At 62.3% G+C, this 115343-nt stretch carries 102 protein-coding genes and 1 pseudogene (2 of these 103 cut by a window edge); 38 read left to right on the top strand and 65 right to left on the bottom strand.

Going from position 1 to position 115343, the window contains the following annotated elements; translation table 11 throughout:
- A protein-coding gene (locus tag ACR9WD_RS06775; RefSeq protein ID WP_434923012.1) for a sensor histidine kinase crosses the window boundary here: on the top strand, positions 1–479 show its end. The gene continues 871 nt to the left of window position 1, outside the view; 479 of the gene's 1350 nt are visible here — the last part of the coding sequence; the start codon falls outside the window, past its left edge; the stop codon is at positions 477–479.
- A gap of 13 nt (positions 480–492) precedes the next feature.
- A complete protein-coding gene (locus ACR9WD_RS06770; protein WP_434923011.1) occupies positions 493–1170 on the top strand; it encodes a response regulator in 678 nt (225 codons plus the stop codon).
- Here the strand turns inward: ACR9WD_RS06770 and soxR are convergent.
- Positions 1151–1636 (bottom strand): redox-sensitive transcriptional activator SoxR, encoded by a 486-nt coding sequence (gene soxR / locus ACR9WD_RS06765; RefSeq protein ID WP_434923010.1) that lies wholly within the window; start codon positions 1634–1636, stop codon positions 1151–1153. The genes ACR9WD_RS06770 and soxR overlap by 20 nt on opposite strands.
- A gap of 108 nt (positions 1637–1744) precedes the next feature.
- On the opposite strand from soxR, the gene ACR9WD_RS06760 reads away from it, so the two are divergent.
- From ACR9WD_RS06760 to ACR9WD_RS06740, 5 genes are all read left to right on the top strand, one after another.
- On the top strand, positions 1745–1978 hold the full coding sequence (locus ACR9WD_RS06760) for a hypothetical protein (RefSeq protein WP_434923009.1): 234 nt from the start codon (positions 1745–1747) through the stop codon (positions 1976–1978).
- A gap of 166 nt (positions 1979–2144) precedes the next feature.
- Positions 2145–3278, top strand: a complete 1134-nt coding sequence (locus tag ACR9WD_RS06755) for an LLM class flavin-dependent oxidoreductase (protein ID WP_434923008.1) — start codon at positions 2145–2147, stop codon at positions 3276–3278.
- Positions 3262–3720: a MarR family winged helix-turn-helix transcriptional regulator gene (locus tag ACR9WD_RS06750; protein ID WP_434923007.1), complete on the top strand. Its 459-nt coding sequence runs from the start codon at positions 3262–3264 to the stop codon at positions 3718–3720. Before ACR9WD_RS06755 ends, ACR9WD_RS06750 begins: the two co-directional genes overlap by 17 nt.
- A gap of 124 nt (positions 3721–3844) precedes the next feature.
- Positions 3845–4528, top strand: a complete 684-nt coding sequence (locus ACR9WD_RS06745; protein WP_434923006.1) for a hypothetical protein — start codon at positions 3845–3847, stop codon at positions 4526–4528.
- A gap of 108 nt (positions 4529–4636) precedes the next feature.
- Positions 4637–5230, top strand: a complete 594-nt coding sequence (locus ACR9WD_RS06740) for a dihydrofolate reductase family protein (RefSeq protein ID WP_434923005.1) — start codon at positions 4637–4639, stop codon at positions 5228–5230.
- A 12-nt stretch (positions 5231–5242) separates the two neighbouring features.
- Here the strand turns inward: ACR9WD_RS06740 and ACR9WD_RS06735 are convergent, their stop codons facing one another.
- Together ACR9WD_RS06735 and ACR9WD_RS06730 are read right to left on the bottom strand one after the other, a co-directional pair.
- On the bottom strand, positions 5243–5719 hold the full coding sequence (locus ACR9WD_RS06735) for an SRPBCC domain-containing protein (RefSeq protein ID WP_066137729.1): 477 nt from the start codon (positions 5717–5719) through the stop codon (positions 5243–5245).
- A gap of 69 nt (positions 5720–5788) precedes the next feature.
- Positions 5789–6298 carry a GNAT family N-acetyltransferase gene (locus ACR9WD_RS06730; RefSeq protein WP_066137727.1) on the bottom strand — a complete coding sequence of 170 codons (510 nt, stop codon included), beginning with the start codon at positions 6296–6298 and terminating at the stop codon, positions 5789–5791.
- 451 nt (positions 6299–6749) lie between these two features.
- Between ACR9WD_RS06730 and ACR9WD_RS06725 the strand changes: the two genes are divergently transcribed.
- Both ACR9WD_RS06725 and ACR9WD_RS06720 read left to right on the top strand, forming a co-directional pair.
- Positions 6750–8177: a D-alanyl-D-alanine carboxypeptidase family protein gene (locus ACR9WD_RS06725; RefSeq protein ID WP_434923004.1), complete on the top strand. Its 1428-nt coding sequence runs from the start codon at positions 6750–6752 to the stop codon at positions 8175–8177.
- A 299-nt stretch (positions 8178–8476) separates the two neighbouring features.
- Entirely contained in the window at positions 8477–9649 is a 1173-nt protein-coding gene (locus ACR9WD_RS06720) for a hypothetical protein (RefSeq protein ID WP_434923003.1), read from the top strand.
- A gap of 171 nt (positions 9650–9820) precedes the next feature.
- Here ACR9WD_RS06720 and ACR9WD_RS06715 read toward each other — a convergent pair whose 3' ends face one another.
- The 5 genes from ACR9WD_RS06715 to ACR9WD_RS06695 are packed head-to-tail and all read right to left on the bottom strand — an operon-like array spanning position 9821 to position 15524.
- Complete coding sequence (locus tag ACR9WD_RS06715; protein ID WP_434923002.1) at positions 9821–10963, bottom strand: cysteine desulfurase family protein; 1143 nt, start codon at positions 10961–10963, stop codon at positions 9821–9823.
- The gene (nadC, locus tag ACR9WD_RS06710; protein WP_434923001.1) at positions 10960–11826 is read right to left on the bottom strand and encodes a carboxylating nicotinate-nucleotide diphosphorylase; all 867 of its coding nucleotides are present in this window, start codon (positions 11824–11826) and stop codon (positions 10960–10962) included. Before nadC ends, ACR9WD_RS06715 begins: the two co-directional genes overlap by 4 nt.
- Entirely contained in the window at positions 11823–13466 is a 1644-nt protein-coding gene (locus ACR9WD_RS06705; RefSeq protein WP_434923000.1) for an L-aspartate oxidase, read from the bottom strand. The genes nadC and ACR9WD_RS06705 overlap by 4 nt, the downstream gene beginning before the upstream one ends.
- Positions 13463–14746 (bottom strand): quinolinate synthase NadA, encoded by a 1284-nt coding sequence (gene nadA, locus ACR9WD_RS06700; protein ID WP_434922999.1) that lies wholly within the window; start codon positions 14744–14746, stop codon positions 13463–13465. Before nadA ends, ACR9WD_RS06705 begins: the two co-directional genes overlap by 4 nt.
- Positions 14747–14798: 52 nt before the next feature.
- Complete coding sequence (locus ACR9WD_RS06695; RefSeq protein WP_434922998.1) at positions 14799–15524, bottom strand: NUDIX hydrolase; 726 nt, start codon at positions 15522–15524, stop codon at positions 14799–14801.
- 175 nt (positions 15525–15699) lie between these two features.
- Here ACR9WD_RS06695 and ACR9WD_RS06690 point away from each other — a divergent pair, with 175 nt between their 5' ends.
- Positions 15700–16389 (top strand): alpha/beta fold hydrolase, encoded by a 690-nt coding sequence (locus ACR9WD_RS06690; RefSeq protein WP_434922997.1) that lies wholly within the window; start codon positions 15700–15702, stop codon positions 16387–16389.
- 101 nt (positions 16390–16490) lie between these two features.
- On the opposite strand, the gene ACR9WD_RS06685 is transcribed toward ACR9WD_RS06690, so the two are convergent.
- A complete protein-coding gene (locus tag ACR9WD_RS06685) occupies positions 16491–17270 on the bottom strand; it encodes a helix-turn-helix transcriptional regulator (RefSeq protein WP_038991539.1) in 780 nt (259 codons plus the stop codon).
- Between the two features lie 85 nt (positions 17271–17355).
- Between ACR9WD_RS06685 and ilvD the strand changes: the two genes are divergently transcribed.
- Positions 17356–19275, top strand: coding sequence for a dihydroxy-acid dehydratase (gene ilvD, locus ACR9WD_RS06680; RefSeq protein ID WP_434922996.1), 1920 nt, complete (start codon positions 17356–17358; stop codon positions 19273–19275).
- Between the two features lie 145 nt (positions 19276–19420).
- On the opposite strand, the gene ACR9WD_RS06675 is transcribed toward ilvD, so the two are convergent.
- Complete coding sequence (locus ACR9WD_RS06675; protein ID WP_434922995.1) at positions 19421–26941, bottom strand: prealbumin-like fold domain-containing protein; 7521 nt, start codon at positions 26939–26941, stop codon at positions 19421–19423.
- A gap of 34 nt (positions 26942–26975) precedes the next feature.
- On the opposite strand from ACR9WD_RS06675, the gene ACR9WD_RS06670 reads away from it, so the two are divergent.
- From ACR9WD_RS06670 to hpaD, 8 genes are all read left to right on the top strand, one after another.
- On the top strand, positions 26976–27386 hold the full coding sequence (locus ACR9WD_RS06670) for a hypothetical protein (protein ID WP_434922994.1): 411 nt from the start codon (positions 26976–26978) through the stop codon (positions 27384–27386).
- Positions 27387–28162: 776 nt separating this feature from the next.
- On the top strand, positions 28163–29242 hold the full coding sequence (locus ACR9WD_RS06665) for an efflux RND transporter periplasmic adaptor subunit (RefSeq protein WP_434922993.1): 1080 nt from the start codon (positions 28163–28165) through the stop codon (positions 29240–29242).
- On the top strand, positions 29232–29939 hold the full coding sequence (locus ACR9WD_RS06660) for an ABC transporter ATP-binding protein (RefSeq protein ID WP_434922992.1): 708 nt from the start codon (positions 29232–29234) through the stop codon (positions 29937–29939). The genes ACR9WD_RS06665 and ACR9WD_RS06660 overlap by 11 nt, the downstream gene beginning before the upstream one ends.
- The gene (locus ACR9WD_RS06655; RefSeq protein WP_434922991.1) at positions 29936–31171 is read left to right on the top strand and encodes an ABC transporter permease; all 1236 of its coding nucleotides are present in this window, start codon (positions 29936–29938) and stop codon (positions 31169–31171) included. Before ACR9WD_RS06660 ends, ACR9WD_RS06655 begins: the two co-directional genes overlap by 4 nt.
- A 387-nt stretch (positions 31172–31558) precedes the next feature.
- Positions 31559–33061 carry a fumarylacetoacetate hydrolase family protein gene (locus ACR9WD_RS06650; RefSeq protein WP_149596707.1) on the top strand — a complete coding sequence of 501 codons (1503 nt, stop codon included), beginning with the start codon at positions 31559–31561 and terminating at the stop codon, positions 33059–33061.
- Positions 33061–33720: a GntR family transcriptional regulator gene (locus ACR9WD_RS06645; RefSeq protein ID WP_254590378.1), complete on the top strand. Its 660-nt coding sequence runs from the start codon at positions 33061–33063 to the stop codon at positions 33718–33720. Before ACR9WD_RS06650 ends, ACR9WD_RS06645 begins: the two co-directional genes overlap by 1 nt.
- Positions 33721–33800: 80 nt before the next feature.
- Positions 33801–35297, top strand: coding sequence for a 5-carboxymethyl-2-hydroxymuconate semialdehyde dehydrogenase (hpaE, locus tag ACR9WD_RS06640; protein ID WP_038991335.1), 1497 nt, complete (start codon positions 33801–33803; stop codon positions 35295–35297).
- Positions 35298–35359: 62 nt separating this feature from the next.
- Positions 35360–36457 carry a 3,4-dihydroxyphenylacetate 2,3-dioxygenase gene (gene hpaD / locus ACR9WD_RS06635; RefSeq protein WP_038991538.1) on the top strand — a complete coding sequence of 366 codons (1098 nt, stop codon included), beginning with the start codon at positions 35360–35362 and terminating at the stop codon, positions 36455–36457.
- A gap of 133 nt (positions 36458–36590) precedes the next feature.
- Here hpaD and ACR9WD_RS06630 read toward each other — a convergent pair whose 3' ends face one another.
- Positions 36591–37586 (bottom strand): permease prefix domain 1-containing protein, encoded by a 996-nt coding sequence (locus ACR9WD_RS06630; protein ID WP_038991334.1) that lies wholly within the window; start codon positions 37584–37586, stop codon positions 36591–36593.
- 1 nt (position 37587) lies between these two features.
- Complete coding sequence (locus ACR9WD_RS06625) at positions 37588–37917, bottom strand: PadR family transcriptional regulator (RefSeq protein WP_434922990.1); 330 nt, start codon at positions 37915–37917, stop codon at positions 37588–37590.
- A gap of 163 nt (positions 37918–38080) precedes the next feature.
- Here ACR9WD_RS06625 and ACR9WD_RS06620 point away from each other — a divergent pair, with 163 nt between their 5' ends.
- Together ACR9WD_RS06620 and ACR9WD_RS06615 are read left to right on the top strand one after the other, a co-directional pair.
- Positions 38081–38545 carry an HD domain-containing protein gene (locus tag ACR9WD_RS06620; RefSeq protein ID WP_073707606.1) on the top strand — a complete coding sequence of 155 codons (465 nt, stop codon included), beginning with the start codon at positions 38081–38083 and terminating at the stop codon, positions 38543–38545.
- Positions 38546–38735: 190 nt separating this feature from the next.
- The gene (locus tag ACR9WD_RS06615) at positions 38736–39377 is read left to right on the top strand and encodes a phosphoribosyltransferase (RefSeq protein ID WP_434922989.1); all 642 of its coding nucleotides are present in this window, start codon (positions 38736–38738) and stop codon (positions 39375–39377) included.
- Positions 39378–39516: 139 nt separating this feature from the next.
- Here ACR9WD_RS06615 and ACR9WD_RS06610 read toward each other — a convergent pair whose 3' ends face one another.
- Both ACR9WD_RS06610 and ACR9WD_RS06605 read right to left on the bottom strand, forming a co-directional pair.
- The gene (locus ACR9WD_RS06610) at positions 39517–40740 is read right to left on the bottom strand and encodes an MFS transporter (protein WP_434922988.1); all 1224 of its coding nucleotides are present in this window, start codon (positions 40738–40740) and stop codon (positions 39517–39519) included.
- A 26-nt stretch (positions 40741–40766) separates the two neighbouring features.
- Positions 40767–41132, bottom strand: coding sequence for an ArsR/SmtB family transcription factor (locus ACR9WD_RS06605; protein ID WP_149596702.1), 366 nt, complete (start codon positions 41130–41132; stop codon positions 40767–40769).
- An 83-nt stretch (positions 41133–41215) separates the two neighbouring features.
- On the opposite strand from ACR9WD_RS06605, the gene ACR9WD_RS06600 reads away from it, so the two are divergent.
- The 5 genes from ACR9WD_RS06600 (at position 41216) to ACR9WD_RS06580 (ending at position 46528) form a co-directional block, all read left to right on the top strand.
- On the top strand, positions 41216–42856 hold the full coding sequence (locus ACR9WD_RS06600) for an ABC-F family ATP-binding cassette domain-containing protein (protein WP_285675854.1): 1641 nt from the start codon (positions 41216–41218) through the stop codon (positions 42854–42856).
- A 204-nt stretch (positions 42857–43060) separates the two neighbouring features.
- Positions 43061–43114 carry a chloramphenicol resistance leader peptide gene (locus tag ACR9WD_RS06595; RefSeq protein ID WP_011113070.1) on the top strand — a complete coding sequence of 18 codons (54 nt, stop codon included), beginning with the start codon at positions 43061–43063 and terminating at the stop codon, positions 43112–43114.
- Positions 43115–43135: 21 nt separating this feature from the next.
- On the top strand, positions 43136–44311 hold the full coding sequence (gene cmx / locus ACR9WD_RS06590) for a chloramphenicol efflux MFS transporter Cmx (RefSeq protein ID WP_005297378.1): 1176 nt from the start codon (positions 43136–43138) through the stop codon (positions 44309–44311).
- Complete coding sequence (locus tag ACR9WD_RS06585) at positions 44311–45300, top strand: IS481-like element IS5564 family transposase (RefSeq protein ID WP_011273866.1); 990 nt, start codon at positions 44311–44313, stop codon at positions 45298–45300. The genes cmx and ACR9WD_RS06585 overlap by 1 nt, the downstream gene beginning before the upstream one ends.
- Before the next feature lie 127 nt (positions 45301–45427).
- Complete coding sequence (locus ACR9WD_RS06580; protein ID WP_434922987.1) at positions 45428–46528, top strand: fatty acid desaturase family protein; 1101 nt, start codon at positions 45428–45430, stop codon at positions 46526–46528.
- 21 nt (positions 46529–46549) lie between these two features.
- Here ACR9WD_RS06580 and ACR9WD_RS06575 read toward each other — a convergent pair whose 3' ends face one another.
- The 7 genes from ACR9WD_RS06575 to ACR9WD_RS06545 form a co-directional block, all read right to left on the bottom strand.
- Positions 46550–46966 (bottom strand): META domain-containing protein, encoded by a 417-nt coding sequence (locus tag ACR9WD_RS06575; protein ID WP_038992131.1) that lies wholly within the window; start codon positions 46964–46966, stop codon positions 46550–46552.
- 43 nt (positions 46967–47009) lie between these two features.
- Positions 47010–48566, bottom strand: coding sequence for an MFS transporter (locus tag ACR9WD_RS06570; RefSeq protein ID WP_121866579.1), 1557 nt, complete (start codon positions 48564–48566; stop codon positions 47010–47012).
- A gap of 96 nt (positions 48567–48662) precedes the next feature.
- Positions 48663–49418 (bottom strand): TetR/AcrR family transcriptional regulator, encoded by a 756-nt coding sequence (locus tag ACR9WD_RS06565; protein WP_121866578.1) that lies wholly within the window; start codon positions 49416–49418, stop codon positions 48663–48665.
- Positions 49419–49480: 62 nt separating this feature from the next.
- A complete protein-coding gene (locus tag ACR9WD_RS06560) occupies positions 49481–50470 on the bottom strand; it encodes an HAAS signaling domain-containing protein (RefSeq protein WP_285675851.1) in 990 nt (329 codons plus the stop codon).
- A 101-nt stretch (positions 50471–50571) separates the two neighbouring features.
- Positions 50572–51486 (bottom strand): sugar ABC transporter permease, encoded by a 915-nt coding sequence (locus ACR9WD_RS06555; protein WP_121866577.1) that lies wholly within the window; start codon positions 51484–51486, stop codon positions 50572–50574.
- Entirely contained in the window at positions 51486–53081 is a 1596-nt protein-coding gene (locus ACR9WD_RS06550) for an ABC transporter permease subunit (RefSeq protein WP_143181132.1), read from the bottom strand. Before ACR9WD_RS06550 ends, ACR9WD_RS06555 begins: the two co-directional genes overlap by 1 nt.
- Positions 53082–53196: 115 nt before the next feature.
- Positions 53197–54465: a sugar ABC transporter substrate-binding protein gene (locus ACR9WD_RS06545; protein ID WP_038992122.1), complete on the bottom strand. Its 1269-nt coding sequence runs from the start codon at positions 54463–54465 to the stop codon at positions 53197–53199.
- Positions 54466–54731: 266 nt separating this feature from the next.
- Between ACR9WD_RS06545 and ACR9WD_RS06540 the strand changes: the two genes are divergently transcribed.
- Positions 54732–56420 carry a glycoside hydrolase family 13 protein gene (locus ACR9WD_RS06540; protein ID WP_434922986.1) on the top strand — a complete coding sequence of 563 codons (1689 nt, stop codon included), beginning with the start codon at positions 54732–54734 and terminating at the stop codon, positions 56418–56420.
- A gap of 113 nt (positions 56421–56533) precedes the next feature.
- Positions 56534–57538, top strand: coding sequence for a LacI family DNA-binding transcriptional regulator (locus ACR9WD_RS06535; RefSeq protein ID WP_434923193.1), 1005 nt, complete (start codon positions 56534–56536; stop codon positions 57536–57538).
- A gap of 137 nt (positions 57539–57675) precedes the next feature.
- Here ACR9WD_RS06535 and ACR9WD_RS06530 read toward each other — a convergent pair whose 3' ends face one another.
- The gene (locus ACR9WD_RS06530) at positions 57676–59016 is read right to left on the bottom strand and encodes an MFS transporter (RefSeq protein ID WP_149596696.1); all 1341 of its coding nucleotides are present in this window, start codon (positions 59014–59016) and stop codon (positions 57676–57678) included.
- A gap of 272 nt (positions 59017–59288) precedes the next feature.
- Between ACR9WD_RS06530 and ACR9WD_RS06525 the strand changes: the two genes are divergently transcribed.
- Positions 59289–59984, top strand: coding sequence for an IclR family transcriptional regulator (locus tag ACR9WD_RS06525; RefSeq protein ID WP_066137671.1), 696 nt, complete (start codon positions 59289–59291; stop codon positions 59982–59984).
- A gap of 114 nt (positions 59985–60098) precedes the next feature.
- Here the strand turns inward: ACR9WD_RS06525 and ACR9WD_RS06520 are convergent, their stop codons facing one another.
- From ACR9WD_RS06520 to ACR9WD_RS06510, 3 genes are all read right to left on the bottom strand, one after another.
- Positions 60099–61373: an MFS transporter gene (locus ACR9WD_RS06520; protein WP_052253862.1), complete on the bottom strand. Its 1275-nt coding sequence runs from the start codon at positions 61371–61373 to the stop codon at positions 60099–60101.
- Between the two features lie 112 nt (positions 61374–61485).
- Entirely contained in the window at positions 61486–64572 is a 3087-nt protein-coding gene (locus ACR9WD_RS06515) for an AAA family ATPase (RefSeq protein ID WP_434922985.1), read from the bottom strand.
- A complete protein-coding gene (locus ACR9WD_RS06510; protein ID WP_434922984.1) occupies positions 64569–65735 on the bottom strand; it encodes an exonuclease SbcCD subunit D in 1167 nt (388 codons plus the stop codon). Before ACR9WD_RS06510 ends, ACR9WD_RS06515 begins: the two co-directional genes overlap by 4 nt.
- A gap of 43 nt (positions 65736–65778) precedes the next feature.
- On the opposite strand from ACR9WD_RS06510, the gene ACR9WD_RS06505 reads away from it, so the two are divergent.
- A complete protein-coding gene (locus ACR9WD_RS06505; protein WP_434922983.1) occupies positions 65779–66726 on the top strand; it encodes a hypothetical protein in 948 nt (315 codons plus the stop codon).
- 86 nt (positions 66727–66812) lie between these two features.
- On the opposite strand, the gene ACR9WD_RS06500 is transcribed toward ACR9WD_RS06505, so the two are convergent.
- The 6 genes from ACR9WD_RS06500 to ACR9WD_RS06475 form a co-directional block, all read right to left on the bottom strand.
- Positions 66813–67814: an exonuclease domain-containing protein gene (locus ACR9WD_RS06500; RefSeq protein WP_434922982.1), complete on the bottom strand. Its 1002-nt coding sequence runs from the start codon at positions 67812–67814 to the stop codon at positions 66813–66815.
- 218 nt (positions 67815–68032) lie between these two features.
- Positions 68033–68530, bottom strand: coding sequence for a hypothetical protein (locus ACR9WD_RS06495; RefSeq protein ID WP_434922981.1), 498 nt, complete (start codon positions 68528–68530; stop codon positions 68033–68035).
- Positions 68531–68688: 158 nt separating this feature from the next.
- Positions 68689–69384 (bottom strand): hypothetical protein, encoded by a 696-nt coding sequence (locus ACR9WD_RS06490; protein WP_149596692.1) that lies wholly within the window; start codon positions 69382–69384, stop codon positions 68689–68691.
- Complete coding sequence (locus ACR9WD_RS06485) at positions 69381–70298, bottom strand: ABC transporter ATP-binding protein (protein ID WP_149596691.1); 918 nt, start codon at positions 70296–70298, stop codon at positions 69381–69383. Before ACR9WD_RS06485 ends, ACR9WD_RS06490 begins: the two co-directional genes overlap by 4 nt.
- 29 nt (positions 70299–70327) lie before the next feature.
- Complete coding sequence (locus tag ACR9WD_RS06480) at positions 70328–70687, bottom strand: GntR family transcriptional regulator (protein ID WP_038992147.1); 360 nt, start codon at positions 70685–70687, stop codon at positions 70328–70330.
- A 149-nt stretch (positions 70688–70836) separates the two neighbouring features.
- Positions 70837–71133, bottom strand: coding sequence for a hypothetical protein (locus ACR9WD_RS06475; RefSeq protein ID WP_434922980.1), 297 nt, complete (start codon positions 71131–71133; stop codon positions 70837–70839).
- A 60-nt stretch (positions 71134–71193) separates the two neighbouring features.
- On the opposite strand from ACR9WD_RS06475, the gene ACR9WD_RS06470 reads away from it, so the two are divergent.
- Positions 71194–72198 (top strand): HNH endonuclease, encoded by a 1005-nt coding sequence (locus ACR9WD_RS06470; RefSeq protein WP_434922979.1) that lies wholly within the window; start codon positions 71194–71196, stop codon positions 72196–72198.
- Positions 72199–72261: 63 nt separating this feature from the next.
- On the opposite strand, the gene rdgB is transcribed toward ACR9WD_RS06470, so the two are convergent.
- The 3 genes from rdgB to ACR9WD_RS06455 all read right to left on the bottom strand — a co-directional run bounded on the left by rdgB (position 72262) and on the right by ACR9WD_RS06455 (position 74371).
- Positions 72262–72894, bottom strand: coding sequence for an RdgB/HAM1 family non-canonical purine NTP pyrophosphatase (gene rdgB, locus ACR9WD_RS06465; protein ID WP_073707622.1), 633 nt, complete (start codon positions 72892–72894; stop codon positions 72262–72264).
- On the bottom strand, positions 72891–73625 hold the full coding sequence (gene rph, locus ACR9WD_RS06460) for a ribonuclease PH (RefSeq protein WP_038992098.1): 735 nt from the start codon (positions 73623–73625) through the stop codon (positions 72891–72893). Before rph ends, rdgB begins: the two co-directional genes overlap by 4 nt.
- A gap of 89 nt (positions 73626–73714) precedes the next feature.
- Positions 73715–74371 (bottom strand): helix-turn-helix transcriptional regulator, encoded by a 657-nt coding sequence (locus ACR9WD_RS06455; RefSeq protein WP_434922978.1) that lies wholly within the window; start codon positions 74369–74371, stop codon positions 73715–73717.
- Positions 74372–74459: 88 nt separating this feature from the next.
- Between ACR9WD_RS06455 and ACR9WD_RS06450 the strand changes: the two genes are divergently transcribed.
- Positions 74460–74924, top strand: coding sequence for a hypothetical protein (locus ACR9WD_RS06450; protein WP_434922977.1), 465 nt, complete (start codon positions 74460–74462; stop codon positions 74922–74924).
- Positions 74925–75161: 237 nt separating this feature from the next.
- Here the strand turns inward: ACR9WD_RS06450 and ACR9WD_RS06445 are convergent.
- The 4 genes and pseudogenes from ACR9WD_RS06445 to clpS form a co-directional block, all read right to left on the bottom strand.
- Positions 75162–75956, bottom strand: a pseudogene (locus ACR9WD_RS06445) (MBL fold metallo-hydrolase); the annotation flags it as partial.
- Complete coding sequence (murI, locus tag ACR9WD_RS06440) at positions 75953–76876, bottom strand: glutamate racemase (protein WP_073707631.1); 924 nt, start codon at positions 76874–76876, stop codon at positions 75953–75955. The pseudogene ACR9WD_RS06445 and the gene murI, both read right to left, overlap by 4 nt.
- A 4-nt stretch (positions 76877–76880) precedes the next feature.
- Positions 76881–77459 carry a DUF2017 domain-containing protein gene (locus ACR9WD_RS06435; RefSeq protein WP_121866568.1) on the bottom strand — a complete coding sequence of 193 codons (579 nt, stop codon included), beginning with the start codon at positions 77457–77459 and terminating at the stop codon, positions 76881–76883.
- Between the two features lie 2 nt (positions 77460–77461).
- Positions 77462–77746, bottom strand: coding sequence for an ATP-dependent Clp protease adapter ClpS (clpS, locus tag ACR9WD_RS06430; RefSeq protein ID WP_038992076.1), 285 nt, complete (start codon positions 77744–77746; stop codon positions 77462–77464).
- A 142-nt stretch (positions 77747–77888) separates the two neighbouring features.
- Between clpS and ACR9WD_RS06425 the strand changes: the two genes are divergently transcribed.
- Entirely contained in the window at positions 77889–79187 is a 1299-nt protein-coding gene (locus ACR9WD_RS06425; RefSeq protein ID WP_038992074.1) for a nicotinate phosphoribosyltransferase, read from the top strand.
- A 103-nt stretch (positions 79188–79290) separates the two neighbouring features.
- A complete protein-coding gene (locus tag ACR9WD_RS06420) occupies positions 79291–79884 on the top strand; it encodes an isochorismatase family protein (RefSeq protein ID WP_038992073.1) in 594 nt (197 codons plus the stop codon).
- 76 nt (positions 79885–79960) lie between these two features.
- Here the strand turns inward: ACR9WD_RS06420 and ACR9WD_RS06415 are convergent, their stop codons facing one another.
- The 6 genes from ACR9WD_RS06415 to ACR9WD_RS06390 all read right to left on the bottom strand — a co-directional run bounded on the left by ACR9WD_RS06415 (position 79961) and on the right by ACR9WD_RS06390 (position 87400).
- Positions 79961–81727, bottom strand: a complete 1767-nt coding sequence (locus ACR9WD_RS06415) for a DEAD/DEAH box helicase (protein WP_073707634.1) — start codon at positions 81725–81727, stop codon at positions 79961–79963.
- Between the two features lie 55 nt (positions 81728–81782).
- The gene (locus ACR9WD_RS06410; RefSeq protein WP_038990501.1) at positions 81783–82034 is read right to left on the bottom strand and encodes a DUF3039 domain-containing protein; all 252 of its coding nucleotides are present in this window, start codon (positions 82032–82034) and stop codon (positions 81783–81785) included.
- Positions 82035–82333: 299 nt separating this feature from the next.
- Entirely contained in the window at positions 82334–83899 is a 1566-nt protein-coding gene (locus ACR9WD_RS06405; protein ID WP_073707635.1) for a hypothetical protein, read from the bottom strand.
- Positions 83881–84639: an ABC transporter ATP-binding protein gene (locus ACR9WD_RS06400; RefSeq protein WP_038990503.1), complete on the bottom strand. Its 759-nt coding sequence runs from the start codon at positions 84637–84639 to the stop codon at positions 83881–83883. Before ACR9WD_RS06400 ends, ACR9WD_RS06405 begins: the two co-directional genes overlap by 19 nt.
- 137 nt (positions 84640–84776) lie before the next feature.
- Complete coding sequence (locus ACR9WD_RS06395; protein WP_038990505.1) at positions 84777–85688, bottom strand: co-chaperone YbbN; 912 nt, start codon at positions 85686–85688, stop codon at positions 84777–84779.
- Positions 85689–85693: 5 nt separating this feature from the next.
- The gene (locus ACR9WD_RS06390) at positions 85694–87400 is read right to left on the bottom strand and encodes a hypothetical protein (RefSeq protein WP_141358508.1); all 1707 of its coding nucleotides are present in this window, start codon (positions 87398–87400) and stop codon (positions 85694–85696) included.
- A gap of 161 nt (positions 87401–87561) precedes the next feature.
- On the opposite strand from ACR9WD_RS06390, the gene ACR9WD_RS06385 reads away from it, so the two are divergent.
- On the top strand, positions 87562–88932 hold the full coding sequence (locus tag ACR9WD_RS06385) for an AI-2E family transporter (RefSeq protein WP_434922976.1): 1371 nt from the start codon (positions 87562–87564) through the stop codon (positions 88930–88932).
- A gap of 32 nt (positions 88933–88964) precedes the next feature.
- Here the strand turns inward: ACR9WD_RS06385 and ACR9WD_RS06380 are convergent, their stop codons facing one another.
- Entirely contained in the window at positions 88965–92351 is a 3387-nt protein-coding gene (locus ACR9WD_RS06380; RefSeq protein WP_434922975.1) for a hypothetical protein, read from the bottom strand.
- A gap of 294 nt (positions 92352–92645) precedes the next feature.
- Positions 92646–93017 (bottom strand): hypothetical protein, encoded by a 372-nt coding sequence (locus ACR9WD_RS06375; protein WP_038990508.1) that lies wholly within the window; start codon positions 93015–93017, stop codon positions 92646–92648.
- A 59-nt stretch (positions 93018–93076) separates the two neighbouring features.
- Between ACR9WD_RS06375 and nucS the strand changes: the two genes are divergently transcribed.
- The 3 genes from nucS to nagA all read left to right on the top strand — a co-directional run bounded on the left by nucS (position 93077) and on the right by nagA (position 95933).
- Positions 93077–93772 (top strand): endonuclease NucS, encoded by a 696-nt coding sequence (gene nucS / locus ACR9WD_RS06370; protein WP_038990509.1) that lies wholly within the window; start codon positions 93077–93079, stop codon positions 93770–93772.
- Between the two features lie 119 nt (positions 93773–93891).
- Complete coding sequence (locus tag ACR9WD_RS06365) at positions 93892–94638, top strand: DUF4126 domain-containing protein (protein WP_434922974.1); 747 nt, start codon at positions 93892–93894, stop codon at positions 94636–94638.
- Positions 94639–94724: 86 nt separating this feature from the next.
- On the top strand, positions 94725–95933 hold the full coding sequence (nagA, locus tag ACR9WD_RS06360) for an N-acetylglucosamine-6-phosphate deacetylase (protein WP_038990467.1): 1209 nt from the start codon (positions 94725–94727) through the stop codon (positions 95931–95933).
- Between the two features lie 59 nt (positions 95934–95992).
- Here nagA and ACR9WD_RS06355 read toward each other — a convergent pair whose 3' ends face one another.
- From ACR9WD_RS06355 to lysA, 19 genes are all read right to left on the bottom strand, one after another.
- Positions 95993–96421 carry a DUF2550 domain-containing protein gene (locus tag ACR9WD_RS06355; protein WP_066137627.1) on the bottom strand — a complete coding sequence of 143 codons (429 nt, stop codon included), beginning with the start codon at positions 96419–96421 and terminating at the stop codon, positions 95993–95995.
- An 8-nt stretch (positions 96422–96429) separates the two neighbouring features.
- On the bottom strand, positions 96430–96699 hold the full coding sequence (locus ACR9WD_RS06350) for a F0F1 ATP synthase subunit epsilon (protein ID WP_038990466.1): 270 nt from the start codon (positions 96697–96699) through the stop codon (positions 96430–96432).
- 2 nt (positions 96700–96701) lie between these two features.
- On the bottom strand, positions 96702–98147 hold the full coding sequence (gene atpD, locus ACR9WD_RS06345) for a F0F1 ATP synthase subunit beta (protein WP_038990465.1): 1446 nt from the start codon (positions 98145–98147) through the stop codon (positions 96702–96704).
- Positions 98148–98182: 35 nt separating this feature from the next.
- Positions 98183–99076, bottom strand: a complete 894-nt coding sequence (locus ACR9WD_RS06340; RefSeq protein WP_066137623.1) for a F0F1 ATP synthase subunit gamma — start codon at positions 99074–99076, stop codon at positions 98183–98185.
- A 76-nt stretch (positions 99077–99152) separates the two neighbouring features.
- On the bottom strand, positions 99153–100790 hold the full coding sequence (gene atpA / locus ACR9WD_RS06335; RefSeq protein WP_038990460.1) for a F0F1 ATP synthase subunit alpha: 1638 nt from the start codon (positions 100788–100790) through the stop codon (positions 99153–99155).
- Between the two features lie 126 nt (positions 100791–100916).
- Complete coding sequence (locus ACR9WD_RS06330) at positions 100917–101729, bottom strand: F0F1 ATP synthase subunit delta (RefSeq protein ID WP_434922973.1); 813 nt, start codon at positions 101727–101729, stop codon at positions 100917–100919.
- Positions 101729–102283, bottom strand: coding sequence for a F0F1 ATP synthase subunit B (locus tag ACR9WD_RS06325; protein WP_038990457.1), 555 nt, complete (start codon positions 102281–102283; stop codon positions 101729–101731). Before ACR9WD_RS06325 ends, ACR9WD_RS06330 begins: the two co-directional genes overlap by 1 nt.
- Before the next feature lie 80 nt (positions 102284–102363).
- A complete protein-coding gene (locus ACR9WD_RS06320; protein ID WP_073707641.1) occupies positions 102364–102576 on the bottom strand; it encodes a F0F1 ATP synthase subunit C in 213 nt (70 codons plus the stop codon).
- Between the two features lie 106 nt (positions 102577–102682).
- Positions 102683–103474 (bottom strand): F0F1 ATP synthase subunit A, encoded by a 792-nt coding sequence (atpB, locus tag ACR9WD_RS06315; RefSeq protein ID WP_083515384.1) that lies wholly within the window; start codon positions 103472–103474, stop codon positions 102683–102685.
- Positions 103475–103758: 284 nt separating this feature from the next.
- Positions 103759–104193 (bottom strand): hypothetical protein, encoded by a 435-nt coding sequence (locus ACR9WD_RS06310; RefSeq protein WP_052253623.1) that lies wholly within the window; start codon positions 104191–104193, stop codon positions 103759–103761.
- Positions 104194–104363: 170 nt separating this feature from the next.
- A complete protein-coding gene (locus tag ACR9WD_RS06305) occupies positions 104364–105485 on the bottom strand; it encodes an MraY family glycosyltransferase (RefSeq protein WP_038990454.1) in 1122 nt (373 codons plus the stop codon).
- Positions 105482–106165: an L-threonylcarbamoyladenylate synthase gene (locus ACR9WD_RS06300; protein WP_038990453.1), complete on the bottom strand. Its 684-nt coding sequence runs from the start codon at positions 106163–106165 to the stop codon at positions 105482–105484. The genes ACR9WD_RS06305 and ACR9WD_RS06300 overlap by 4 nt, the downstream gene beginning before the upstream one ends.
- Before the next feature lie 35 nt (positions 106166–106200).
- Positions 106201–107058 carry a peptide chain release factor N(5)-glutamine methyltransferase gene (gene prmC / locus ACR9WD_RS06295; RefSeq protein WP_434922972.1) on the bottom strand — a complete coding sequence of 286 codons (858 nt, stop codon included), beginning with the start codon at positions 107056–107058 and terminating at the stop codon, positions 106201–106203.
- Between the two features lie 7 nt (positions 107059–107065).
- Positions 107066–108139, bottom strand: a complete 1074-nt coding sequence (gene prfA / locus ACR9WD_RS06290) for a peptide chain release factor 1 (RefSeq protein ID WP_038990452.1) — start codon at positions 108137–108139, stop codon at positions 107066–107068.
- A gap of 188 nt (positions 108140–108327) precedes the next feature.
- Positions 108328–110547: a transcription termination factor Rho gene (rho, locus tag ACR9WD_RS06285; RefSeq protein ID WP_434922971.1), complete on the bottom strand. Its 2220-nt coding sequence runs from the start codon at positions 110545–110547 to the stop codon at positions 108328–108330.
- Positions 110548–110881: 334 nt separating this feature from the next.
- Entirely contained in the window at positions 110882–111814 is a 933-nt protein-coding gene (gene thrB / locus ACR9WD_RS06280; RefSeq protein ID WP_073707645.1) for a homoserine kinase, read from the bottom strand.
- A 131-nt stretch (positions 111815–111945) separates the two neighbouring features.
- Positions 111946–113046, bottom strand: coding sequence for a threonine synthase (gene thrC, locus ACR9WD_RS06275; protein ID WP_038990449.1), 1101 nt, complete (start codon positions 113044–113046; stop codon positions 111946–111948).
- Position 113047: 1 nt separating this feature from the next.
- Positions 113048–114334, bottom strand: a complete 1287-nt coding sequence (locus tag ACR9WD_RS06270; protein WP_434922970.1) for a homoserine dehydrogenase — start codon at positions 114332–114334, stop codon at positions 113048–113050.
- Positions 114335–115343, bottom strand: the 3' portion of a protein-coding gene (gene lysA, locus ACR9WD_RS06265; RefSeq protein WP_434922969.1) for a diaminopimelate decarboxylase. Its footprint extends 413 nt past the window's final position; only the last 1009 of its 1422 coding nucleotides appear in the window; its start codon lies beyond the right edge, outside the window; it ends in the stop codon at positions 114335–114337.

Here is a 115343-nt window from a genome sequence, read left to right as displayed (position 1 = left end):
TGCGCCGGGCCTTGGACGCCGCCGGCGGTTCGCTGCAGATCACCCAGGCAGCCGGCCGTTTCGAACTGCTGGCCCGCGTTCCCGTGGGCAAGCAACACCGTCCGTCACCGGTATCCCATGCGCCTGTTTTGAAAACCAGCAGGCGCCTGATGATTGCCGTGCCGATTCTTGCCGTCGCAGCCATCGCCGCCGGACTCTACTTGCTGCAGGACGCCACCTACAGGGCCACGGCCTTGAGCCCTGCAGACTTCCAGCAGCTGCAGCCTGGGATGAGCCGCGAGGAAGTTTCCCGCTTCGTGACCGCCAAGGGCCTGGACGAGCCTTTGCCGGTGATCAAGGAATCATCCCCGGCCGCCAACGCCGAATGCCGGTACTACGCCGCGAGAACCGGTGTACTCGACCTGGGCAGCGAGATGTTCAGGCTGTGCTTCACCGACGATATCCTCGTCTCCGCCGACCACCTGTACCCAGCTCCCTAGGATCGCTCCCGCCATGGACATTGACTCCCCCGTAACCGTTTTGCTCGTTGACGACGACCCGCTGATTCGTGCAGGCCTTGGCACCATCTTGGGCAGCGACCAGCGCATCACCATCATCGGCGAGGCTGAGAACGGCCACCGTGCCATCGAGCTGTCCCAGCGTCTGGAACCGCACGTCATCCTGATGGATATCCGCATGCCGCAACTGGACGGCCTGAGCGCAATGGAGGCCATCCTGGAGCAGAATCCGGAGGCCCGGGTACTGATCCTGACGACCTTCGGCGAAGAAGACTACATCAACCGCGCCATGTCCGGCGGCGCGGCTGGATTCCTGCTCAAGAGCTCCGGACCGGAGGAACTGGTCGGAGCCGTGCTGGCGGTCGCCGAGGGCGCCGCTGCCCTTTCGCCGCGCATCGCGAAGCGCGTCATCGACAAGCTGCGTGGCATTGACACCTCAGCCGCCTCCCGAGCGCAGTCGCGAATCAGCTCCCTGAGCAGTCGTGAGCATGATGTCATGGCGCTGGTTGGCGCGGGCATGTCCAACGCGGAAATTGCCGGCAGGCTGTTCTTGACCGAAGCAACCGTCAAGGGGCACATGACGAGCATCATGCACAAGGTCGGGGCGCGCAATCGCGTGGAGGCCGCACTCATTGCCTTTCAGGGCGGGATCGTCAGTCCGCAGAGTCCGTAGCCGCATCGTTGAATTTCGCGTCGAGTTTGCGGATCCAGCGCGACCCTTCGCCTTCCTTCGCGGCTTCGTCGCCGGGATTGACCAGCGAGCAGGTCTTGAATGACAGGCACCCGCAACCGACGCATCCATCCAGCGAATCCCGCAGCGATTCGAGCTGCAGCATGCGGCGATCGATGATCCGCTTCCAGTGCGTGCTCAGCTGTTCCCATTCGATCTGCCGAGGGGCCCGGTCCTCGGGCAGCTCGCTCAACGCGTCGGCAATTTCGGCCAAGGTCAGCCCCACACGCTGGCCCGCGGCAATAATGGCCAACCGGCGCAGCGTGTGCTTGGGAAAAAGGCGCATGTTCCCGCTGGTCCGGGTGGAGAAAATCAGGTTCCGCGATTCATAGAACCGGATCGTGGCAACTGATATTCCAGCACGGCGTGCAAGATCCCCGATGCCTAGCTGGCTTTTCCTGGTTGGCATTGCGGATTCGCTGGCGGTCATAAATCGAATTATTCAGCCCCTTTCCCTTGACCTCAAGTTAGCTAGAGCCTGTTGGCTGTCGTATGAACCACGACGAAAGGCCACGACATGAGCGCCACCAAGATCTACCCATGCAACACCCCGTTCTCGCCCCTGCCGGAACTGCAGCTTGATGCAGGGAATACGTCCCCGCTGAACGCGCGCCAGCTGCGTCGCCATTTGCGGCAGCTGCGCAAGCACCGGCGCCATTGCCAGTGCACGCCGCAGGGAACATCAATGGAATTGGCCCATGAGCACAGTTCCCTCTTCTGGGGTGGCGGCTTCATCCCCACGCATCGCTGATCCGCGTCAGGCAGCCGTAAGCCTGGTGCGAACGAGCAGAAGCAAGTGCAAGCAAGCGCACCACGCAGGGAACGGGAATATTTGACGCATCAACTTGTTATTACATGCATACGCATATAAATTGGTGGCAGGACAAAACGCTTGCACCGTGGTAACAGGAGTGGACATGCAATTCGGAGTATTCTCAGTCAGCGACATCACCCGCGACCCGACGACCGGCCGCATCCCTACCGAGAAAGAGCGCATCGACGCATCGGTGGCCATCGCCAAGAAGGTCGAAGAGATCGGCATGGATGTCTACGCCATCGGCGAGCACCACAACCGCCCGTTCTTCTCTTCCTCCCCCACCACCACGCTGGCCTACATTGCCGCGCAGACCGAGCGCATCATCCTGTCCACCGCGACTACGCTGATCACCACCAATGACCCGGTGAAGATCGCCGAGGACTTCGCGATGCTCCAGCATCTGGCCGACGGCCGCGTGGACCTTGTCCTGGGCCGCGGCAACACCGGCCCGGTCTACCCATGGTTCGGGAAGAACATGCAGGACTCGGTCAACTTGACCGTGGAGAACTACCACCTGCTGCGCCGCCTATGGGATGAGGATGTGGTGAACTGGGAAGGCAAGTTCCGCACCCCGCTGCAGAACTTCACCTCGACCCCGCGCCCGCTCGATGACGTGGCACCGTTCGTCTGGCATGGATCGATCCGCACCCCGCAGGTAGCTGAAATCGCCGCCTACTACGGCGACGGCTTCTTCGCCAACAACATCTTCTGGCCAAAGGAGCACTACCAGCAGCTGATCGGCCTGTACCGCGAGCGCTACGAACACTACGGCCACGGACGCGCAGACCAGGCAGTGGTGGGACTGGGCGGCCAGTTCTACATGGCCAAGGATTCCCAGCAGGCGGTCAAGGAATTCCGCCCCTACTTCGACAACGCCCCGGTCTACGGCCACGGCCCATCGCTGGAAGACTTCACCGCGCAGACCCCGTTGACCGTCGGCTCGCCGCAGCAGGTGCTGGAGAAGACCCTGTCCTTCCAGGAATACTTCGGCAGCTACCAGCGCCAGCTGTTCCTGATCGACCACGCGGGCCTTCCGCTGAAGACCGTGCTGAACCAGCTGGACATGTTCGGCGAGTACGTGCTGCCTGAACTGCGCAAGGAAATGGAGTCCCGCGCACCGAAGGACCTCACCCCGGCACCAACGCATGAAGGCCTGGTGGCCGCTCGCAACGCTAAACTGGTCGCTGAGCAAGCAACCACCAAGGAGCCAGTAGCAAGTGACCGGGACCAGTAATCCAGCAGCCTCATTGAAGGTCGCCACCGATGCCTGGGAAGCGCTTTTCCGCGCACAGGTGGCGGTCATGCGCCAGATCACCGCAATGCCGGAATTCGGCAAGCTCTCCATGCGCGAGTACGACGTGCTGTTCAACTTGCGCACCTGCCCCGGAGGCAAGAGCCGGCTGGTTGACCTGAATAAGCAGCTGCTGATCTCGCAACCCAGCCTGAGCCGCATGGTCACCCGATTGGAAGATCAGGGGCTGGTAGTTCGCGAACCCGACCCGGATGACCATCGCGCCATGCAGCTCTCGCTGACCGAGAAGGGACGCAAGCTGCAGCAGGAAATCGGGCGCGAGCACGTCAAGCACCTGCACAACCTGCTGGGCAGCGCGCTGAGCGAAGACGAATTCCATGAACTGCAGCGCCTGAGCACCAAGCTGCGAGATGCGGTGCAGTAGCGCATCCGCCAGGCCCGGAAGGACATGCCATGAGGCAGCTCCTTCCGGGCTCTTTGGCATTGCATGGGATTAAATTGATTCATCATCACCTGTTCATTCACGGCATGCAGAAGGCAGATCACTTTTGAAGGACGAGAAGCTATTCAGCTTGGAAGAAGCCGCCGGCACCCTTGGGGTAGACACCAAGCAGCTGCGCAGCTATCTGCGCCAGCATCGTCCCAAGGGCGCAATCCAGAAGCCGCCCCAGCCAGGCGGCACGTGGCATGTGTCCGCCTTCTTGCTGGCCCAGCTGCAGTTCGCCGGCGCACCGGGAATGGACATTGCCCTCAAGCCCATTGACGACCAGGTCATTGATTCGCTGGAATGGTCACCGTGGGAATCCTTTGAAGCCACGGCCGAATCGGCCCCCGTGGCTCCGGGGGTCTACATGTTCCGCCGCGCCAGCACCGGGGACCATGAGCCCATCTATGTGGGACAGGCCGGCGAGCGCAGCGGCAAGGGCCTGCGCGGACGGCTGAAGATCTATTCCAGCGGCAAGGGTGCGACCTCCGGCCTGGGCAAGTACGCCTTCGACGAAGCGTTGGCTGACCCGCAGTGGCTTCGGGATCTGGCAGCCGAGGCCGATCGCGGCGAGTCCCGGACCGTCCAGCAAGTCGCGCGCTTGGCCATTGACCGCTTGCATCTCGAAGGCCGGTGGGTGACCTGCATCCACCGCAAGGCTGCCCTGCTGCTGGAAGCCGCGTTGATCCGGAAATACCACGCTACGCTGTGGAATGTTGCCGGTGCGCCGAAGGATGCCAGGAACTGAGCCTCCTGCCGGCTTTCACCCGCTTGGGGTTGATTCTGCTTGCGTGCAGGTTCATTGTTGGAGTAACCACCCTCCCGCCAGCAAGTAGGTTGAATCGAGGCATTTGCCATGGGCCCGGTAGTTTGCGATGTCACCGTTTCCTTGGACGGATTCTGTGCTGGTCCCAATCAGAGCATGGAGCATCCCCTGGGTGTAGGAGCCGAAGCGCTGCACCGTTGGCAGTTCGAGAATCTTGAAGAAAACCAGGCCGAAATTTCTGCCATTACCGAAGCGTCGGCTTTCATCATGGGCAGCAAGATGTTCGGCCCTCCAGCCGGACAGGACGACGCCGGCTGGATCGGGTGGTGGGGCGAGAATCCTCCGTATCATGCCCCGGTCTTCGTGCTGAGCCATCATCCGAAGCCGATGATCTGCCTGCAGGGCGGGAACAGCTTCCAATTCATCTCGGAGGGGATCGAGGAAGCCCTTGCCGAGGCACGGGAAGCCGCTGGCGAAAATCCTGTGGCCATTGCCGGCGGTGCAAGTACCATCGTGCAATTCCTGCGAGCCGGCCTCATTGACGAGTTGCGCCTGCATATCGCACCGATCCGCCTGGGACGCGGCGAGCCGATCACGATTGAAGATATAGAAACGCATATGGATCGCGTTTCCCGCCGTGAAACTTCACTCGTGACGCACGTGTACTACCATCGGCGCCGCTAGCTCAGGCACCAACTATTTGTAGAAGCCTTCGCGCAGGTTGATCCCGTATTCCAGCCACGCTTTCATGGCGGCCAGCATTCCGGTCCATCCTTCGCAATTGCCGAAGGCGGCCTTGGCCCCTTCATCGGTGGCAATCCAGCTCGCTTCGCTGATGGTCACCTTGGTTCGGGTGCTGTCCTCCAGGGACTCGAAGTCGAATCTCACGGTATTCATGCCATCTTCAGCCGTGGATTGCTGGCCTCCCCATTGGAAGACAATGCGTTTTGGTTCTTCGACCTCCAAGACCTTGACCGGGAAAGCTCCGGGGAAATCATGGAAGTCCCAGCTAACGGTGGCACCGTTTTCCAAGTATCCTTCAGCTCCCCCGGTAGTGAAGTAATGGGAAAGCTGTTCCGGATCAGCCACAGCTTCGAATACTTGCCTGATCGACTTGGAAATGATGCCTGAGACGGAGAAGGACAGTTCGCGAAGCTCTTGATGTGTTTCCATACGTCAGGTTTACGCCCGAGGGGAACAGGAGACAATAGGAGCGAGAAAATTCCCAGCGAAAATTAGCGGCTAAACGCCGAACGGCTTGGCATAACGGTAGTCGCCGCTCGGCAGGCAGCTGTCATCGAAGACGCGCACCATGAAGTGCTCGCCCCACGACGGAACCGAAGGGTGGATACCTCGGGGCTGGGCAGCTTCGTAGCCGAAGCGGCTGTAATAGCCTGGGGCACCGAGCAGGACAATGCCGCTGATGCTTTCTTGCTCAGCCCTGTCATGAATTTCTTGCATCAGGATCGATCCGACACCCCGGTGCTGGTATTCCGGAGCGACAGCCAGCGGACCTAGCCCCAATAAGGGTTCCCCATTGACTGCGCCCCATGTCGCGATGACATGGCCGATAACCGTTGTGTCGTCCAGGGCAACGATTGAGAAGCGGTTGTCATATTGGTCGCACTCGAAGAGCTGCTGCAGCAGTCCGACTTCCTCAGGCTCAACCATCGGATCGATTCCGGCGAACGCAGCGTGCGTAATTGCATACACCGCAGCTCGGTCATCGAAGACTTCTGGACGGATACGCATGCACGCAAACCTACCAAATCTCGCCCAACTAGAAAAATTGACTCGTCGCAGCCTTCCATTTGCCAGAACGCCTGCCCAAGGCACCTCCGCGCCTGCTGGAGAAAAGATTGCAGCAACTTGCGGGCAAGTCTGGGACCGCGATTTCCCGCGCAACCGGCCTTGTAGAACTACGAGGCTGAATGGAATTCCCGATTGCTGCTGGGCAGGGGCCGTGGCTCCTGGAAATTTTGTGATTCCCCACGTGGGAAGGTGCTTCTCCTGTTGCAGGCAATGCATCGCAGATGATAGCACTTGCCTTCTTCAACGTGATAAGACAGTCCGCTTGCTTCCGCAGAAGGTCGGTCGCAATAGGCCCGTTTCATCTCCAACGTTTGCAGTAACACCTTGAATGGCTCATGGATAAGTGATGGAATGATGGTCGCATCGCTTGTCACCTCTACCGGAGAATTCCATGAAACAGCCTCGGGCGTTCAAGATTTCCATGGCTGCCGCGCTATCGGCTGCGCTGTTCGCAACAGTGCTGCCGGCAAATCCGGCACTAGCCACAGCTCCTGCCTCCGCCGTGTCAGTGCCCCAGGCACAAGTGCTCGCAGTTGACAGCGCACTGCAGATTGCTGCCAAGAAAATCCAGCGCAATCCAAGCAAGGATGATGTCTTCGTCAACAAGAAGTACCCGCTGAGTCCCGTGAAGTACGCTCCGAAGACGGTAGCCGTCAAAGGCACCAACGTCAGGCTGAGGTCCTCGGCCGCCAAGGCCTACACCAAGATGGTGAAGGCAGCGGCCAAGGATGGCGTCAAGATTCGCGCCGTCAGCGGATACCGTTCATACAACCGCCAGGCGGAGCTGTTCAACTACTACTCGCGCATCTACGGCAAGAGCTACGCTTCGCGCATTTCTGCTGTACCAGGCACCAGCGAGCACCAAACCGGTCTGGCCATTGACGTTGGAAACGCCAATGGCGCCTGCGGATTGCAGGCCTGCTTCGCCAACACTCCTGTGGGCAAATGGGTAGGCAAGAATGCGCACAAGTACGGCTTCATCATGCGCTATCAGAAGGGCCAGGAATCCGTTACTGGCTATGCCTACGAACCGTGGCACTTCCGCTATTTGGGCACCTCGTTGGCCAAGAGCGTCAAGAATTCCGGGGCCAAGAGCCTCGAAGCCTACTACGGGGTTTCCGGCAAGAAGTCTGACAGCGCTCCGAAGAAATCCAAGGGCACTGCCCAGACCACCGCGAATCTGAATATGCGCACCGGGGCGGGCACCGGCAATCGCGTGCTGCTGACCATTCCGAGGGGCAAGACCGTCCAGCTGACCGGTTCCAAGAAGTCCGGTTGGTACCAGGTTCGCTACAGCTCGAAGACCGGCTGGGTTTCAGGCAAGTATCTGAAGAACGTCTCGATGCCATCTGCGCCAAAGAAGGATACGAAAAAGAGCACACCGCAGAAGAACACCAGCAACGCCAAGTCGGCCAAGACCACGGCCAACTTGAACATGCGTACCGGGGCAGGCACTAGTAATCGCATCGTGCTGACCATCCCGCAGGGCAAGAAGGTAGCCATTCGCGGCGCCAAGAAGTCCGGCTGGTACCCGGTGAAGTACGCGGGAAAGAACGGCTGGGTCTCGGGTACCTACCTGAGCAGTTTCTCCTCGTCCGGTACCGCTCCGAAGACGACGAAGCCCAAGACTTCGAAATCTTCGTCAAAGAAGACCATCGCTAATTTGAACATGCGCACCGGTGTTGGGACGAGCAAGCGAGTCATCCTCACCATTCCAAAGGGCAAGACGGTGACGGTCCGCGGTGCCAAGAAGTCAGGCTGGTACCCGGTGAAGTACGCAGGGAAGAACGGCTGGGTCTCCGGCAAATACCTGCGCTAAATCTTTGAACTAGCGCACCAGTGTCCGCATTGTGAAAGATAGGCGATTCATTCTCAGATGAATCGCCTATCTTTTTGCTGTTGCACTTCCCCGAGGTACGGCGAAATTGCCACTTCATGGTCAATTACTTACTTCGACGGTCAATAGCAAGTTCGCAAGTCGCTAACTGGCAGATACAGGATTGGCCGCTTCATGGTTCCAAACGGATCCCGTTTCCTAGCACTTATTGGATAGGCTAAGAGCAACTTGCCTACAATTCGCGCAGCTGGTTTCCAGCACAAAACTTTGGGGGAAATACATTGCAGGAAAGCACGAACCAGAAATCTGATCTCCCCAGCCAGCAGGAGGAAGTACTAGGTGCTGTGGACCCGAACGCCACAAATCCGGATCAAGGAGCGGACGAGACCCTCTCCGATATGCTCAAGGATCAGAATGTCGATGCCGAGCAATTCGCTACTGCTTTCCTCAAGAAAGTAATTCGGCTCAGAGGCGTGAAAATCGATCGTGATCATTTCCTCACGGCAGAACTACACAAAAAGGGATACAACCGCGATCAGATAGATAGAGCAGTCTCTACCAACCCGGCCGCGGCAGGCATTGGGCCCAAGCTCTTGGATGAAATCGCTTCCGAATCCATTGATTTTGAAACCCGCAAATCCACTGCTTTGTCATTTGCCAGTGGATTACCTGGCGGTTTGTTCATGTTCGGAACCATCCCGGCGGATATCACGCAGTTCTATATCCATGCGTTCAGGGTCATGCAAAAAATTGCTTACACCTACGGTTGGCAATCTTTCCTCGACGACGTGGAGCATATCGATGATGAAACCTTGGGCAAGCTTGCTGGTTTTCTCGGCGTGATGATGGGAGTCAGCGGGGCATCGACCACGGTAGGCCGGTTCGCTGCCCAGGTAGCAGGACCGGCTATTCAGAAAAATATAGCCAAACAGGCTCTGACAAAAACCGCCTGGTATGGTCCGATGAAACAAACGCTGAAGTTGATTGGCGTCAATGTCACCAAGCAAAGCTTTGCGAAGAGCGTCAGCAAGATTGTTCCTGTCGTTGGCGGTGTGGTCTCGGGAGGGCTGACCTTCGTTACGCTCAAGGTGCAGTCCAATAGGCTGAAGCAGCACTTGCGCGAGCTTCCGCCACCGCTAGTTGACGCAGCGGAGTATTTGGCTGCCCTTCAGGATCTGGACAAGGCCGAAACCGAGAATGGCCTGTCGGCGACGCTGAGTTCAGCAGGAGCTTCTATCCGTGACAAGGCACACAAGGTTTCGGATTCCGTGCGCGACAGCAACTTGGTAAAAGGTGGCCTGTCTGGAGCTTCTGCCGGCGTATCAACGGCGAAAAATCTTGGGTCATCGCTGGCCGGTGCAGCTAGCGGGCGACTTCGCGGAAAGAAGCGAGCCGAACGCCAACAGGCACTCCCCGCTGCTCCGACCGATGAGCAACAGGAAGCCGACGACTGATAGCCAAGCGATCTCGAACGATTCCCCAAAAGCTGGAGCAGCCGATCACAGCTTTTGGGGAAATATTCGTACTAGGACATTGCAGGATGCTGCCATGTGTCAAGAAGTCCGTCGGAGCCACGGTCACCGAACTGAAAACATAACATTGGACAACCCAGGCTATAGCCTTGGCTATTTCAGAAGCCCGGAAACGCAGGAAACGACAGCCGACGCTACCTGGCTGATCTCGTTCTCTTTTGCCGTGCGAGTGAACGACAGCCTGACAGCCGTATGGGCCATTTCTTCTTCATAGCCCATTGCGGTGAGCACCGCGGAAGGATCGGTCGAACCTGCCGCGCACGCAGAACCTGAAGAGCAAAGGACTCCCCTGCGGGCCAACTCAATCAACACCGTTTCGCCAGCAGTCTTTGGGAAGACGAAAGAGGCGATGCCGCCAACGCGATGCTCCGGATCCCCCGTGAGCCTCACGCTTCCCGGATGCTTGGCATTGAGCTCCTTGAGGATCCGCTCTATCAGATACGGGCCGAAGTTTTCGCCAAGTCCGGCTTCGCGCTGTGCAGTAGCCGCTTGCAATGCCACGGCTATGCCCACCGCGGCGGCCGGGTTCTCCGTGCCCGAACGCAGTCCGCCCTGCTGCCCGCCACCGTGCATCAGCGGCACAAAGCGGTGCTTGGCTGACAGGTACATTGCTCCGCTGCCCTTGAGGCTGCCGATCTTATGCCCGGAGATGCTCAATGCGTCCACGGCGGCGCACAATGGCTTGAGGTCGATCCAGCCGGCGGCCTGCACGGCATCCGTATGCATGATCGCCCCAGCCGCATGTGCCAGTTGGGCCAACTGCTCTACCGGCTGGATGGTGCCGACTTCATTGTTCACCGCCATCACCGAAACCACGGCAACATCCGCATCAATCAGCTGGCCGGCCGCTTCCAGATCTACTAGACCTGTGGCCGAAACTGGGATGATGCGGTGTTCGAATCCGTGGAATTCAACAAGATATTTGCAGGCTTCCAGCACGGCTGGATGCTCAATGGCGCTGGAGACCACCACACGTCCGCGGGGCTTTGCCAAGGCCGCGCCGATGACGGCAGCGTTCGCTCCCTCGGTGCCGCCGGAAGTGAAATACACTTCTTCTGCCGCCACACCCAGCTGGCCGGCTACCTGCGCTCTTGCCCAGTCATTGGCGCGCTTGGCTTGCTGGCCGGCTTCATGCAAGGAAGCCGGATTGCCGAAATCCTTGGTCAGCAATGGGTTGAGCATGTCGAGAACGTCTTGGCGAGGTGGCGCAGTGGATGCGGCATCCATGTAGATCATGCAATAACCATATCCAGACCAAGGTCGATTGCTTTCACCGAGTGGGTAATGGCACCCGAAGAAATGACATCGACACCGGCCTCGGCGACTGCCGCAACGGTGGCCGCGTTAATGTTTCCGCTGGCTTCGACCACTGCTTGGCCGTTAATCAGTTCAATGGCTGCAGGAATGTCAGCCGGATCAAAGTTGTCCAGCATGATGATGTCCACTCCCGCGGCGAGCACCGGCGGAATCTGCTCAATGGAATCCACTTCAACTTCCATCGAGGTAGTGTGCCCCAGCCGCGCGCGCACGGAGTTCAGGGCTGCGGTCAGCTGCTCCCCGTTATCCAGCAAGGCCAGGTGGTTGTCCTTGGCCATGAAAGCATCGGACAGGTTGTCACGGTGGTTGACTCCCCCACCGCAACGGACAGCATAGCGTTCGAGGACGCGAAGTCCTGGCGTTGTCTTCCGGGTATCGGCAATGCGGGCTTTAGTGTGCGCAACCAGTCCTACCAGTTCGGCGGTTGCGGTCGCGATGGCACTCATGCGCTGCAAGAGGTTGAGTCCCACGCGTTCAGCGGTCAGCAAGCTCGCCGCCGGCCCGCTGATCCTGAGCAAGCTATCTCCGGCAGCAAACGCCTTTCCCTCGGCAACCAGCTGCTCGACCTCCAGCTGCGCATCGACCAGCTGCATGGTCCGGGCGAATACAGCACCTCCGGAGAGCACCCCAGGCTGGCGGGCCTGCACCACGGCAGTGGCTCTAGCCCCCTCGGGCACGACCGTCAGGGCGGTGATGTCGCCACGCGGATTGTCCTCGGCGAGCGCCATTTCGATGATGCGGTCCATGGCTGCGGTGGGTACCGGATGGATCAGAGTGTTCACGCGTTCAGTTCCTTGCTCAAGAAGTTCTCGTTATTCAGCTCGCTTGGGTGCAACGTCCAGCCATAGCGCACGCTCTGGCCTGGCCCGTTGCTGATGCTTTCGGTTGAATCAAGGCGATGGTGTGCACCCAGGCTTCCAGTGCGTGCCATGGCACCTGCGGCAATGATCCGTGCGGCGATCCACAGATTGCGCAGTTCTGCTTGCTCTCGCGCCGTGGCGGCTACCGGGGCACTCGTCGCCAGCATGTGTGCCATGTCCTCCAGCTGCCCGCCGGTGCGGTAGACGCCAAGGGAGTCGCTGGCAGCGGCTTGCAGCCGCTCAAGATCCAGCGGTGCTTCCGGGATGGACTCGGAGATCTGCCGGATGGCCAGTTCCTCGGTAGTGCAGCGGGCATCCGCCGCGTCGCTGCTCACTGCCACGATGGCATCCCGGGCGAAGACCATGGCTTCGAGCAAGGAGTTGCTGGCCAAACGGTTGGCACCGTGAACTGTCGTGTTGGCGCATTCACCGGCCGCATAGAGTCCGGGGACACTGGTTCGACCTGAGGTGTCAGTGTAGATCCCGCCCATGAAGTAATGCTGGGCAGCCACCACCGGAATCAGGTCATGAGCCATGTCCAATCCGGAACCGTCCTCGGTGCACGAGGCGAGCTTGGCCGTGATGGAAGGGAAACGGGTTGCGAGGAATCCCGCGCCACGGGCTGCTTCCACCGCCCGCGCATCAAGGAAAACCTGGTGCCCGGATTGGATTTGCCCATGGATGCCTCGGGCCACGACATCACGGGGCGCCAGTTCGGCGTCCGGGTGGAGTCCAAGCATGAAGCGGTGCCCGGCCTCGTTGACCAGGATGGCACCTTCGCCACGCACCGCTTCGGACACCATGCCGGCCTTCGGATATTTGGCAGGGTCAACCAGTGTTGGATGGAACTGGATGAATTCGGCATCAGCGATCACAGCACCGGCCCGGGCGGCCAAGCCAAGGCCGTCGGCGGTTGCCCCCTGGGGATTCGTGGTTGCCGAGTACAACTGCCCAATCCCGCCGGTCGCCAGCAGCACCGAGTCGGCTTCGAGCATTTGCTCCTCATTGTGGCGCAGATAGTGCACCCCGGAGACTCTTCCTTCCTGGAGTAGCAGGTCGGTGGCAAGCGCGTCCTCGATGATGCTGAGCTTGTTTTCTACCTCCAGCTGGCGCACGGCTCGAATCAGGGTTTTCACCAATGATGCACCGGTGGCATCCCCATTTATATGCAGAATTCGGTGGGCGCTGTGCGCTGCCTCAAGGCCGAGCTGGTGGGAACCGTCTGAATTGCGGTCAAACTTCACAGCGTAGGTTTCCAAGGCTTGCACCAGCTCTTCGCCAGAGGAGCACAGGTGTTCCACCGGTTCCAGACCGCAGTGTCCCGCGCCCGCCTTCAGCGTATCGGCAACATGCTTGGCCACCGAGTCGCCGTGGGCAATGGATGCTCCGGTAACAGCCGACAAGCCACCCTGGGCATGCTCGGAATTCGAGTCGCCGAGTTTGCCCTTGGTCAGCAGTACCGGCCGGATGCCCAGCTGCATGGCTTGCAGGGCAGCGCATAGGCCCGCCACGCCCGAGCCGATGATCACCAGCTTCTCTGGTGTTCGCGGATCCTGGCTCATGGCTTGGCAGCCAGCATGCGCTCCAGGGCGATCTTTGCATCTGCCTGCTGTTCCTTCGGCACCGAGATCTGGTTGACCACGCGTCCGGCAACCAGCTCTTCGAGCACCCAGGCAAGGTAGCCCGGGTGGATCCGGTACATGGTGGAACATGGGCAGATCACTGGATCAAGGCAGAAGATGTTGTGCTGCGGGTACTGGGCAGCCAAGCGGTTGACCATATTGATTTCGGTACCGATGGCGAAATCAGTCGGCTCGGTTGCGGCGGCAATGGCCTTTTGGATGTAGTCGGTGGAGCCGGCTTCATCCGCGGCATCCACAACTTCCATCGGGCATTCAGGATGCACGATGACACGCACGCCCGGGAAGTCCTCGCGCGCCTTGGCGATCTGCGCAGGGTTGAAGCGCTTGTGCACGGAGCAGAAGCCGTGCCACAAAATGACCTTGGCATCGAGCAGCGTGGCAGCTTCGTTGCCGCCCAGTTCCTTGCGCGGAGTCCACATTGGCATTTGCTCCAATGGAACGCCCATGGCCTTGGCGGTGTTGCGTCCGAGGTGCTGGTCCGGGAAGAACAGGACACGGCGTCCGCGCTCGAAAGCCCACTCCAAAACAGTTGCCGCGTTGGAAGAGGTGCATACCAGTCCACCATTGCGACCGACAAATGCCTTGAGCTCGGCGGAGCAGTTCATGTAGGTCACGGGAATCACCGGCATCCGCCCGTCATCGGCTTCATCCGCGTAGAGCGCGGTGAGCTCTTCCCAGCACTGCTGCACGCTCGGGCCGTCGGCCATATCCGCCATCGAGCAGCCTGCCGCAAGATTCGGCAGGATTACCGACTGGTCCTCGCGGCTGAGGATATCCGCGGTTTCGGCCATGAAGTGCACGCCGCAGAACACGATGGCTTCTGCCTTGTCGCGGGTCAGGGCCGCATTGGCCAGCTGGAAGGAGTCGCCTACGAAGTCCGCGTACTTCACCACTTCGTCGCGCTGGTAGAAGTGCCCGAGGATCACTGCCTTGTCCCCCAGGGTTTCCTTGGCAGCAATGATGCGAGCATCAAGCTCGGCGTCGCTGGCCTTGAGATATTCTTCCGGGATGGAACCCTGTACCGGGTAGCCTGCTGGCACCGAATCGCCTTGGGAGGCGCCGGGCCCGTAGCCTGCCGGCGTGTCCCACGGGTTGGACGCCAGGTCGGTGGAGCAGGTGGAGTCCGGTGCCAGCAGATTGAGTCGAGCGATGTTCTGGGCTACCGAGGCATTGGCGTTGTCAGTGATTTGGGTGCTCATGGGTTCGTCCGTTTCTTACAGGATGACGGTAAATAAGTGTGGATGATGCTTGCTAGCCGTGCAGCGGGTCGACTTCCAATGGGTCCGGCCCATGGCCCACGTAGCGGTAGAGCCGAGGAGGCCGGTGCTGTCCGCCAGCCAGATACTCATCGGTTTCCTCGATGGAAGCCGTGCTCTTGAGCGTGCGGCGGAAGTTCGCGGGATCCAGGCGCCGTCCGAGGATGGCCTCGTAGACTCCGCGCAGAGCCGCCAAGGTGAAGCGCTCTCCCAGCAGCCGATGCGCTATCTGCCCGTATTCGGTCTTGTTTCGCAGCCGCCACATGGCGTAGTCCAGGATCTTCCGATGGTCGAAAGCCATCTGCGCGATCCGCGGGTCATCGATATCGAACCAGGCCACATTGTCGTCTTGGACCGTGGCGCCGACTTGGTCAGCGTTCAGCAGCGCAAAGTAGGCGATGGTGACCAGCCGGTGAGTTGGCGAGCGGTCGATATCGCCGAAAGTGTAGAGCTGCTCCAGGTAGGAGGGGCGTAGACCTGTGGTCTCGGCCAAGTTGCGCCCGGCCGCTTGGCCGAGGGATTCGCGCGGATCAACTGGACCGCCCGGCAGCGCCCACATTCCGGCGTGGGGTTGGCGAACTCGACGGACCACGGGCAAGCAGAGTTTGTCAGGGCCACCGTCCTTGCCTTCGCGGATTCCCAGGATCACCGTGGAAACCGCAAGAGCGGGTGGCAGGTTGCGGCGTTCTTCGACGTTCGCCCAGCCAGGTACGGATGACATTTTTTCTTGCCTCGTTTTCAAAGCATTCGATTTCGTTAGAGTCATTCTGACATTAACACTCTTGGCACGCTAGCCCGGATCTCATTTCGCCGGCGGATAGCCTATGATCAATGGCATGACTTTGGATCTGAATCTTCGAGTGGTTCGCGCAAACGCTGAGGTGAAAAGCCTATCCGTGCTTTTCATCCATGGCTTCGCCTCATCCGGCGAATTGAATTGGGACCGCTCGCGTTGGCTGAAATATTTCACCGATGCGGGACGCGATGTCCTTCTGATTGACTTGCCCGGCCATGGAGAAGACCCTCGACGCAACGACGGCAGCTGGGCACCAAGCCAGATTCGCCAGGCACTGGCGGCCATTGTGATGGATCTGGATGAAGGTCCGGTAGATGTCATCGGCTACTCGCTGGGATCACGCCTTGCCTGGGAGTTCGCCGCATACAATCCAGACCTGGTGAATCACCTGGTCATTGGTGGCCCAGGGGCAGGCGATCCGCTGGCCGCCTTCGAATTGGATCAGGCCCGCGCCCATGTCGAGACGGGCGAAAAGATCCATGACGACTACACTGCCACCATCATGCAGATTGCCAAGGCTGAGCCGTCCAATGATCTCTCGGCGCTCTTTGAGCTGATCGAAGCCATCAAGTCCGAGCCGTATGACCCTGCCGCAAAGGTACCGTCAGTTCCAACCCTGCTGGTAGCTGGAGACCAGGATGATCTCGCCACGACCATGCCGCACCTGCGTCGGTTGCTGAAGAATGCGGGGACACCCAATGAAGTGCTGTGGCTAGCAGGACGCAATCACGCCAACGCGGTTACCAGCCGCGAGTTCAAGGAAAAGGCACTGGGGTTCTTGAATTCCTAGGCGTAATCCCACAACCAGTTGGCTGCCCTACGGATCTTTCCGTAGGGCAGTTTAGCTTTATATACTCCCGAATCAGATCGGACCAGCGCCGTAGTCCGAGACTACAGCGGCGTGTACATCAACAGGGTCAAGTCCGTGGCTTCGGTAGGAGTCAGGTTGTGCTGCTCGTAGCGGGTCAGCCCCAATTCAGGGTGCCGGAACACCCGTTCACCGGTGCGGAACCCTGCAACGTCCCGTTCATTCCAGATGGCGGCGAATTCCGGGGAAGCCGCCGAGACCCGGGCTACAATTCCACTCTCCCCCGAAGGGCTGAGCCACCCACGCGTTTCAGCACGGAAACTTCCAACGAATCCTCGGCTTTGCACCTCCCAGTCCGGCAGCATTTCGCGCAGCTGCGCATCGGTGAACACCAGCCACAAGAGATTCCGGTCCTCGCTCTCCAGCGACTCCACCCGCGGATACAGCTCCGCGTAGGCCCGGTTCCATCCCAGGATGGTCCAGTCCGCCGAAAGCAGGAAGGCAGGGAACTGCAACGCATCCAGCAATCGCTGCAGGGCCGGGGTCATGCCGCCGTTGCCAATTGGCTCCAGCTCGCCGTGCCCAGCCAGCGAAAACAAGTACGAGGATTCCACCGGGGTCAGCCGGTACAACCGCGCCAAGGACTGCAAGACCTGGCGGGAGGGATTAATATCCCGGGCCTGCTCCAGCCAGGTGTACCAGGTAACAGAAACACCAGCCAAGGTGGCGACTTCCTCACGGCGCAAACCTCGCACCCGGCTGCGCCCGATTTCCGGCAGTCCGTGCGATGCCCTGTCAGCCCGGGCTCTGCGGTCCTTGAGGAAGGCCGCGAGCTCTTCTCTGCGTCTCTGGCTTGGATTCACTGGGCCCACTCCTCTGCATGGTAGTAGTACTACTAGTATCGTCACCGTCTGGGTTTGACGGCAAATATATGGTGAGATTTTAGGTATGACCACACTTCGTTCACACACTGTCACCCATGGCCGCAATATGGCCGGCGCTCGCGCACTGTTCCGCGCAGCCGGCGTGAACGGCGCCGACCTCGGGCGCAAGCCGATCATCGCGGTTTCCAACAGCTTCACCGAATTCGTTCCCGGACACACCCACCTGCAGCCGGTTGGCCGCATCGTGTCCGAAGCCATCGAGGCAGCTGGCGGCATCCCCCGCGAATTCAACACCATCGCGGTGGATGACGGCATCGCCATGGGCCACGGCGGCATGCTCTACTCCCTGCCATCCCGCGACCTGATCGCGGACTCCGTGGAGTACATGGTCAACGCCCACTGCGCCGACGCGCTGATCTGCATCTCCAACTGCGACAAGATCACCCCCGGCATGCTCATGGCCGCCCTGCGCCTGAACATCCCGACCGTCTTCGTCTCCGGCGGACCCATGGAATCGGGCCGTGCCACCCTGGTTGACGGCACCGTGCGCACCCTGGACCTGGTGGATGCCATCTCCGAGGCAGTGAACGAGAACGTCTCCGATGCCGACCTGCTGCGCATCGAAGAGTCCGCCTGCCCTACCTGCGGCTCCTGCTCCGGCATGTTCACCGCCAACTCGATGAACTGCCTGACCGAGGCCATGGGCCTCTCGCTGCCAGGCAACGGCTCCACCTTGGCCACCCACACCGCGCGCAAAGACCTGTACCAGAACGCCGGCAAGCTGGTAGTCGATATCGCCAACCGCTACTACGGCGAAGACGACGAGACCGTGCTGCCACGCAGCATCGCCACCAAGAAGGCCTTCGGCAACGCCATGGCGCTTGATATCGCCATGGGCGGTTCCACCAACACCATCCTGCACCTGCTGGCCGCCGCCCGCGAGGCCGGCGTGGACTTCGGCCTGGACGAGATTGATGAAGTCTCCCGCCGCGTGCCATGCCTGGCCAAGGTGGCACCGAACGCTGCCGGCAACGGCACCATCTACTACATGGAAGATGTCCACCGCGCCGGCGGCATCCCTGCCATCCTCGGCGAATTGCGCCGTGGCGGCCTGCTGGATGAAACCGTGCACACCGTCCACTCGGCAACCCTGGGCGAATGGCTCGATAACTGGGATATCCGTGGCGGCAAGGCGACGCAGGAATCCTTCGACCTGTGGCACGCAGCCCCGGGCGGCAAGCGTTCCTCCACCGCATTCTCGCAGTCCGAGAAGTGGGCGGCCCTGGACACCGATGACGCCGAAGGCTGCATCCACTCGGTAGAGAACGCCTACTCCAAGGACGGCGGCCTGGCCGTGCTGCGCGGCAACATCGCCGTGGACGGCGCAGTGGTCAAGACCGCTGGTGTCGACCCATCGATCTGGACCTTCTCCGGCCCGGCTGTGGTCTGCGAATCCCAGGACGAGGCAGTGGAGAAGATCCTGAACAAGCAGGTGAAGGAAGGCGACGTAGTGGTCATCCGCTACGAAGGACCGAGGGGCGGTCCCGGCATGCAGGAAATGCTGTACCCGACCTCGTTCCTCAAGGGCCGAGGCCTGGGCAAGTCCTGCGCGCTGATCACCGATGGCCGCTTCTCCGGCGGCACCTCGGGCCTGTCCATCGGCCACGTCTCCCCCGAGGCGGCTTCCGGCGGCCTGATCGCGCTGGTGGAAGATGGCGATACGATCTCCATCGACATCCCGACCCGCGGGCTGACCCTGGACGTCTCCGACGAGGTGTTGGCTCAGCGCCGCGAGCGACTGATCGCCACCACCGGCTACCACCCGAAGAACCGCGAACGCGTGGTCTCCCCTGCACTGCGCGCCTACGCCGCCATGGCGTTGTCCGCAGACAAGGGTGCGGTCCGCGACGTCGACAGCGTGGAGCGCGCCATGCGCGAAGCCCATGAGCGTGAAGCTGCAGCCCAGAGCGCATCGCAGATCTAGCCTGAAGGCTTGACCGCGGCAGCAGGCCCGGACCTCTTATGCGTATAAGAGGTCCGGGCCTGCTCTGTTGATTCTGCATTTGCCCGGCACGCCGAATGCCGGCCCTGCCCCGAAAGGCAGGACCGGCATCCAGCTGGCGCACGGACTATGGGTTCCGGCGACGGTACCGAAGCAGGATCAATGCTCCGGCGATAATCACCATCCCTGCAGCCCCTGCCAGCCACAACGTGCCCTGGTCAAGGCCGGTTGCTGCGAGCGGTGCTGGCGGGGCAGGTGGTGCTGCCGGCGCTGGCGGTGCCGGAGGAGCTGGCGGTGCCGGTGGCGCAGCCTGCGGAGCCTCGGAGCAAACTTCCACGTCCGCCGAATCGGAATTGTTCGAGTCCTCGCCGGATGCTTCCGGGATTATCGCGGTATTCGTCATCGTCCGGCACTTGCCGGCAATGCCGTCCAAGACCAGTTCGTACGTGAACTTCTTGCTCCGCTCTTCGGCCTTGACCTTGCCCAGTTCCCGTGGATTCTCGGGATTCGTGTAGTCATCGAAGACCGTCACCATCTCATCGGTGGCCGATGCCGCTTCGAACTCCAGCGGAGCCTTGGCACTGACCGTCTGCGTGGTTCCTTCCACGTCGGTCCAGCTGGCGTTCACCGTGTTCTCGTGGCCGGTGTAATCGGCCTCGGCAACCGGGGATTCGAAGGAGCAGCTGTACTTCACGGTCCGGGTCTCCCCGGCCAGGAGCATCAGCTTCCCATCCGCCAATCCTTCGATGGAGCAGGTGGCCCCTTCGATGGACAGCTTGTCTTCGAGGAGCACTTGCGTGTCCTTGAAGTCATTCGGGTTGGCCACGGTGATCTCACCGGTGACGGTGAAGTCCTGGTCTTCGTAGCCCTCCAGGTTTGCCTCGACCGTGTACTCGGCCGTGGCTTGCCCATGCGGTTCAACCTCGAACTTCGTTTCCTTCGCATCCTTGCGGATCGACCAGTCGTAGTCCCTGGCGTACTGGGCGTCGGCGCTCTTGGCGATCATCAGTCCCTGTTCGATGCACAGTTGCAGATCCACCGAGGATTCGTCCTTGCCGTTGCCGTCAGTTTCCTCGTGCACTGCCGCGGTATTGATGTATACCGTGCAGGTACCCGCTTCGGGCTCCAATAGCTGTTCGTATTCGAACTGCATTGGCGCCTGCGGGACATGGACTACCCCGAGCACCTTCGGTTCGGCCTCAGGATCCATCATGTCATCGGTGACCGTCACCGATTCGTCCGTGACTGCATCGATCGTGAAGTCGATCGGTGCTTCGGCACGCACCTCGCGGTCATCGAAGGTGGCAATCACGGTGTTGACCGCTCCCTCGAAGGCATCGGTGGTGAGCCAGCTGGCCAGTTCGCATTCATACCGGGCCCCCAAGTTCTCCCCGGCATCGAGCACGACCTGCAATCCAGCTGCCGCTTCATCGGCATCCTCCGCATCGATCCGGCAGCTGGTGCCAGCGGTATCGATCCGGTCTTCCAAGGTGACGGTGATGGAACCGAACTCATTCGGGTTCTGCACCATCACTTCACCGGACAGCCGCAAATTCTGCTCGGCGACTGCGGTGTTGCGAGCTTCCACCCAGTAGTGCGCGGTGAACGTGCCATCCTCATTCTGCGTGAGCTTGCTCTGGTCGATCCGCTTCTCTACCTCCCATTCGTAATCCAAGTCCACCAGCCCCTGTGCGGTCTTCTGCAGGCCCAGGGCCTTCTGGCCGCAGAGGGTCACGGTGGTCGAGTCCTCGGCCCCGGTCTGCTTGATCACCGCGGTATTGGTGAACTCGGTGCAGGTGCCGGCTTCGGCCTGGTGGCGCAGGGTGTAGTCGAAGTCGATCGGGGTGCCTTCGGCATTCCAGATCGCTTCGCCCAGCACTACCGGCGACTCGGGGTTGGTCTTGTCATCGATGACGGTGACCTGCTTGTCGGTTTCGGCATCCAGCAGGTAGTCCACCGGCGCGGTGGCCGTGGCCATCGAGCCCTCGCCCCAAGTTGCCGTGACGGTGTTGCTGCCGCTGAGCTCATCTGGGGTGCCCGAGCAGCTGTAGGGCAGCTGCACCGTGGCGCCGACTCCGTCGCCGCCCACCGGGACCGCGACTTGCAGGCCCTCGGTTTGCGGATCGGCATCCTCGGCTTCGATGGTGCACGTCACCCCTTCGATGCTGATCTCGTCGGTGATGGTGGCCACCGTCGAGGCCGATGCGAAGCGGTTCGGATTCACCAGCACGATCATGCCGTGCACTTCATGCCCGGAATCCTCCGAACCATCCGGAATGGCCGATACCGTGTAGGAGAAGTCGGCGGTGCCGTCTTCGGCCACGGTGACCTCGGTGCGGTCGGCCTTCTTCTCAAGATCCCAGAAGTAGGTCCGGTCGAAGCTGGCTTCGGCGTCCTTGGTGAGCATCAGGTCGAGCAGGCCGCACAGCTGCACGGTCGCGTCATCCCGCGGATCCTCACCCGCATCGATATCAACCCAGGCGGTGTTCGTGTAGCTCATGCATTCGCCGGCGGGAGCATCATGCTCCAGCTGGTATTCGATGAGCACCGGCGAATCGTCGATGTCCACGGTGCCAAGCAGCACCGGCTCCTCGGGATTCGTCTGGTCATCCCAGATCTCGACCTCGCGGTCGATTTCCGTGTCAAGGGCGAACTCGATCGGCACCTGCGTGCTCGATGCCCGGTCATCGCCCCAGCTGACCGTCGCGGTGTTGGTGCCGCCGCTGTAGTAGCCGGGGTCGACTCCTGCCGAGACATCGCAGCTGTAGCCGACGATGATGGTCCCGTTGGCCGGGATGCTCACCAGCGATTCCGAGGTGGTGCAGGTGATGCCCTCCAGATCGACCACGTCCTGGATGGTGGCATCGATACCCGTGTACTGGTTCGGGTTGGTGATGGTGATCTTCCCTTCCAGCACCCATCCCGAATCCTCGTGCCCGGTGTTCTCGACCCTGACCACATAGTCCACCGGCTCGCTGGCCGCCGGGTCGGTGGTGATCTTCTCGTCCTGGCCTTCGGCCAGCGACTTCTCGATCTGCCACTGGTAGGTGCGGTCATAATTGGCGTCAACGGTCTTGCTGATTTCCAGGGCCGCCTCGCGGCAGGCCTCGGCGAGCGCATTGTCCGTCGCGGTGAAGCCGTCATCTCCGGTGAGCGTGGCGACGTTCTCGAAGACCTGGCAGGTGCCTGCCTCGTCCACGGTCCACGTCACCGAGTAGTCCCGGCTTTGCGGCCCATCGGAGACGTCCACGATCCATGGCGGATCGAACTCGTGGGCGCTGTCGGTGATGGTTACCGTGTCATTCAGCGGCGTCTGGGTCCAGTCGGCTTCCGAGATCTCCACGGTATCCGAGTCCTGGCTGTTGACCGTGCTCAGCGCCTGGGCATCCCAATCCACGGTGGCGGTATTGCTGCCGTCGTAGTCAGGCTGGGATTCGAAGGTGCACGAGTAGGTCATCACCCATTCGGCCCCTGCCGGGATCACCGTCTGGAAGCCGGCTTGCTCGGCGGACATGTCCGCCACCGCTTCACCGCGCACCCCGGTGATCGTGCAGGCCACGTCCCCGCCGACATCGGCGAAGTCCTGCACCGTAACCGGCGCATCCTGCCAGTCATTCGGGTTGCTGAGCGTGATTTCTCCGCTCATCGCCCAGTTGCCGTCCTCGTGGCCCTCGGGGGTCACGGTGATCCGGTAGTTCGCGGTGACCTCGCCGGTATTCGGGTTGGCTGCCAGCGGCTGGCCGGAGAGCAGTTCCTTGTCCAGCGACCAGAGGTAGGAGCGGTCGAAGGAGGTCACGACGTTCTTCGCGATATCAAGATCCGCGCCGGCGCACACCGTGGTGCTGGCCGAGTCCGTGTTCTCTTCGCCCTCGCCGGTGGCCTCGTCGAGCACCGCGGTGTTGGTGTACTCGGTGCAGGTTCCGGCGACGCCCTGCAGTTCCAGGTCGTATTCGAAGGCCTTCGGCGATTCCTCGGCGGTGGCGGTGCCGAGCACGACTTCCTGGCCCTCGACGGTCTGGTCATCGGTGATGGCGACTTCGCCGTCGGTCAGCTTCGATTGCTCGAAGCCGAAGCCGACTTCCGTTTCGGCCTGGCGTTCCTGGCCCCAGCTCACCGTTGCGGTATTCGTGTACTGCGCGGTGATGTCGGTGCCGGCTGGCACCTGGCAGTCGTAGTCGAGCGTGATGCTTTCCCCGTCCGCCAGCACGACCTGGAAACCGTCCGCATTCTCATCCGCGTCGGTGCCGCCGATGGTGCAGGTGGCTGAAGGGATGGAGAGCACGTCGGCGACCGTGGCCGTCAGTTCCCCGACTTGCGTATTCGGGTTGCTGATGGTGATGGTTCCTGACACCTGCTTCGCGCTGTCCTGCGCCGGGCCGGCGGTGGCCACGACCGTGTAGTGCGCGGTGACCGTGCCGTCGCCGGCGACGGTGAACTCGCTCTGGTCCACCTGCTTCTCCAGCGACCAGTCGTAGTCGCGTTCGTAGCTGGCGTCCACGTCCTTCGTGATGACCAGATTCTTCTGGTCGCAGATGGACACGTCCTGCGAGTCCTCGATGTCCTCGCCAGTCAGATCCACCCAGGCGGTGTTCGTGAAGACCAGGCATTCATCGCGTGGCACTTCATAGGTGATCTGGTAGCTGAAGCTCTTTGGAGCGTCGGCGTAGTTCACCGTGCCCAGCAGTACCGGGTCGCCGGATGGATCAGCCTGGTCATCCCAGACGTCAACGGTTGCATCGGTGGTCTCATCGAGGGTGAATTCGATGGGCACCGGCTGGCTTTCGGCCTGCAGCCCGTCGCCCCAGGTGACAATCGCCGTATTGGTGTGTCCGGTGTAGTCGGCCTCGGCAACGGCCGATGCATCGCAGGTGTAGTCCACGGTGATCGAGTCGCCGCGCGGCACCACTTGCTGCATGCCCGCCATGCCCGGATTCGAGTCCTCGGCCACGATGGTGCAGGCGGCCGAGAGGATGTTCTCGTCGCTGATCGTCACTTCGAGATCTTCGAAGTCGTTGGGATTATTCACGGTAATGGATCCGGAAAGCTGCTGCCCGGAATCCTCATAGCCGGTGTTGTCCACCAGCAACGTGTAATCGACGGTAGCTGTTCCGTCTTCCTCGACCACGACATCTGGACGCTGGCCTTCGGCCAGCTGCTTGTCGATGCTCCACAGGTAGGTGCGGTCATAACTGGCCGTCACGTCCTTGGTAACGGTCAGGCCTGCCTGGCGGCATGCCTCGACCTCGGCGTCATCGCTCTTGACCAGCTGGTTGCTGCCGGTGATCGTGGCGGTGTTCATGAAGCTCTGGCACGTGCCTGCTTCGTCCACGGTCCAGGTGTATGAATAGGTCCTGGTCTGCGGGCCATCGGAGTAGCTGATGGTCCAGGCCGGATCGAATTCATGCAGCGGATCGGTGACGGTCACGGTCTCGTTCAGCGGTGTCTGCGTCCAGTCGTCCGCATCGACGTCAACCACCTTGGTGGCGCTGGATGATGCGGTGGACGCTTCGCTGGCTGACCAGGTGACCTCGGCGGTATTGCTGCCTTCATAGTTCGGCTGCGATTCAAAGGTGCAGCTGTAGGTGAAGGTCAGCGTTTCGGAGGCATCCAGAGTCGCCTGGAAGCCCGGAGCGGCCGGATCGGCGTCCGTCGTGTCCGGGTCGTCGACAATGCCGACGACCTGGCAGGTGGCTCCCCCGCCCACATCGACCTGGTCGGTGACGGTCACGTCAACCGATTGCCAGTCGTTGGGGTTGGTTACGGTGATGGTTCCGCTCATGGCCCAGTCGCTGTCCGTGTAGCTTTCGGGAGTGACGGTGACCGAGTACTCGGCGGTGAATTCGCCGGTTTCAGGATCCGCGGTGAACGGCTGCTCGCCCAGGGCATTCTTGACGATGCTCCAGTCGTAGCTGCGGTTGAAGCTGGAGACGACCAGCTTCTCGATGCTCAGGTCCTGGCCGATACAGATTTCCACCGTGGCATCATCGGTCAGTGTTTCCCCGTCATCCGTGGCGAGGCTGGCGATGTTCTTGTAGTCGGTGCATTGGCCGAGCACGCCATCCCATTCGATGGTGTAGGCGAAGGTCTTCGGACTGTCAGCTACCGTGACCGTGTTGCCGCCCTCGATGCCCGACAGGTCGAATTCGCTATCGGTGACAGTTACTTCGTCATCCGTCACCGTTGGCGAAACCTCCGCGAAGTCGTAGCCGGCCGAGGCGCTGGCCTGGCCATCGGTGCCGTAGTAGTCCTCCGCGTCCCAGGTTGCCGTGACCGTGTTGGTGCCGGCGCTGCTAGCGCTGGTTCCCTCGGGCAGGTCGCATTCATAAGTGAAGGACGTCTCGCCTGGCTGCATGGTCAGCGGGTTGGTGATCGGCGATCCGCCAGCGGAAATGACGCAGTTGGCGCCGTCGAGCTGGTCGACCAGGGAAACCCCTGTCATCGCCGTATCATTCGGGTTGTTCACGGTGATGGTGCCGGACAACTCGAAGTTGCTGTCCTGGGCCTCGCTGGCGGTGGCGACCACGTTGTAGTCGACCTCCACTCCGGTGGCCGTCGCCTTTACCGTGGCTTCCTGGCCTTCGGCCAGGGACTTGACCAGATCCCAGTCGTAGTCGCGGTCATAGGAAGCCTGGACATCCTTTTGGAGCGTGAGCTCCTCATAGGTGGTCTTCGTATTGGTGAAAGTACAAGTGACTTCATCATTGTCGACCAACTCGAAGGTGATGGAAGTCCCGCTGCGAATTGCGGCGGCACCGGTGCAGGTGATATCAGACAGAGTCCATCCCGCTGGCAGGCTGTTCTCTGTAACGGTTACCGTGGACGGAGCCACGGTGTAGGTGACGCTGCTTGGCAGGTCCGCACCTGTATCTGAATCCGCGCTGTCATCGAGGTTGAATGACGTCGAGTCGCCGAAGCGGTCCTCAGCGAGCGTGAACGCGAAGTCCGTGCCGTCGGCAGGTACTGCGTCCTTGATGATGGTCACGAAGCCCGCTTGGACCGCACCTGCCTGAATCTGGTTGTCGCGTTGGCCAACGGACTTGCAATTCAGCGATGAAATCACGACGTGATACGGCGACCCGTTGATCGACGAAGCGCCAGTGCCCGGCCCGTGATCCAGTTCGGAGGCGATATGCGCATCGAAGAGCAGAGTGACGTCTGATTCTTCGCCTTCGGTTCCGTCGACCCACAGCGTGATATAGACGGTGTCGACGCGGTCATCCCCGCTCCCCTCGACAACGGTCCAGCCCGTGATCTCGGCCCCCGTAGCGGATTGGTTGAGCAGATAGTCGTAGGCCCACTTGCCGGCCTGCTTGACCTGGTACTTGATGACCAGCTCATTCTCGGCTGCTGGCAGGGTCATCTCCACGCGCTGGTGCACGACGCCGCCTTCATAGAGGCCGTCGTGCACGTTGCCGTTGGCATAGTCCGGCATCTCGTCTGACTTCTGCATGAAGGTGTCGACCGAACCCTCGCCTGCGTTGTACTCGCAGGTTACCGGTTCCCCTCGCTCTAGGGCCGCGGCAGCAAGCGGCTCGCGGGCCGCTGCCGAAGACTCGGCAGACTCTTCCGATTCCGAAACTTCGGCCTTCGGCTGCGCAAGTTGCGGCGAAGCCGTGTCCTTCAGCTTCTTTTCCTGCTTGGGTGCCACCGATTCCACACGTTCGGATTTAGGTGCTGGTTTCGTGGTTTCCGCTGATTTTGGCTGGTCTGGCTTCTCAGATTCTGGTGCAGGTGCCCGGGCCGGCTCGGGTTCGGCTACTGCATCTTTGTCAGGAGCCGATGCCTTGGTACGATTTTCTGCTTCAGCAGCTGGCGATTCCTCCGCCGTGGTTGCCTCTGAAGATTCCTCAGCTTCGATCGCTGCTTCCTCTGTGGACTTCGTGTCCACGGCGGATGCGGAGTCCTCCGATTCAGTTGCCGGCTGTGTGGCCGCGGTTTCTTCCCCAACAGAAGTTTCGGCGGCAACTGCCATGCCCGGAATGGTCATGACAAAACACAAGGAAATTGACGAAATTATCGCCAAAAATGGCTTTAAGGATCCTTTTAAAAAGGTTTTGCGGCGCGAATTTGGCACAAAAGTGCCACGCCTTTGATGCCTAGACATTTCTCCCCCATACAAGAATGTCCAGAGTGGATCGCGCGGCGTGTAAGTGCGATCCACCCGAAAAAGAGCGAGCGGTAGTAAGGCTCTGACCTCAGATAATAAAAGCCTGGCCTAAGATGCAGCCACCCCATGTGGCTCAACTGCTCAGGATAAGTTCCCCAATGCATCTAAAGATGCGAAATGAATGCGAGTGGTTCAATTCGTCTTTAAATCCCCCAATTCAAGACAACGATATGCCGACATCCTACGCCGGGATCCCGATTTTTACCAGCAGTTAGAGGGAAATAATTTTGGCACAGAATGAAGCAAATGATGCACTTCTTCCTCTGTGGATTAAACCGTCTTGTCATCCCCGCTATTCTCGATCCTGGCACTGTGCGAACACCGGAATCGCGCGGTCGGGACATCCAGATCGACCCCATTTAACGGTGCACGCCATACCGCGGGGCCACGTCCGGTTCCGCTGCGCGCAGGGCTCCCAGCGTCACCTGTTCCGTGATCCCTGCTGCGCCAGGAGGAAGGCTGGGAGTTCAGCGTGCCAATCGCCTTTGGAGGCCCCATGGCAATCGACGCCACGGCGCTCCGCACAGGGCGCCTCGCGCGCAACGAACTCAAATGCACCCTTCGATCAGTAACTTGACTAGCGAGTCTGACTAGCAAAGTAAAAATACATCTCAATCTGATAAAGGTTACGCGTTTCTCTTGATTAGGCTTGGAGGTTGCAGTTGGCTCGGGTAATTTTTGTATGGTGAAAAGAGCAACTCTATGAGCCAACGCCGCGCGTTCCGCCGCGTTTTCCTTCCCGCTGCCTGGCTGGTCATCGGCGCCTTGATCGCCGTCAGCCTCGTGAAGCTCGCGTTTGCCGGCGGTACTTCCGCCGCCGACGACGACCTGTTCCCCACCGGAGAAATCCCGGCCGAGACCGTTATTGCCGAAAAAGCAACGGTCGAGAACAAGCTGACCATCCCCGGAACCATCAAGCTCACCGATTCCAAAGAGCTGAACGCTCCCGTGGACGGCGTCGTCAACTGGGCCTTCGTCAAACCGGGTGACAATGTCTCCCTTGGCGACCGTATCTTCCAAGTCCGCACAGAGTCCCAGCCTGAAGTCGCTGAAGCCAGCGACTCGGACTCCGAAGGTTCCGAAGGCGAAGAGCTGCCCCTGGAAACTGCTCCCGTCGTGAAGTACCACGATGTCTACGCATCGGCCACTGGCAAGGTAGGCGCTTTCCAGATCGAGATTGGCGATGACGTCACCAAGGGCACGGGCCTCGGCTCCATCCAGCCGCAGGAATTCCTGGCGGCCGGTTCGATCGATCCGCTGGATCGCTACCGCCTGATGGACGAAACCCTCGAAGCAACGATCACTATTGACGGCGGGCCGGAGCCCTTCACGTGCAAGGATCTGTCTGTCGGGGACAGCGCGTCGAAGAAATCCAACGCCAGCACGCAGGACCAGGATATGGAATCGTCCATGGATCCAATGGCCACCGGGGAATCCCCGGAGAGCTCTTCAAGCAGCGAGATTTCTTGTGCTGTTCCAGCTGACGTCGTGGTCTTTGATGGGCTGAGCATGAACATGGAAATCGATGCTGGCACCGTTGAGGATGCAGTGACCGTACCGGTATCGGCAGTCCGCGGCTTGGTTGGCCAGGGCGCGGTGTGGAAGCTGGATGAGAACGGCAAGGAAATCCGCACCGAAGTAGAGCTGGGCGTGACCGATGGAAAGATCATCGAGGTGGTTTCCGGGCTGAAGGACGAGACCGAAATCCTTCGGTTCGTCCCGGGATCCACCCCGGCGCCAGGTGAAATGATGCAGATGGAGCCCTACCCAGATGAGTGGTGAGCCATTGCTGAAGCTCGAGGACGTCACGCGCAGCGTCCGGCTGCCCGATGACAGCGAGCTGCATATCCTCAACGGGATTGATCTCACCGTATCCGAGGGAGACCACATAGCAATCGTCGGACGTTCGGGCACCGGGAAGTCCACGTTGCTGAACATCCTGGGCCTGCTTGATCGTCCGACCAGCGGCAGCCTGCTGTGGCGCGGCAAGGATGCCGCCCGGCTGAGCGCCAAGCAGGCTGCTCATGCCCGCGGCCGCGACCTCGGGTTCGTCTTCCAGCAGTTCAACCTCCTGCCCGGACGCACTGCGCTGGAGAATGTCATGGCTCCGCTGATGTATGCCAGCGGCCGCGATTTCTGGAATCGGCGCAAGCTGGCCACCGAGGCACTGGAACGCGTGGGACTGGGCGGACGCCTGGATTCCATGCCGCAGACCCTCTCGGGTGGCGAGCAGCAGCGCGTGGCGATTGCCCGCGCGCTGGTGCGGCGCCCTCGCGTGGTGCTCGCCGATGAGCCCACCGGCGCATTGGACGTCAGCACTGGACGTGCCGTCATGGACTTGCTGGATTCCGCCACGGTTGATTCGGGCGCGGCCCTGATCACCATCACGCACGACAGCAACGTGGCAGCCCTGGCGCGCGAGCAGTTCCGCCTCGATTCAGGGCGGCTGCATCCGCTCAGTGAGGTGGTGGTGCCTTGAACGCCCTTGCACGCCTGGCCACCGGATTTGCCGCAGCATTGCTGGAGGCATGGCAGGAACTGCGCATCCACAAATTGCGGGTGCTGCTCTCCTTGATCGGCGTGACCGTTGCCGTGGCATCACTGACCACCGCCCTGGCCGGCGCCGGCATGGCCCGGCAGATGATGACCGAAACCCTTGAACGCGACGGCCGTCCCGCAATGATCACCACCTATGCCTTCGATGCACGCTCGGATGGGGGTCCGCAGGGCGATGATTCGGCGGCGCAGGCTTTCGAGAAGACCAGCGCGCGATTCAAGATCGACTACACCACGATGATCGGCCGCAGCTACGGCCAACAGGTTGTATCCCAGGGCGTTGCCCTGGACGCGGAAACCCTGGTTGTCGAACCGGACTACGCCCCGATGCACCGACTGGTCATGAGCCAGGGCCGCTGGCTGGAATCCGAGGATGCGCAAAATCTGTCACCCGCCGTGGTGGTTGACCAGAACATCATGAGGGAATTGGGATTGGAAGGCCAGCGCCTGCCGCTCGCCGTCGACTTGGTGAGCAACGGCAACGCCGTGTCTGTCACGGTCATCGGCACCGCCAGTTCCCGAACCTTCGGGATGTCCGGCCAGCTGTGGATGCTGCCGGCCACCTATGAGCACTGGTTTTCGGAGCGCGCCCCGCTGAATGAGGTGTCCTACAAGATGTGGGTGCCTATCGAGGGATCCGAGGAGCTGGCCATGCACTTTGGCCAGCAGATGCAGGCCGAGCTTCCGGGCTATACCGTCGATTCCCATCGCGAGGATTACCTGATGTGGGGTGCTGATGAAAGCCTGAAGCAGTTGACATTGGTGGTTTCCGGCATTGCTGTGATCATCTTGCTGCTTGGTTCGCTGAGCCTGCTGAATGTTTCCATGGTGACCATGAAGCAACGCATCCGCGAAGTTGGCATCCGCCGCAGCTTCGGCGCCACCACCGGCCGGGTTTTCTTCTCGGTCATGATGGAGAGCGTGGTAGCCACCGCGGTGGCCGGCGGCCTGGGCGTGCTGATCTCGGTAGCCCTGGTTTCCTATGAGAGCCTGCTGAACATGGTGCTCGCTACCGAGCTGGACCAGATGCCGCCCTTCCCGCTCGATGCCGCACTGCTGGGCATGGGAGTCTCCGTAGCGGTGGGTGCCCTCACCGGCGTGCTCCCAGCGCTGGTGGCAGCACGTGTGAAGATCGTGGATGCCATTCGTGTCTAGGCCACGGTCTGCACTGCCAGTTGAGTAACTGAATAGCACGAAGCGTTGGCCGGGGAATTCTCTCCGGCCAACGCCGTTTTTAACGCGGTTTTCAACCTATACGGGTCTCTAGCGGAATATCAGATCCGCCGGCTCCTGCCCTCCGCAAGGCATTCCCGTCGGCAATTGTGCGCTATCGTACATTCGATCTGATGCCCAGATTTCGACGATTCTGGAAAACTCTCGGCGCCGCCAAATTTCGCGTGATTCCGAGGAATTTCCGGCCTTCGATGCCATCTGGCTGAATGATTTCCGCTTCCGGCTTGACAGCGTTTGAGATTGCGAGCACACTAATCGTATACGATTTGATGTACGAGATGATGTTCGACGAAAGCAGGCCGATCAACGGTGAGCAATATTGTCCCAGTAACCGAAGAGACCTTCGCGCAGGCAGGCAAGATCCTGGCCGTACACCTGAGCTACTCCTCGCGTGCGGCGCAGCGTGGACGCACCCCGAAATTCCCCAGCTACTTCATGAAGGCCACCAGCTCGCTGGCCGCCAGCGGTTCCACCGTGGAACGCCCTGCCGGCACCGAGCTGCTCGCATTCGAGGGCGAAATCGCACTGATCATCGGCAAGGCCGCCCGCCGCGTCTCGGTTGAGGACGCCTGGAGCTACGTCGGACAGGTCACCGCATCGAACGACCTGGGCGTGCACGACATGAAGTACGCGGACAAGGGCTCGAACATCCGCTCGAAGTCCGGCGACGGCTACACCCCGGTCGGCCCCAACGCGCTGGATGCTTCCACCCTGGATCCTGCCAAGCTGCGCGTGCAGACCTGGGTCAACGGCCAGCTCGCCCAGGATGCCGACACCTCCGAACTGCTCTTCTCCCTCGCCACCATCGTCGCCGACCTGTCCCAGCAGATGACCCTGCAGCCAGGCGATATCATCCTCACCGGCACCCCGGCCGGCTCCACTGTCTTCTTCCCGGGCGACGTCGTCGAGGTCGAGGTCACCGACCTGGTTTCCGGAGCATCCACCGGCAAGCTGAAGACCACCGCCACCGAGGGCACCGAAGCCTTCGCCGCATTCGGCAACCAGCCAAAGGTCACCGACAAGGACAAGGAAGACGCCTACGGCGATCGCGAGAGCGCCGGCATGGAACCCCTGATTACCGGCAAGTCGGTGCTGACCGACAAGGTCCGCGAGCAGCTGGCCTCGGTCGCCACCGCCACCCTGTCCGCCACCCTGCGCAAGCGCGGGTTGAACAACGTGAACATCGAGGTTCCCGGTGCCACCAAGGGCATGCAGCGCGTGATCGGCACCGCCCGCACCCTGCGCTACATCCCGAACCGCGAGGACCTGTTCAAGGCCCACGGCGGCGGCTACAACATGCAGAAGCAGTCCATCGACTCGCTCAAGGACGGCGAAATCCTGGTCATGGAAGCCCGCGGCGAGACGGGTTCGGCCACCCTGGGCGACATCCTGGCCCTGCGTTCCCAGCAGCTCGGTGCCGCTGGCATCATCTCCGATGGCGGCGTGCGCGACCTGGACGCGGTATCCAACCTTCAGATCCCGGTCTTCTACAACGGCGCCCACCCGGCAGTGCTCGGCCGCAAGCACGTGGCCTGGGACAAGGACATCACCGTGGCCTGCGGCGGCGTGTCCGTGCAGCCGGGCGACGTGATCGTGGCCGACTCCGATGGCATCGTGGTCATCCCGCCAGCCATGGTGGCCGAGGTGGCCGCCGAGGCAGCGGTGACCGAGTCCAATGACGAATTCATCTTCGCCATGGTCAAGCGAGGCCACGGCATCGAGGGCTTGTTCCCGATGAACGCCGAGTGGAAGGCCAAGTACAACGCCTGGAAGGACGCAGGCAGCCCGGATCTGGACTCATGGTCGCTGTAATGACTGCTTCCAAGTCCGAGGCAGCCTACCAGCTGGTCTCCGAGCGCATCGTCAACGGGGCATACTCCCCCGGCTACCGGCTGGTGCTGGGCACCATTGCCGATGAGCTGGGCTGCTCCGTGGTTCCGGTGCGCGAGGCGATCCGCCGGCTGGAGGCCGAAGGGCTGGTCCACTTCACCCGAAACGTCGGGGCGACGGTGGCCCATGTGGATTCCACGCTCTACCTGCACACCATGCAGACGCTGATGGTCATCGAGCCGGCCGCCACCGCGCTGGCCGCCGATGCCATGGACGCCAAGTGGCTGGCCAAGGCGCGGGCGCTGAACGAGAAGATGCGCCAATGCCTGGAGGATTTCGACCCGGTGTCCTTCACCCGAATGAACACCGAATTCCACCAGCTGCTCTACGGCCAGTGCCCCAACCCGCACATCCTGGACCTGGTCCAGCGCGGATGGCGGCGGCTGGCGGCGATGCGTGCGAGCTCCTTCACACACATCCCGAACCGGGCCCGCGCCTCGGTTGAGGAACACGAGAAGCTGCTGGATCTGATTGCCGATCACGCCACCCCGGCGCAGATCGAGGCCGCGGCGCGCGAGCACCGCGCCCGCACCCTGAACGCCTACCTCAAGGCCGCCGGCATGGCACCGAGCGCCATCTAGCCGGCAGCCCCTGCACTACCCATAGTTTTGCCCAAAGCCATCCGGTGAAAACACCGGGACAACGCACGAAAGGAACTGCCATGAGCAAGCACTTCGTACCGGAAAATCTCCCAACCCACCTGCAGCACTACATCAACGGCGAATTCGTTGACTCCATCGGCGGAGCAACTTTCGACGTGCAGGAACCGGTCACCAACACCAACTACGCCACCGTCGCCTCGGCACAGCCAGAGGACGTGGACCTGGCCGTCGCCGCCGCAAGCAAGGCCTTCAAGGAAGGCCCATGGTCCAAGATGCTGCCGCGCGAGCGTTCCCGCGTGCTGCACAAGATCGCCGACATCGTCGAGTCCCGCGATGAGGAGCTCTCGCTGCTCGAGTCCTACGACTCAGGCCTGCCGATCACCCAGGCCAAGGGCCAGGCACGCCGCGCCGCCGAGAACTTCCGCTTCTTCGCCGACCTGATCGTCGCCCAGGTGGACAACACCTTCCGCGTCCCGGGCCGCCAGATGAACTACGTGAACCGCAAGCCGATCGGCGTCGCCGCGCTGATCACCCCATGGAACGTCCCGTTCATGCAGGAATCCTGGAAGCTGGCCCCGGCCATCGCCACCGGCAACTCCGTGGTCCTGAAGCCTGCCAGCTACACCCCGCTGTCCGCCACCCTGTGGCCAGAGATCTTCCGCGAAGCCGGCCTGCCAGAGGGCGTCTTCAACCTGATCTTCGGCTCCGGCGGCGTGGCCGGCGACTACCTGGTCAAGCACCCGGACGTCCCGCTGGTCTCCTTCACCGGCGACTCCTCGACCGGCGCCACCATCTCCACCGCGGCCGCCCCATTCTTCAAGGGCCTCTCGCTGGAGCTGGGCGGCAAGTCCCCGGCCGTCGTCTTCGCCGACGCCGACCTGGAAGCCGCATTGGACGCCACCGTCTTCGGCGTGTTCTCGCTGAACGGCGAGCGTTGCACCGCCGGTTCCCGCGTCCTGGTCCAGCGCGACATCTACGATGATTTCGTTGCCAAGTTTGCCGAGCGCGCCAAGAACATCCGCGTCGGCCTGCCGAGCGACCCGAAGACCGAGGTCGGATCGCTGGTCCACCCGAACCACTTCGACAAGGTCATGAGCTACATCGAGATCGGCAAGAACGAAGGCCGGCTGCTGGCCGGCGGCGGCCGCGCCGAAGGCTTCGAGAATGAGGGCAACTACGTCGCCCCGACCGTGTTCGCCGATGTCGCACCGGATGCGCAGATCTTCCAGGACGAGATCTTCGGCCCGGTCGTTGCCATCACCCCGTTCGACACCGACGAGGAAGCGCTGGAGCTGGCCAACAACACCAAGTACGGCCTGGCCGCCTACGTCTGGACCTCGAACCTGAAGCGCGCGCACAACTTCGCGCACCAGATCGACTCGGGCATGGTGTGGCTGAACTCGAACAACGTCCGCGACCTGCGCACCCCATTCGGCGGCGTGAAGGCTTCGGGCCTGGGCCGCGAGGGCGGCTACCGCTCGGTGGACTTCTACACCACCCAGCAGTCCATCCAGATCACCCTGAACGAAGCGCACTCCCCGAAGTTCGGCGTCTAGGAAGCACCAGCTTCCCACCACTAAATTTTTTGCTTGCAAAGGAGCACATCATGAGCAAAGAGATCGCAAACCCGATCCCAACCCCTTCGGTGCCAGCGCCGGATATCCTGCGCTGCGCTTACGCCGAACTGGTCGTCACCGACCTTGAGCGCTCGCGCAACTTCTACGTCGACGTGCTGGGCCTGCACGTGTCCTACGAGGACGAGAACCAGATCTACCTGCGTTCCTTCGAGGAATTCATCCACCACAACCTGGTGCTGACCAAGGGCCCAGTGGCCGCGCTGAAGGCGATGGCCTTCCGCGTGCGTTCCACCGAAGACGTGGACAAGGCCGAGGCCTACTACAAGGAACTGGGCTGCCGCACCGAGCGCCGCAAGGAAGGCTTCGTCAAGGGCATCGGCGATGCCGTGCGCGTCGAGGATCCACTGGGCTTCCCCTACGAGTTCTTCTTCGAGACCACCCACGTCGAGCGCCTGCACATGCGCTACGACCTGTACTCGGCCGGCGAGCTGGTCCGCCTGGACCACTTCAACCAGGTGACCCCGGACGTGCCGCGCGGCCGCAAGTACCTGGAGGACCTGGGCTTCCGCGTCACCGAGGACATCCAGGACGACGAAGGCACCACCTACGCAGCCTGGATGCACCGCAAGGGCACCGTGCATGACACCGCCCTGACCGGCGGCAACGGCCCGCGCCTGCACCACGTGGCCTTCTCCACCCACGAGAAGCACAACATCATCCAGATCTGCGACAAGATGGGCGCACTGCGCATCTCGGACCGCATCGAGCGCGGCCCAGGCCGCCACGGCGTGTCCAACGCGTTCTACCTGTACATCCTGGATCCAGATGACCACCGCATCGAGATCTACACCCAGGACTACTACACCGGTGATCCGGACAACCCGACCATCACCTGGAACGTGCACGACAACCAGCGCCGCGACTGGTGGGGCAACCCGGTTGTGCCTTCGTGGTACACCGAAGCCTCCAAAGTCCTGGACCTGGATGGCAACGTGCAGGAAATCGTCGAGCGCACCGACGACTCCGAACTGGAAGTCACGATCGGCGCCGACGGCTTCTCCTACACCCGTGCCGGTGACGAGGACGGCTCGTACCACGGCCAGGCATCCAAGGGCTTCAAGCTGGGCAACCAGCTCTAAGCCAGACCAGCTCTTCTAGACCCAGAGCTTGGCAGCTTCCCTGAGCTGCAGCACAAGAATCCCGGGGCATCAGCGATTTTCTTCACCGATGCCCCGGGATTCTTCTTTTTCTGGTTTCGTTCTTCCAAGGAATTCAGACCCGGGCAACGCGCCGTTCGCGCACCGCCTTGCGCCAGCCATCGGCGATGTCCCAACCGACCCCGATGGCGATCCCGAATCCGAGCAGCACCGCCAGGATCCGGAAGACTCCCCCGTTGCCTGCGGCATCCGCGTTCCCGGAAGCGAATTCCTCGCCTCCGGCCTGGGCGATGAACGAGAGGAACTCGGGGTTCACCAGCTCGCCGCCCAGCAGCAGGACCAGCACCCAGGCCGCGAAGAGCAGGGCAAGCACGGTGTTCAGCGCTGCCAGCGCGGTAGTCCAGCGGCGCTGGGCATAAAGCGCGAAAGCGAAGACTGCTTCAAGCACCATCAGGCCGAACAGCGCGCCGATCCACCACGGCCACAGTCCCGGATTGAGGATCGCGATCGGCTCGCCGCCGGTCGGGAAGAATCCGCGCACCGCATCCCACACGACCGCCACGGCGGCGATGGCCAGGAACACCAGCGAGGCGATCAGCTCGCTGCGTCCGGCGCCATCCTCCTGGACCTCAGGCAGCTGGTCGACATCCCACTTCATGCCGGTGTCCGCGCCGGTGCGCTCGAGCACGACGAAGACCAGCGTGGTCCAGAAGACCAGATGCACGGCCACCTGCAGCCCGATGGCCAGCGCCTGGACGAGGCTCTCGCCGACCTCAGCTCCGGAGAGCAGCTGGCCCAGCAGCACCGCGCCGACCACGCAGACCGGTACGATCCACAACAGCAGCTTCAGCAGCCGCCACCAGGTCAGGTAGTACTTCGGACCGATCAGGTGCAGCGGCCGGTCCGCGTAGCCGGCGGCAAGCAGGCCGGGATCGCCCAGCTCGGACAGGACTTCGCGTTCAGCCTCGTCCGCGGCCTCACCCTGGTCCGTGCGCGCCTCGATCGCGTCGGCAATCAAGGCTTCGAGCTCGGCGCGGACGTCGTCCTGCAGTTCGGGTTTCAGGCTCCGGATGGTGGCCGAGATGTAGCGTTCGGTCAAGGTGGCAGTCATGTCAGTGCTCCTCTTTGGTGAGCGAGGCGATCGCCGTGGTCAGGGATCGCCATTCGGTGGTCAACGCGTCAGCGAGACGGATGCCGTCGAGCGAGGTCCGGTAGAACTTGCGTGGCCGCGCCTCCTCGGTGTTCCACTCGCTGGTGAGGTACCCCTGCTTCTCCAAACGACGCAGCAGCGGATACAGGGTGTTGGCGTCAGTGTAGAAACCATGATCGCCAAGCTGCTCCAGCAGGCTGTAGCCATACCCGGCGCCGCGCAGCAGCTGCAGGCAGGCCAGTACTACGGTGCCGCGTCGCAGCTCTTGCAGCTGGGTCTCGAACTCTTCCATGTCCACTACATTACTGTGTGCCACACACTACAGTCAATGACACATTAGTGGATTCTGTGGAACGACGTGTTCAGTGTCGTAGCCTGGCAGGCCAAATCCTGCCAACCCGCCTCCCGCCACGCGTAAGCTGTAAATCAGCAACAGCCGATCAGTGAGGCGGAACATGGACGAGCAAAAATCGCTGGTTGAATTGGCCAAGGCGATCGCTGTCCGCGCCCACGAAGGCCAGGTCGATAAGCTTGGCGCTGCGTATATCGGGCATCCGGCACGAGTGGCCGGCCATGCCCGCGCTCTTGGCGGTTCGCCGGAGGCCATCGCGGCCGCGTGGCTGCATGACGTGATCGAGGATTGCGAGGTGAGCGCGGAGGATCTGCGCAACTCAGGCATTCCCGAAACAGTCATCGAGGCGGTCGAGCTGCTGAGCAAGCGTCCAGGGCAGAGCCTGGAAGAGTATTGCGCAAAAGTACGCGGCAACTCGCTGGCCTTGCTGGTCAAGCAGGCGGATCTGGCCGACAACACCGACCCTGAACGCACCAGCCAACTGGACCCGGTTACCCGGCAGCGGCTGGCCGAGAAATACCGGCGCACCAGGACACTTCTCGGCCTCCTGCAGCAGCCGGGGCCCTAAGGATCGCGTGGAACCCCAAATACTGCAGCTCCAGTGTCGGCCCGCAATGCCCCTTGCGTCGACTTTGCAAACTGTCGACTCAAGCACCTGATCACCGCACGGGACATTAAATGCTGGATGTTTCCACCGATGCCCTTGCAATCGAGCGCCATTGGGCAAGACTGGAACCATGGCTACAGGTAGAAGCACAGTGTTCGAAAACCGCAGCCATGCCGGCGCCGCGCTGGGCATGAAGCTGTCCACTCTGCTGCCCGCCGGAGAATACACGGTGCTGGGCCTGCTGCGCGGCGGGGTGCCCATTGCCTACGAAGTCGCCACGGCGCTCGGCGCCGACCTGAGCGCCGTGGCGGTGCGCAAGCTCGGGGTGCCCAGCAATCCAGAGCTGGCATTCGGCGCCATCGCCCGGTATGGGTCCAGCAGCTCCCGCCATATCAACGAGGCCATTTATCGCCGGGCGCTGCAGTATTTCGGCAAGGACGAGCTCGAATCCCTGGAACGAGGCACCGGTGCCGACCTGCTGGCCCTCGCCGACAGGTTCAAGGACTATTGCCCGGATCTGTCCGGGCGCGACTTGCTGCTCTGCGATGACGAGATGGCCACGGGCGCGACGATGAAGGCCGCGCTGGATCTCGTACAGGAGTTGTCCCCTGCCTCCGTCATGCTGGCAGTTCCGGTGGCTTCCCCCGAAACGGTTGCTGAATTGGCGCCCCATGTCGATGGCATCTGCGAACTTCTCACCCCGGATAACTTTACTGCCGTCGGAGCGTTTTACGAGGATTTTGGCCAAGTCAGCCAGGACCAAGTACTGGAGTTGCTTCGCTCGAAGCGGTGAAGATCCAGTACCGCGCAGTCAAGGGCCGGCGTTGAGGATTCCAGCATGAGTCCCCACTCCGCGCCGCGACTGCCGATCGCCGAGCAGGAGGTTGGCCAGCCACCGGCTTTCGACTAGGCCAGCGACCGTTCTGCCGAGCTCACCCAAGCTGGCTACGGCGATCCAAGACCGGGCACCATGAAGCAAGGGCCAGCACCGTGCCGATCGCGCCGATCCCGACCAAAACCACGGCGACGCCCCACAAGCCGATTGATGCGCCGAGGACACCGGCCACCGGGTAGGTCAGCACGAAGCAGGCATGGGACAAGGAAAAGTGCGCGGCGAAAACCCCCGGGCGCGTCTGCTCTGTACTATTGCGGCGCAATAGCCTGGACGAGGGCGTGAGGATGCTTGCAGTCGCCGCACCCAAAGCCATCCATAAGCCAAGAAGCCCGGCCCATTGCCCGGCTCCCTGTGCCCAGCCGATGACCGTAGCACCAATGAGCAGCAGCAGCGGCATCATTACGGCGCCGGCGAGCATCACAGTGCTGTCCTCGAATCGCTCCAGCAACCCGGGCATGCCCAGTGCCACCGCCATCGAACCTGCACCATAGGCTCCGAGCAGCAAGGCAACATCCACCTGCGAACGGCCCAGCTCCCCCTTCACCAGTACCACCGTGTTGACGATGACCATGGCGGAGACCGCGGCAACGACCAGATTCAGTGCCATCAGGCTGCGCAGTTCGCGTGCCGACCAGAACGCCCGGGTTCCGCCGGTGAGGCGATGGAAGAAGAGCGTCTTCTGCGGCGGCGGGATCAGCGGGAACCGGGTCGCGGCAACAAGCAGAGCCGATGCGGCAAAGCCGATCACGGTCCCGGCAAAGAGGTTGTGGTAGCTGGTGACAGTCAACAACGCGGCCGCCAGCATCGGACTGGCCAACGACTCCATGTCATGGGCCAGACGCGACAGGGACAGGGCCTTCGTATATTCCCGTTCTCCAGGCAGGATGGAGGGAATGACCGCCTGGAATGCGGGGGTAAAGGTCGCCGATGCCGATTGCAGGACAAATATCAGCACATAGATCTGCCACGCTTCACTGGCGAAGGGGAGGCAGAGCGCCACCAGTCCACGAATGACATTGGACCCGACAAGGACCGGTTTGCGCGGAATATGGGACACCAGGGCGTTGACCAATGGTGCAACCGCCACATAGGCGACCATCTTGACGGTCAAGGCCAGGCCGAGCACCAAGCCCGCATCGTTGCCGGCGATATCGAAAGCCAAAAGGCCCAGCGCTACGGTGAGCAAGCCAGTGCCCAGAAGCGCAATCATCTGCGCGCCGAAGAGCTTGGCGTACGCCTGGTCCCTGAGAACTGAAAGCATCTTGGCCGCCCCTGTCTTCTTTAGTCCTAGGTGTTTGGCGCTTCGTGATGCAGCGGCAATTGGCCGTTGGATACAGAATGCTCAGCCTGCTTGATCGCTTCGCTGACCAGGCGCGCCGGATGGTCATCGGCAAGGCTGTAGAGAACCTTGGTTCCGTCCTGGCGTGTGGTCACCATGCGCGCCATGCGCAGGCGAGCCAGGTGCTGGGAAACCCCCGAGGGACTCTTCTCGACGAGCTCTGCGAGCGCGTTGACAGAGAGCTCTCCGGCACGGCGCAGATGCAGCACAATCCGGATCCGCGTGGCATCGGAAAGCAAGCCGAAGACTTCCGCGGCAAGTTCCACGAATTCCGAGGAGGGCTCGGGGGCATAAATCTTATTATCTGCATGCATGCTAATAGACTAATACTCTTGCGACGTATCGCCTAGGGCACAGCGGAAATATTCCGCCTATGGCTGTAACTAGAATTGGAACCATGACTGCAACGCTCGTGGCCAAGGACCTATCTGGCGGCCACGCCCACCGGACCCTCTTCTCGAATCTGGACTTCACCGCCGCACCCGGCGATGTCTATGGCGTGGTGGGTGCAAACGGCGCTGGCAAGTCCACGTTGCTGTCGCTGCTAGCCGGGGCCGCAACCCCGCAGGCCGGAACCGTGAGCACTGCCCCGGATTCCGCGTTCATCGGCTGGATGCCGCAGGAGCACGATCGCATTCCAGGTGAAACCATTGCCGCGTATTTGGCCCGCCGGACCGGTTGCGCCGCGGCCACCACCGCCATGGAGACGACCGCCGAAGAACTGGGCAGCGGCAAGCCGGGCGCAGATGATGCCTACAGTGCCGCCTTCGATCACTGGATGGCCTCCGGCGCCATGGATCTTGAAGACCGCATCCCCGAGGTGCTGGCCAAGCTCGGCTTCGCCCTCCCGGTCGATACCGAGATGACTGCCCTGTCCGGCGGCCAAGTTGCCCGCGTTGCCCTGGCGGCCTTGCTGCTCTCCCGCTTCGATGTGGTGCTGCTCGATGAGCCGACCAATGATCTTGATCTTGAAGGTCTGGAGCATCTGGAGGACTTCATCAATTCCCTGCGCGCACCGGTGATCCTGGTGTCGCATGACCGCGAGTTCCTCGCCCGTTGCACCACCGGCATCATCGAATTGGACTTGGCCCAGAATCAGGTAGCCACCTATGAAGGCGGCTACGACTCGTATCTCGCCGAACGGACCATCAAGCGGACCCACGCGCGTGAAGCCTACGAGCAGTTCGAAAGCCAGAAGGCGGATCTCGTCTCCCGCGCCCGCACCCAGCGCGAGTGGTCCTCGCAAGGCGTGCGCAATGCCATGCGCAAGGCGCCGGACAACGACAAGATCCGCCGCCGTGCCAACACCGAATCCTCGGAGAAGCAGGCAGCCAAGGTGCGCCAAATGGAATCGCGCATCGCCCGTCTTGAGGAAGTGGCCGAACCGCGAAAGGAATGGGTTCTGCAGTTCTCCATCGCGTCGGCCCCGCGCGGATCCTCGGTGATGTGCACGCTCAACGAAGCCTCGGTGTCCCACGGCGATTACACGTTCGGGCCGGTGTCGGTTCAGGTCAATGCCGGGGACCGAATTGGCATCACCGGCCCAAATGGAGCAGGCAAGTCGACCTTGCTGAACCTGCTGCTGGGCAAGCTGGCTCCGCACAGCGGCACCGCTTCCCTGGGCAGCTCGGTGAGCATCGGCGAAATCGACCAGGCGCGCACCCAGCTTCCCGATGATCTGCCGTTGGGCGAAGCCTTCGAAAAGGAAGTTCCCGAGTACTCCGCTGCCGAGGTCCGCACCCTGCTGGCCAAGTTCGGCTTGAAGGCAGACCAGTCCTCTGCATTGGTCGATTCGCTGTCTCCCGGCGAGCGCACCCGCGCATCGATGGCATTGCTCCAAGCCCGTGGGGTGAACCTGCTGGTGCTCGACGAGCCGACCAATCACCTCGACGTGCCCGCCATTGAACAGCTCGAAGAAGCACTGGAAGCATACACTGGAGCGTTGCTGCTGGTCACCCATGATCGCCGGCTGCTGGAGAATGTCCGCCTATCCGCCCACTGGGAAGTTGCCGAAGGGCAACTAACTGCCCATTTCTAGGTGTGATGTCCAGGGACGTTGTTCTGGCCCCCGCCCGTAATGACACCGTGCCGATTCAAGAAGTATCTGTCCAGACCGCTTGCCATTGAAGGCATGGTAGAGTTTGGGGCATGTCGAGTCCCGAATCAGACAGGTCAGGGGTTGTCGGTCACACCGCCAGCCCCTTGAACCACTAGTTACGACGCCCACGATCTGTGTGGGCGTATGTCTGGCGTACCCGGGGCGCTGGCCGTGGTGACAAGAAGAACCATTTCTTGATCTCACACCTCGGAGTACTCGATGCCTTTTGCCCTCTACATGCTTGCCCTGGCGGTCTTCGTCATGGGCACTTCAGAATTCATGCTCGCGGGATTGCTCCCCGCGATCGCGACCGAACTTGACGTCTCGGTCGGCACTGCGGGCCTGCTGACCTCCGCATTCGCAGTCGGTATGGTCGTCGGCGCGCCAGTGATGGCGGCATTCGCTCGCCGTTGGCCACCGCGGCTCACATTGATCGTTTGCCTTCTCGTGTTCGCGGGAAGCCACGTCATCGGAGCGATGACACCAGTGTTCTCTCTCCTGCTCATCACCCGGGTGCTCAGCGCTCTCGCAAACGCAGGATTCCTCGCCGTAGCACTGAGCACGGCCACTACCCTCGTGCCAGCGAACCAGAAGGGGCGTGCACTGTCGATCCTGCTCTCCGGCACGACGATCGCAACCGTCGTGGGCGTCCCCGCCGGGGCACTGCTCGGCACAGCGCTGGGCTGGCGAACGACGTTCTGGGCGATCGCCATCCTCTGTATTCCCGCGGCCGTTGGAGTCATTCGTGGCGTCACGAACAATGTTGGTCGGAGCGAGACTAGCGCGACCTCACCAAGGCTCCGTGTCGAGCTCAGCCAGTTGGCGACGCCGCGGCTCATCCTGGCCATGGCACTCGGAGCGCTGATCAACGGAGGGACCTTTGCGGCATTCACCTTCCTGGCACCCATCGTGACCGAGACCGCGGGCTTGGCCGAAGCGTGGGTGTCCGTCGCGCTGGTGATGTTCGGCATCGGATCGTTCCTTGGCGTCACGATCGCAGGACGACTATCAGATCAACGACCTGGCCTCGTGCTCGCAGTCGGCGGACCGCTATTGCTGACAGGCTGGATCGTGTTGGCAGTGGTCGCATCTCATCCCGTTGCGCTTATCGTCCTCGTCCTCGTTCAGGGATTCCTGTCGTTCGGCGTCGGCAGTACTCTGATCACGCGTGTGCTGTATGCAGCATCGGGTGCGCCAACGATGGGCGGTTCGTACGCAACCGCAGCATTGAATATCGGAGCTGCAGCGGGGCCCGTGCTTGGTGCGCTCGGGCTCGCGACCGGGCTGGGGCTGCTCGCGCCGGTTTGGGTCGCTTCGGTGCTGACAGCGATCGCTCTCGTCATCATGCTTCTCACCAGACGCGCGCTTACGAAGACCGCGGCGGAGGCCAATTGATGACCCATCCGAACGCTCTTCTCACTCCTCGTGCCCGTCTCCGGTTAGCTCGGCTGATTGTCGAAGACGGCTATCCGGCCACGATCGCCGCAAAGATGTTCATGGTCTCCCCGATCACTGCCCGGAAATGGGCAGGCCGCTACCGGGAAGAGGGTGAGTTTGGGATGCAGGATCGCTCCAGCAAGCCGCACCGGATCCCAGGCAGGACGCCCGAGCATGTCAAGAAGAAGATCATCAACCTGCGCTGGCGGCTTCGACTGGGGCCAGCCCAGATCGCTGCGCGACTTGGTCTCTCGACGTCGACTGTTCACGCGGTCCTCGTCCGTTGCCGCGTGAACCGCCTCTCGCATATCGATCGTGTCACTGGCGAGCCATTGCGGCGATATGAGCATCCTCATCCGGGATCGTTGATTCATGTCGATGTCACGAAGTTCGGCAACATCCCCGACGGCGGTGGACATCGTTACGTAGGTCGGCAGCAAGGCGCACGGAACAAGCTCGCGACTCCGGGATTACCACGAGGAAAAGATCACAAGCCGCGCACCGGGACGGCGTTCGTTCACACAGTCATCGACGACCACTCCCGCGTCGCATACGCAGAAATCTGGTCGGATGAGCAGGCGAGCACAGCGGTGGGAGTTCTCGAACGCGCCGTGGCCTGGTTCGCCGAACGAGGCGTGACCGTCGAGCGAGTCCTATCCGACAACGGGTCGGCATACAGATCCCACGCATGGAGGGACTTCTGCGCTCGGCTCGGCATCCGACACAAGCGGACACGCCCCTACCGGCCGCAGACGAACGGGAAGATCGAGCGATTCCACCGCACGCTCGGGGACGGCTGGGCCTATGCCAGGTTTTACGGTTCAGAGGCCGAACGACGCCTGGCGCTGCCCGGCTGGCTCCACTTCTACAACCACCACCGACACCACTCTGCGATTGGCGGCGTACCCTTCGACCGACTCAACAACGTCCCTGGACATCACATCTAGGGTCTGGCTTGGGCACGTCTTACATAGGCAATTTCACAGCAATCCAACGTAGGATTGGCATCATGGGAGCCGAGTTTTTCAGTTCTTTCGACTGCGAGGTCGACGCCTAGTACCCAAGGATATTTTCTTGAGAAGCACTGCAACACTCCATTCCCAAGGGCCTACACTCAAGCCGGGCGACCCCAAGAGCTTCTTCCACGTCAAGAAGCTGGTCACCGAAGCCGGATTGATTGGCCGCCGACGCGGACACTATCTCGGCCTGGGCATCGTGCTGACGGTGCTGCTGGCTGGCACCGTTGCCGGATTCATCCTCCTTGGCGACAGCTGGTTCCAGTTGCTGATGGCAGGGGTCTTGGGCCTGCTGCTCACCCAGTTCGCTTTCCTGGCGCATGAGGCGGCACACCGCCAGATCCTCGCCTCGCACAAGCGCAATGACAAGCTGGGCCAGTTCCTGGCCAATATCGTCGTGGGCATCAGCTACCAGTGGTGGATGAACAAGCACAACAAGCATCATGCGACGCCCAATACCGTGGGCAAGGATCCTGATATCGAGTGGGACACCATTTCCTTTCAGACCGAGGATGCCAAGCGCCAGCGTGGACTTCTCAAGTGGATCACCAACCGCCAGGGCTACCTGTTCTTCCCGCTGCTCACCCTTGAGGGCTTGAATTTGCACATGCACTCGATCAAGTACTTGTTCAAGGCTGAGCGGGTCAAGAACCGCAAGCGCGAAATGACCGGTGTTGCACTGCGCATCGGAATCTACCTGGCCATCGTCTTCTACTTCCTGCCCGTGGGCATGGCTTTCGCTTTCCTGGGCGTGCAGCTGGCAGTTTTCGGCATCTACATGGGTGCATCCTTTGCCCCGAACCACAAGGGCATGCCGATGGTTCCCCAGGACGCCCGCATCGACTTCTTCTCCCGCCAAGTACTGACCGGACGCAACGTCATGGCCAAGTCCAGCTGGGGAAACCGCGTGCTATCCCACGTTTACGGCGGATTGAACTACCAGGTGGAGCACCACCTGTTCCCGTCCATGCCGCGCGCCAACCTGGCCGGCGTCTCGCGCATCGTGCGCCAGTACTGCGAAGAGCATCAGGTGCCCTACACCGTGGCCAGTGTCCGCGAATCCTACGCACAGGTGATCACCTACCTGAACAAGGTAGGGCTATCGGCCCGGGATCCTTTCGAGTGCCCGATGATCTCCGGTTACCGCGTTAGCGCATAGCGTCTGCGCCAGGCGCATGAGCTAGGAATTGCTGCCACCATAGGCAAGGGTTCCCAGCTCTTCGCCGTTGGCGTCAAGAACAAGCATCTTGTTGCCCTCCTCCAGCTTGGCGGTGGCGGCACGCGAAAGCCAGTCATCCACGCCTTCGCAGTACATCTTGGTCGAAGCCAACGCGCCGAATTCCAGCTCTTCGGATCCGCTCCATGTGCCGGTAATACGGTTGCAGCCATCACTGCCGGCGACCTTGCCGTCCGCTGAAAGTTCCAGCCACGGCTGGCCTTGTTCCTTGCTGCCCCACAAACCTGCCGGATCCTGCAGTATCACGCTGGTCTCGCTTTCGGTTGGCTGGCTGGCGCCAGACCCGCTCCCGGTAGATGCGCAGGCGGCAACGCCACAGGCCAGAGCTACTGCTGCGCTGCTCAGGAAGAATCGCTTCATGGTCCCAGCCTAGGTCCAGAATCCTCCGCTGACCAGCACCGAATTATGGCTGGGAGTCTACTGGCTGGGTTGGTTCCTTCGGCCCGGCGATCTCGATAGCCCCTGTCACCGTACGCTGCGCGCCGGTGCTGGCCGGAACTACTTCCTCAGCTTCCGGCTTGGCGTGCGCGGCATGGCCATGGCGCAGGTCGATGACGCCGACCACGAGGGTGGCCAAGACCAGCAACGAAATGGCAACAAAGGAGAGCGACATTGCCAGCGAATAGCCGGCAATATGATTCATGCCGTAGAAGACAGCGGTGATCACCGCAATGCCCACGGCGGTGCCTACGCGCTGGGAAGTCTGCATCAAGCCTCCGGCGCTGCCGGAGTTGGCCACGGGAACTTCCATCAGGGTCAGCGCCTGGTTAGGCGAAATGATGAAGCCCTGCGCCACTCCGATGAAGGCCAGCGAAAGCAGCATCCACCAGATGCCCAGCACCCCGCGCTCTTCCAAGAGCACCACGGCAATGGTGGCCAGCAGGCCGAACAGTGCACTGAGGATGCCGCCAATAACCAATTTCCGCCCCAAGGTCATCACGTAGCGTCCGGCAATATCGGAGCTGAAGGCCGACAGCAGTGCGGCCGGAAGGCAGATCAATCCTGCTTGAAGTGCGCTGAAGCCCTGGGATTGCTGGACATAGATTGCCACCAGCACCCAGACGCTGGAAACCCCCATGAAGTAAAGGCCTGCGATCAGCGTGCCATTGGTGAAGCTGCGGATCTTGAACAAAGCCAGTTCCACCATTGGTTCACGACCGCGCTTCTTGTACTTCTTCTCCCACTGGACCCAGAGCACCAGGAGCAGGAAGGCCAAGGCCAGAAGCGACCAGAGCCACGGGGTTTCGCGTCCCTGCACGAAGGGCAGCAGCAGGGCGAAAATGCCTACTGCCAGCAGCAAACCGCCAACTGGATCCAGATCCACCTTGCCCGTTGGCTTGCTGAACAGCGGCTTGGGCAGCCACAGCAAGGCAAGGACAATTGCCAGCACTCCTACCGGTACGTTGATCAGGAAGGTGGAACGCCAGCCGGCGTCTTCGCCAAACCAGTTGATCAGCAGTCCGCCCAGCACCGGTCCGATGGCGACCGAGAAGCCAACAGCTGTGCCCAGCAAGCCATAGGCCCGGCCACGGGCAGCGCCACGGAAATGCTGCTGGATCATGCCCATCACCTGCGGGTTGAGCAATCCGGAGCCGATGCCCATGATGAAGCGCGCAATGTTCAAGACCAATGGATCAGCTGCCAGGCCAGCCAGGACGCTGGCCGCGGTGAAGATCGCGACGCCTGCCACGAACATCACGCCGCGGCCCAGCAGGTCCCCGGCGCGTCCGGCGGCAACCAGCACCACGCCAAAGGTCAGCGCATATCCTGCCAGCACCCATTGCAGGTCGGCCTCGGTAGCGTGCAGGGTGGAACCGATAGCGGGGAGAACCACATTGACGATGCTGACCGATACCAGGGACATGAACATCGCGGCGAGCAGCACGCCGAGCAAACGCCACCGGGCCCCGGCCGAGAGTTCTTCAGCAACTGGTGCCGGATGCGGCTTGCTCTGGGACATGGGCCAACTTTCACACGAATTCCAGGCCGCAGATTCCTGCGGCCCTGCAACCTACAGCGCCAGCCGGTTGGCTATTATTCCCTGTCGACGTGCTTTTCACTGTTCGGGATTCTCGGCGGTGCGATTGAGCTCGAGCATCTGTGCAATGGCCAGCAACCTCAACTCGATAACTTCCTCGAAGAGGTCGTCGCTGTCTTGCTGAGGCAACTCGAGGGATTGGCGTGCCAGCGGCGTGGGAACTTCCGGGTAGGCGTCAAGCAATTGGAGCGGCACCAGCGAGCTCACATAGTCCGGTCTGTCTTTTGAGCGGCGGTCGTAGTAGTAATCCACATGCATCACGAAACCCAGGACGTCGCGTTCCAGTGCGCGGACCAGCGCTACAGCCTGTTTGAGCGTCAATCCGATATCCACGTAGAACGCTAGGATCCGTTCCATCAATTCGTTGCGGAATGGGCCGGGCTCGACCTTGAGCTTTTCGTCGAGCGCCATCTGCGATGCCCGGGGGTAGGCGCGGTAGGCCTTGCGCGTCGCATTGTAGGCTTCGGTCACGCCACGCTTCCAGTCGTTGCAGTCGAATTCGATCAGCGGATTGATCGATATGAAGCGCGATACGGCGAGGTTGATGACTTCTTGGCGGTCAGCCACATAGTTGTACAACGCCCGCGGGGTGACATTGAATTCGGTCGCAAGACGATGCATGGTCAGCGCGTCATAGCCCTCGGCACCGGCTATTTCCAATGCCTTCTGGGCAATCTGATCCTTGCTCAGGGTCTGGAACTCGGAGTCCTTGCGCGGGCGCCCGCGACCTCGTTTTATAGGTTCAGGAGAGGATTTTTCCTTGTTTTCGGCCATGCCAAGAGGATATACGCATTCCCTATGGAAAATCCCATAAAGCACCACAAGACCTGAAAACGCTAGAACAGGGCCAGCAACTTCCTGGCCCGCTCATGCCACATGCCCGCGGCTACCGCGAGATGGCCTACGGCGAAGCCCATCCCGCCAGCCAGCCATGGCCACGCTAGAACTGCGCCGTAGGTTCCGGGCAGCGCGGCGACGAATCCAGCAGCCATCACCAGCAGGCCGGCTGCCACCAGGGCAATATGGGCCAGCTTCCAGCGGAACGGCAGCAGCAGCGCCAGCACAGCCAGCAGCGCGGCCGGAGCCGCAATCAGCCACGGTGCACCGCTGAATCCAGCCAGCCCCTGGTAGCTGGCATACCCGACAACCAGGATCAGCAGCACGGCAGCGCAGATGAGCCAGGCTGGCCCTGGCCTGGCCATGGAACCACGCATCATCAGCAGCGGGGTGAATACCTGTGCCCAGAGCAGCACGGTGACCGGGACGAAGTAGAGAGCGAGCGTTCCGCCACCGGCCACGCAGATGGCGGTCATGATCACCGCCCCAAGGATCTGGATGATGGTGCCGGCAATATTCGGAAGCCACAACGGCACGAGGCTGAGGATGGCCGGAATGAAGGCCAGCCAAAGCAGCTGCGAGCCGATCAGCAATTCAAGTTTCCCCAGGAAGCCGCTTGCTCCCCCGGCAACGAATCCGAAGCCTTGCCCCTCGACCAAGGCGGTCTGGGGCGGGGCGAAGAGCACCACCATCAGGGTGAGCAAGGCAAGCGCGGAGATTGGCCATGCCAGGATGCGCGTCAGGAAGTGCTTGCCGCTGCTGACTTCCAGGGCTTCGGGCTCATGGCGTTCGAATTTGCGCGCACGGGATGCAGGCTCGCCAAGCAGGCGGACCAGATCGCGTTTGCGGCGTCCGCCGCCCGGCAGGCGGAGAATCTCCTGCTTGGTCGTTTCAATGACCTCGTTGCGTTCTTCCAGCGACAAGAAATCCAAGGCCCGGCGAAGTTGCTCCAAATAGTTGCGGGCGGCGCGCGGCAGGTAGGGCTTCATGCCATTTACTCTACGTGCTCCGAGCGCTTGGCCAGCACAGGAAAAGGGGGCAACGCCAGTGGCGTTGCCCCCTCTTCGAGCAGCGTAGAGGTGCTCGAGCGCTACTTGCCTGCGCCGGCGGTGAGCCCGCCGACAATGTACTTCTGCAGGAACAGGAACAGCGCCATCACCGGGATTGCTGCCAGCACCGCGCCGGCGGCGAAGACCGACCAGTTGGAAGTGAACTCCTCCGAAACGTAGGAGTACAGGCCCACGGCCAGCGTCTGGTTCTCCGGGGAGACCAGGATGACGGAGGCGATGACGAAGTCCGAGGTGCTGGAGATGAAGGACAGCAGGCCGACAACTGCCAGGATCGGCGCCACCAGGCGCAGGATCATGGTGAAGAAGATGCGGGCGTGGCCGGCACCATCGATCTTCGCCGCTTCATCGATTTCCACTGGAACGGTGTTGAAGAAGCCGTACATCAGGTAGGTGTTCACTCCCAGTGCGCCGCCCAGGTACACCATGATCAAGGCGATCTGGCTGTCGATGCCCAACACCGGGAAGACATCTCCCAGCGAGGTGAGCAGGATGAAGATCGCCACCACTGCCAGCAGCTGCGGGAAGATCTGCACGACCAGCAGGCTGACCAGGCCCACGCGGCGCCCGGTGAAACGCATCCGCGAGAAGCTGTAGGCGGCCAGCGCCCCGAGGAACACGGAGGCGGCGGCCGTGGTCAGGCCGATGAACAAGGTGTTCACGAACCAAGCACCGAAGGGACGCTGCTCGTTCTGGAACAGCTCCACATAGCTGTTGAAGCCGACGGTGGTGAAGAAGCCGTTGGAGGACAGCAGGGTGCCGTTGGGGTTCAGCGATGCCGAAAGCACATAGAGCAACGGGAACGCCGCATAGATGCACAGGGCTACGCCGATCAGGTGGCGCCAGCCGGTGGTGGCGAACCATTTGCCAAAGCCTCGCCGCGGTGCCCGTTCCCTGAGCGCGCGTGCCGCGGGACGGCCGGTGATTTGGGTGCTCATTAGTTCAGCTCCTCCAGTGCCTTTGTCTGCTTGAAACTGATAATCGAGATGATCGCGACGATCACGAAGATGATGATGGAGAAGGCGCTGGCCAGGCCATAGTCGCGTTGCGAGCCGACGAAGGCCACCTTGTAGACCATGGAGATCAGGATGTCGGTGGATCCCACGTTCAATCCTGCATCCTGCAGGCGCGGCCCGCCTTCGGTGAGCATGTAGATCACGTTGAAGTTGTTGAAGTTGAACGCGAAGGAGCTAATCAGCAGCGGAGCTACCGAGACCAGCAGCAGCGGAAGCTTGATCAAGCGGAAGATCTGAAATGGCTTCGCCCCATCGAGGGTGGCCGCTTCGGAGAGCTCATCCGGAATGGACTGCAGCGCGCCGGTGCAGACCAGGAACATGTACGGGAAGCCGAGCCACAGGTTCACCCAGAGCACCGAGAACTTCGCCAGCCACGGGTCGGTCAGCCACGGGATCTGCGCCCCGCCCAGCAGCACCTGGTTGATGAAACCGAAGTCGCGGTTGAGCATGCCGGCCCAGACCAGGCCGCCCAAGAACGCCGGGAAGGCGTACGGGAGGATCGAGATGACACGGTAGATCTTCCGCCCCTTCATGCGCATGTCGTTGAAGACGATTGCGAGGAACAGGCCCAGGAAGAAGGTGGTTGCCACCGACAAGAAGGCGAAGGCGAATGTCCACACGGTGACGGAGAACAGGGCGTTGCGGATCGAGGAGTCGGTGACCGCGCGGGTGAAGTTGTCGAAGCCCACGTTGATGGACCAGCCGGGCATCAGCTGTGTGCCATCTTCGGCGGTGTACGCGCCGACGCCGGTGTCCTTGTACACCACGCCGGTCTTCTGATCGGTCATGGTGTCGGCGGCTTCGTCGTATTTCAGGGACGAGGTGTACTGGTATGCGGTGCGCCCGTCGCTGGTGCGCAGGGTGCCATCGGCAGGGTTCTCGCTGACCGGAACGGTCAGCGAGGTGACCTCCTGCTGGCGACCCAGCAGATCGCCGAAGGCCAATTCGGAGTAGTCCCCCAGGGCTGCAGGATCGACCGGGGCGAACGGCTGATCCGCGTCGCCGAGCATTTGCTGGCCATCGCGCTCGATGAGCATCGCCAGCCCGTCCTGCCCGTCGAGGATGGACACCGGGTAGCCAGCGCTTCCCTCGACGCGGTTCTGGTTGGACTGCAGCAGCGCGGTGATCGCATCGTCCTTATCCGAGTTGTGTCCCGACCCGTAGTTGGTGAAGGCGATGTACCCCGTGTAGCCGATCACGAAGACCTGGAAGATCAGCAGGAAGATGGTGCCCGGCAGCAGGTACTTGGCCGGCAGCCAGCCGCGCTTGAAGTAGATCACGTTGATCAGCACGGTGATCACGGCGATCGCCGAGGCGATCACCCAGGCTTCGCGCCCCAGCGCTGTGAAAACCGCGAAGATGGCCGTCGCATCGACGATTGCCACCAGGATGATCTTGGCGAGCATGGCGCCAACGGAGGTGCTGGTGGCGTTGGCGAAGCGCCTGGCCGCCGGTGACAGCTTGGGCTTCGTCTCCTCGGTGCTTGATTGCGGCCCCTGGTGGGCAGTCTTTGTCATCTTCCAGATGTCCCTGTCGATCAAGTGCAGCTAATGCTGCTGGATTGCAGGCGCTGGGGCCAGAAGGATCGCCTTCCGTCCCCAGCGCCATCGGTGTGCCTGGTGGCAGGCGGTACTACTTGGAGATGGCCTTCTCGATGTCCGAGGTCATCTGCTTCCAGCGCTTGGCCGGATCAGCCTTGCCGGAGATGATCTCGGCCTCGGCCACACCCCAGAACTCCCATACGGCCGCCATTTCAGGGATGTTCGGCATCGGAACGCCGTTAGCGCCGACCTCGCCGAAGGAGGCGATGGTCTCATCGGACTTGGCAGCTTCGAAGGCCGCCTTGTTGGCTGGCGGTCGGTTGCCTACCTCGTACAGCTCGGTCTGAACTTCCTCGGTGCCGATGTAGTTGGTCAGGAATTCGGTTGCTGCCAGCAGGTTCTCGGTCTTCGAGGAAACGAAGAAGCCCTGGACTGCGACGAAAGGCTGGGCTGGCTCGCCACCAGCCGATGGAATCGGATCGATTTCCAGATTGATGCCAGCGTCTTCGACAGCGTCCACGTTCCATGGACCGGTCAGGAAGAATGGCGAGTCGCCGGAGACGAACTTCTCCTTGGCAATGTCTCCGTCGATGCTGGTCTTCAGGTTGCCTTCTTCGCCCTCTTCAGCCAGCCACTTGGCGAATTCGATGCCGCCTTCGTTGCCGATCTGCAGGTCGGCCGGATCGTAGGCGCCCTTTTCATCGGTGCCGAACACCGGTGCGCCGAAGGAGGTCTGGAATGGGTAGGCGTGGAATGGATCGCCAACATCAGAGACCTGCACCAGGAATGGGAATTCGGTGTCGGCCTTCTCGCCGGCGGCGATCATCTCATCGAACGTCGCAGGGGCTTCGTCGACCAGATCCGCGTTGCGCAGCAGGGCCAGGTTCTCGGTGGCGTACGGAACGCCGTAGGTGTTGCCCTCGTAGCTCATCGCGGTCACTGCCACATCCTGGAACTCGCCGGCCTTGCCGCCCAGTTCAACCGGCTGGACCACGCCGTTGTTGACCAGGTTGCCCAGCCAGTCGTGGGCACCGATGGTGATGTCCGGCCCCTTGCCGGTTGGCACCTGGCGCAGGAAGTCTTCCTGGATCTTGGAGAAGTCCTTGATCACCAGGTCCACCTTGACACCGGACTGCTTCTCGAAGTCTGCGGCGGCTTCCTTCAGCACTGGTTCGCGGTTGGCATCGACCCAGACGGTCAGCTTGCCGCCGGAAGCGGCTGCCGGGGAGGATTCCGCGGCGGCCGGGCTCGACGATGCTGCTGGTTCGCTGGTGGCGGACCCACCGCAAGCGGTGAGCGAGAGTGCGGCAATCGCCGTCAACGCTCCGCCAAGAAGCCAAGGGTGTTTGTTCACCTTCATGGGATGTCCTTTCGTGACAACTGTGTCATCAGGGACCGGGCTGGCCGCGATATCAGCTATGGCTACCGGTCGGGTCGTGAGTGGTGCGAGTAACACCATATTTGTAAGCGTTTACAGCGTGGCATAGATCATCAGCTTTGACAAGAGTAGCCATAAAATCAGTTTTAATCACCCTTACGTGGAATCACGGCAACTCAGGAGGCGTAATCCGTAGATCATAATTGCAAGCGTTTACATTCTGCGTTCGATCATTTATCGTTACCGTCATGACTTCAATTCGTTCAGCAGCTGATTTCCCTGTGCAGGCCGAAAACGCGCAGTGGTGGCGCTCCTCGGTGATCTACCAGATCTACCCGCGCTCCTTCGCCGATTCCAATGGCGATGGCATGGGCGACCTGCGCGGAATTACCCAACGCCTGGAAAGCATCGCGCAGCTTTCGGTCGACGCGATCTGGCTTTCGCCATTCTTCACTTCCCCGCAGAAGGACGCCGGATACGACGTCTCGAATTACTGCGACGTGGATCCGCTGTTCGGAACCCTGGAAGACTACGACGCGATGGTGGCCAGGGCCCATGAATTGGGTCTGAAGGTCATCATCGATCTGGTCCCGAACCACTGCTCGGACCAGCACCCATGGTTCCAGGAGGCGCTCCAGGCAGCTCCCGGCTCCCCCGAACGCGACCGCTTCATCTTCAAGGACACCCCGGAAACCGGACACCCGAACAACTGGGGTTCGGTCTTCGGCGGCCCGATGTGGACCGCAACCAGGAACCCGGATGGCAGCACCGGCCAGTCCTACCTGCACATCTTCGATTCCTCGCAGCCTGACTTCAACTGGCACAACGAGGAAGTCCGCGCGATGTTCCGCGACGTCCTGCGCTTCTGGCTGGATCGGGGCACCGACGGCTTCCGCGTCGACGTGGCCCACGGCTTGATCAAGGCCGAAGGCCTGCCCGATTTCACGCCGGACCCCATGGCAGCTTCGATGGGCGGCACCGAAGAACTGGCTCCGTGGTGGGGCCAGGACGGCGTTCATGAAATCTACCGCGACTGGCGCAAGGTCATGGACGAGTACGAGGGCGACCGCGTGCTCTGCGCCGAGGCATGGGTCAATCCCCTGTCGCTGATGGCGAAGTGGGTGCGCAACGACGAGATGCACCAGGCATTCAACTTCCCGTACCTCTCCTGCGATTTCGATGCCAAGCAGATCCGCAAGACCATCGACGAGTCCCTTCAGGAGTTCGGCAAGGTCGGCGCACCGAGCACCTGGGTGCTCTCCAACCACGACGTGGTGCGCCATGCGACCCGCCTGGCGCTGACCGATGAGAACCCGCAGGGCGAGGGCATTGGCCCGAACACCCCGAACCTGCCAGAGCCTGCCGTCGGATTGCGCCGCGCACGCGCTTCCAGCACGCTGATGCTGGCCCTGCCGGGCGGCGCCTACCTCTACCAGGGCGAGGAACTGGGCCTGCCGGAAGCAATCGACCTACCCGATGATGCGCGCCAGGATCCGACCTGGTTCCGCACCAATGGCGAACGCTATGGCCGCGATGGCTGCCGCGTCCCCTTGCCATGGGAGAGCGGCAAGCCGGCCTTCGGCTTCAGCTCGACCGGCGAAAGCTGGCTGCCGCAGCCAGCCGGCTGGGATTCCTACGCCCGCGATGCGCAGCTCGAAGACCAGTCCTCCACGCTGAACCTGTACCGCCGCCTGCTGCAGCTGCGCCAGGACCACGCGCTGGGCACCGGCACCCTTCAATGGATCGACGGCACCGAGGACGAGGTCCTGGCCTTCGCCAACGGCAACGTGCTGGTCGTGGCCAACTACGCCGCAACCCCCCTGCCATTGCCGGTGCAGGCGTACAGCGCCACCGAGCTGGTGCGCAGCCAAATGGAGCAGTCCGCGGAACCGGGAATGATCCCGGGCGAAACCGCCATCTGGTTCCAGCTGGCATAGGGAGCAATCAAGTTTCCGGCAGCAGCCGCACCGGGTAACGTTAGGCAGTAGCCGCGGCCATGGGAAAGAGATTTCCCCCAGCCGCGGCTACTGGCATGAAGGAAGGACATGAAGTGGCCGGAATCAAGGACGTCGCGCAAGCCGCTGGCGTATCCATTGCCACCGTCTCTCGCGCGCTATCTGGGCGGGGTTCGGTCTCTGCGGCCGCGCAGGAGGCGGTGCAGCGTGCCGCCGCGGAACTGGGCTACGTGGTCTCTTCCTCCGCGTCCGGGTTGGCATCGGGCCGCACTCGCAATATCGGTGTGCTCGTGCCGGTGATCAACCACTGGTTCTATGCCTGCGTGCTAGAAGGCATCTCCAGCCGCCTGATGGACGAGGGCTATGACACCACCCTCTACCAGCTGACCAAGGACCGCACCCAGCGCGAGAAGATCTTCTCCGATTTCCTGCTGCGCCAGCGGGTAGATGCGGTCATCGCGGTCAATGTCGAGTTGGCCGAGGACGAGGTCCAGGCGCTGCTGGCGGTGGACAAGCCCTTGGTTGGCGTGGGCGGCCCGTTGCCCGGCGTGCCCACGCTGTATGTCAACGACGAAGCGATCTCGGCCCTCGCGACCGGGCACCTGGTTTCCCTGGGCCATGAACGCATCGGCTTCATCGGCGGCAACGCGGAAACCGATGTGGACTTCCTGGTGCCCACGCACCGCCGCACCGGCTATGAGCGGGCCCTGGCCGAGGCTGGGCTTGAAGTGGATGAGTCGCTGATTGTGAGCGCCGACTTCACCCTGCCCCAGGGCTACGCAGTGGCCAAGCAGCTGCTGGGCAACCCGGCGTCCCGGCCCACCGCAATCTTCGCGGCCAGTGACGAAATGGCCATCGGCGCCATCCTGGCCGCGCGCGATCTCGGATTGCAGCTTCCGCAGGATCTCTCGGTGGTCGGCGTAGACAACCATGACCTTGCCGAACTTTTCGGCTTGACCACCGTCGAGCAGCGACCGCATGAGCAGGGTCAGCTGGCGGTCGCGATGCTGCTGCGGGCAATCCGCGGAGAGGAACCGGCACAGGCCCACGAATTGGAGCATCGGCTGGTCGTGCGCTCATCGACCACCCGACCGGCCTAGCAGCCTGGACAGGGATTCACCAGCCCGCTGATTCCACTGGCTGTCATCGATATCGCCGATCGCCGAACACGCAAATGCCCGCGCCGGCACCGGATCGCTTGATCCAGTGCCCGCGCGGGCATCGCGCTGCTGTGGAATTAGTGCACCACAGTCGAGTCGGCCTGTTCGCCCTCGACTTCTTCCAGATGCAGGTTGCGTCCGCGAGTCTCGCCCACCCAGAGCACGGCCGCCACGGAGATGACGGTCAGCACCATGATGTAGACGGCAATCGAGACCGAAGCGCCGGTGGTCTCCAGCAGGATCTGCGCCACGGTGGCAGCGAAGGCACCACCTAGGATAGCACCGAGCGCATAGCCGATGGAGATGCCCGAGTAGCGGATCTGTGCAGGGAACATTTCCGCGTACATTGCCGACTGCGGGCCATAGGACAGGCCCAGGCCAACGGTCAGCACGAAGATGGCGATGGTGTACAGCACGATGTTGCCGGTATCGACCAGCATGAACATCGGGATCATCCAGACGAAGACCAGCGCGTAGCCGATCACGAAGGTCGCGCGGCGCCCGATCTTATCCGAGAGCCAGCCGCCGACCAGGGTGAAGATCAGCCAGCCCACCGAACCAATGGTGGTGGCCAAGAGGATTGGCGCAACCGGCATTTCCAGCACCTTGGTGGTGTAGGAGATGAAGAACGCGATGACCAGGTAGCCGGCGGCGTTGTTCGAGATGAAGATCAGCGCAGCCTGCAGGACCTGCTTGGTGTGGCCGGTCATCAGTTCGCGCAACGGCGTGTGCTCGGCGGCCTTGCGCTGGGAGAGCTGCTTGAAGACCGGGGATTCCTCGACCGCACGGCGGATCATGTAGCCCACGAAGATCAGCGCAATGGAGAGCAGGAACGGGATGCGCCAGCCCCAGGCGATAAAGTCTTCCGGGCTCATGGCAACACGCAGGATGTACAGCAGGCCGGTAGCCAGGATCATGCCGATAGGCACACCGATCTGCGGGTAGGCGCCGAAGTAGCCGCGGCGGTGGTTCGGTGCATGCTCTACCGCCATCAAGGCGGCGCCGCCCCATTCGCCGCCGGCCGAGAAGCCCTGGATCACGCGCAGCAGCACGAGCAGGATTGGCGCGGCCACGCCGATGGATGCGTAGGTTGGCAGCAGGCCGATGGCAGCGGTGGCAATGCCCATGAGGATCAGGGTGAGCACCAGGATGCGCTTGCGTCCGTAGCGGTCGCCCAGGTGCCCGGCAACTACTGCGCCGAGCGGACGGAAGAAGAAGGAGATGCCGATCATTGCGAAGGAAAGGATCTGCGCGATGCCCGGGTTCGACTCGCCCAGGGGCTCGAGGAACAGCGGGGTCAGCAGCGTCGCGGTGAGCTGGGCGAAGATGAAGAAGTCGTACCACTCAATGGTGGTGCCCACGAGGGTGCCGGCAAGTACCCGGCGCTCCTCCTGGGTGCGAGAGACAGTCGATGACATGTGAAGACCTTTTGCGAGTAGTATACCGACCGTTCGGACGGTTATATGTCGCACACCATCATAAGCGCAGAGTGAAGCGGATCACAAGATCTGCCCCAAACGTGACCCCATGCAGGCAGGCAGGCACTTTGCGACCCGCCCCGACAGCGAATTCGGTGTTCTAATAGAGAACGACTAAAATCGAAGATAGATCACGGACCTTCCTGGTCCCCAGGCTCACTAAGCAGGCCTCGACGACGTTCCCGCAACGCCGCAGGCCGGATTGAAGATCAATGCCTACCTCCCAGACGCTTTCGCGTGGAATCCGCGTCCTTGAAATCGTCGCCAATTCCCCGGTGAACCTATCCATCGCGGAAATCGCCGCGAAGCTGGAAGTCCACCGATCCATCGCCTACCGGATCATCCGCACCCTGGAACAGCATCACCTGCTCAACCGCGATGAGGCCGGCCATATCCGCTCGGCCTCCGGCCTGGCCGTGCTTGCCCGCTCGGTCCAGCGCGATCTGCAGGCGGCCGCCGCTCCCGAGCTCAACGCACTGGCCAACGAACTGTCCATGACCACCTTCGTGGCCGTCTGGGAACATGACCTGTGCACCACCTTGCAGTCGGTCTCCCCGCTGAACTCCCAGCGCGCGATTGTCCACCGCCCGGGTTCGGTGCACGGCATGGACGTGGGAGCCGCCGGCATCGCAATCCAGTCGCGCTACACCAAGGCCGAGTGGGATGCGCTGGACACGGGCATCGAGTACCGTGACGCTGCCACCCAGGCACGGGTTGACGGCTATGCCACCAGCGAGAATGAAGTCATCCAGGGCGTGAAGTCCATTGCCGTTCCGATCCAGCATTCGGGGCAAACCCCGGCGGCGCTGGCCGTGGTCTTCGCGACCAGCACGGCCGGCAACTACGAGCGCATGATCGAGGAGCTCAAGCACGCGGCGGCACGCATCAGCGACAAGCTCGCGCACTAGGAATTCCCGGCACAGAACGAAATCCCGTGGCACTGCACCTTGATGGCTGCAGTGCCACGGGATTCTGCTCATCCGGCCATGGCGGCCGGATGCACGGTTCTTGGCGTTCGCTCCCTAGCGGACGCGGGCCAGCGACGGAGACTTCGCGACGATGAGCTTCATTGCCACAGCGGCCAGGAAGATCACCAGCGCGCCACCGGTGGAGACCCAGAAGGCGCCGAGATAGCCCAGGGTTTCGGCAAAAACGCCGGCCAGTCCGTTGCCGATCGCGGTTCCCACCACGATGCCGGCAGAGAGCATGGTCATCACGGTGGACAGGCGCTGCGGTGGAGCGACTTCACCGCCCAGGGTCATGACCGTGACAATCACTGGCCCCACGGCAAAGCCTGCGATGAACAGGGCCAGCAGCATCAGCGGCACATTGCCGGCCACGTGCATCCCGAAGCTGAGCACCGTCAGTGCCGCGCCGCACAGGATCCAGCGGTTGATCTGCTTGAAGGATTGCGGCCACGCTGCCACGGAGACTGCAGCAATCGCACTGGAGAAGCCCATGGCGCCATAAAGCAGGCCACCGGAGTTGGAGTCGCCCTGCGCGCCGGCAAAGGCCAGGGTACCGGCTGCCGAGGACCCGAAGACCGTGCCCAGCGCCACCATGCCGAGGATCAGGGCTCCGATCGAGGCAACCTGCGCGCCGCTGATCGAGACCTTCGGCGCGTGTTCGGTATTCTTCACCGGCTTCACGGCATGGCCTGTACGGTGCGAGGCGAAGACCGGCACCAGCACGAGGGTCAACAGCGCGGCGAGGTAGAGCGGCAACACCGGATCCACCAAGGAGGCCAGCAGGCCGACGGCCACCGGGCCGAAGACGAAGCCCAGTTCATCGAACATCGATTCAAGGCTCAGGGCCGCCGACAGCACCTTGTGATTCTTTTTCTGCTGGCGGGTGATGGAGATCCAGCGGACACGGGACATCGGACCGACCTGCGGGCCGGTGGCACCGGTGGCAAGGCACAGGATTGCGAGCAGCGCCGCGGACATGTCGGGGCCGGAATTGCCGAAGAGGGTCAGGGCCACCAGGAGGATCGTGTGGATGACGGCGACAGTGGTCAAGACCGGGCGCTGGCCGACGCGGTCGGCCAGATAGCCGATGCTGGGGCCGCCCACGGCGGATCCCAGGCCAACCATGGCCGCGGCCAGGCCGCCCATGGCATAGGAGCCGGTGGTTGCGGTCACCAGGGTCATGGACCCGATGGTGAGCATCGCGAGCGGGAGACGTGCAAGGAAAGTGAGTGGCAGGAACGGTGCTCCCACCAAAGGAACTAACGCGGAGTATCCGGACATTTTCTCGGATTCCTCACTGTTTTCCTTCGACAAAGTATGCTGAGTCAACAAAACTCCATGACGAAGCGTGCGTCGTCCCACACCCCCCGACGCACAAATTTCCCAAACATGCCTGATGGCACTACTTTCAAGATAGCTACTGCCCCAAGGCAAGTCCAATCTATCCAGCCAAGATCACAGCGCCTTCGCATTCAATGGTGGAACCATGCTGGGTCTTGACCACCGATATCCGGTTGGTGATCCGCTGCTTCATCTCTGCAACGTGCGAGACCAGGCCGATGGTCCGGCCCCCTGCACGCAGGTTTTCCAAGGCCAGCATGACTTCTTCCAGCGTCTCGGCATCCAGCGAACCGAAGCCTTCGTCCACGAAGAGCGTCTGCATGTCCACGGCGCCGGAGTGGTGGGAAATGACTTCCGCCAAGCCCAAGGCCAACGCCAGCGAGGCCATGAAGGTCTCGCCCCCGGAAAGCGTCTGGGTCTCGCGGCGCTTGCCGGTCCATGAATCGAGCACCTGCAGCCCCAGCCCGGATTTGGCGTTGCCTTGCTTGGAATCATCATGGTGCAGCGAGTAGCGTCCGCCGGACATCACGTCCAGGCGCTGCGTCGCGGCGATGGCCACTTCCTCAAGGCGAGCTGCCAGCACATAGGTGCTCAGCGTCATCTTGTAGAGGTTCTCTCCCCCGCCGCGCACCACTTCTGCCAGGGAGCGCAGCCGGCGATAGGCTTCGATCACCGGACCTGCCTCGGACCGCTGGCGTGCAAGGTCGCTGGTGGCCTGCTCATGGCGAGCCAGCTGGGTCTGGGCAAGTATTTCCTCTTCCCGTGCCGCCTCGAAGCGTTCTTCGGCCTGGGCTGCCAGCACCTGCGATTGGGCAAGATCTTCCTCGCTGGGTGCGGCGATGCCTTGCCCTGCAAGTTCCTGGGCCTTACGGCAGTCCTGGGACGCTTGGAGCGTGGCGATGGCGCTGGCCAAATCCGCATCCGCGCGCTGCAATTGGCGCAGGCGATCGCGTTCAGCGCCTTCCAGCAGGGCCGCCTCGAAGGCAGCCAGGTTCTCGAAACCGGCGGCGGTGCACTGGCTGTTCCAGGTGGCTTCCGCTTTCCGCACGGCCTCGGCGGCGTCGATCAGGCGGCGCAGGTGCTGCACTGCGCTGGCCAGCCCGTTGGACTTCTTTGCCAGTTCCTCCACCAGCTCGGCCAGGTTCTTCCGGCCTTGGCGCAGCTGCGCCAGCTTGGCATCCAGCTCAGCCAGCTGGGAATCCAAGGACTGCGCCTGCTGCTTCGCCGTCGCATGTTCCAGTGCGGCTTGGTTGGCCCGCGCAGCGTGCTTTTCAGTACGCTGGCGCACCGCATCCAGCTTGGCCACGCGGGCGGCGATCTCTGCCTGCTGCCTGCGCAGCTGTTCCAGTAGTCCCTGGGCCGTGGCGAGTTCTGCCCGCAGGTCAGCGACCGAGGCCTCGCCGGCCGCTTCCTGGGCGGTCTGGAACTTGGCCACCAGCATGTCGCGCGCTTGCGCGGCCTGCTGCCCGGCGGTGCGTGCCGCAGCCTCCGCGGCCTCCAGTTCCTGGATCTGCGCATCGTCGATCAGCAGGGCGTCGGCATCGGCTTGTGCCGGGGCGGGATGCTCCTGCGCACCGCAGACCAGGCAGGGTTGCCCGTCTTCCAGCGCGGCGGCCAAGCGCAGGGCGCTTTGGGCCAGCTGTTCGGTGCGCAACTCGAGCAGGGACTTGGCGGCACCGGCAATGACCAGTTCCTGCGCGCTGGCCTTCTCACGGGCGGCCAGCGCCTTGCGTTCCAGCGCGTCGCGCTCGGTGGCGTGCTTGATCCTGGTCTCCAGCTCCAGGACGCGTGCCTTGGCCTGCTGGAGCTTTTCATTGGCGGCCACCAGGTCCAGGTCCCCGGCTTCCAGCGTCTCGCGTTCTGCCTTGAGCAGGCCCACCTCGGTTTCGGCCTGGGCCCGGGTCTTCTCATGCTCGGCAGCCAATTCGGCGGCCTTGCGCGCCTGGCCGGCGAGCAGATCGCGGCGCTGCTCATCTTCCAGGGCGGCCTTGGCTACCGCCAGTTCCTCGGCAGCCTGCTGGGCGGGCAGGCGCAGCTGTTCCAGGCCGTCGGCATCGGCACCGGGCTCCAGCCCCGTCTCGGTTTCGAGCCACTGCTGGCTGCGCAGCCAGGACTGGTTGGCCTGCTCCTGCGCCGCGGTCGCCTCATGGAGCTGGTTCAAATAGGCGCGCACCGCCCCGGCCTTGGCATCGGCCTCCAACCGGGTGCCAGCGGCCACGGCAGCCTCATGCTTTTCAGCGTAGCCTGCCTGCATCCCCTGCAGCTCGGCCAGGCGAGCAAAAATCCGTCGCCGCTCTTCCAGTGCCTGCGACTGCTCGCGGGTGCGGGTCTTCTCGGTGCGCAGGGCGGCCGCTTCGTCGGCCGAGCGCTGGAGGATCACCGCGATCCGGCGGCGATAACCGGCGAACTGCTCGGCCTGCGCCGCATCCTCGCCCGCCTGCTCCTGGCCAGCTCCCTCGGCGCCGTCCAACTCGGTGCCGACCAGCTCGTCGGCGGTTTCGCGGCCGGCCAGGAATGACCGGGCGGCCGAGTGGATGGCTTCCTCGCTGGCGCTCAGGCGCGCTTCCACGCTTTCGGTGTGCTTGCGCGCTTCAGCGAGGCGGGCAGCGAATTCATCTTCGATCCGCGCATAGCCGCTGGTGTCGAAGAGATTCGCCAGCAGCTCTTCGCGGTCCTTGGCCTTGGCCCGCAGGAAGTCGGCGAAGCCGCCCTGCGGCAGCATGACCACCTTGGTGAACTGCTCGCGGTCCAGGCCCAGCAGGCTGCCCAGGATGTGGCCCACCTCGTCATTGCGGGTGGACAGTTCCTGCCAGCCGGCATCGGTGAATTCGCGCAGGAAGCTGGCGGCCTTCTGCTCGGTGGTCTTGTTCTTGCCGCGCTTGGAGGGGCGCATCCATGCCGGGGAACGGGTGGCCTCGAACCGCCGGTCGCCGATGGTCAGCTCGCAGACCACCTCCGGGGCCAGTCCCGCCGGGGCATGGTCGGAACGGATCTGCCGGCTGCCCGCCCGGCTTCCGGGCAGCGCGCCGTACAGGGCATAGCAGATCGCGTCCAGGATGCTGGACTTGCCGGCCCCGGTGGGGCCATCGAGCAGGAACAGCCCGCCGTCGGCCAGTTCATCGAAATTGATTTCTTCGGTGCCGGCGAAGGGACCGAAAGCCTGGATTTGGAGTCGGTGGATTCTCACTGGCTGACCTGTGCCTCTCGGGTGGCTTGGATGACTGAGTCGATGACTTCGCGTTCGGGGTCATCGGCGGCGCGTTCGCGGACGTGCTCCACGAAGTCCCGCACCACCTGCTCGGTGCTGGTTGCCTTGGCCATGCGCTCGGCATAGCTGGCCGGTTGCTCCTTTTCCCCGGTTCCTTCGGGAGCGAAGTTCAGCACCACGGTGTCGGGGAAACGGGTTCGGATCGTTGCCATCGCCTCGGCGGGGCGCTCGCTGTCGGTCAGCGTGACCTGGCACCAGGCCCCCACGGCGGACTCCAGGTCCGGGTCGGTCAGCAGCTCGGCGAGCTTGCCCTTGAGGATGGCCAATTTCTTCGGCACCGGCAGCAAGATTTCTTCGATGGACTCGATGCCAGAGGCGCTGGTCTCGATCAGCCATACGCCCTTTCGCTGGGTGGCCTCGGAGAAGGAGTAGGCCAGCGGCGAGCCCGAATAGCGCACATGCTCCTTGACCTTCTGCCGTCCGTGCAGGTGGCCCAGGGCCGAGTAGTCGAAGTGCTCGAACAGCTCGGCCGGCACCACGTCGAGGTTGCCGGTGCTCAATTCGCGTTCCGAGTCGCTGCCGATGCCGCCGGCGGCGAACAGGTGCGCCATAGCGATGGAAACGACCGGCTTCTGACCCGCCCGCAGCTGCTCCAGATGCTCGTCGATCTGCGCGATGGCCGCCTGCACCACCGCTTCATGGCTGGCCTTGGCGACGCCCAGGCGTTCCATCACCATGCGCGGTTCCAGGTACGGGATGCCATAGATGGCCACCTGGTGGTCGCCGGCATCGCGCAGCACCGGCTGCAGCATGCGCTGGGTATCGGCGATAATATGCACCCCGGCGGAATCCAGCAGATCGGCGCCGAAGCCCAGGCGGGAGGCCGAGTCGTGGTTGCCGCTGGTGATGACGATACTGGCCCCGGTGGCGCGCAGCTCGCGCAGCACCCAGTTGCACAGCTGGACGGCATCCACATGCGGCAGCGCCCGGTCATAGATGTCCCCGGAAATCAGCACCACGTCAACCTGCTGGTTGATGGTGACGTCGATGATTTCCTGCAGCACTGCCCGCTGCGCTTCGATCAGGGAGGCTCCGTGGAAGGTGCGGCCCAAATGCCAGTCCGAGGTATGAAGCAATCGCATGTGTCCAACCTTATGCAATGCCGCGGACAACTTGGACATTAGAATGGGGGTTGTGAATGAAACCGGTGAAACTGCACTCCTGCCAGAGAACTACTCAGACAAGGTGTTTGCGATCCTCCTCGGCCTGGCCGATGGCGCAACCCACGCCCGTGACGACATTGATCCCGGAGCCACCGAAATCCTCCCGCTCTACCTGGCCGACGGCCTGCTCGAAGCGCTGGAATGGGCCCGTGACGGTGTAGCCAGCGACGAAGCGGCCTGCATGTGGCTTGCCGCCCTGCGCGGCTACCGCAAGATCACCGGTTCCTTCCCGGACCGTACCCCGGAACCGCTGGGCCGCTGGATCGACAAGGAATTTTCCAACGTCGAGATCTTCGAGAAGATCCACGACGGAGATCCGCAGAACCTGGCCGGCCTGGACAGCCCCGACATGGGGCAGCCCGGGCGTCCAACCGGTGCCGGCGCCGACTCCACCGGCGTGCTGCCGCGCGCCGCGGTGACCGCGCTGCTGGCCCGGGTCCCGCTGGGCACCACCGAGACGCTGGCCCGTTCGGCGGCCTTCCTCACCCACGACGTCCAGGCGGCCAAGACCGCCGTGGCCGCGGCGAAGATCATCCGCTCGGCCATGGAACGCTCCGAGGCGTCTGCCGGAGAATGGGCCGCGCTGCTCGATGGCTTGGACGGCCCATCGGCCGATGCGCTGCGCGAGGTCGCCACCAAGGTCGGCGAGAACATCTCGCTGCCCGGACAGGAAGCCTATGACGCCTACTTCGGCGAGCAGGCGGCCGAAGCGGACGGCGCATCGGACGTGGAAGCAGCCCCGGCGGCTGCCGCCGAGGAAGCAGCCGTGAGGGATCCCGAGGTGGATGCCTACGCTGTTGCGCTGCTGGCCGCCGTCTACGGCACCGAAGCTGTCGGCGAGCGCCCCGCTAGCGCGCTGGATGACATCATCTCCGAGCTGCATGACCGCTGGATGGCGCTGCTCGTCTAGGCGCCCGAAGGGGAGCATGACAAACCTCCGGCCGGCACAGAGCTATCTGTGCCGGCCGGAGGTTTCTTTTCTGCTTTTCTTGGCTGCTAGGCAGTCAGCCCGAAGCCGCCCACCATCTGCATGAATTCTCCTTCGGAGATGATGCTGACCCGCTGGCCCTTTTCGCGCAGCCGCATCACGTGCTTGGCCTTGTTGGTCAGCCGCCCGGTGGCCAGGTCCTCCGGGACAAAGCCGTCGCCGACCACCAGCGCGGTGGTAGCGCGGGTGACCCGCGAGGCGGTCTGCGCTCCGTGCTCGGCCGCCAATTCCTTGGCCTTGGGGCGCGGCATGGACAGGTTGCCGGTGAACACCATGATCTGGCCGAACAGCGGGTGGCTTGGATCCGCGTTCTCGCTCGGCTTGGGGTTCGGGCCTTCTTGCGGCCAGTTGTTGAAGGCATCCTGCGGCGGCAGCGGGTTGCCTGCGGCCAGCCAGCCCTGCGCGTCGCGGGTGGCGCGGGACAGTTCGTCGCCTGGCTGCCAGGCCTGGGTCAGGCTCAGCCGGACGCCATAGTGGTCTGCCGTATCCAGCACCGAGGGCTGTGCGCTGCGCAGGGACATGTCGATCATCGCCCACGCGCAGGCCTCGGCGTCGGCCAGCGCTTCGTGGTGGTTCTCGATCGGGTGCCCGGCTTCTTCGGCAACGAAGGGCAGCGAGTAGCTGGGCAGGTCGTAGGCCTTGCGGGAGAGCTTGACGGTGCACAGGTGCGCGATTTCCGGCACGGCGACGTCGCCGGCCTCGCTGGCCGCGCGGATCACGCCCGAATCGAAAGATGAATTGTGGGCCACCAGCACATCGGATCCGATGAATTCCAGCAGCTGCGGAATCTTGTCGGTAACCCGTGGCGCCGCACTCACCATGTCGGGGGTGATGTGGTGGATCGAGACATTGCGCGGGTCGAAGTGGTCGAATCCGGCCGGCGGCTGCATGAGCCACTGCTCGGTTTCGACGATTTTCCCGGAGCGCACCTTGACCAGGCCCACCGAGCAGGCGGAGCCGATAAAACCGTTTGCTGTCTCAAAATCTACTGCTGTGAAGTCCAATGCCACGCCCAATAGCTTACTCGCTTTATCGCTGGCACTGGCATGGGTGTGACGCGCGCGCCGTGCCCGGCGGGGTTTTCGCAGGGCGATACCGTGGTGGCAATTCACTGCAGTCCCGGAATTGACCTGTGGATATCAAGTAATCGCCGGCCCGCGCGGCGCAAGCCCGAGGCCGGGCATCTCACATGCGAAACCGGCAACCTCGCTTTTGGTGTGCCCGGAAGTCAGCTGCGGAACAATTTCTCGTAGTACTCGCTGAGCGCCGGATAGTAATCGGGCTCGAAGACTACGCTCGCCACGTCGGTTCCGTCCACCGCCGCGGCCAGCCGATCAAGGTAGAACTCCCAGCCCGGCCCGATGGACCCGGCCTGCTGCGGGTCAAGCCCCGGCATTTGGAAGACCAGGCAGCTGCCCTGGCCCGATGCCTCTACCTTCAGCTCCAGCTGCCAAACCGAATCGCCGGTTCCAGTGCGCACCTGCAGCTGTCGCGTGCGCGGATCGCACTGCAAGATCTCCACGCGTTCGGCGGGCGCTTCCTCTTCGGCCAGCAGCACTACCTCGACGGCGCCGCTTTTTGGATCCCCGTGCCAGGATCCGAACCAGAGCGCCAAGTACTCGGAATCGGCCAGATAGCGCCAGATCCTGCCCGGGGATTCGGGGAACACGCGGCGCAATTCCAGCGCGCCGTGCGCGGTGCGGTTTCCGGTGGGCGTAGCGCTCATGGCTGTACTCCTGGGTTGCTCCACTGCCACCGCGGCACTGGCTATTCCAACGCCTTCGCCGGCAGTGATTGAAGAATAGCAAAAAGCGCTGGCTTCCCTCCCGAATGGAAAAGAAACCAGCGCTCATTTCATGGTCTTGGACCCGGCCAGCAGACGGGCTACGCGGTAGCCTTGCGCAAGGTGAGATAGGAGCCGCCAGCCATCAGCAGGGCGACAATACCGCCCCACAAGGTCACTCCAGCGGCGGTCCAGGTCAGTGCCCAGCTCCAGAACTCACCCCAGGAGTTGGTCAAGGTGATCAGGGCGATGATCCCCAGCACCAGCACACCCAAGCAGATGAAGAATGCCACCATGCCAGTGGTGCGCCACCTCATGTAGATGGTCGCTGCCAGGAATCCGATCATGAACAGCAGCACCATCAGCACAAAGTAGAACAGGATCTGGACCAGCCAGTTGTTATCCGCAATCCATTGCAGCGCAAAGAACTGTCCGCCCATGCCCCAACCATCGGTAGCAACTTCCAGCAGTCCCATCACGTAGTAGAACACCGAGAGCGCCAGCGCGCATACGGAGAACAGTGCCACGGTGCCCAGATAGAAGGTACGCCGCGAAATGCTCATGGCCATGGAGAACGGGAAGGTCAACGTCAGCGACTGGATTCCCAGGGCCAAGAAGTACCACATGGGCGCTTGGGCGCCGCCGCTGTACATTGCCCCGTCTCCGCCGTTGCGCCGGACCAGCCACCAGATGGCCATGGTGAAGAGGAATGATGCACCCAGGATGATCAGCGGAATTCCGATGAAGGTGCCCTTGTTGATCAGTTGCATGCGGGCAACTTTGATGACGCGGTTCATTTTCTTGCCTCCGTCCGTTCTTCTGTCCTTTGTGCCGTGGTGCCGCTCAATGCGCTGCGCACCACCAATTGCTGCAGCGACACGGAGCTCAGGTCCAAGCCCATGAGTTTCGCCTGCTCGCGCTGGTCCGCATCCAGCTTGGCCTTGATCGTGACGCTGGCCAGAGCGCCGAGCGCATCGCGATGCAATACCTGCGCGGTGCCGATGAATTCCTGGACCTTGGCGGCGTCACCAGTGACAGTGACCGCCGTGCCGCGCAGCTCTTCGGCATCCGAGTCGATGACGATTTGCCCCTTGTCGATCACGATGACGTGTTCGAGAAGGTTGGCGACTTCGTCGATCAGGTGGCTGGAGAGCACGATGGTGCGTGGGTATTCAGCGAAGTCTTCGACAAGGCGGTCGTAGAAGATCTGCCGGGCTACCGCGTCCAGGCCGAGGTAGGGCTCATCGAAGAAGGTGATGTCGGCCCGCGAGGCCATGCCGATGATGACGCCAACGGCGGACAGCTGCCCGCGGGAGAGCTTCTTGATCCTCCGCTTGATCGGCAGCGCGAACGCTTCGACGAGCTCCTGGGCCAGATCCTCGTCCCAGTTCTCGAAGAACAGGGCTGCGGATTCGAATGCCTGGTGGACCTTGAAGTCATCGGGGTATTTCTGGGATTCGCGGATGAAGCAGATGCGCGAAAGCGTCGGATCATGCTCGAACGGGGCGTGGCCGAAGATTTCGGCGGTGCCGTGGTCTGCATAGTTCTGCCCGGTCAGGATGGACATCAGCGTGGTCTTGCCGGCTCCGTTGCGTCCAAGCAGCCCGTAGATCCGATCCGGCTCCAGATCCAGGGTGACGTTGTCGAGCGCTTTCACGTCCTTGTAGGTCTTGCTCAGTTCGCGTGTGGCGATTGCTGTCGTGCGTGGCATGTCGTTCCTCCCTGTGCTGTAGAGATGTTTCAAGATTCCGAGCCGGTCTTGATCATGGCGACCAGCTCATCCACGCCAATGCCCAGCTTGGAAGCTTCTGCGGTCAATGGCGCGATGAATTGCTGCTGGAATTTCTCGCGGCGTTGCGCTCGCAGCCGCTGCGGTGCTCCTTCGGTGACGAACATGCCGATTCCCCGTTTCTTGTAGAGCAGCCCATCTTCCACGAGCCGGTTGATTCCCTTGGCTGCGGTGGCCGGATTAATCCGGTAGAACGCTGCGAATTCATTGGTTGATGGAACTTGCGCTTCTTCCGCCAGAACACCAGAGATGATGTCGTTCTCAATCAGCTCAGCAATTTGCATGAAGATCGGTTTTGAATCATCAATCATGCTGGCTCCCTCCGTGCTCATCCCCACCAGGTTAGTTAGTGGGTTAGTTACTCATGTAACTAACCATAGAACCTCGAGAAGTTCTGCGCAAGTACGGAGCGGCAGAATTCCCGTGGAAATTAGGGGCTCCATAGTGTCCGCCACGGCATCTAAGCTGGGACTTGCCAAGAAAGGTAGCCCTGCACGCGCACCATCGATGTTGCGTTCACAGTGGTGAAACCCTGATTGGAAACGCCCGACCGGGAGAGTTGTACGCCCAGCCCGAAACCGTGGAACACGAGCGCGGGCAGCGAAAAATTGGCCAGGTTCGGTTCGGAAAATTGCGATCGCGCACTTGGAGGCCAACGGCCATCCTCGTGTTGCAGGCATTTATGGGAGGGACCATGCAAGAAGATTTCAACCGACTTGAGATACCAGATCAGCTTCTTGGAGCGCTGGACCGCCAAGTTCTGCTCGAGCTGTTCAAGGCGTGCTTCCCCGATTGCAGCGGTGAAGACATTGCGCGTATGAGCCGACGTGAACTGATCACCAGGATCCAGACCGAACGCGCTTATGCCGGGCACCGTCCCAGCTGCATCATCGACGACTATCCCCTGCGCCGTCCGAACCTTGGGGCAGTGAAACCCGGATTGCTGGTCCGCGAACCAGGCCAGTCGGTCTACTGGTGCCGACAGGCCAAGCCCCTGGAATCAGCTGCAGCTCTGGGGCAGGTGGACCAGAATTACCTCTGGAATTTGCCGGAAACCATGCAAGCGGGAGATCTGATCCTGACGGCATTGGAGAGCACTCCGGCGTTGGTTGCCAGCTTGGAAATCGCCAGTTCGGAGGAACTCGGAAAGCTCACTTTCACTGCATTGGCGACCTTCACTGATCCCATTTCGGTGGCCGACATCGAGTCCATGATCGGCGAGAAGCTGCCACGGCGTTCGCAATATCTGGAAGATCCGCTGGCCGAGAAGGTTCTGGACGGCATCCGGGAGCTGCTCCAACGCCCGAGCCCGATCTTCGTCACCGCGGGCGCATGCTCGCCGTCGAAGCCGGCCAAGGCCAACCGGGTGCTGGGCGTTGCTGCCATTCTCCAGCGCAGCGCGCCGGGCCAGCCGCTGGCCTGCGAAATTTGCGAGCGGGACATCTCTGCCCGCCCACAGATCCACCTGCCGCAGGCCCATCAGGACGGCCTGCGCTGGGAGATCCAGGACCACGTGGATGAGCTGGTGCTGCTGTGCGGCGACTGCCACCAGATGGCCCACCAGCCAACCTTGCAGCAGCTGCGCAACTACGCGAAACCTGCCTGCCCCGCCTGCGGGGAACGCAATCCGCGGAAGGTCATCTGGGGCATGCCCAGTTTCGGGCCAGATGATGATGAATTCGTCACCGCTGGATGCATGATGCCTTTCGGGCCTCCATCGCAATGGGAGTGCCGCGCCTGCGAAACCCAGTACCTGGTGGCCGAATTCGATGACCGGCCGCACCAGGCCTGGGCAATATACGGGCAGAACCTGCAGCGCTGAGCACAAGAACGCCGGCACATCCTGAATTGGATGTGCCGGCGTTCTGCTGTCCTTGCCTTGGTGCTACTTGGCCAGGGCCTTGGTCACCTCGTCGATGATGCTAGGCAGCAAGGCGGCGAAGGCGCGAGCGCGATGCGAGATCGCGTTCTTTTCCTCCGGAGTGTGCTCGGCCATGGACTTGCCGGCCCCCGCAGGTTCGAAGATCGGATCATAGCCGAAGCCATGCTCTCCGGCCCGCTCGGTGCGCAGCACGCCCTCGACCGTGCCGAGTTCCACGTGCTCGGCTCCGCCTGGGGCAGCCAGCGCCGCGGCGCAGACGAACTGCGCTCCGCGATGCTCGGCGGCAATATCGCCAAGCTGGCCGAGCAGCAGATCGATATTCGCCTCGTCGTTGCCGTGCACTCCGGACCAGCGGGCCGAGAAGATGCCCGGCGCTCCCCCGAGCACATCAACGCTCAGGCCGGAATCATCGGCGAGCGCCACCAGTCCGGTGGATGCCGAGATCTCGCGGGCCTTCTTCAGCGCGTTGCCGGCGAAGCTGACCTGGTCTTCGACAGGATCGGGAGCTCCCGCGGTGGCGGCGTCGATGACCTGCGTATCGACGTCCAGGCCCGGCACCTTTCCGCGCAGCAGTTCGCGCAATTCGCGCAGCTTGCCCTGGTTGCGCGAGGCGAGGACAAGTACCGGCTTGCTCATTTGGTGCTGTTCAGGGTCTCGCGCTGGATTTCGGCCAGCTCGTTGGTGCCGCCCAGAGCCAGATCCAGCAGGGCGTCCAGTTCTTCGCGCTTGAAGGGCACGCCCTCGGCGGTGCCCTGGACCTCGACGAAGTCGCCGGATCCGGTGACCACGACGTTCATGTCGGTTTCGGCGCGGACGTCTTCCTCGTAGGGCAGATCCAGCATCGGGGTGCCGTCGATGATGCCCACCGAGATTGCTGCCACCGAGTCGGTCAGCACCTTGGCGCCGGGCTTCACGATGCCCTGCGAACGGGCCCAGGAGATTGCTTCCGCCAGCGCCACGTAGGCGCCGGTGATCGCTGCGGTGCGGGTGCCGCCGTCGGCCTGCAGGACATCGCAGTCCAGCACGATGGTGTTTTCGCCCAGCGCCTTGGTATCCACCACGGCACGCAGGGAGCGGCCGATCAGGCGGGAGATTTCGTGGGTGCGGCCGGAGAGCTTGCCCTTGACCGACTCGCGGGAGTTGCGGGTGTTGGTGGCGCGCGGGAGCATCGCGTATTCAGCGGTGACCCAGCCGGTGCCTTCGCCCTTGAGCCAGCGCGGCACGCCCTCGGTGAAGGAAGCGGTGCACAGCACGCGGGTGTTGCCGAATTCGATCAGGGCCGAGCCTTCGGCCTGAGCGGACCAGCCGCGGGTGATGGTGATGTCTCGAAGTTGCGCGGCTCCTCGGCCGTCAGCGCGTAAAGTCATGGTTCCATCCTAACCACGTGCGCCCCGCGATCCGCACGGGCGGCGCCGCGCGTTACGGTGAAATGCACCTCGTGAGCCGTTCGCGGCCGCTAGTGCGGATGCACCACGATGCAGCACCGGCCAGATTGCGGGCTCAGCTCGGCCCTGCCGCAGTCCAGCTGGCAACCTTCCAGGGCGCCGGAAACCAGTTCGTAGTTCATCGAGCAGACCATTTCGGTTTGCTGCTGGGCGACCTGGTGGAATGGGCAGTTCCGCATGGATATTTCCCCGTGCTCATCCATCTCTGGCTCATAGCCCAGCTCATCGAGCAGCGGCACGAGCCCGTCGCCGCCCTGGCCGAGTTTCCTGCCTTCGCCGCGTGCTGCCTGATGCAGCGCAGCGAGCACGGCCCCCGAGGTGTCGGCGCTGGCCGCCTCGGCCAGCAAGCTGCCCAGCAGCCGGTAGTTGCGCGCTGGCAGGCTCACCGACACTTCGGATTGGGCGAGCGCGTAGAGCTTGGCCGTGCGCCCGGCGCCGGGCCCGGTTCTTCCTTCAGGCCGGGCGAAGGTCACGGCCAGCAATCCGGCGGTGGCCAGCCGGTCCAGGTGGTAAGCCGCCAGGGTCCGGCTGATTCCCGCGGCCTTGGCTGCCGCCTCGCGTCCTACCGGTTGCGTGCTTTGCGAAATGAACTCGAACAGCTGGCGCCGCACCGGATCGTTGAGCGATTTGATGACCGCATCTTGGTGCAAGTTCAGTTTTCTCGACATGGCCAAATTCTATCAACAATAGATCTTGACAAATAGGTCCGGGAGGCGAATTCTGGGTATACGTTCAAATCTTTGGAGGGTGATCGCCATGAGCGCCTCATGGAGCGAGAAGCATCCGCTCTCGCACATCCGGGCAACAACAGCTGAACGGGTCAGCACCGACCCGTCGTTGAGCGCATTCTGGATCCTGCGCATTGGATTTGTCGTCCTGCCCCTGCTCATGGGACTGGACAAGTTCGCGAACATGATGACCTACTGGCCGGACTACCTGGCCCCGTGGGTCATTGCCATCCTGCCGTTCTCCGCGCAAACCGCCATGCACGTGGTTGGCGTGGTGGAACTGGTTGCCGCCGCATCGATGATCATCAAGCCGCGCTATGCGAGCTATGTGCTCGCCCTGTGGCTGCTGGGCATCATCATCAATCTGGTCTCGATGGGCATCTTCCTCGATGTCGCCCTGCGCGACGTCGGCCTGCTCGTTGCCGCACTGGCGCTGACCCGGCTGGCCAGCAAGTACGACAAACCGTGGGGCGCCAAGCTCGGCACCCGCTGATCCGCTGCAGTACAGAGCAAAGCACCGGCGAGAAGGATTCCTCCTTCTCGCCGGTGCTTTCGTTCCGTGCGTCGAGACTGTTCCGCGCTCCTACTTCTTGCGCTTGAGCAGCGGGAACTTGCGGGTCTTCTCGTACTTGATGGTCGGCATGGAGCCGGTACGGGTCTTCAGGTAGTCGGTACCGCGATCCCCCTTGAACAGGGCCGGGTCCTTGTCTTCCTTCAGGCTGCCGGAGTACACGCCGTAGGTTACGCCGGATACGGCAACGGCAATGCCGCCGCTGTAGGTTTCCTTGGCCTCTTCAACCACCTTGTTGATGTCGGTCCATACCGGAATGTGGGTGAGCAGCATGCGCTCGGCACCGGCGGCGGCGGCCATTTCGCCGGCACGCTTCCCGGTCAGGTGCACGCCGTCAATGTGGTCATCGCGGCCTTCCTCGAAGGCCGCCTCGCACAGGAACATGTCGGCGCCGCGGGCGGCTTCCACCAGGCCATCGCAGCTGTCGGTATCCCCGGAATAGGTCAGCACGCTGGTCAGCAGTTCGCCGTCGGGGCCCGGTTCATGCGCTTCCACGCGCAGGGCATAGGCTTCCTTGATCGGGTGGCGCACCGGGTACGGGGTGATGGTGAACGGTCCGATATTCACCGGCTTCAGCGATTTCCAGACCTGGAAGTCGTAGTCCTTGGCCATGGTGTCGCCGTCAGGCAGCGAGTAGGCAGTCTCGATGCGCTCGGCGGTGTCTTCCGGGCCGTGCACGAGCATCCGCTCCCGGCCCCAGCCGTCGGGATCCCAGCGGATCGCCACATGCAAACCGCACAAATCCATGCAGTGGTCGGGATGCAGATGGGAAATCATGATCCCGTCGATGTCTTTCAAATCGGTGTAGCGCTGCAGCACGCCCAAAGCCCCGGACCCCAGATCCAGCAGGATCTTCCAGTCGCGGGTGCCATCAAAGGCCGTCACCAGGTAGCAGGACGCGGGCGATCCCGGCCCTGGGAATGACCCGGTGCATCCGATGATGGTCAGCTTCATTCGTTACTCGCTTTCGACGCGGCAATCATTTGCGGAGTGATCCGCGAGATGGCTCCGGTCGGATAGTGGGCGGCTACATGGTCCACGTGGCGCACCTGCAGCACCTCGGGTCCGAGGAAACGGCGAGCCAGTACACCAAAACTATCAGCGTTGCCTGTGGCGAGGAACTCATGACGCGCCGCGGCGCCGTCGTTGCGCACCAGCGAATGCCGGGTCAGCGCCCGGAAAACGTCCTTCGCCGTTTCCTCTGCAGATGACACCAGCGTGACCGAATCCCCCATCACGTAGGAGAGCACGCCGGTGAGCAGCGGGTAGTGCGTGCATCCCAGCACCAGGGTGTCCACCTTGGCGGCCTGCAGCGGCGCCAGATACTCCTGCGCGATCTCCAGCAGCTCGGCTCCGGCGGTGATGCCGGATTCCACGAACTCCACGAAACGCGGGCAGGCCACGGTCGATACCTGCAGGTTCGGGGCAGCGGCAAAAGCATCCTCATAGGCGCGCGAGCCCACGGTCGCCTGGGTGCCGATGATGCCGATCCTGCCATTCTTGGTGCCGGCCACGGCACGGCGGACCGCCGGCTGGATGACTTCGACCACCGGGATGCCATAGCGCGCGGTGTAGCGTTCGCGGGCATCGCGCAGCACCGCGGCGGAGGCCGAATTGCAGGCAATGACCAGCAGCTTCACGCCGGAATCCACCAGTTCGTCCATCACGCCCAGGGCGTTGGCCCGCACTTGGGCGATGGGCAGCGGGCCGTAGGGAGAGTTGGCGGTATCCCCTACATAGATCAGCGATTCGCCGGGCAGCTGGTCGATGATGGCGCGGGCCACGGTCAGCCCGCCAACTCCGGAGTCGAAGATCCCAATGGGGGTATTGGCGTCCGGGGCGGAGACCTGCCCGGTGGCAAAGTAGGAATTCATGGGCTCAGGACTCCGCATCCATCAGCGCACCCATCAAGGTATCGAGCACCCACGAGATCAGGTTGTACACCAGGGACATGTACTCCTCGGGGGTTTCCACCTCGGAAGCATCAAGTACCTCGGCGACGCGGGCCGAATCCTCTTCGCTGCGGATCTGAAGGCGCTCGGCGAGCACCAGGCGCACGTCGTTCAGCGCCTGGGCGAAACGCGCCGCGGCGTCCTTGTCCAGCACGAGCTTGTCGGTTTCCAGCAGCAGCTGGGCTTCGCGCAGGCGGCCGACCTTCTGCGCGATCGAATCGGCTTCGGTCAGCCGGCGATGCTCGGCAGCCACCACGGCGTCGTCGCTGGCATCGGGCAGCAGCCTGGCCAGTGCCGGATCGGCAATCGGAGGCAAATCCATGGACTCGGGCCGCATGCCGGTCAGGGCGTAGAGCGGGTCGATGTCCTCGGGCAGCTGGTGCAGCCGCGCACGTTCTTCGAGCATTTCGATGACGTCGGAGAAGAGTTCGCGGATCAGCTTGCGTTCGGGCGAATGCAGCGTGCCGGTAATGCCCTTGGAACCGTTCTTGAAAGCCTTGGCCACGTTCAGGCTCCCTGGGTCATGGTTGCGTTCAGTCCGAACCCGTGCATGGCCTGTACATCGGATTCGATGGCTTCGCGGCTGCCGCTGCGCACGGTGCAGAAGCCGTCATGGTGCACCTGCAGCATGAGCTTCTCAGCTTTTTCCGGGCTGAAACCAAAGTAGGAACGGAACACGTAGGATACGTAGCTCATCAAGTTCACTGGATCATTCCACACAACCAAGCGCCATGGCTTGTCTTGGGATACCAGGGTTTCAAATTCGGAAAGTACATCGGGCATTGCGGTCATGGCTACCATTTTACGCGCGGAAGCTGAACGCAACACCGGACACGGCAAATATCACCTTGGGCGTGAGCCGTTATACAGTAAAACGGGTCTGCTTTCCCAAGCAGCACCGCACAAGGCCTTTTCCGATCATCAGGAGCGTCACATGCGCACCAGTCTCTTCACCGACCACTATGAGCTGACCATGCTCCAGGCAGCGCTGGAATCCGGTGCAGCTCACCGCCCATCCGTCTTCGAGGCATTCGCACGCCGCTTGCCCGAAGGCCGGCGCTACGGTGTGGTCGCAGGCACTGGCCGCGTGCTCGAAGGCCTGGCAGATTTCCGCTTCGATGACGAGCAGCTGCGTTTCCTCAGCGACAACAAGGTGGTCAACGCCGAGACCATCAAGTACCTGGAGAACTTCCGCTTCACCGGCAACATCTCCGGCTATGCCGAGGGCGAGCTGTACTTCCCGAACTCGCCGCTGCTGACCGTGGAGTCGACCTTCGCCGAAGCCTGCGTCATCGAGACGTTCGTGCTCTCGGCGATGAACCATGATTCGGCCATTGCCTCGGCCGCCTCGCGCATGATCGCTTCGGCCGGCGAGCGCCCCTGCATCGAGATGGGCTCGCGCCGCACCCATGAGGAATCAGCGGTGGCCGCCGCGCGCGCCGCCATGATTGCCGGATTCTCCTCGACCTCGAACCTGGAAGCCGGTGCACGCTACGGCCTGAAAACCGTTGGCACCTCGGCCCACTCCTTCACCCTGCTGCACGACACCGAGCGCGCCGCCTTCGAAGCGCAGGTTGCCTCGCTGGGCAAGGACACCATCTTGCTGGTCGACACCTACGACGTCGAGAACGGCGTACGCACCGCGGTCGAGGTGGCCGGTCCCGAGCTGGGCGGCGTCCGCCTCGACTCGGGCGACCTGGTGCAGCAGGCAGGCTGGGTCCGCGAGCTGCTCGATGATTTGGGCAACTGGAACACCAAGATCACCGTCACCTCGGACCTGGACGAGTACGCGATCGCTGCCTTGGCCAGCGCCCCGGTGGACTCCTACGGCGTGGGCACGGCCCTGGTCACCGGCTCCGGGCACCCGACCGCGTCCATGGTCTACAAGCTGGTGGCCCGCCAGGACGATGCGGGCGAATGGATTCCCGTGGCCAAGGCCGCGGCGAACAAGGCCAGCGTGGGCGGCCGCAAGTATGCGGTGCGCCAGCTCAACGAGCGCAACCGCGCCGTCGCCGAAATCGTCTCCACCTCCGAGTACACCACCGGCGGCCCTGAGCGCGACTTGGTTGTCCCGCTGGTGCGCAACGGCGAGATCGACCAGGCCCATGTCGGCGCTGCCGGCGTCAAGCGCGCCACCGAGCGCCACCACGCATCGGTCCAGGAGCTGCCGGGCGTGGCCCGCAAGATGCAGCGCGGCGAACCGGTCATCCCGACCGTCATGATCCAGGACTAGACAAACACACGAAAAACTCAGCTGCGGAACGTAGGATCCAGGTTCAAGGATCCTGCGGTCCGCAGTTGTCCAAGGTCTACATTCACTAGCCAGGGAGGCAGCGATGAGCAGAGCCCTATTGATCATTGATGTCCAGCCGGACTTCTGCGAAGGCGGTGCCCTCGCGGTAACCGGCGGCAATGCTGTAGCTACGGCCATTGCCGCGGACATTGCCGAACGCCGCGATTCCTACTCGGCCATCGTGACCACCCAGGATTGGCACATCGAGCCGGGCGATCATTTCTCTCAGAACCCGGACTTCATTGATTCCTGGCCGGTGCACTGTGTCGCCGGCACACCTGGCGCAGCGCTGCATCCGCAGCTCGCGCACGTGCCAGTCGACGCGCATTTCGCCAAGGGGCGTTTCGCCGCGGCCTATTCCGGCTTCGAAGCCCGGAAACTGGATCCTTCGGCAGACAAGGCCGATGAAAGCGGAGAACTGCTCGGCGACTGGCTCAAGGCCAAGGGCATCACTTCGGTGGATGTCGTGGGACTTGCCGCTGACCACTGCGTGAAGGCCACCGCGTTCGATGCGGTGGAAGCCGGGTTCACCACCACCATCATTTCCCCGCTGACCGCAGCGGTTTCGCCGGAGAATCTGCCAGCGATCCGCGAGGAACTGCGCGCAGCCGGCGTCACGGTGCTGTCGCTGGGCTGATCCTTGCCTTGAAAACCACAACGGCTTGGCGCTGACCGAATTCTCCGGTCAGCGCCAAGCCGTTTTTTCGCGGAAACTACTTGCGTCCGACGAACCAGTCCTGCAGCTTGTCGATGCGCGCCTGCAGCTGGTCAGCTGTTGCTTGCGGCACCGCAGGCCCGCCGCAGATGCTGCGCAGCTTGTTGTGGATCTGCCCATGCGGCGTGCCGGTCCGGGCAGCCCATGCCGAGACGTTCTTGGACAGCTTCGTACGCAGCTCCATCATGCGGCGGTGGTCGGACACCGGCTCGGGCTTCGTGGCGCCCTTGGAAATCTGCCTGTTCTGCTGCTTGCGCAGCAGCTCGGACACCTGCTCGGTATCCAGCAGGCCCGGGATTCCCAGGAAGCCCAGTTCCTCTTCGCTGCCGATGTCGGCACCGGTGCCGAATTCGCCACCGTCGAAGAGCACGCGGTCAAAGGAAGCCTGCGAGTTCAGCGCTTCGAACTTGTTGCGTGCCAGCTCGTCGCTGGCCTTCTCTTCCTTGTTCGCCGCTTCCAGCAGCGAATCGTCCAGGCCGTCCTCGTCCTTGGAACCTTCGCGGTCCAAGGCGTGGTCGCGTTCGACTTCCATCTCGTTGGCCAAGGCCATCAGGATCGGCACCGAGGGCAGGAACACCGAGGCCACTTCTCCGCGCTTGCGGCTGCGCACGAAGCGCCCCACCGCCTGGGCGAAGAACAGCGGCGTGGAGGTGGATGTCGCATAGACGCCGACGCACAAGCGCGGCACGTCCACGCCTTCGGACACCATGCGCACCGCGACCATCCAGCGCGCATCGGATTCGGAGAATTCGTCGATCTTCTGCGATGCCTTGGGGTCATCGGACAGGATGGTGGTGACCTTCTCGCCGCAGATGGCTTCGAGCTGGGCAGCATAGCCGCGCGCGTCCTCGTGGTCGGTGGCAATGACCAGGCCGCCGGCATCCTTCACGGTGCGGCGCACCTCGGACAGGCGCCGGTCAGCGGCTTGCAGCACCGAGGGAATCCAGTCCCCGTGCGGGTCCAGCGCGGTGCGCCAGGCATGGGCGGTGACATCCTTGGTGAAGCCCTCGCCGAGGTTTGCTTCCATCTCCTCGCCGCCGGCGGTTCGCCAGCGCATATTGCCCGAATAGGCCATGAACAGCACCGGACGGACCACATGGTCTGCCAGGGCGTTGCCGTAGCCGTAGGTGTAGTCGGCCTTGGACCGGCGAATGCCGTCTCCCTCATCGATATACTGCACGAAGGGAATCGGTGCAGCATCGGAACGGAACGGGGTACCGGTCAGGGCCAGTCGGCGGGTGGCAGGTTCGAATGCCTCGCGGATGCCGTCGCCCCAGCTCAGCGCATCGCCGGCGTGGTGGACCTCATCCATGATCACCAGGGTGCGGGCATCCTCGGTCTTCGCACGGTGCACGGCAGGCTTCAGCGCGACCTGGGCATAGGTCACCACGACGCCCATGTAATGCGAGCCGTGCCGGCCGTCGGAGTTCTTGTAGTTCGGGTCCAGGGCGATGCCCACACGCGCTGCCGAATCCGCCCACTGCTTTTTCAGGTGGTCGGTCGGCGCGACAACGATCATGCGGTTGATCTTGCCCGAATCGATCAGCACCTTCGCCAGGCGCAGCGCAAAAGTGGTCTTGCCGGCGCCAGGGGTCGCCACGGCCATGAAGTCCTTGGGCTCCTTGTCGAAGTACAAGGCCAGCGCTTCGGCCTGCCAGGCACGCAGCTTCGGCCCGGTTCCCCATGCCGCGCGTTCCGGGTACGCTACCGGAAGCTTGTCTTCTAGTGGAAGCTTGTCGCCAAAATCAAAGAGTGTCTCGGTCATTTACCTTTTCCCGGCCGCGTGCATCGTGTGAAGTAGTGCTAGTTCATTCGCAGCACTACCCCATCAAGGAATCGTAGATTTCCTTGCACTCAGGGCATACCGGGAATTTCTGCGGATCTCGGCCTGGGGTCCAGACCTTGCCGCACAGGGCGATCACTGGCTCGCCGGTCATTGCCGACTCCATGATCTTTTCTTTCTGCACATAGTGGGCAAAGCGCTCGTGATCTCCGGCCTCGACACTCTGGGTTGTCTCGGTACGTTCAATCGTGGCAGTGCCACCGCGGGTTTCTTCAGACTGTTCCACCATGCCTTCAAGTCTAGTACGGATTGCCCCTGCTGTCCGCGTGGCGGCCATGGGAGCTTGTCCACATTGACTTTGCCGCTGTTGCTTAAGCTGATCCGTGTTCGGCTTCATATCTTCAGGTCAGTGATCGTTTTCTTGCATCTGCTCAAATGGCTGCCATCCAGTTTGATTTGGATTTCTCCCGGCTTGGGCACCACCGGCCAATATCCTGTGAACCTTGTTGCACCAGGGCAGGCAAAAGGCCGCCCGGCGGAACATTGCTGCCCGCTGGACGGCCCAGGATGCCGTTCCGGTTGCCCTGCCTACTTGTTGAGCATGACCGACTGCATCAACTCTGGAGTGCGCTTCTCATACCATTTGCCGCCGAGGGCAATGCCGCCGAGCACCAGTCCGGTGCCCAGAACCAAGCCCGCACCCAGGGTGATGAAGCCCAAGACCTGCGAGTGCTGGAACCAGCCGATAGTGTAGGGAATGAGCACCGGGATCAGCAAGAGTCCCATGGTGAGCATGATGCCCAGCTGCGTGAGCGCCATGCGCATGCCGCTGCCAGGCGGGGTCTTCATCGGGTTGTCGCCCGGAAGCGGCACCGCATAGGTGTAGCGGGCCGAAGACACCGAGGAAACGCCCAACGCGACGAACAGCGCGGCCAGCGACAAGCCCAGATCACCCGGGATGCGCCATAGCTCGCCAGCGATGAGGCCAGGCAGGATCGCGGCCGCCAGGACCGGAATGATGGCAATCAGGAAGCAGGACAGCGCCCGTCCTGCACGATCGGCCCGGCCGGATATGCCGGTCAGTGCATGCAGTGCAAAGGCCGTGTTGTCATAGGAAATATCTGCGGATATGGAAAAGCCCAGCAGGATGCCGATCAACGGCCCCATCAGATACATCATCGTGTAGTTGCCGGATTGGCTGCCGGTGAACCAGAAGAGCAATGGAAGCACAGGCACAATCAGCACGCCCACGGCGTAGCGCGGATCCTTGAACCAATAGGTCAGTGCCCTGGCGGCGACGGCGCCGGTCGGTGTTGCCGGCAGCAGCTTGAAGAAGCCCAACCCCTTGGCCGTGGCAGCGCGCTGCTGCGGCGGCGGGGTAATCGCGGCTTTTGCAGTAGCGCGAGCCAGCAGGAAATAGAGCCCGCCGAGGTAGGCCGCACCTAGCGCCAGGTGGATGGCCATCTGCCCGTAGAGCGCCGAGGCATAGGCCCCGGGAACAGCGGCAAAGGCGCCGAGCGGGGTGTAGCCGAGCACCGTGGACAGCGGATGGATCCAGTCGCCCATGGACTCTGCCGCGGAGAACACCGAGGCCATGATCGGGCCCAGCCCGACGAGCAGCAAGAACAGCAGCGCGAACGTCAATTCGCGGAAGCGGCGCTTGGCCCGCAGCGCGGTTGCCATGATCACCAGGTACTGGCACAGCAGGATCGCCATCACCGCGGTCGCCACCGCAGCGAGCAGACCCAGCATCAACGCACCTGCATCGCTTCGCCACATCAGCGAGGCGCCCAGCAGGCCGACAACTGTCAGCACCGCAGGAATCGAGATAAAGCCGGCCAGCACCAGGGCAGGACCCAGGGTCTTTTCCGGGATTCCGAATTGGACGAAGCGCGACGGTTCCAGGGTGAGGTCGACGCCGGTCAGCAGCGGCGGGATGATGGCCCAGCCCAGCACCACTGCCGAACCGATCAGGGTAAACATTTCGCCTTGGAAGGGGATCTCGTCAGCGGCGAACCACACGGCCAAGGTCAGCATGGTGATCATGCCCAGCGCGTACAGGCCGCCGATGATGACGCCGATCAGCTGGCCGACGGAGCGCTTGAAGCCATTGGCCAGCAAGCGCAGTTTCAGGCTTAGGACGTGCGCAACCATGACAGCCCCTCGTTGTTGGCGCGGCCGCCCACCAGATCGACGAAGCGGTCTTCCAGGCTCATGCCGCCGCGGACTTCATCCACGGTGCCCTGCGCCTTGAGCACGCCATCGGAAATGACCGCCACATGCGTGCACATGCGCTGGACCAGGTCCATGACATGCGAGGAAACGATCACGGTGCCGCCGAACTCCACGTAGTTGTTCAGGATGTCGCGGATATTCGCCGCCGAGACCGGGTCCACTGCCTCGAATGGCTCATCGAGCACCAGCAGCTTTGGCGAGTGGATCATCGCGGTAGCCAAGGTGATCTTCTTGGTCATGCCGGCGGAGTAGTCCACCACCAGCTTGTCCCCGTCATCCAGCAGGTCCATCACGCGCAGCAGGTCTTCGGTGCGCTGGGCAACTTCGGCACGGTCCATGCCGCGCAGCAGCCCGGAATAGGTCACCAGCTGCCGGCCGGTGAGCCGATCGAATTGGCGCACGCCATCGGCCAGGACGCCCAGGGTGGACTTGGCGGCGTGCGGGTCGGCCCAGATGTCCACGCCGTTGACCACCGCCTGGCCCGCATCCGGGCGCAGCAAACCGGTAGCCATCGAGAGCATGGTGGTCTTTCCGGCGCCGTTGGGCCCGACCAGCCCATAGAATGAACCGGCGGGAACTTGCAGGCTGACGTTGTTCACGGCAATCTTGGCGCCAAATTGCTTGGCGAGAGACCGGATGTCCAGTGCGATCTGATTCATAGTTTAAGGCTAGCAATGCCCCAAGTCAGAACACATCATCCTTTGGAGTTAAACCTGAAGGCAAGACAAAGCCGCGGCCCGGGAAATATTCCGGACCGCGGCTTGCTAGCTGTGCGCTTCAGCGCTTCGGCATCAGCCTAGAAGAGTACGCGGGCCAGCTTCTGGCGCGAGGCGGCGACGCGTGGGTCGGCATTGCCGATGACCGCATAGAGCTCGATCAGGCGACGTCGCACCCGCTCGCGGTCCTCATCCGCCAGCTTGGAGATCAGCGAGACCAGCCGGGCGAAGGCGTCCTCGACATGCCCGCCGACCACATCCAGGTCGGCGACATCCAGCTGCGCCGCGATGTCCTCTGGGTTCTGCGCGGCCTGCTCGCGAGCCTTGTTCAGATCCAGGTTGTGCGTGCGCGAGAGCAAGCGGACCTGGTACACGCCAACCTGCGCGTCCTTGTCGTTCGGCTTTTCGTTCAGCGCTTCCAGGTAGGCTGCCTCGGCGGCGGCGTAGTCCCCCGCATCAATGGCGTCGACTGCCTTCTGGTGCAGCGGCGGCAGTTCCGGCTCGGCCTGGCCGGCCTGCCCGGAGAATGCCGGGGCGGTGCCGCTCATGCCCTGCTGCACGGCGAGCTGTTCAAGCTGCGCGAAAACCTGGGCAATTTGCGCTTCTTCGGCAGGACCCTGGAACAGCGGCACAGGCTGGCCCTTGATCAGCGCAACCACCATCGGGATCTGCTGCGCCTGGAAGGCCTGGGCGATCTGCGGGTAGCTTTCGGCATCCACGAGGCCGAGGACGAACTTGCCACCCTTGGCATCCACCAGCTTGCGCAGGGTCGCATCCAGGTCTGCAGAGACCTGCACGCGCGGCGAGCCGAGGGAAACGATGGCAGGCACCTGCTGGGACAGGCCGACGAACTGCTGGAACGCGGCCTCGTCCAGGCTGGTGGTCCAGCTGGCGGCACCGGCTGGGGTGCTGTCGGTGGCTTCCGGGCCGTGGTTGGCCAGCGCCGAGAGATCCACCGCACCACGGGTCGAGGGGATGTTCTGATCAGTCATGGGGATTAGTCAACTTCCTTCACATCGAGCAGGACCTGGCTTGCCGAGATCAGCTGGATCTTGTCCTTGGAACCATCGGCCGGCAGGTAGAACATCACTGGTTCGGCGTAGGTGCTCTCGACGTCGCCGTTCGACGAGCTGGAGCCCAACAGCTGTTCGGTCAGCTTGTCGGTGCTCTTGAGCGGGTCGGCATCTTCGGTGCGGACGAACAGCGCCTTGTTGTTCAGCTTGCCGGTGACAATCGCGCCGCCATCCGGGGTGGAGACCACCTTGGTGTCGCCCTCGGTGACCGAGCGCTTGTACTTCACGTTCGCCTCGTTGGCTTCCTTGGACTCGTCCTTCTGGGCCGCGTGCACCGCCTTGATGAAGTCCGACTCGGCGAACTTGTCCTTCTCCTTGGCCTTGGGATCGGTCAGCACCTTGCCCAGCGCTTCCAGCGCCTTCTTCGGGGTCATCTGCAGGCCTTCGGCGTCGGCGCCCAGCTGCTTGGTCGACGGATCGCCCACCGCGATGCCCGGGAAGGTGGAGTTCGGCAGCATCTGTCCGGCGAAGACCACCTTGAAGTTGTCGCGGGCATTGGCCTGCACCAGGGTGAGCGCCTGCGGCAGGGTGTCTGCGTCGTTGTTCTTCGCGGTCACCACGGAGATCACGCGCGGGAACTTGGCTTCATTCGCATTCGGCACCGCGGCCGAGCGGATCACCTGGGTCGTGAGCGCCATCGGCTTGTCGACCTTGAACTCTTCCTTGAGCATGTCATAGCGCTTGTTGCGCAGGTACTTGAAAGCACCGGCGCTGCGCTGTTCCAGGGCCTTGGAATCGTTCTTTTCATCTGCCTTGGCGATCTGCTTCTGGGCATCGGCCAGCACCCGCTTGAGCTGCTCTTCGGTGATCACCGGGAAGCTGGCCGCTTCCTCCTCCGAGGAAGCGGCGGATTCGGAGCCCTTGGCCTCGTCGGACTTGGCTTCTTCGGACTTCGCTTCATCGGACTTCTGCGCCGATTCCGAGGCCTTGGCACTGTCCTCGTCGCTTGGAGCCATCGGCAGCGAGACGCCGGAGATGGCCAGGGCGACGACTGCCACGGCGGCGACCGAGTGCTGGGTGTTCGAGCCGGTCTTCGCCTTGCCGGGGCGCATGGCCAGCAGGGCCACGCCGAAGACCAGCAGCAGCGCGCCGGCAATGATCAACGGCAGGGCGAATGGCATGGCGTCGTCATTTGCGTAGCTCACCGAGATGTCCACTGGAGCGGCGTCCTTTCCGCCGGCGGCCAGCAACAGCGACCAGTCGCCGGAATCCGGAGCGGTCCAGCGGTAGGTCATGGTCTGGTCTGCGGTCTGCGAGTCGAAGAAGATGTCATCGCCGGCGGGGTTCGGCACTTCGGCTTCGCCCTTGGCGTATTCGGCAATCATCTTGTGGTTATTGGTATCGATTCCGGTGACCGAAACGTGCGCGGCATCACCGACCCACGACTCGACGTCATAGTCGCGTCCCAGGGACGCGGTGAATTCACCCTTCGACTTGATCACCAGTTCCACCGGATCAAGCTTGGGGTCGTTGACCGAGGATTCAATCACGGTCAGCGGGGCCTCATCGGATAGTTGCGGCATGGTCGCGGTCACCGTTTCGGGCGGCGCCCAAAAGGTCTTCTGTCCGATGCCGACCACCAGGGCCACGGCCCCCAGCAGCATCGCGATCACGGAGATTACTTTTCGCACAAGTTCACCTATTCGCCTACGTCTCACAGCTGTTCTTCGACAAGTCTAACGAGTTGCGGCGGATCATGGTTCCGATCAGTGCCTGTGAACTGCCTCAACACCGCAAGTGCGTGGTGCCTTGAACCACTTAATAGACGCCAATGCGCGATATGCTCTGACCCATGGAGCCAGATCAGCCGCGCCCGCATCGCGCTCAGCACGCGCACGACGAGCAATCGCACGCACCTGAGCGCTCCGTGGAACCAGAGGCCCCAGGCCCGGAATCCACAGCGCATTCCCAGCCTCATCAGGCGAATTCCCAGCCGGCGCCGCCATCATCAGAGGGCTCGCCGGTCCCCCGCTATCCCGCTTCTGCGCCATCGGGCGGCACTGCGGCTCGCGAGGGCTGGACCAGGAAGCTCGCCGACCGGGTGGGCAAGCTGCTCAACGCCCCGCAGCGGGGCGCGGCCCTCGGCGAGGAACCCGAGCAGCCGCTGGAGGGATCCCCCGAACCCATTCCTGCGCTGCACCCGATTTCCATGGGCTTCCTGGGCACCATCGGGGTGGGCATCGCCCTGGGCGGCTTCTACCTGCTGACCAATGTCGGCTCGCTGATGACCTGGATTGCCATCGCGCTGTTCATTGCCCTGGGCCTTGACCCGCTTGTGCGCTTCATGATGCGCAAGGGGCTCTCCCGTCCGCTGGCCGTGACCGCGACCATGGTCAGCATGCTGGCAATCTTCGGCGGCTTCATGGCCCTGATCATCCCTACGCTGGTCAATCAGATCACCACCTTCATCACGCGCGCGCCTGAAATCGTCGATGATTTCCTCAATAGCGAATGGGTCAGGGAAATCGACCGCCAATATGCAATCTCCCAGCGCATCACAACCGAGGTGGACCGTTTCTTTGGAGACTCGGGCGCCGTAACGAATGTCTTCGGCGGTGTCCTGGGCGTCTCGCAAACCGTCGCGCAGTCGATGTTCGGCGTGCTGATCGTGCTGGTGCTGGCCATCTACTTCCTGGCGTCCCTGCCTGGCATGATGGGCTTCTCATTGCGCCTGGCCCCGCGCTCCAAGCGCGAGCGCGTCTCGGAATTGACCGTGCGCATCACGCGCTCGGTGGGCAACTATGTCATGGGCCAAGCCACCGTGGCGATACTGAACTGCCTGGTGGCGCTGCTCCTGATGAGCATCCTGGGCGTTCCGTTCACCGCGCTGCTCACCTTGGTGGTGGCCTTGCTGGCCTTCATCCCACTGGTCGGTGGCGTGATCGCCGGTGTGCTGGTCACCTTGGTGACGCTGTCCCTGGGGTGGCAAACCGCGCTGATCTATGCCGTCTGCTACTTCGGCTACCTGCAAATCGAAGCCTACTTCGTCTCGCCGCGCATCATGCGCCGGGCGGTGGCAGTGCCCGGCGCTGTAGCGGTGATCTCGGTGATTGCCGGTGGCAGCCTGGCCGGGGTTACCGGTGCGCTGATGGCCATTCCGGTAGCTGCCAGCGCCATGATCCTGTTGCGCGAGGTATTCATCGCACGCCAGGACCGCCGGTAGCGCCCTCAAATCTCGTTGGTCACATGTCCCAATTAACGGCGACTTTTGCGGCTCTTACTTGAAGTACGAATTGGTTTGGTTGACTCTAGACCTAGAGCCTCAAGCCCAACATCATCAATAGGGATCACAGGTATCGGGCTTACTTCAGCTAAAGGAGTAACGAGGGGATCACTCGTCACAATCAGGCCCAACAGCTTGTAAGGAGCTCCGTCGTAAATGACACCCATCGCCTGAACAACGTCAACTAAGTTGTTGCGTATCCATTCGATTCGCCGTTGGTGGAGTTCGACAGTCGGTTTTTTCTTCTTAGTTCCGTGGAACAACATCTCGAGCTCGGTGGACATCTCAGCTGGAGTTCGGGCAATTTCGAGGTCTTTTGCCTCGACGGCCAATATTGATCGCGTATCTGGATGGTAGGCCAGAATATCAATATCTCCTAGATCTTGTCCGTTCGAATCGATAATTCGCTTTTTCCCAATCTTTTTCACTGACATGAGTGCCGTCATACCGAGACCTCGAAGTCTCAGAGCCACAGATTCGGCAAACGCGTAGTTAATGCGGCCCCTTGCTTCAGAGATATAGCGTCGCATTTCGATCGATTTCGCCCGTCTTTGCAGGCGACCAGAAAGTACGATGTCAATCCAATATGGGATCAAGTGATAAATGGCGCGGAAGCCGAAGATCAATTGGCTGCCCTGCAACACTACTGGTCGCCGAACATAAGACATATCGCGGTTGTACCGCCATGGCCAGGCATCTTCTTTGATGCCAAGGAAAGTGGACCTTTCTGTGAGCGTGATTTGGTCAAGAACCATGGATACTGTTTCGTCAGTAAGATCCGTGAACTTTGCGATTCTAGAGATGGCAACTGAACGGTCAATCCGGGTAATCTGGTCTGCAGTAGCAATCTCAAGCAGACCGCGACTTACGGCACGTAGTTCGTTATAAGTGAAGCCGAACTCGGCGCGCATTGCAGTGGCACTCCGATCCATGAAATCCGCGAAGTCGAAGGCATCCGGTTCTGTCATAGCGTCGATACTTTGGGCTGTTTTGACTGATCGCTGACTTGATGCAGTGGCATAGGATTCCATGGCCGTTATTATCGACTCATTTCGGCTGAGACCCAGTCGGCCCGAATCAAGTATGGAAACCTTGAAGTCCGCCATATTGTAGTGAAGGAAATCGGAGGCTGTGGCTCTATCGATGAGCTCCTGCGACACGCTCAATAGGCGGTAGTAGTCAAGGACTTCAATGAAGGACGTTCCCGTGGGAGGCTGTGCTGCCACGAATTCGATAAGGAATCGGTTGGCACGGTGAGCCGTTACAGATTTCTTCCGGTGCTCCACGAGTTCCGTGACAGTATCAGAGTTTTCGCCAAAACATGCCAAACGCGATTTCAACATGATCGCATTGACCTTGGTGCTATGACTTAGAGCTTCATTTTGTAGGATAAGGAAATCCAGCAGTACTTTTTGGTCGTAGTTTTTGATCTCCATCGCGAGGATGTTGAAGAGTCGGCCGACAGCCGAGTTCAAAAGCTCGGTTCGATCACGTCCAGCGAATTTTCCGACCGGATAATTGCCACCGCTCGGCGAGCGAAGCCATCCGCCGAGTTCATCAAGCAGTTGAGCCGAGATTTGCTTGTGACCAGTCAATGGGCGCGGAAGCCTAGTGGCCAACATGTCGGGATTAGAGTTTTGATCGAACGTATTGAGCATCCGCTTGGCGCCCAAGGGAGCAATCTCGCTGAGCGCCGATCCTAATTCGGCGTGTGAAGTACCAAACAGACTGGTGAGAAGGGCTGAGACGAGTTCACGTTCTGCCGTATTCGATTTTTCCTGGAGAAGCGCTTCGAAGGTCTCCGTGAATTCTAGAGTAAACCCCTTGTTGTTGCGGAATAGCCGAATGGCCGGGTGAGTTCGTGACCAATCAGCACGTTTTTTCCATGCTGCCGGATTTTCCACTTTAATGAGCAGTTCCGGCTTCTTGAAAGCGCCTTGAATTTCGGCAACTTTCGAGCACTCACTGACCCAATACGCGACACATTCAAGTAGATCCAGCTCTACTCCAGCATGTTTCGTCGAGCCGTTCTCGATAGTCACAAAGATATCTTGGGCATCAAGCTCAACGACATAACCGAAGTACGAACCGCCGGGCTCGATAACGAATATTTCCGGGGCATCCCTTCTGTAACGACGCCGAGCCTGAAGGACGAGTGGATTCTTCAAAGGAGGGGTGACACCGTGCCTGTCGGTTTCTGCCAAGTACTTCTTTCTTGGCTGCAGTCCATCTGCTATCTGGAACGTGGTAAAAGTTGCCGGTTCGCCATCCGTGAAGTAGAACGACTTTTCATGTTGGTTGTAGGAAGAAAACTCGTCAAGAATGGAGGTGGACATTGACCGACCTGGACGTCGGTCGACAGCCTCTGCAAAGAGCAGGAGTCCAAGCGGGCCATCCGGCTCGTGGTGCAAGATTACTTCGAGGTCGTCGGATCTAACTATTAAGGTGGGGTCGGAATTCACAATATTAGGGATACCCCACGCAGCGCCTCGTCCGGGGCTGTCGGTGATGACTAGATGCACCAGAGTGTCCGCAGACGAGTAAGTTCTACGCACTTGGGGGTCAATCAAGTGGGCAAGTTGATTCAGCGCGGCGTAAGTGTCATAGCTTCCCCAAACATCAAGTTGCCAGTCGATTAGGGGGTCAGTCGCAACAATGATGTGAAGATCCCGTTTACTGTCAATTGGCAAGAGATAGCGGCTCATTACGTCGCCGTGCTCGAGATCAATGGGTGATGTGTCAGGGGGAAGCAATCTCATGACACGACGAAACGCAGCTTCCCTCCAATGCCTTCCGAATCTTTCAAGTTCCCCCTCCTGGCGTACGAAGCGCAATAGATGGAAGCGGATAGTAATGAGAAGATCCAACGGAAGTATTAGTTGAAAACCTGACGCAAGACGCAGAAATGGGGTTTTGTAGAGGCGATCATCTGTGATATCGCCCTCGCATGGATCGACTATCATACCCGGGTCAAGGGCCAAGGTGTCGATGACCATACGTAGCCAAGCGCCGTGAACATCGAGTTCGTCATTTGAAATGAACGCAGCGCGCGATAGTTCATCCAATCGATGCCCTGCAGGAACATAGACGGGTGACCCTGGGGACCCACTTGGCAGAGTGCCTCGTGTCAAGCCTGCCCGCTTAAGTACAATGTCGCTGACCGTGAGAAGTCCTTTAATCAGCAATCGAATTGGGCCACGTAAATCATTTGGCATCCATTCCTTGCGGAAAGCTGCCTCCATCAGATTTTCGAGGTCAGCAACCGTGTGTTCGCCTGAACCAGGAGACACCAGGTAAGTGCCGCCGAAGAAACTGACGCTTTGAATCAGAACCTCAGAGTACGGATCCTCCTGCGCCAATATAGCTCGACCACCGATGTCTTCGGACTTTAGGAGCGATCGGACGGCATTCGGTCTAATAGACTAAGCTTGTTTGTCTTCGATCGCCATACCAAGGGCAGCAAGTCTATGTAAGCGCACTAGTCGCGTTGCGTTTTCTGGAAGGAGCATCAATCCAGATGCGGCAGCGACGATCGATGGGCCATCGGTATTTTGTGGAACACGTCCCGTCTGAATACTGATCACAACCCAATACTCCCATGCAAAACGAATATCGTCTTGATATTTGCGTACCGGCTTGCGCAGTCTGGCTTCCTAGTAGCGGTAGGAACGAGTTTCCCAGCAGTGCGGATGCCAGTGGCGGCGCGCATTGGCCGCGGCTTCATCCCCCGACCAGTGATCCGCCCGCCAGGCGACCACATGGGCCACGCCCACGCCGATGGAGCGGTGGCACCCAGGGCAGGTGTAGGTCTTGTTGGCATTCAGCGGCGCGATCTTGCGGACATGCCACTGCCCATCCGGGGCATCCTGGCGGAGCACCACGCCGAAGCGCGCCCGTTGCATCCACTCTTCCTGGTCCGCTCCGTACTCCTGCTCGTCATCCCCATAGCCGTGTCCGGATCCGGAGTTCCGGCCTCTGGCAGGTCGTGAATTCTTCGAGCGGCGCGGGCGGTTGGAACGTGGCATGTCATTAATCATGCCGTATCTGAGGGCACAAGTCGCAACCAGCTAGTAAAGTGTGTGGGGTGCGTTTAGTGGTAGCGAAGTGTTCAGTAGATTACGAGGGCCGTCTGCGAGCCCACCTTCCGTTGGCGACCCGCCTGATCATGGTCAAGGCCGATGGATCGGTTCTCATCCACTCGGATGGCGGCAGCTACAAGCCGCTGAACTGGATGAATCCTCCATTGACCCTGCGCGAGGCCGACCCCGACGAGGAAGCCGCCGCTTTGGGAGCCACCGCCACGTGGATCGTGGCCAGCGCGAAGACCGATGACAAGCTGACCATCCACTTCCACAGCTTCGAGCACGACTCGGCCCACATCCTGGGCAATGATCCGGGGCTGGTCAAAGACGGCGTCGAGGCCGACCTGCAGCGCCTGCTAGCCGAGCAGATCGAGTTGCTCGGCGACGGCCACCAGCTGATCCGCCGCGAGTACATGACCGCCATCGGCCCGGTGGACATCCTGGCCCGTGATGCCAAGGGCGCCACGGTAGCGGTGGAGCTCAAGCGCCGCGGCGACATTGACGGCGTGGAACAGCTGACCCGCTATCTGGACCTGCTCAACCGCGATCCGCTGCTCAAGCCGGTCACCGGAATCTTCGCAGCCCAGCAGATCAAGCCGCAGGCCCGCACCCTGGCCGAGGACCGCGGCATCCGCTGCCTCACCCTGGACTACGACGCCATGCGCGGTGTCGACGACTCCGCAGGACGTCTCTTCTAGCGCAGAGTCCTGCCCGACGCGCTGCGAGTCCCGGAGCTGCCTGCCGACTGCTAATCTGATCTCCTCAACCAAATGCGCTGGGGGCCGCACGGCACCAGCCAGCTTTGCCGGGAGGACCATTGGATCCGCTGACAGCTTCGCTCATGGCCATTGGCAGCGGTTCCGCCGCCGGACTTCGGCCCTACTTCACCGTGTTGACGCTCGGCATTGCGGGACTCGCAATTCCCGACACCGCACCAGAGATGATCGCCTCCGCCGCCCGGCAGATCCCCGAGAGCATCAGCAATCCTTGGGTTCTGGCGATTTGCGCGGTGCTGGCCATTGGCGAAGCGGGCCTGGACAAGATCCCTTTCCTGAACTTGTCCATGGAAACGGTCTCCGTATGGCTGCGCCCGGTCTTCGGAGCGCTGGTAGGCATTGGGCTTGGGGCCAACTCGGGAGTGGAAGTTGCCGTGGTGACCGGGTTGCTCGGTGCGGGATCCGCTCTGTCGGTGAGCCTGGGCAAATCATCGCTGACCGCGGCAACCAACGTCGTGCCCGAACCGGTGACCCAATGGGTGCGCAGCCTGATCGAGGATTTCGGTGCGCTGGTGCTGGTGCTCGCGGCCGTGCTGCTTCCGGTGCTGGCCGCGCTGCTTGGCCTGGCAGCGGTGGCCATCGGGTTCCTCCTCTACCGGATGTTCCGCAAGGCCTACCGCTCGCTGAAGAGCAAATTCGGCAACCCGAAGGACAAGCAGGCGGCCGCACGGGCCGCGCGCGAAGCGCAGAGCGACACCGGCGAGAATGCCAGCGCCTGGCAATCGCTGAAGCTCATCGCTTCCGGCACCGATCCGGAAAACCCGGATCCTGCCGCTACACGCGGCTGAGCGCATGGCGCCCTCCTTCCACGTCCGCTTCGAGAATAATCCGCCAAGTCGGTGACTGGATGCCTTCTCTCTTCTAAGCTGGGAACATGACTACGACGCGCTACGCTTTGTTCGCCACCCTGATTTCCGATGGTCTCAAGGTCACCGATGGCGTGCTCGCCGTCGAGGGAGACCGCATCCGCTTTGCCGGCAATCGCGATGACTTCACCGCCCTGCCTGATGCCGCCGACTACCCGGTGCGCGAAGTGGCCCCGGGATCCATCATCATCCCGGGCCTGATCGACCTGCACTGCCACGGCGCCCTCGGCGCGGATTTCTCGTCGCCGGATCACAAGAGCGTCACCGAAGCCATCGAGTACCTGCACCGTTCGGGCACCACAACGCTGCTCGCCTCGCTGGTCACCGCTGAGCCGTCGTCGATGATCGAGGCCGCCGAGCTGCTCGCCGAATTGGCCGAGGCCGGGAAGATTGCCGGCATCCATGCCGAGGGCCCGTTCCTCTCCGAAGCCCGCTGCGGCGCCCAGGATCCGCGCTTCCTGCAGGAACCTGATCCCGGCTTCGTCAGCGAGCTGGTGGCCGCCAGCCGCGGCCAGCTGCGCACCATGACCTATGCCCCCGAGCTGGACGGCACCGAGGAAATCATCGAGCAGCTGGTCTCCCACGGCGTGGTTCCCTCGCTGGGGCATACCGATGCCAGCGCGCAGGTCGCCTCCGATTCGCTGCGCTTTGCCCGCGAGCAGCTGCGCAGCGCCGGGGTGGACGGATTCACCGAACGCCCGACGGTCACCCACCTGTTCAACGGCATGCCCTCGCTGCACCACCGCGAGCCGGGACCGGTGGCCGCCTGCCTGGAAGAAGCGGTGAACCGCAATGCGTTCGTGGAGCTGATCGCCGACGGGGTGCACCTGTCCCCCGATACCGTGCGGCTGGTCTACCGGCTGGTGGGCGGAGGCAACATCCTGCTGGTCAGCGATTCCATGGCAGCCACTGGCCTGGACGATGGCCAGTACACCCTCGGCCCGCAGGAAGTGACCGTGTCCAACGGCCAGGCACGGCTGTCGAGCGACGATTCACTGGCTGGCGGCACCTGCACGCTGCTTCAGATCGTCCAGCATGCGGTGCAGGCAGGGGTCTCGCTGGTCGAGGCGGTCAACTCAGCCACGTCCATCCCCGCCTCGCTGATCGGATTGGCCGATGAAGTCGGCTCCCTGCACTACGGCTTCGCGGCCGACGCGCTGGTCCTCGATGCCGACCTGCAGCTGGTCCAGACGATCCGCAACGGGGAATACCTCTAGCCCTTAAGATGCGAAGACCGCCGCTGCAAGTGCAGCGGCGGTCTTCGCGTATTCAAATGCTAGATCTGCCAGCTTCCGGCGATCGGTCCGGCTTCGAGCCAGGCCGAGAAGCCGGTGTAGTCACGGTAGTCCATGGCCAGCAGCAGTTCCTCACCGCTGCGCACCAGCATCACGATGATGAATCCCGGCGGGATTCGCGAGGTTTCCTCATCGGTGGGCTGGCGCGTTCCGGTGATGTCCAGTCCGCGGCGCTCGATCACGAAGCTCGGCACCGGGGAGACAGAGAAAAACCGCAACAGGTCCACATGCGCTCCGCCGTAGCGGCCGATGACCATGATCCATTTGCCCGAGGGCGCAAGGATTGATGCATCGAAGGTGCCCAGCGTGCGCCGCAATTGGATGCGGCGCACGGCCATGGCCCCGAAGAACATGGCGATGCCGATGAGGATCAGCAACGCGATCAGAACTGGTGCGGTTATCTCGAACAATTCATCGCCTACGCTGCGGTACCAAGCACAGCGTTGTCAGCAACGATCACTACGCGATCCGAATCAACGGAGAAGAAGCCCCCATCGATCTGGACCGAGAAGCGGGACTCGGAAACCGGTTCGATTTCCAGGTCCCCAGCGGCAAGCACGGACAGCATCGGAACGTGACCGGGCAGAACACCGATCTCGCCGTCCACCGAACGAGCCTTGACCAGCTTCGCTGCGCCCGACCACACGAAGTGGTCGGCCGCGACGATTTCGACCTGAAGCTCAGCCATGATTAGCTGGCCTTCTGGATTTCGGCCCACTGGCGCTCGACGTCGTCAAGACCGCCGATGTTGAAGAACGCCTGTTCTGCAATGTGGTCCAGGTCGCCATCGCAGATGGCCTTGAAGCCTTCGATGGTGTCCTTGATCGATACGGTCGAGCCCTCGACACCGGTGAACTGCTTTGCGGTGTAGGTGTTCTGCGACAGGAACTGCTGGATGCGGCGTGCACGGGCAACGACGATCTTGTCCTCTTCGCCCAGTTCGTCGATACCGAGGATCGCGATGATGTCCTGCAGTTCCTTGTTCTTCTGCAGGATAGCCTTCACGCGGATGGCTACATCGTAGTGATCCTGGCCGATGTACTGCGGATCCAGGATTCGCGAGGTCGAGGTCAGCGGATCGATTGCCGGGTACAGGCCGCGCGACGCGATTTCACGCGACAGCTCGGTGGTTGCATCCAGGTGGGCGAAGGTTGCTGCTGGAGCCGGGTCGGTGTAGTCATCGGCCGGGACGTAGACAGCCTGCATCGAGGTAATCGAGCGGCCCTTCGTCGAGGTGATGCGTTCCTGCAGCAGGCCCATTTCATCGGCCAAGTTCGGCTGGTAGCCCACGGCGGAAGGCATGCGGCCCAGCAGGGTCGACACCTCGGAACCGGCCTGGGTGAAGCGGAAGATGTTGTCGATGAAGAGCAGCACGTCCTGGTTCTGCACATCGCGGAAGTATTCCGCCATGGTCAGAGCCGACAGTGCCACGCGCAGACGGGTGCCTGGTGGCTCATCCATCTGGCCGAACACCAAGGCGGTGTCCTTGAGCACGTTGGCTTCGTCCATTTCGACCCAGAGGTCGTTGCCTTCACGGGTGCGCTCGCCCACGCCGGCGAATACCGAGGTACCACCGAAGTTGCGTGCCACACGGGTGATCATTTCCTGGATCAGCACGGTCTTGCCCACGCCAGCGCCGCCGAACAGGCCGATCTTGCCGCCCTTGATGTAAGGGGTCAGCAGGTCGATCGACTTGATGCCGGTTTCCAGCATTTCGGTCGAGCCCTCGAGCTCCGAGAACTTCGGTGCCTCGCGGTGGATTGGCCAGCGCTCGGAAACCTGGATCTCCGAGTTGTCAACGTCCAGGGCATCGCCCAGCACGTTGAAGATGTGGCCCTTGACGCCGTCACCAACTGGGACGGAGATGGCAGCTCCGGTATCGATAACCTGAGCGCCGCGGACCAGGCCGTCGGTGGCCTGCAGCGATACTGCGCGGACCAGGCCCTCACCGAGGTGCTGGCTGGTCTCGAAGGTGATCTTCTTGGTTTCGCCGTTGAGGGTCAGCTCAGCGGTCAGTGCGTTGTAGATAGCAGGCAGTGCGTCGGCTGGGAACTCGACGTCCACGACCGGGCCAGTCACGCGCGCGACGCGACCAATGGCCCCTGCGGTAACCTGCTCGTTGAGTTGGGCAGTCATCTTTCTCACTTCTTGTCTGGTCGGAATCTCGGAAATTAGCTGTTCAGCGCGTCGGCGCCGGCAATAATTTCCGAAAGCTCCTGGGTGATTTCAGCCTGACGGGCATTGTTGAGCAATCGGGTGTACTTCTTGATCAGTTCACCAGCGTTGTCGCCTGCGGCCTTCATGGCGCGCTGGCGGGCAGCGAGCTCGGAGGCAGCGGACTGCAGCTGGCAGTTGAACAGTCGAGAATCGATGTAGCGCGGCAGCAGTGCGTCAAGCACTTCCTCCGGCGATGGCTCAAACTCGTACAGTGGCAACAGCTCGTCGGCCGGGGTCTCGGACTCGTCCTCGACAACCTCCAACGGCAACAGACGGATGACCGTCGGTTCCTGCGTGACCATCGACTTGAACTGGGTGTAGACGACGTGGATCTCGTCCACGCCTCCCTGCTCGAAGTCGGTGTCGAAGTCCTCCAGGAGGACATCGCGCAGCTCGCGTGCGGTTTCGAAACGCGGGGAATCGGTTTCCCCGGTCCACACTCGTGCGTACTCGCGTGAGCGGAAATCAAAGTAAGCCTGGGCCTTGCGGCCGACCAAGTAGGTCTTGACTTCCTTGCCTTCTTCACGCAGGAGTTCCACGAGGTGCTCTGCCTGCTTCAGAACGCTGGCGGAGTAGGACCCGGCAAGTCCTCGGTCCGAAGTCATCACCAGGACCGCGGCACGGCGTACCTGCGCCGGCTCGGTGGTCAGTGGATGATCGACATCGGCCTGGGACGCGACGGCGGTTACTGCACGGGTAATCGCATTGGCATACGGCAGCGAGGCCGAGACACGCGTACGTGCCTTACCAATGCGGGATGCAGCGATCAGTTCCATCGCCTTGAAGATCTTGCGCATCGACTTGGTCGATCCGATCTTCTGGCGGTAGACCCGAATCTGGGCTCCCATGTGTGTCCTTTCCTTATCCCCTGCCTTGGGAGGGCGGCGCCGTTACCGGCGCCGCTCCCCCTTGGCAAGGAAAATGTCAGCGCTTCTGCTTGACGATCTGTTCCTGGTCAACGGACTCGGAATCGAGAGCGTCATGCTCTTCGTGTCCGGCTGCGACAAGCTTGTCGTCGCCCTCGCCGAAGAAGCCGGCCTTGAAGTCCGCAACAGCGGTCTTCATGGCTTCCAGAGTCTCGTTCTCCAGCTTGCCGGTCTGGCCAATCACGGTCAGCACATCGGTGCGGTGGCGCAGGTACTCGATGAACTCGCCCTCGAAGCGGCGTACATCCTCAACCGGGACATCGTCCAGGTAGCCGTTGGTGCCGGCCCAGATCGAAACGACCTGGTCCTCAACCGGGTACGGGGTGTACTGGCCCTGCTTGAGCAGTTCCATCAGGCGTGCGCCACGGGTCAGCTGCTGCTTGGAAGCGGCATCCAGGTCCGAAGCGAACATTGCGAATGCCTGCATGTCGCGGTACTGAGCCAGTTCCAGCTTCAAGGTACCGGATACCTTCTTCATGGCCTTGACCTGTGCCGAACCGCCAACGCGGGATACCGAGATACCCACGTCGACAGCTGGACGCTGGTTGGCGTTGAAGAGGTCCGACTGCAAGAAGATCTGGCCGTCGGTGATCGAGATGACGTTGGTCGGAATGAACGCGCCCACGTCGTTGGCCTTGGTTTCGATGATTGGCAAGCCAGTCATCGAGCCTGCACCCAACTCGTCCGACAGCTTGGCGCAACGCTCAAGCAGGCGGGAGTGCAGGTAGAAGACGTCGCCTGGGTAGGCTTCGCGTCCTGGCGGACGGCGCAGCAGCAGGGACACGGCACGGTAGGCTTCAGCCTGCTTCGACAGATCATCAAAGACGATCAGAACGTGCTTGCCGCCGTACATCCAGTGCTGGCCGATGGCCGAGCCTGCGTATGGAGCCAAGTACTTGAAGCCGGCTGGGTCCGATGCCGGGGAGGCCACGATGGTGGTGTACTCCAGGGCGCCCTGCTCTTCGAGGGTCTGGCGGACGGCAGCGATGGTCGATGCCTTCTGGCCGATTGCCACGTAGATGCAGCGGACCTGCTTGGTCTGATCGCCGGACTCCCAGTTGGCACGCTGGTTCAGGATGGTGTCGACCGCGATGGCGGTCTTGCCGGTCTGGCGGTCGCCAATGATCAGCTGGCGCTGGCCACGGCCGATCGGGATCATGGCGTCGATAGCCTTCAGACCGGTCTGCATTGGCTCGTGCACGCTCTTGCGCTGGGTCACGCCTGGGGCCTGGAGCTCCAGGGCGCGGCGGCCCTCGGAAGCGATTGGGCCCAGGTTGTCCAGTGGCTCGCCCAATGGGTCGACCACGCGGCCCAGGTAGCCGTCGCCGACTGGAACCGAAAGGATCTCGCCGGTGCGCTCTACCTTCTGGCCAGCTTCGATGCCGGTGAAGTCACCAAGCACAACGACACCGATTTCGCGGGTATCGAGGTTCTGGGCCAAGCCCAGGGTGCCATCTTCGAACTTCAGCAACTCGTTGGCCATGACGGAAGGAAGGCCTTCCACTCTGGCGATGCCGTCGCTCGCGGCGACGACGCGTCCCACCTCGGTGCGCTCTGCCTTACCCGGTTCGAAGGAAGATGCGAACTCGTTTAGGGCATCGCGGACGTCGTTGGCATTGATGGTCAAATCGGCCATCTGCAGTCCCTGCTCTCCTAAATTGTGATCCGGCCCGACGGGCCGAATCGAATGTGAATGAAGTCTGTTGTGGTCCTGGCAGCCAGGAACACCGGGCGAAGGATCGCTCCTCGCGCCCAATGAGTCCTAGCTGGCCAAGGCGCGGCGCAACTCGGCCACGCGTGATGCCACGGAAGCGTCGACAACTTCGTCGCCAACCTTGACTACCAGGCCACCAACCAGCGATGGGTCGGTAGTGGTGTTGAGCTTGAGCTGACGACCGTATAGCTTGTTCAGGCTGCTCTCCAGGCGCGAAAGCTGGGCTTCGGAGAGTTCGATGGAGCTGGTCACCGAAGCGATCCAGCGCTGCTGGCGCTTGGCCACGAGCTCTACGAAACGTCCAACCAAGGCTGCCGGCTTCAAACCGCGGGGGTTCGAAACTGCCTGCGAGATCAAAACCTGCGAGGTCTGCGACGCGTTAGGCACGAGCTTCAGCGCGAGTGCGCGCTTAGCCTCGACTGGGGCCTGTGCATCATCCAACGCACGCTGCAGCTCGTGATTGCCACGAACTACCTCGATGAAGGAGAACAGATCCTGCTCCAGCTTGTTCAGCCCCGAAGCGCCGTCCTGCTGTTCCGCCACCGCGGCAACCGCGGTGACAGCCAGCGTTTCGAGCGCATCGCTAATGTCGCGTTCCGAGCTCCAGCGGGTAGAAGCCAGCTGTGCAACGGTGTCCTCGGCGTCAGCCGAGACCTTTCCGCGCAGCAGCTGAGCCAAAAGGCCTGCCTTGTCGGCATTCCCACGGGCTGGGTCAGTCAATGCGCGGCGGAGACCGGCATTTGCATCCAGTACTTCCAGGACCGCGAACAGTTCCTTAGGCAGCTCAATAGATGCCAGTGCCAGCTTGGGTTCCAGGAACTCCAAAGCCTGTGCCAGTGACTCGCTCGATACACTTGCCATTAGTTCGATGCACCTGCGTTCTGCTGAGCTTCCAAATCGGTCAGGAACTTGTCAACCACGCGCTGGGCACGGGCATCGTCCTGCAGAGCTTCGTCAACAACCTTGCTTGCAAGCTCGGTAGCCAATGCGCCCACGTCGGTGCGGAGCGAAGCCAGTGCGGATACGCGCTCAGCCTCGATCTGGCGGTGCGACTGCTCGGTGATGCGAGCTGCCTCATCGGTTGCCTTGGTCTTCAGATCGGCGAGGATCTGAGCACCTTCGCTACGAGCTTCCTCACGGATGCGGTTTGCTTCGGTGCGTGCTTCCAGAAGCTGGGCCTTGTACAGTGCCAAGGTCTCCTCTGCTTCCTTCTGCGCTGCTTCAGCCTTCTCAAGGCCACCTTCGATCGCGGTGACGCGATCTTCATAGGATTGCTCGAACTTCGGAGCAATCACCTTGATGACGATGAACAGAAGGACCGCGAAACCAACACCCGTAACGAGAATTTCCCACGGGTTCGGCAACAGCGGGTTGACCGATTCGCTCGCAGCGAGGATGAAATCAGTGCTGTTCATTCTCACTATTCCTTATCTACTAGTTTCCGCTTTTGTGTACGCCTCGCGATAGTGGCGAGGCCACTACAGTTGCGAAAAGACTAGGCGCCTACGACGAAGGCGAAGACCAGGCCCAGGATGGCCAGTGCTTCAGTAAGTGCGAAGCCAAGCAAGGCGATTGGCTGCAGGATGCGCTGAGCTTCTGGCTGACGAGCAACACCATTGATGTAGGCAGCGAAGATCAAGCCAACGCCGATAGCCGAACCGATAGCAGCCAGGCCGTAGCCGATCATATTCAGGGAGCCGTGCAACATGTGATTATGTTCCTTTCAAGATACCGGGCTTTTGCCGGTAGGTTGTGAGGTATTCCTTGAGCGACTCAAGGAAGATCTTTATGGGTTGGAAGAAAGAAGTGTTGGCCTAGTGGGCGTCGGCTTCAATTGCACCTTGGAGGTAGATCGCGGTCAGCAGGGCGAAAACGAACGCCTGCAGGCACATGATCAGAAGTTCCAGGAAGTACATAGCGACCGATCCGATGATGACCAGCACGCCGAGGCCGTTCATGGCCAGGGAGTCCTGGACAACGATCAGGTGACGCGCGCCGGACGCTGCCAGCATCACGATCATGTGACCGGCCAGCATCGTTGCCATCAAACGCAGCGAGTGCGTCAGCGGGCGAACGATGAAGTTAGAAATGATTTCCAACGGAACCATCAGCGGCATGATCCAGCCCGGAACACCGGACGGGACGACAGCCAGCTTGAAGTAGCGGATACCATGGTTCTTCAGGCCTACGGCAATCCAGGTGCCGTAGATGATGATAGCCATCGCGTAGGCAGAACCAGCGTGTGAGAACGATGGAAGCTGCAGGAACGGAATCGCGCCGAAGAGGTTGTTCAGCAGTACGAAGAAGAAGGTCGCGAACAGCAGAGGAATCCAAGGACGGAAGTTCTTCTCGCCGATGATGTCGCGGCCAATTCCGTTACGTACGAATGCGTAACCGGTTTCAGCGATGTACTGCATCTTGCCTGGAACCAATTTAGGGTTCTTGATGGCCGCGGTGAAGAACCAAGTGATGAGCACGATCGACAAAACGATCATGAGCATCTGCTTGCCGAAACCCGTGCCGTACTCCGCCATCCAAGGGAAGATATCTGGAAGGTGGGTATCGGAAACGGATGGCGGTACGAAGCCGCCTTCTTCTGAGGCCATTGGGAGCGCAAACGCGAACAACGCGCTGTCCTCTCTGCAGTAACGGTCACGGGCAAAAGGCGGTGACTGGCGGTAACTGCCTCTCACCGTGTGAAGAAAAGATCAAACGGGGATCCCATCACGGCCCATGCCAAAGCATCAACCCTGATGAAGGTCCATCTGCGGGTCTCCCCGCGGATGCATCTTGCATAAACCGCCCGCGGTTCAGCGGACGGCCAAAAATGACCCGAAGTAAGCTTATCAAACTCACAGCACCCCACCGACACAAAGTCGGGCGGAATACTCTATTCCTCGTTGTAGATAGCCAGGCGTGCCTTCATGAAGGCACGCACCTCGCCAACCTGCCAGGCAACAAGGGAAATAGCTGCTGCAAGAACGAATCCCTGGCGGTTGACCCATTCGGGCAACCCCAGGTTCAACAGCACGAAGGCGATGCCGAATACCTTGATGACAAAAACGCCCAGGAATGCGGGCATGGCCCACGATCGGCGGATTCGCCCGGCAGCTTCGGCGATGAGGATGCCAATTGCGAAAAAGCCGATCACGATCCCGGCAGCCAGCGCGCCAGAAAGCGCATAGGTGAGATCAGCTACCAGCCATGAAATCAGGAAAAATATGGCGGTAGCGATCGCCGAATACACCAGTGACAAGCCGAGAATCGGCAGCCAGATGGATTTCGGGGCTGACGAAGCACTGACGCGGGCAGAACCAGAATTCACGTCCGCAACCTTTCTTCGTCAACACCGAGGGACCATCGCGCACCCATCGATGCTGATGAAACTTGAAACTCCCGCCCGTTCCCGAAAAGAACAGGAGGAAGAAGATCCACATTGAATTCTACACGAGATAGAAACAGATTGCGCATGCATTACTTGGCTAATTAACCGGGCTAGGCCTTGCCCATGCGCTTGCGCAGGGCATCGACCCGCTTGATCACCAGCGGACGCCACGTGGCCACCGCTGCCACTAGGAACAACAGCAAGGCCATCGGCACCACCAGGATGACCGGGATGAAGGCAATGGACACCACTGAGACAGCAATCACGGCAGCCCAGAGGTACAGCAGGATCACCGACTGGCGCACCGAATGGCCCTGGGCCAGCATCCTGTGGTGGATGTGCTTGGCGTCCGGTGAAAAGGGTGAGCGTTTGTTGGCCAGCCGGCGGAAGACCGAGAGCACAAGGTCCAGGACTGGTAGGAACACGATGACCATCGGCAGCAGCATCGGCATGTAGGCAGGGATGTTGCGGAAGCGCCGCGCCTCCAGCCCCTGCACATCCCCAGTCACCGCGATCGCGGCCACCGAGAGGACCATGCCGATGGCCAGCACCCCGGTCTCCCCCATGAAGATATTCGCCGGGTTGAAGTTGTGCGGCAGGAAGCCCAGGCAGGCGCCGAGCAGCAGCGCGCAGAGCAGCGCCCCGATGTTAGCGTAGTCATCCGCGCTCACATGCGTGGCCAGCACATAGGAGTACACGAAGAAGGTCGCCGCGCCAATGGCGGCCAGGCCCGCGGCCAGGCCATCGAGCCCATCGGAGAAGTTGATCGCGTTCATGGTCAGCACGATCAGGAACACCGTCACCGCAATCTGCAGCCACGGCTCATCGATCTGCCACGAACCGACCGGCAGCGACTGGATGACGATTCCGTGGGTGGCGATCAGCCAGCCGATCAGGATCTGCCCGGCGAGCTTCAGCCACCACTTCAAGTCGAACATGTCATCGGCCAGGCCCATGAGCACGATGACTCCCAGCGCATAGGCGATGCCACGGATGGCTTCGTCATTGCCGAAGACCCCGCGGAAGAAATGGAAGTTGCTCGCGAGCCACAATCCGGCGGCGAAGGCGGCGATGATTGCCAGCCCGCCGAACTTCACGATCGGCTTTTCATGCTGGTCGCGCTCGCGCACCAGCTGGTTCCCGGTAAAGCGCTGGCCGAGCGTGCGCACGATCGGCGTGAGCAGGAACGAGACCGTAAAGCTGAACGCTATGAGCAGGACATAAGTTCTCATGCGCCGGTTTCCGGTGCGTCCTGTCCCAAATCGAGAATTCCAGGGACAACCACGCGCAATTCCTCAATGGAAATTGCGCCCGAGCGGACTACCTGCAGGTGCGCACCGGTGCAATCGATGATGGTCGAGGGCAGGACTTCTTCGCCGGCCGCGCCGCGCGGACCGCCGTCGAGGTACACATCCACCGACTCGCCCAGCTGGGCGATGGCCTGCTCCACATCCAGCGCCGCCGCGTTGCCGGTGCGGTTGGCCGAGGACACTGCCAGCGGGCCGGTCTGGCCCAGCAGTTCCAGGGCGGTGTCGTCGTTGGGCACGCGCAGCGCGACGGTGCCGCGGGTCTCCCCCAGATCCCAGGTCAGCGACGGCTGGGCGTGCAGGATCAGGGTCAGGCCGCCTGGCCAGAAGGCTTCGGCCAGCTTCCGGGCCTCATCGGGGATGTCCCGGGCCAGCCCGTCCATGGTGGCGGTCTGGGCAATCAGCACCGGTGGCGGCATGGTGCGGCTGCGGCCCTTGGCCGCCAGCAGCATCGCTACGCCCTGGGCGCTGAAGGCATCGGCGCCAATCCCGTAGACGGTATCTGTGGGCAAGACGATGCAGCGCTTGTCCGCCAATGCGGCCTTGGCTGCGGCGATGCCATCAGCGTGTTCCTGCTCGTTGCTTACCGAAAATGTTGTGCTCACGGGATCATTCTTTCATGCGCTGGTGTGTCGTTTGGTTATTGGGGCGCGTAGCCGGATGTGGCGCGGGCGCGCCCGGTGAGGTCCTGGTGGCCTGCAACCTGCGTGAATCCTGCTTCGCGCAGCATCGCGGCCGCGCTCTCGCGCTGCACTTCGGCGTGTTCCATCACGTACCAGCCGCCGGGACGCAGCAGCTTCAGGGCCTGGGCGGTGACGGCACGCGGAACCTGCAGCCCGTCCTCCCCCAGCCCGTACAACGCCATCTCCGGGTCGTGCTCGCGCACCTCGACCTCGCGCGGCACCGCATTCGGCGGGATGTACGGCGGATTGGAGATCACCAGATCCATGGTGCCTTCGAGCTGGGCGGGCACCTGCGTGGCATCCTGGTGGAGCACGGTGACCCCGTGGGGTTCGCAGTTGGCCCGGGTGTAGCCGATGGCATCATCCGAGAGCTCCACGGCCCAGACGCTGGCCGTCGGCACCTCGCTGGCCAGGGCCGCGGCAATGGCGCCGGAACCCGAGCACAAGTCGATGCACCGCGGGCTGCCGATCCCGTGGGCCGCCAGGAAATCAAGGCCCAGCTGCACCACGGTTTCGGTTTCCGGCCGTGGGGTGAAGACCCCCGGCCCGACCTTCAGTTCCAGGTAGCGGAAGTAAGCGACGCCGGTCAGGTGCTGCAGCGGGATGCGGGTGCGCCGGGCTGCCACCAGCGCGGTGAACTGCTCCCGGTGCGCCGGCTGAAGGCCGTCGCCGCGCAGCTCGCGCAGCTTCAGCTGCGCGCGGTCGATGCCCAGCACATGGCAGAGCAGCAGATCGGCGTCGACGCCGGGGCTTGGCACCCCGGCGTCGGCCAGCGCCGCAATCGCCTGGCGGCGTACGGCAGATAGTTCTTCCAAGGCGCAGTTACTCGCCCAGCGCAGCCAGGCGCTCTTCCTCGTCCATCTGGATGCAGGAGTCGACCACCGGCTGCAGGTCGCCGTCCATCACGGCGTCCAGGTTGTAGGCCTTGTACCCGGTGCGGTGATCCGCAATGCGGTTCTCCGGGTAGTTGTAGGTGCGGATGCGCTCGGAGCGGTCCATGGTGCGGATCTGGCTGGCGCGCTGCGCAGAGTTCTCGGCGTCGATCTGTTCCTGCTGGTGGGCCAGCAGGCGCGAGCGCAGCACGCGCATCGCGGCTTCGCGGTTCTGGATCTGCGACTTCTCGTTCTGCATTGCCACTACGATGCCGGTGGGCAGGTGGGTGATGCGCACCGCGGAGTCGGTGGTGTTCACGGACTGGCCGCCTGGGCCCGAGGAACGGTAGACGTCGATCTTCAAATCATTCTGGTGGATATCGACTTCTTCGGGCTCGTCCACTTCGGGCAGCACCAGCACGCCGGCGGCCGAGGTGTGGATGCGGCCCTGGGATTCGGTGACCGGCACGCGCTGCACGCGGTGCACGCCGCCCTCGAACTTCAGCTGGGCGTAGACGCCTTCTGCCGGGTCGTTGGAGTTGCCCTTGATGGCCACCTGGGCGTCCTTGTAGCCGCCGAGGTCGGACTCGTTGTAGGAGATCATCTCGACCTTCCAGCCCTTGTGCTCGGCGAAGCGGGTGTACATGCGCAGCAGGTCCGCGGCGAACAGCGCCGCTTCGTCGCCGCCTTCGCCGCCCTTGACTTCGAGGATCACGTTGCGGCCGTCGTTCTCATCGCGCGGGATCAGCAGGCGGCGCAGCTTCTCCTCCAGCGCCGGCAGCTCGGCGGTCAGGGTTTCGACCTCTTCGGCGAAGTCCGGATCCTCGTCGGCCATTTCCTTGGCGGCTTCCAGGTCCTCGGTGGCGGTGTTCCACTTGTTGTAGGCTTCGACGATGCCGTTCAGCTGGGCCGAACGGCGGCCGAGCTTACGGGCCAGCGCCTGGTCGGCGTACACCGCTGGATCCGAGAGCTGCGCCTGGATGGCTGCATGCTCTTCTAGTAGCGATTTGACGGACTCGAACATGGTGGTGTGCTTCCTTGTTGGCGTTTTCCGCGCAGTGCCGGCGCTTGCTGCGTTCCTGGGCACTGCTGGAATTCAATTCTAGACGCTGCGCCGGCGGTCACCGGCGTGCGAGGTGTCACTACGCGCCGATGGCGTCCAGCCAGCTGCCGAGGTGGCAAGCTGGCTGGACGCCATGGCGGTGGATGGTGCTAATCCTTGTTTGGAGTGGTCTTGTTGACCAGCATCAGGAATTCCGCGTTGGACTGGGTCTCGCGGATCTTCCCGGTGAGCACCTCCAGTGCCTGCTGCGGATCGATGCCCGAGAGCATGCGGCGCAGGCGCCACATGATGCGCACCTCTTCGGCACTCATCAGCTGCTCTTCGCGGCGGGTCGAGGATGCGTTGACATCCACCGCAGGGAAGATGCGCTTCTCGGCCAGCTGGCGCGAGAGGCGAAGCTCCATGTTGCCGGTGCCCTTGAATTCCTCGAAGATGACCTCGTCCATCTTGGATCCGGTCTCCACCAGTGCGGTGGCCAGGATGGTCAGCGAGCCGCCGTTCTCGATGTTGCGGGCGGCACCGAAGAAGCGCTTCGGCGGGTACAGCGCCGCCGAGTCCACGCCGCCGGAGAGGATGCGTCCGGAGGCCGGTGCTGCCAGGTTGTAGGCGCGGCCCAGGCGGGTCATCGAGTCCAGCAGGACCACGACATCCATGCCCATTTCCACCAGGCGCTTGGCGCGCTCGATGGCCAGCTCGGCCACGGTGGTGTGGTCATCTGCCGGGCGGTCGAAGGTCGAGGCGATGACCTCGCCCTTGACCGTGCGCTGCATGTCGGTGACTTCTTCGGGACGCTCGTCGACCAGCACCATCATCAGGTGCACCTCTGGGTTGTTGATCGTGATGGCGTTCGCGATGGACTGCAGGATCAGGGTCTTGCCGGCCTTCGGAGGCGAGACGATCAGGCCGCGCTGGCCCTTGCCGATCGGGGCGACCAGGTCGATGACGCGCGGGCCGACCAGCTTCGGGTCGGTTTCCAGGCGCAGGCGCTCGGTCGGGTACAGTGGCACGAGCTTGTTGAACTCGACGCGTTCCTTGTTGTCTTCCGGCTTCTTGCCGTTGACGGAGGTCAGCTGCACCAGGGCGTTGAACTTCTGGCGCGGGTTCGGGGTCTCGCCCTCGCGCGGCTGGCGGATGGCGCCGACGATGGCGTCGCCCTTGCGCAGGTTGTACTTCTTGACCTGGCCCAGGGTGACGTAGACGTCGTTCGGGCCGGGCAGGTAGCCGGAGGTGCGGACGAACGCGTAGTTCTCCAGCACGTCCAGGATGCCGGCGATCGGCAGCACGACATCGTCTTCGCTCAGCTGCGGCTCGTCGTCATCACGGCGGTTGCGGCGGTTGCGGTTGTTCCGGTCGTTGCGGTCGTTGTTGCGCTCACGGCGGTTGTTCCGGTCATTGCGGTCATTGTTGCGCTCGCGGCGCTCACGGCGGTCATTGCGCTCGCTGCGTTCCGAACGCTCCTCGGTGTTCTCCGAGTCGTTCGAGTCGTTGTTGCGATCATTGCGATCGTTGTTGCGCTCGCGGCGGTTGTTCCGGTCATTGCGATCGTTGCGATCGTTGCGATCGTTGCGATCGTTGTTGCGCTCGCGACGCTCTTCGCGGCGGTCGGTGCGCTCTTCGGCGTTCTCCGGCTCGGCGGCGTCATTGCGCTCGTTGTTGCGCTCGCGGCGGTTGCCACGCTCACGGCGGTTGCCGCGCTCGCGGCGCTCTTCGCGTGCTTCGCCGTTGTTCTCGGCGTTCTCTGCCGGTGCCTCGGCTGGCTCGGTGCCCTGCTCTGCAGCCTGCTCAGCTGGCTTGCTGCTGCGCGAGTTGCGGCGCTGGCGCGGGGCCTTGGCTTCCTCTGCTGGGGCCTGCTTCTCGGCAGGTGCTTCGGCGGCTGCTTCCTTGGTTTCGGCAGCAGCGGCAACCTTGCCCGAGTCGGTCACGCGGCGCGAGGTGCGGCGTGCGCGAGCAGGCTTTTCTGCCGGTGCTTCGGCAGCTGCCGCGGTTTCCGGTGCGGCGGTGGTATCGGCCTCGGCCTGCTCCTTGGCTGCGGCCTTCGGAGCGCGGCGTGCGCGGGCCTTGGTTTCCTTGGCCGGCTCGGCGGCGGCTTCGCCCTTGGCTGCAGGTGCTTCGGCCTTGGCCGACTTCGCTTCCTGCGCGGCCTTGGCTTCCTGCGCTGCCTTGGCATCCTTGGCGGCAACGGAGCCGCCGCGCTGGTGGTCGCCGATGGCCTTGACCAGATCGGCCTTGCGCATCCGCGAACCGCCGGTGATGCCCAGCTGCGAAGCCAACTGCTGGAGCTGGGTCATTTTCAAGGAGGCCAGACCGGCGCTCTTGTTTTCGGAAGTCTTGGTGTCCACGCCTTCGTTGAGGCTCGTGGTTTCGGTCACGAAAGTTCCTTCTGACTCGTAGGATGGGCCGCTTCAGGCAGGCCCACTATGCCGTAAATGATGTTCCGTAGCCGAAGATTCCGTGGCTACTTCACTTTCTCCCCGCAAGATAGCCCAGAATTCGGAGCAAAACTGCGGTGGATTAAAGAAACTGATATCCCCTGGGCACGAAGACGTACCTGGATGCGGGATATCAAAGGTGCTGCGAACTGCAGGGAAATCCGGAGCGGCTGGAGGGATGAAATGGGGTTCAAGAACCGAATTTATCCGCATCAACACTGGCCACAAATGATTCGGACCGGGCTACTGCCCAGCGATCCGGCCTGCCATGGTGTTACAGCACTTCTACTGTAACACCGTTATTGGCAAGCTTGGGAACTTCAGCACGCCAAGACACTGAAGAACTCGCAGAAAATTCGTTGATCACCGCTTGCACGGCAGCTACCTGGTCCTCGCTGGATACCAGGGTCATCACCGTTGGGCCGGCACCGGAAACCACTGCGGCCAATCCGGCATCGCGCAGCTTGGCAATCAGTGCGGCGCTTTGCGGCATGGCCGCAGCCCGGTAATCCTGGTGCAGGTAGTCCTTGGTGCCGCCCAGCAGCTGGCTTGGGTCATTGCTCAAAGCGTGGATCAGCAAGGCGGCACTAGCGCTGTTCGCCGCGGCCACCGCATGCTCGATATGCGAGGGCAGTGCACCACGGGCCACTTCGGTGGACAGCCCGTTGGAAGGGATGGCCAGCACCGCACGCAGATCCGGGTGCAATGGCACCTGCACGGAGCTGAAGCTGCCATCGGGATTCGTGGCAGAAATGCTCAAACCGCCAAAGACCGCAGGGGCCACATTATCCGGGTGGCCTTCCCACGCGGCCGCGGCCTGGAAGATTGATTCGGTTCCACGACGTGCCTCTGCTGGCAGCAGCGCGTCGGCCGCAGCATAGGCGGCAACGATCGCCGCTGCGGACGAGCCCATACCCCGAGCATGCGGAATGCGGTTATGCGCCACTAGTTCCACGCCTACCGGGGCGAAGCCGGCGTCTTTCCAGTAGCGGTGCATTTCCTTGATGATCAGGTGGGATTCATCGCGTGGCAGCTCATCGGCCCCGTCACCGAAAATCTCGACGCGGCTGGAGTGCGCGGTGCCCACCTCAAGGCGGTCGCGGTATTCCAGGGCCAGGCCCAGCGAATCGAAGCCAGGGCCGAGGTTGGCGGAGGTAGCCGGCGGGGAAACGATCAACTTCTGGCCCAGGGCGATCTGCTGCGTCATGGTTCCTTCAAGAATTCGGTGCGAGTGGTAATGGGTGCGCAACGGCCCGCCACGGCCGGCTCCCCCGTTTCCGGGAGACCCATTGGCGCGGCGGGCCGTTGGCTGGCCAGAAGAATTCTGGCCGAAGGCGTTTAGGCCAGGCCCAGGGCGCCGGCGACCTCGACTACGTCGAAGGCCACCTTCTTTGGTGCGACGTCCGAGCCGTCGGCCTGCTTCAGGGCCCAGTCAGGATCCTTCAGGCCGTGGCCGGTTACGGTGATCACGATCTTCTTGCCGGTGGGCACGTTGCCGGCGGCGTGGTGCTTGAGCAGTCCGGCGACGCCGGCTGCCGAGGCGGGTTCCACGAAGACGCCTTCGCGCGAGGAGAGCCAGCGGTGCGCGGCGAGAATTTCCTCATCGGTGACCGAGTCGATCTGGCCGCCGGACTCGTCGCGGGCTGCTTCGGCCTGTTCCCAGGAAGCCGGGTTGCCGATGCGGATCGCGGTGGCGATGGTGTCCGGTTCGGTGATCGGGTGCCCGGCAACAATCGGAGCGGCGCCAGCTGCCTGGAAGCCCCACATGATCGGGTTCTTGGTGGATACCGGTTCGAGGACCTTGCCGGCCTCGTTGGTCCACTGCGTGGAGTACTCCTTGTAGCCCTTCCAGTACGCGGTGATGTTGCCCGCGTTGCCTACCGGCAGCAGGTGGTAGTCAGGTGCATCGCCCAGGAAGTCCACGACCTCGAAGGCGCCGGTCTTCTGGCCCTGGATACGCGCAGGGTTCACCGAGTTGACCAGGAATACCGGGTAGTTCTCGCTGAGCTTGCGGGCAACCTCAAGGCAGTTATCGAAGTTGCCGTCGATCTGGATGATGTCTGCGCCGTGGGCGATCGCCTGGGACATCTTGCCCATGGAGATCTTGCCGTCCGGCACCAGCACGGCGCACTTCAGGCCGGCCTGGGTGGCGTAGGCGGCAGCCGAGGCGGAGGTGTTGCCGGTGGAGGCGCACACCACGGCCTTGGCGCCGGCGGCGACCGCAGCGGTCATCGCCATGGTCATGCCGCGGTCCTTGAAGGAGCCGGTCGGGTTCATGCCCTCGACCTTCAGGTACACCTCGTTGCCGGTTTCCGCCGACAGCGCCGGGGCGTAGACCAGCGGGGTGCCGCCCTCGCCGAGCGTGATGACCTTGGTGTTTTCGTCGACTGGCAGGCGATCGGCGTATTCGCGGATCACTCCGCGCCACTGGTGAGCCACGTTAGTTTCCTTCAACTCGCATAACGGATAGTACACAGTGCACCGCGTCCAGCGCGGTGAGCGCCTCGACGGTGCTGGCCAGGGCCGCTTCGGTGCCCTGGTGGGTCAGGATGCGCAGCTGCGCGCCGGCCTCGGCGTCGACCTGCTGGCTCATCGACTCGATGGAGACCCCGTGCTCGCCGAAGACGGTGGCGATGGCCGCCAGCACGCCCGGCTGGTCCTTGACCGACAGGCCGATCCAGTAGCGGGTGTCGATGGCTTCGAAGTCCAGCAGCCGCGGGGCCTGGCTGACCGAGCCGTTAGGCAGCGGGGCCCCGGCGGCGATCTGCCGGGCCACGGCGACGACATCGCCCATGACCGCCGAGGCGGTCGGATTGCCGCCCGCGCCGGCGCCGTAGAACATCAGGTCCCCGGCGTTCTCGGCCACGACGAACACGGCGTTGAACGCGCCGTGCACGGTGGCCAGCGGGTGGCTGCGGCGCACCAGCGCCGGGTAGACGCGCACCGAGATCCCGGCTTCTGCGCGTTCGGCGATGGCCAGCAGCTTGATCACGTAGCCGGCGGCGGACGCGGCGGCGACATCGGCGGCGGTGACCTCGGTGATGCCCTGGGTCCAGACCTGCTCCGAGGACACGGTGGTGTGGAAGGCCAGCGAGGCCAGGATGGCCGCCTTCGCGGCGGCGTCGTGCCCGCCCACGTCGGCGGTCGGATCGGCTTCGGCGTAGCCCAGCGCCTGGGCTTCGGCCAGCACGTCGTCGAACGCGGCACCGGTGGTGTCCATCGCGTCGAGGATGAAGTTGGTGGTGCCGTTGACGATGCCCATCACCTTGGTGATGTGGTCGCCCGCCAACGAGTCGGCGATCGGGCGCAGGATCGGGATGGCCCCGGCCACCGCCGCCTCGTAGCGCAGCTGCGCGCCGTTGGCGGCGGCCAGCGCGTTCAGCTCGGCGCCCTTGAGCGCGATCAGCGCCTTGTTGCCGGTGATGACGCTGGCGCCCTTGGACAGCGCGGCGGCGATGTATTCGCCGGCCGGCTCCATGCCGCCGAGCAGCTCGATGACCACATCGGCCTGGGCGATCAGCCCGGGAGCGTCGGTGGTGAAAAGCTTCTGGGGCAGCGCCGCATCGCGTTTGGCATCCAGGTTGCGCACGGCAATGCCGATCAGCTGCAGGCCGGCGCCCGAGCGGGCCGCCAGTTCATTCGCATCTTCCAGCAGGATCCGGGCCACCTGGGCCCCGACGGTGCCGCAACCCAGCAGGGCTACCTTCAGGTTCTTTTCGCCGCTCAATTAAACTCCCATGTCGCGGGCCAACAAGTCTGTTTCCGTTTCCCTGCGCACGATCAGGCGGGCTTGGCCATCGCGTACAGCTGCCACCGCGGGACGGGTGAGGTAGTTGTAGTTGCTCGACAGCGCCCAGCAGTAGGCGCCGGTGGCCGGTACGGCGAGCAAATCGCCGGCCGCCACGTCCTCGGGCAGGTAAACGTCCTTCACGACTATGTCACCTGACTCGCAATGTTTCCCAACTACACGAGAAATAATTGCGTCGCTTTGCGTCATACGGCTGGCGAGCACGGCGGTGTATTGCGCGTCGTAGAGCACCGGACGCGGGTTGTCGCTCATCCCGCCGTCCACCGAAATGTAGCGGCGCGGATGCAGTGCTCCAGTTTCGTCTTCCACCTGGACGTCCTTGCGCACTCCGGCCTCGTAGAGGGTGAAGGTGGACGGGCCGGCGATGGCGCGGCCCGGCTCGATGGAGATGCGCGGGCAGTCCAGTTCCAATTCGGCACAGGTGGCAGAGACCACGTCGGCCATCTGGCCGGCCAGCTTGGCCGGGGTGGAGGGGTGGTCTTCGGAGGTGTAGGCGATGCCGTAGCCGCCGCCCAGATCCAGCTCGGGCAGCGATACGCCGTGGATCTCGCGGATCCGGGCCAGCAGCCCGAGCATGGTGCGCGCGACCATGGCGAAGCCTTCGGCCTCGAAGATCTGCGAGCCGATGTGGGCGTGCAGGCCCAGCAGGTTGATGTTCTTCGCCTCGATCGCCTGGGCGACCGCGCGCAGCGCTGGAGAACTGCCGGAGGCGTCGTCCAGGATGGACAGGCCGAACTTCTGGTCCTCGTGCGCGGTGGCGATGGCCTCGTGCGTGGAGGCGTGCACGCCGGGGGTGATGCGCAGCATGACCTGGGCGGTCTTGTCCATGGCGTCGGCGATGGAGATCACCCGGTCCAGCTCGTCCAGCGAGTCGATGACCAGGCGTCCCACGCCCATCTCGATGGCGCGGGTGATCTCGGCTGCCGAC

The organism is Glutamicibacter sp. PAEs-4 (genome assembly GCF_051161755.1).
Classification (GTDB): domain Bacteria; phylum Actinomycetota; class Actinomycetes; order Actinomycetales; family Micrococcaceae; genus Glutamicibacter; species Glutamicibacter nicotianae.
The sequence above is the reverse complement of the archived record's forward strand: the minus strand, read 5'-3'. Positions and strand labels throughout refer to the sequence as shown.

Excerpts from the sequence above, each read along its gene's own strand:
- atpB (WP_083515384.1), bottom strand. The coding sequence starts at position 103,474 with ATGGCCTCAGAAGAAGGCGGCTTCGTACCGCCATCCGTTTCCGATACC.
- ACR9WD_RS06470 (WP_434922979.1), top strand. The coding sequence starts at position 71,194 with ATGAGCCGACGTGAACTGATCACCAGGATCCAGACCGAACGCGCTTAT.
- prfA (WP_038990452.1), bottom strand. The coding sequence starts at position 108,139 with ATGTTCGAGTCCGTCAAATCGCTACTAGAAGAGCATGCAGCCATCCAG.
- ilvD (WP_434922996.1), top strand. The coding sequence starts at position 17,356 with ATGACCACACTTCGTTCACACACTGTCACCCATGGCCGCAATATGGCC.
- ACR9WD_RS06540 (WP_434922986.1), top strand. The coding sequence starts at position 54,732 with ATGACTTCAATTCGTTCAGCAGCTGATTTCCCTGTGCAGGCCGAAAAC.
- ACR9WD_RS06575 (WP_038992131.1), bottom strand. The coding sequence starts at position 46,966 with ATGAAGCGATTCTTCCTGAGCAGCGCAGCAGTAGCTCTGGCCTGTGGC.
- ACR9WD_RS06350 (WP_038990466.1), bottom strand. The coding sequence starts at position 96,699 with ATGGCTGAGCTTCAGGTCGAAATCGTCGCGGCCGACCACTTCGTGTGG.
- rph (WP_038992098.1), bottom strand. The coding sequence starts at position 73,625 with ATGACTTTACGCGCTGACGGCCGAGGAGCCGCGCAACTTCGAGACATC.
- thrB (WP_073707645.1), bottom strand. The coding sequence starts at position 111,814 with ATGACGCAGCAGATCGCCCTGGGCCAGAAGTTGATCGTTTCCCCGCCG.
- ACR9WD_RS06695 (WP_434922998.1), bottom strand. The coding sequence starts at position 15,524 with ATGTCATCCGTACCTGGCTGGGCGAACGTCGAAGAACGCCGCAACCTG.
- ACR9WD_RS06420 (WP_038992073.1), top strand. The coding sequence starts at position 79,291 with ATGAGCAGAGCCCTATTGATCATTGATGTCCAGCCGGACTTCTGCGAA.
- ACR9WD_RS06505 (WP_434922983.1), top strand. The coding sequence starts at position 65,779 with ATGGGGGTTGTGAATGAAACCGGTGAAACTGCACTCCTGCCAGAGAAC.
- ACR9WD_RS06325 (WP_038990457.1), bottom strand. The coding sequence starts at position 102,283 with ATGAACAGCACTGATTTCATCCTCGCTGCGAGCGAATCGGTCAACCCG.
- ACR9WD_RS06770 (WP_434923011.1), top strand. The coding sequence starts at position 493 with ATGGACATTGACTCCCCCGTAACCGTTTTGCTCGTTGACGACGACCCG.
- ACR9WD_RS06760 (WP_434923009.1), top strand. The coding sequence starts at position 1,745 with ATGAGCGCCACCAAGATCTACCCATGCAACACCCCGTTCTCGCCCCTG.
- hpaE (WP_038991335.1), top strand. The coding sequence starts at position 33,801 with ATGAGCAAGCACTTCGTACCGGAAAATCTCCCAACCCACCTGCAGCAC.
- ACR9WD_RS06490 (WP_149596692.1), bottom strand. The coding sequence starts at position 69,384 with ATGAACCGCGTCATCAAAGTTGCCCGCATGCAACTGATCAACAAGGGC.
- ACR9WD_RS06425 (WP_038992074.1), top strand. The coding sequence starts at position 77,889 with ATGCGCACCAGTCTCTTCACCGACCACTATGAGCTGACCATGCTCCAG.
- ACR9WD_RS06530 (WP_149596696.1), bottom strand. The coding sequence starts at position 59,016 with ATGTCATCGACTGTCTCTCGCACCCAGGAGGAGCGCCGGGTACTTGCC.
- ACR9WD_RS06645 (WP_254590378.1), top strand. The coding sequence starts at position 33,061 with ATGACTGCTTCCAAGTCCGAGGCAGCCTACCAGCTGGTCTCCGAGCGC.
- ACR9WD_RS06395 (WP_038990505.1), bottom strand. The coding sequence starts at position 85,688 with ATGACTGATCAGAACATCCCCTCGACCCGTGGTGCGGTGGATCTCTCG.
- ACR9WD_RS06665 (WP_434922993.1), top strand. The coding sequence starts at position 28,163 with ATGAGCCAACGCCGCGCGTTCCGCCGCGTTTTCCTTCCCGCTGCCTGG.
- ACR9WD_RS06715 (WP_434923002.1), bottom strand. The coding sequence starts at position 10,963 with ATGATCTACATGGATGCCGCATCCACTGCGCCACCTCGCCAAGACGTT.
- ACR9WD_RS06705 (WP_434923000.1), bottom strand. The coding sequence starts at position 13,466 with ATGAGCCAGGATCCGCGAACACCAGAGAAGCTGGTGATCATCGGCTCG.
- ACR9WD_RS06305 (WP_038990454.1), bottom strand. The coding sequence starts at position 105,485 with ATGAGAACTTATGTCCTGCTCATAGCGTTCAGCTTTACGGTCTCGTTC.
- ACR9WD_RS06410 (WP_038990501.1), bottom strand. The coding sequence starts at position 82,034 with ATGGTGGAACAGTCTGAAGAAACCCGCGGTGGCACTGCCACGATTGAA.
- ACR9WD_RS06740 (WP_434923005.1), top strand. The coding sequence starts at position 4,637 with ATGGGCCCGGTAGTTTGCGATGTCACCGTTTCCTTGGACGGATTCTGT.
- ACR9WD_RS06630 (WP_038991334.1), bottom strand. The coding sequence starts at position 37,586 with ATGACTGCCACCTTGACCGAACGCTACATCTCGGCCACCATCCGGAGC.
- ACR9WD_RS06455 (WP_434922978.1), bottom strand. The coding sequence starts at position 74,371 with ATGTCGAGAAAACTGAACTTGCACCAAGATGCGGTCATCAAATCGCTC.
- ACR9WD_RS06585 (WP_011273866.1), top strand. The coding sequence starts at position 44,311 with ATGACCCATCCGAACGCTCTTCTCACTCCTCGTGCCCGTCTCCGGTTA.
- nadA (WP_434922999.1), bottom strand. The coding sequence starts at position 14,746 with ATGAGCACCCAAATCACTGACAACGCCAATGCCTCGGTAGCCCAGAAC.
- ACR9WD_RS06415 (WP_073707634.1), bottom strand. The coding sequence starts at position 81,727 with ATGACCGAGACACTCTTTGATTTTGGCGACAAGCTTCCACTAGAAGAC.
- atpA (WP_038990460.1), bottom strand. The coding sequence starts at position 100,790 with ATGGCCGATTTGACCATCAATGCCAACGACGTCCGCGATGCCCTAAAC.
- ACR9WD_RS06495 (WP_434922981.1), bottom strand. The coding sequence starts at position 68,530 with ATGAGCGCTACGCCCACCGGAAACCGCACCGCGCACGGCGCGCTGGAA.
- ACR9WD_RS06570 (WP_121866579.1), bottom strand. The coding sequence starts at position 48,566 with ATGTCCCAGAGCAAGCCGCATCCGGCACCAGTTGCTGAAGAACTCTCG.
- ACR9WD_RS06320 (WP_073707641.1), bottom strand. The coding sequence starts at position 102,576 with ATGTTGCACGGCTCCCTGAATATGATCGGCTACGGCCTGGCTGCTATC.
- ACR9WD_RS06340 (WP_066137623.1), bottom strand. The coding sequence starts at position 99,076 with ATGGGAGCCCAGATTCGGGTCTACCGCCAGAAGATCGGATCGACCAAG.
- ACR9WD_RS06480 (WP_038992147.1), bottom strand. The coding sequence starts at position 70,687 with ATGATTGATGATTCAAAACCGATCTTCATGCAAATTGCTGAGCTGATT.
- ACR9WD_RS06755 (WP_434923008.1), top strand. The coding sequence starts at position 2,145 with ATGCAATTCGGAGTATTCTCAGTCAGCGACATCACCCGCGACCCGACG.
- ACR9WD_RS06525 (WP_066137671.1), top strand. The coding sequence starts at position 59,289 with ATGCCTACCTCCCAGACGCTTTCGCGTGGAATCCGCGTCCTTGAAATC.
- ACR9WD_RS06725 (WP_434923004.1), top strand. The coding sequence starts at position 6,750 with ATGAAACAGCCTCGGGCGTTCAAGATTTCCATGGCTGCCGCGCTATCG.
- ACR9WD_RS06385 (WP_434922976.1), top strand. The coding sequence starts at position 87,562 with ATGGAGCCAGATCAGCCGCGCCCGCATCGCGCTCAGCACGCGCACGAC.
- ACR9WD_RS06400 (WP_038990503.1), bottom strand. The coding sequence starts at position 84,639 with ATGAATCAGATCGCACTGGACATCCGGTCTCTCGCCAAGCAATTTGGC.
- ACR9WD_RS06485 (WP_149596691.1), bottom strand. The coding sequence starts at position 70,298 with ATGCCACGCACGACAGCAATCGCCACACGCGAACTGAGCAAGACCTAC.
- ACR9WD_RS06375 (WP_038990508.1), bottom strand. The coding sequence starts at position 93,017 with ATGCCACGTTCCAACCGCCCGCGCCGCTCGAAGAATTCACGACCTGCC.
- nagA (WP_038990467.1), top strand. The coding sequence starts at position 94,725 with ATGACTACGACGCGCTACGCTTTGTTCGCCACCCTGATTTCCGATGGT.
- cmx (WP_005297378.1), top strand. The coding sequence starts at position 43,136 with ATGCCTTTTGCCCTCTACATGCTTGCCCTGGCGGTCTTCGTCATGGGC.
- ACR9WD_RS06620 (WP_073707606.1), top strand. The coding sequence starts at position 38,081 with ATGGACGAGCAAAAATCGCTGGTTGAATTGGCCAAGGCGATCGCTGTC.
- ACR9WD_RS06605 (WP_149596702.1), bottom strand. The coding sequence starts at position 41,132 with ATGCATGCAGATAATAAGATTTATGCCCCCGAGCCCTCCTCGGAATTC.
- ACR9WD_RS06550 (WP_143181132.1), bottom strand. The coding sequence starts at position 53,081 with ATGACAAAGACTGCCCACCAGGGGCCGCAATCAAGCACCGAGGAGACG.
- ACR9WD_RS06600 (WP_285675854.1), top strand. The coding sequence starts at position 41,216 with ATGACTGCAACGCTCGTGGCCAAGGACCTATCTGGCGGCCACGCCCAC.
- ACR9WD_RS06560 (WP_285675851.1), bottom strand. The coding sequence starts at position 50,470 with ATGAAGCCCTACCTGCCGCGCGCCGCCCGCAACTATTTGGAGCAACTT.
- atpD (WP_038990465.1), bottom strand. The coding sequence starts at position 98,147 with ATGACTGCCCAACTCAACGAGCAGGTTACCGCAGGGGCCATTGGTCGC.
- ACR9WD_RS06735 (WP_066137729.1), bottom strand. The coding sequence starts at position 5,719 with ATGGAAACACATCAAGAGCTTCGCGAACTGTCCTTCTCCGTCTCAGGC.
- soxR (WP_434923010.1), bottom strand. The coding sequence starts at position 1,636 with ATGCCAACCAGGAAAAGCCAGCTAGGCATCGGGGATCTTGCACGCCGT.
- ACR9WD_RS06660 (WP_434922992.1), top strand. The coding sequence starts at position 29,232 with ATGAGTGGTGAGCCATTGCTGAAGCTCGAGGACGTCACGCGCAGCGTC.
- ACR9WD_RS06610 (WP_434922988.1), bottom strand. The coding sequence starts at position 40,740 with ATGCTTTCAGTTCTCAGGGACCAGGCGTACGCCAAGCTCTTCGGCGCG.
- ACR9WD_RS06405 (WP_073707635.1), bottom strand. The coding sequence starts at position 83,899 with ATGGTTGCGCACGTCCTAAGCCTGAAACTGCGCTTGCTGGCCAATGGC.
- ACR9WD_RS06565 (WP_121866578.1), bottom strand. The coding sequence starts at position 49,418 with ATGGCCGAAAACAAGGAAAAATCCTCTCCTGAACCTATAAAACGAGGT.
- clpS (WP_038992076.1), bottom strand. The coding sequence starts at position 77,746 with ATGACCGCAATGCCCGATGTACTTTCCGAATTTGAAACCCTGGTATCC.
- ACR9WD_RS06450 (WP_434922977.1), top strand. The coding sequence starts at position 74,460 with ATGAGCGCCTCATGGAGCGAGAAGCATCCGCTCTCGCACATCCGGGCA.
- ACR9WD_RS06625 (WP_434922990.1), bottom strand. The coding sequence starts at position 37,917 with ATGGAAGAGTTCGAGACCCAGCTGCAAGAGCTGCGACGCGGCACCGTA.
- murI (WP_073707631.1), bottom strand. The coding sequence starts at position 76,876 with ATGAATTCCTACTTTGCCACCGGGCAGGTCTCCGCCCCGGACGCCAAT.
- ACR9WD_RS06510 (WP_434922984.1), bottom strand. The coding sequence starts at position 65,735 with ATGCGATTGCTTCATACCTCGGACTGGCATTTGGGCCGCACCTTCCAC.
- rdgB (WP_073707622.1), bottom strand. The coding sequence starts at position 72,894 with ATGAGCAAGCCGGTACTTGTCCTCGCCTCGCGCAACCAGGGCAAGCTG.
- ACR9WD_RS06545 (WP_038992122.1), bottom strand. The coding sequence starts at position 54,465 with ATGAAGGTGAACAAACACCCTTGGCTTCTTGGCGGAGCGTTGACGGCG.
- ACR9WD_RS06730 (WP_066137727.1), bottom strand. The coding sequence starts at position 6,298 with ATGCGTATCCGTCCAGAAGTCTTCGATGACCGAGCTGCGGTGTATGCA.
- ACR9WD_RS06330 (WP_434922973.1), bottom strand. The coding sequence starts at position 101,729 with ATGGCAAGTGTATCGAGCGAGTCACTGGCACAGGCTTTGGAGTTCCTG.
- ACR9WD_RS06555 (WP_121866577.1), bottom strand. The coding sequence starts at position 51,486 with ATGAGCACCCAAATCACCGGCCGTCCCGCGGCACGCGCGCTCAGGGAA.